Annotated in this window: 106 protein-coding genes, 1 tRNA gene and 2 pseudogenes (2 of these 109 only partly in view); 37 read left to right on the top strand and 72 right to left on the bottom strand. The window is 62.7% G+C overall.

What is annotated here, in order from left to right; genetic code table 11:
* The 3 genes from ACZ9A3_RS01610 to pmbA all read right to left on the bottom strand — a co-directional run.
* Positions 1-1,227, bottom strand: partial view of a class II fumarate hydratase gene (locus ACZ9A3_RS01610; protein ID WP_045196328.1) — the 5' portion only. Its footprint begins 150 nt before the window's first position; the window shows 1,227 of its 1,377 coding nt (coding positions 1-1,227); its start codon is at positions 1,225-1,227; the stop codon falls past the left edge of the window.
* Positions 1,220-1,621: a FagA protein gene (locus ACZ9A3_RS01605; RefSeq protein ID WP_082075425.1), complete on the bottom strand. Its 402-nt coding sequence runs from the start codon at positions 1,619-1,621 to the stop codon at positions 1,220-1,222. The genes ACZ9A3_RS01610 and ACZ9A3_RS01605 overlap by 8 nt, the downstream gene beginning before the upstream one ends.
* 118 nt (positions 1,622-1,739) lie before the next feature.
* On the bottom strand, positions 1,740-3,086 hold the full coding sequence (pmbA, locus tag ACZ9A3_RS01600; protein ID WP_045196325.1) for a metalloprotease PmbA: 1,347 nt from the start codon (positions 3,084-3,086) through the stop codon (positions 1,740-1,742).
* A 108-nt stretch (positions 3,087-3,194) separates the two neighbouring features.
* Here pmbA and yjgA point away from each other — a divergent pair, with 108 nt between their 5' ends.
* Positions 3,195-3,716, top strand: coding sequence for a ribosome biogenesis factor YjgA (yjgA, locus tag ACZ9A3_RS01595; protein ID WP_045196322.1), 522 nt, complete (start codon positions 3,195-3,197; stop codon positions 3,714-3,716).
* 42 nt (positions 3,717-3,758) lie between these two features.
* On the opposite strand, the gene tldD is transcribed toward yjgA, so the two are convergent.
* From tldD to mreB, 8 genes are all read right to left on the bottom strand, one after another.
* Positions 3,759-5,198, bottom strand: a complete 1,440-nt coding sequence (gene tldD, locus ACZ9A3_RS01590) for a metalloprotease TldD (protein ID WP_093388168.1) — start codon at positions 5,196-5,198, stop codon at positions 3,759-3,761.
* A 2-nt stretch (positions 5,199-5,200) separates the two neighbouring features.
* Positions 5,201-6,052, bottom strand: coding sequence for a carbon-nitrogen hydrolase family protein (locus tag ACZ9A3_RS01585; protein ID WP_045196318.1), 852 nt, complete (start codon positions 6,050-6,052; stop codon positions 5,201-5,203).
* Positions 6,053-6,060: 8 nt separating this feature from the next.
* Entirely contained in the window at positions 6,061-9,876 is a 3,816-nt protein-coding gene (locus ACZ9A3_RS01580; RefSeq protein ID WP_476252068.1) for a YhdP family protein, read from the bottom strand.
* Positions 9,877-9,964: 88 nt separating this feature from the next.
* A complete protein-coding gene (rng, locus tag ACZ9A3_RS01575) occupies positions 9,965-11,422 on the bottom strand; it encodes a ribonuclease G (RefSeq protein WP_045196314.1) in 1,458 nt (485 codons plus the stop codon).
* Positions 11,423-11,502: 80 nt separating this feature from the next.
* The gene (locus ACZ9A3_RS01570; protein ID WP_045196312.1) at positions 11,503-12,105 is read right to left on the bottom strand and encodes a Maf family protein; all 603 of its coding nucleotides are present in this window, start codon (positions 12,103-12,105) and stop codon (positions 11,503-11,505) included.
* 35 nt (positions 12,106-12,140) lie between these two features.
* Positions 12,141-12,629, bottom strand: a complete 489-nt coding sequence (mreD, locus tag ACZ9A3_RS01565) for a rod shape-determining protein MreD (RefSeq protein ID WP_045196310.1) — start codon at positions 12,627-12,629, stop codon at positions 12,141-12,143.
* A complete protein-coding gene (gene mreC / locus ACZ9A3_RS01560; RefSeq protein ID WP_093388156.1) occupies positions 12,629-13,696 on the bottom strand; it encodes a rod shape-determining protein MreC in 1,068 nt (355 codons plus the stop codon). The genes mreD and mreC overlap by 1 nt, the downstream gene beginning before the upstream one ends.
* A gap of 167 nt (positions 13,697-13,863) precedes the next feature.
* Complete coding sequence (gene mreB / locus ACZ9A3_RS01555) at positions 13,864-14,901, bottom strand: rod shape-determining protein MreB (RefSeq protein WP_008371426.1); 1,038 nt, start codon at positions 14,899-14,901, stop codon at positions 13,864-13,866.
* A 202-nt stretch (positions 14,902-15,103) separates the two neighbouring features.
* Here mreB and gatC point away from each other — a divergent pair, with 202 nt between their 5' ends.
* The 6 genes from gatC (at position 15,104) to ACZ9A3_RS01525 (ending at position 20,320) form a co-directional block, all read left to right on the top strand.
* Entirely contained in the window at positions 15,104-15,391 is a 288-nt protein-coding gene (gene gatC, locus ACZ9A3_RS01550; RefSeq protein WP_045196305.1) for an Asp-tRNA(Asn)/Glu-tRNA(Gln) amidotransferase subunit GatC, read from the top strand.
* A 16-nt stretch (positions 15,392-15,407) separates the two neighbouring features.
* Positions 15,408-16,859, top strand: a complete 1,452-nt coding sequence (gene gatA, locus ACZ9A3_RS01545) for an Asp-tRNA(Asn)/Glu-tRNA(Gln) amidotransferase subunit GatA (protein WP_476252067.1) — start codon at positions 15,408-15,410, stop codon at positions 16,857-16,859.
* 11 nt (positions 16,860-16,870) lie between these two features.
* A complete protein-coding gene (gene gatB, locus ACZ9A3_RS01540) occupies positions 16,871-18,316 on the top strand; it encodes an Asp-tRNA(Asn)/Glu-tRNA(Gln) amidotransferase subunit GatB (protein WP_045196301.1) in 1,446 nt (481 codons plus the stop codon).
* 138 nt (positions 18,317-18,454) lie between these two features.
* A complete protein-coding gene (locus ACZ9A3_RS01535; RefSeq protein ID WP_093388150.1) occupies positions 18,455-18,826 on the top strand; it encodes a septal ring lytic transglycosylase RlpA family protein in 372 nt (123 codons plus the stop codon).
* A gap of 62 nt (positions 18,827-18,888) precedes the next feature.
* Complete coding sequence (locus ACZ9A3_RS01530; protein WP_045196297.1) at positions 18,889-19,932, top strand: calcium/sodium antiporter; 1,044 nt, start codon at positions 18,889-18,891, stop codon at positions 19,930-19,932.
* A gap of 10 nt (positions 19,933-19,942) precedes the next feature.
* A complete protein-coding gene (locus ACZ9A3_RS01525) occupies positions 19,943-20,320 on the top strand; it encodes a carboxymuconolactone decarboxylase family protein (RefSeq protein ID WP_045196295.1) in 378 nt (125 codons plus the stop codon).
* Positions 20,321-20,342: 22 nt separating this feature from the next.
* On the opposite strand, the gene ACZ9A3_RS01520 is transcribed toward ACZ9A3_RS01525, so the two are convergent.
* Positions 20,343-21,716 carry an amino acid permease gene (locus ACZ9A3_RS01520; protein ID WP_476252066.1) on the bottom strand — a complete coding sequence of 458 codons (1,374 nt, stop codon included), beginning with the start codon at positions 21,714-21,716 and terminating at the stop codon, positions 20,343-20,345.
* A 52-nt stretch (positions 21,717-21,768) separates the two neighbouring features.
* On the bottom strand, positions 21,769-22,710 hold the full coding sequence (locus tag ACZ9A3_RS01515) for an AEC family transporter (protein ID WP_476252065.1): 942 nt from the start codon (positions 22,708-22,710) through the stop codon (positions 21,769-21,771).
* Positions 22,711-22,892: 182 nt separating this feature from the next.
* Here ACZ9A3_RS01515 and ACZ9A3_RS01510 point away from each other — a divergent pair, with 182 nt between their 5' ends.
* A complete protein-coding gene (locus tag ACZ9A3_RS01510) occupies positions 22,893-24,533 on the top strand; it encodes a phospholipase (protein WP_213602340.1) in 1,641 nt (546 codons plus the stop codon).
* A gap of 14 nt (positions 24,534-24,547) precedes the next feature.
* Positions 24,548-24,739: a hypothetical protein gene (locus ACZ9A3_RS01505; RefSeq protein WP_213602342.1), complete on the top strand. Its 192-nt coding sequence runs from the start codon at positions 24,548-24,550 to the stop codon at positions 24,737-24,739.
* A gap of 59 nt (positions 24,740-24,798) precedes the next feature.
* Here ACZ9A3_RS01505 and ACZ9A3_RS01500 read toward each other — a convergent pair whose 3' ends face one another.
* Positions 24,799-25,359 (bottom strand): response regulator transcription factor, encoded by a 561-nt coding sequence (locus ACZ9A3_RS01500; protein ID WP_010223415.1) that lies wholly within the window; start codon positions 25,357-25,359, stop codon positions 24,799-24,801.
* Positions 25,359-26,615: an ATP-binding protein gene (locus ACZ9A3_RS01495; protein ID WP_045196284.1), complete on the bottom strand. Its 1,257-nt coding sequence runs from the start codon at positions 26,613-26,615 to the stop codon at positions 25,359-25,361. The genes ACZ9A3_RS01500 and ACZ9A3_RS01495 overlap by 1 nt, the downstream gene beginning before the upstream one ends.
* A gap of 202 nt (positions 26,616-26,817) precedes the next feature.
* Here ACZ9A3_RS01495 and ACZ9A3_RS01490 point away from each other — a divergent pair, with 202 nt between their 5' ends.
* The 14 genes from ACZ9A3_RS01490 (at position 26,818) to ACZ9A3_RS01425 (ending at position 45,979) form a co-directional block, all read left to right on the top strand.
* Positions 26,818-27,537, top strand: coding sequence for an SIMPL domain-containing protein (locus tag ACZ9A3_RS01490; RefSeq protein WP_093388139.1), 720 nt, complete (start codon positions 26,818-26,820; stop codon positions 27,535-27,537).
* A 314-nt stretch (positions 27,538-27,851) separates the two neighbouring features.
* Entirely contained in the window at positions 27,852-29,477 is a 1,626-nt protein-coding gene (locus ACZ9A3_RS01485) for an ABC transporter substrate-binding protein (protein WP_045196280.1), read from the top strand.
* A 254-nt stretch (positions 29,478-29,731) separates the two neighbouring features.
* A complete protein-coding gene (locus ACZ9A3_RS01480) occupies positions 29,732-31,324 on the top strand; it encodes an ABC transporter substrate-binding protein (protein ID WP_093388229.1) in 1,593 nt (530 codons plus the stop codon).
* A gap of 225 nt (positions 31,325-31,549) precedes the next feature.
* Positions 31,550-32,875, top strand: a complete 1,326-nt coding sequence (locus tag ACZ9A3_RS01475) for an OprD family porin (RefSeq protein WP_093388136.1) — start codon at positions 31,550-31,552, stop codon at positions 32,873-32,875.
* 72 nt (positions 32,876-32,947) lie between these two features.
* The gene (locus ACZ9A3_RS01470; RefSeq protein WP_045196276.1) at positions 32,948-34,543 is read left to right on the top strand and encodes an ABC transporter substrate-binding protein; all 1,596 of its coding nucleotides are present in this window, start codon (positions 32,948-32,950) and stop codon (positions 34,541-34,543) included.
* 74 nt (positions 34,544-34,617) lie between these two features.
* Entirely contained in the window at positions 34,618-35,628 is a 1,011-nt protein-coding gene (locus tag ACZ9A3_RS01465; protein WP_476252064.1) for an ABC transporter permease subunit, read from the top strand.
* Positions 35,629-35,638: 10 nt separating this feature from the next.
* On the top strand, positions 35,639-36,568 hold the full coding sequence (locus ACZ9A3_RS01460) for an ABC transporter permease subunit (RefSeq protein WP_045196274.1): 930 nt from the start codon (positions 35,639-35,641) through the stop codon (positions 36,566-36,568).
* A 10-nt stretch (positions 36,569-36,578) separates the two neighbouring features.
* Positions 36,579-37,547 carry an ABC transporter ATP-binding protein gene (locus ACZ9A3_RS01455; protein ID WP_045196592.1) on the top strand — a complete coding sequence of 323 codons (969 nt, stop codon included), beginning with the start codon at positions 36,579-36,581 and terminating at the stop codon, positions 37,545-37,547.
* Positions 37,547-38,515 (top strand): peptide ABC transporter ATP-binding protein, encoded by a 969-nt coding sequence (locus tag ACZ9A3_RS01450; RefSeq protein ID WP_045196272.1) that lies wholly within the window; start codon positions 37,547-37,549, stop codon positions 38,513-38,515. Before ACZ9A3_RS01455 ends, ACZ9A3_RS01450 begins: the two co-directional genes overlap by 1 nt.
* Positions 38,516-38,659: 144 nt before the next feature.
* The gene (locus ACZ9A3_RS01445; protein ID WP_093388127.1) at positions 38,660-39,469 is read left to right on the top strand and encodes an AraC family transcriptional regulator; all 810 of its coding nucleotides are present in this window, start codon (positions 38,660-38,662) and stop codon (positions 39,467-39,469) included.
* 61 nt (positions 39,470-39,530) lie between these two features.
* Positions 39,531-40,937, top strand: a complete 1,407-nt coding sequence (locus ACZ9A3_RS01440; RefSeq protein ID WP_476252063.1) for an NAD(P)/FAD-dependent oxidoreductase — start codon at positions 39,531-39,533, stop codon at positions 40,935-40,937.
* Positions 40,938-40,969: 32 nt separating this feature from the next.
* Positions 40,970-41,311 carry a cupin domain-containing protein gene (locus ACZ9A3_RS01435; RefSeq protein WP_045196265.1) on the top strand — a complete coding sequence of 114 codons (342 nt, stop codon included), beginning with the start codon at positions 40,970-40,972 and terminating at the stop codon, positions 41,309-41,311.
* A gap of 55 nt (positions 41,312-41,366) precedes the next feature.
* On the top strand, positions 41,367-42,446 hold the full coding sequence (locus ACZ9A3_RS01430) for a polyamine ABC transporter substrate-binding protein (protein ID WP_476252062.1): 1,080 nt from the start codon (positions 41,367-41,369) through the stop codon (positions 42,444-42,446).
* Between the two features lie 95 nt (positions 42,447-42,541).
* Positions 42,542-45,979: a dermonecrotic toxin domain-containing protein gene (locus tag ACZ9A3_RS01425; protein ID WP_476252061.1), complete on the top strand. Its 3,438-nt coding sequence runs from the start codon at positions 42,542-42,544 to the stop codon at positions 45,977-45,979.
* A gap of 42 nt (positions 45,980-46,021) precedes the next feature.
* Here the strand turns inward: ACZ9A3_RS01425 and ACZ9A3_RS01420 are convergent, their stop codons facing one another.
* From ACZ9A3_RS01420 to ACZ9A3_RS01410, 3 genes are all read right to left on the bottom strand, one after another.
* Positions 46,022-47,605, bottom strand: a complete 1,584-nt coding sequence (locus ACZ9A3_RS01420; protein WP_093388118.1) for a peptide chain release factor 3 — start codon at positions 47,603-47,605, stop codon at positions 46,022-46,024.
* Positions 47,606-47,710: 105 nt separating this feature from the next.
* A complete protein-coding gene (locus ACZ9A3_RS01415; RefSeq protein WP_093388115.1) occupies positions 47,711-48,040 on the bottom strand; it encodes an XRE family transcriptional regulator in 330 nt (109 codons plus the stop codon).
* Positions 48,024-48,422: a type II toxin-antitoxin system RelE/ParE family toxin gene (locus ACZ9A3_RS01410; protein WP_256326784.1), complete on the bottom strand. Its 399-nt coding sequence runs from the start codon at positions 48,420-48,422 to the stop codon at positions 48,024-48,026. The genes ACZ9A3_RS01415 and ACZ9A3_RS01410 overlap by 17 nt, the downstream gene beginning before the upstream one ends.
* 380 nt (positions 48,423-48,802) lie before the next feature.
* On the opposite strand from ACZ9A3_RS01410, the pseudogene ACZ9A3_RS01405 reads away from it, so the two are divergent.
* The 4 genes and pseudogenes from ACZ9A3_RS01405 (at position 48,803) to ACZ9A3_RS01390 (ending at position 52,240) form a co-directional block, all read left to right on the top strand.
* Positions 48,803-49,517 (top strand): annotated as a pseudogene (locus tag ACZ9A3_RS01405) (ABC transporter permease).
* A 14-nt stretch (positions 49,518-49,531) separates the two neighbouring features.
* On the top strand, positions 49,532-50,440 hold the full coding sequence (locus tag ACZ9A3_RS01400; RefSeq protein WP_045196254.1) for a glycine betaine ABC transporter substrate-binding protein: 909 nt from the start codon (positions 49,532-49,534) through the stop codon (positions 50,438-50,440).
* 1 nt (position 50,441) lies between these two features.
* The gene (locus ACZ9A3_RS01395; RefSeq protein ID WP_045196252.1) at positions 50,442-51,089 is read left to right on the top strand and encodes an ABC transporter permease; all 648 of its coding nucleotides are present in this window, start codon (positions 50,442-50,444) and stop codon (positions 51,087-51,089) included.
* Positions 51,086-52,240 carry an osmoprotectant ABC transporter ATP-binding protein OsmV gene (locus ACZ9A3_RS01390; protein WP_195885715.1) on the top strand — a complete coding sequence of 385 codons (1,155 nt, stop codon included), beginning with the start codon at positions 51,086-51,088 and terminating at the stop codon, positions 52,238-52,240. The genes ACZ9A3_RS01395 and ACZ9A3_RS01390 overlap by 4 nt, the downstream gene beginning before the upstream one ends.
* 97 nt (positions 52,241-52,337) lie before the next feature.
* Here ACZ9A3_RS01390 and ACZ9A3_RS01385 read toward each other — a convergent pair whose 3' ends face one another.
* The 3 genes from ACZ9A3_RS01385 to ACZ9A3_RS01375 form a co-directional block, all read right to left on the bottom strand.
* Positions 52,338-54,776, bottom strand: a complete 2,439-nt coding sequence (locus ACZ9A3_RS01385; protein WP_045196248.1) for a TonB-dependent siderophore receptor — start codon at positions 54,774-54,776, stop codon at positions 52,338-52,340.
* A 108-nt stretch (positions 54,777-54,884) separates the two neighbouring features.
* A complete protein-coding gene (locus ACZ9A3_RS01380) occupies positions 54,885-55,859 on the bottom strand; it encodes a FecR family protein (protein ID WP_476252060.1) in 975 nt (324 codons plus the stop codon).
* A 17-nt stretch (positions 55,860-55,876) separates the two neighbouring features.
* Positions 55,877-56,365: an RNA polymerase sigma factor gene (locus ACZ9A3_RS01375; RefSeq protein ID WP_045196243.1), complete on the bottom strand. Its 489-nt coding sequence runs from the start codon at positions 56,363-56,365 to the stop codon at positions 55,877-55,879.
* Positions 56,366-57,014: 649 nt separating this feature from the next.
* On the opposite strand from ACZ9A3_RS01375, the gene ACZ9A3_RS01370 reads away from it, so the two are divergent.
* Positions 57,015-58,178 carry a type III PLP-dependent enzyme gene (locus tag ACZ9A3_RS01370; RefSeq protein WP_036993923.1) on the top strand — a complete coding sequence of 388 codons (1,164 nt, stop codon included), beginning with the start codon at positions 57,015-57,017 and terminating at the stop codon, positions 58,176-58,178.
* Positions 58,179-58,261: 83 nt separating this feature from the next.
* On the opposite strand, the gene ACZ9A3_RS01365 is transcribed toward ACZ9A3_RS01370, so the two are convergent.
* Genes ACZ9A3_RS01365 through ACZ9A3_RS01355 form a run of 3 tightly spaced genes read right to left on the bottom strand, consistent with a single transcriptional unit; the run spans position 58,262 to position 60,295 of the window.
* On the bottom strand, positions 58,262-58,822 hold the full coding sequence (locus ACZ9A3_RS01365; RefSeq protein ID WP_476252059.1) for a hypothetical protein: 561 nt from the start codon (positions 58,820-58,822) through the stop codon (positions 58,262-58,264).
* 30 nt (positions 58,823-58,852) lie between these two features.
* Positions 58,853-59,611 carry a tetratricopeptide repeat protein gene (locus ACZ9A3_RS01360; RefSeq protein ID WP_476252058.1) on the bottom strand — a complete coding sequence of 253 codons (759 nt, stop codon included), beginning with the start codon at positions 59,609-59,611 and terminating at the stop codon, positions 58,853-58,855.
* A 3-nt stretch (positions 59,612-59,614) separates the two neighbouring features.
* Complete coding sequence (locus tag ACZ9A3_RS01355) at positions 59,615-60,295, bottom strand: Fe2+-dependent dioxygenase (protein WP_476252057.1); 681 nt, start codon at positions 60,293-60,295, stop codon at positions 59,615-59,617.
* A gap of 216 nt (positions 60,296-60,511) precedes the next feature.
* Here ACZ9A3_RS01355 and ACZ9A3_RS01350 point away from each other — a divergent pair.
* Positions 60,512-62,803 (top strand): annotated as a pseudogene (locus ACZ9A3_RS01350) (TonB-dependent receptor).
* 104 nt (positions 62,804-62,907) lie between these two features.
* Positions 62,908-65,463 (top strand): PepSY domain-containing protein, encoded by a 2,556-nt coding sequence (locus ACZ9A3_RS01345; RefSeq protein ID WP_476252056.1) that lies wholly within the window; start codon positions 62,908-62,910, stop codon positions 65,461-65,463.
* A gap of 75 nt (positions 65,464-65,538) precedes the next feature.
* Here ACZ9A3_RS01345 and ACZ9A3_RS01340 read toward each other — a convergent pair whose 3' ends face one another.
* The 21 genes from ACZ9A3_RS01340 to trmJ form a co-directional block, all read right to left on the bottom strand.
* A complete protein-coding gene (locus ACZ9A3_RS01340) occupies positions 65,539-66,330 on the bottom strand; it encodes an amidohydrolase (RefSeq protein WP_213602364.1) in 792 nt (263 codons plus the stop codon).
* Positions 66,318-67,466, bottom strand: a complete 1,149-nt coding sequence (locus tag ACZ9A3_RS01335) for a pyridoxal phosphate-dependent aminotransferase (RefSeq protein WP_093388096.1) — start codon at positions 67,464-67,466, stop codon at positions 66,318-66,320. The genes ACZ9A3_RS01340 and ACZ9A3_RS01335 overlap by 13 nt, the downstream gene beginning before the upstream one ends.
* Before the next feature lie 154 nt (positions 67,467-67,620).
* Positions 67,621-69,084 (bottom strand): ribosome biogenesis GTPase Der, encoded by a 1,464-nt coding sequence (gene der / locus ACZ9A3_RS01330; RefSeq protein ID WP_045196227.1) that lies wholly within the window; start codon positions 69,082-69,084, stop codon positions 67,621-67,623.
* 116 nt (positions 69,085-69,200) lie between these two features.
* Positions 69,201-70,352: an outer membrane protein assembly factor BamB gene (bamB, locus tag ACZ9A3_RS01325; protein ID WP_045196225.1), complete on the bottom strand. Its 1,152-nt coding sequence runs from the start codon at positions 70,350-70,352 to the stop codon at positions 69,201-69,203.
* Positions 70,345-70,953, bottom strand: coding sequence for a tetratricopeptide repeat protein (locus ACZ9A3_RS01320; protein WP_176470444.1), 609 nt, complete (start codon positions 70,951-70,953; stop codon positions 70,345-70,347). Before ACZ9A3_RS01320 ends, bamB begins: the two co-directional genes overlap by 8 nt.
* A gap of 72 nt (positions 70,954-71,025) precedes the next feature.
* Complete coding sequence (gene hisS / locus ACZ9A3_RS01315; RefSeq protein WP_045196222.1) at positions 71,026-72,315, bottom strand: histidine--tRNA ligase; 1,290 nt, start codon at positions 72,313-72,315, stop codon at positions 71,026-71,028.
* A gap of 28 nt (positions 72,316-72,343) precedes the next feature.
* Positions 72,344-73,453 (bottom strand): flavodoxin-dependent (E)-4-hydroxy-3-methylbut-2-enyl-diphosphate synthase, encoded by a 1,110-nt coding sequence (gene ispG, locus ACZ9A3_RS01310; RefSeq protein WP_038997015.1) that lies wholly within the window; start codon positions 73,451-73,453, stop codon positions 72,344-72,346.
* Positions 73,454-73,456: 3 nt separating this feature from the next.
* Positions 73,457-74,467 (bottom strand): RodZ domain-containing protein, encoded by a 1,011-nt coding sequence (locus tag ACZ9A3_RS01305; protein WP_093388094.1) that lies wholly within the window; start codon positions 74,465-74,467, stop codon positions 73,457-73,459.
* Positions 74,467-75,225, bottom strand: coding sequence for a type IV pilus biogenesis/stability protein PilW (pilW, locus tag ACZ9A3_RS01300; RefSeq protein ID WP_476252055.1), 759 nt, complete (start codon positions 75,223-75,225; stop codon positions 74,467-74,469). Before pilW ends, ACZ9A3_RS01305 begins: the two co-directional genes overlap by 1 nt.
* A gap of 13 nt (positions 75,226-75,238) precedes the next feature.
* Complete coding sequence (gene rlmN, locus ACZ9A3_RS01295) at positions 75,239-76,384, bottom strand: dual-specificity RNA methyltransferase RlmN (RefSeq protein ID WP_045196215.1); 1,146 nt, start codon at positions 76,382-76,384, stop codon at positions 75,239-75,241.
* Positions 76,385-76,412: 28 nt separating this feature from the next.
* The gene (gene ndk / locus ACZ9A3_RS01290; RefSeq protein ID WP_007964426.1) at positions 76,413-76,838 is read right to left on the bottom strand and encodes a nucleoside-diphosphate kinase; all 426 of its coding nucleotides are present in this window, start codon (positions 76,836-76,838) and stop codon (positions 76,413-76,415) included.
* Between the two features lie 91 nt (positions 76,839-76,929).
* On the bottom strand, positions 76,930-77,130 hold the full coding sequence (iscX, locus tag ACZ9A3_RS01285) for a Fe-S cluster assembly protein IscX (protein WP_045196212.1): 201 nt from the start codon (positions 77,128-77,130) through the stop codon (positions 76,930-76,932).
* A 13-nt stretch (positions 77,131-77,143) separates the two neighbouring features.
* Positions 77,144-77,485: an ISC system 2Fe-2S type ferredoxin gene (fdx, locus tag ACZ9A3_RS01280; protein ID WP_476252054.1), complete on the bottom strand. Its 342-nt coding sequence runs from the start codon at positions 77,483-77,485 to the stop codon at positions 77,144-77,146.
* Between the two features lie 3 nt (positions 77,486-77,488).
* Entirely contained in the window at positions 77,489-79,351 is a 1,863-nt protein-coding gene (gene hscA, locus ACZ9A3_RS01275) for a Fe-S protein assembly chaperone HscA (RefSeq protein WP_195885705.1), read from the bottom strand.
* Positions 79,352-79,393: 42 nt separating this feature from the next.
* Positions 79,394-79,915: a co-chaperone HscB gene (gene hscB / locus ACZ9A3_RS01270; protein ID WP_045196206.1), complete on the bottom strand. Its 522-nt coding sequence runs from the start codon at positions 79,913-79,915 to the stop codon at positions 79,394-79,396.
* Between the two features lie 8 nt (positions 79,916-79,923).
* On the bottom strand, positions 79,924-80,247 hold the full coding sequence (gene iscA / locus ACZ9A3_RS01265) for an iron-sulfur cluster assembly protein IscA (protein WP_045196204.1): 324 nt from the start codon (positions 80,245-80,247) through the stop codon (positions 79,924-79,926).
* Positions 80,248-80,275: 28 nt separating this feature from the next.
* Positions 80,276-80,662, bottom strand: a complete 387-nt coding sequence (iscU, locus tag ACZ9A3_RS01260; protein WP_002552476.1) for a Fe-S cluster assembly scaffold IscU — start codon at positions 80,660-80,662, stop codon at positions 80,276-80,278.
* Between the two features lie 46 nt (positions 80,663-80,708).
* Positions 80,709-81,923: an IscS subfamily cysteine desulfurase gene (locus tag ACZ9A3_RS01255; protein ID WP_045196198.1), complete on the bottom strand. Its 1,215-nt coding sequence runs from the start codon at positions 81,921-81,923 to the stop codon at positions 80,709-80,711.
* 42 nt (positions 81,924-81,965) lie between these two features.
* Positions 81,966-82,457, bottom strand: a complete 492-nt coding sequence (gene iscR / locus ACZ9A3_RS01250; protein ID WP_036993915.1) for a Fe-S cluster assembly transcriptional regulator IscR — start codon at positions 82,455-82,457, stop codon at positions 81,966-81,968.
* A gap of 153 nt (positions 82,458-82,610) precedes the next feature.
* On the bottom strand, positions 82,611-83,393 hold the full coding sequence (gene cysE, locus ACZ9A3_RS01245) for a serine O-acetyltransferase (RefSeq protein ID WP_045196194.1): 783 nt from the start codon (positions 83,391-83,393) through the stop codon (positions 82,611-82,613).
* On the bottom strand, positions 83,394-84,152 hold the full coding sequence (trmJ, locus tag ACZ9A3_RS01240) for a tRNA (cytosine(32)/uridine(32)-2'-O)-methyltransferase TrmJ (protein ID WP_476252053.1): 759 nt from the start codon (positions 84,150-84,152) through the stop codon (positions 83,394-83,396).
* 145 nt (positions 84,153-84,297) lie between these two features.
* On the opposite strand from trmJ, the gene suhB reads away from it, so the two are divergent.
* Positions 84,298-85,116 carry a type III secretion system regulator SuhB gene (gene suhB, locus ACZ9A3_RS01235; RefSeq protein WP_010223469.1) on the top strand — a complete coding sequence of 273 codons (819 nt, stop codon included), beginning with the start codon at positions 84,298-84,300 and terminating at the stop codon, positions 85,114-85,116.
* A 126-nt stretch (positions 85,117-85,242) separates the two neighbouring features.
* Here the strand turns inward: suhB and ACZ9A3_RS01230 are convergent, their stop codons facing one another.
* The 6 genes from ACZ9A3_RS01230 to queA form a co-directional block, all read right to left on the bottom strand.
* Positions 85,243-85,791, bottom strand: coding sequence for a glycine zipper 2TM domain-containing protein (locus ACZ9A3_RS01230; protein WP_045196190.1), 549 nt, complete (start codon positions 85,789-85,791; stop codon positions 85,243-85,245).
* A 120-nt stretch (positions 85,792-85,911) separates the two neighbouring features.
* Positions 85,912-86,823, bottom strand: a complete 912-nt coding sequence (gene secF / locus ACZ9A3_RS01225) for a protein translocase subunit SecF (protein WP_045196188.1) — start codon at positions 86,821-86,823, stop codon at positions 85,912-85,914.
* Between the two features lie 9 nt (positions 86,824-86,832).
* Positions 86,833-88,698, bottom strand: a complete 1,866-nt coding sequence (gene secD, locus ACZ9A3_RS01220) for a protein translocase subunit SecD (RefSeq protein ID WP_045196186.1) — start codon at positions 88,696-88,698, stop codon at positions 86,833-86,835.
* A gap of 63 nt (positions 88,699-88,761) precedes the next feature.
* A complete protein-coding gene (gene yajC / locus ACZ9A3_RS01215; RefSeq protein ID WP_010223473.1) occupies positions 88,762-89,097 on the bottom strand; it encodes a preprotein translocase subunit YajC in 336 nt (111 codons plus the stop codon).
* Positions 89,098-89,144: 47 nt separating this feature from the next.
* Positions 89,145-90,260 (bottom strand): tRNA guanosine(34) transglycosylase Tgt, encoded by a 1,116-nt coding sequence (gene tgt, locus ACZ9A3_RS01210; protein ID WP_162195925.1) that lies wholly within the window; start codon positions 90,258-90,260, stop codon positions 89,145-89,147.
* 14 nt (positions 90,261-90,274) lie between these two features.
* The gene (gene queA / locus ACZ9A3_RS01205) at positions 90,275-91,324 is read right to left on the bottom strand and encodes a tRNA preQ1(34) S-adenosylmethionine ribosyltransferase-isomerase QueA (protein WP_123564392.1); all 1,050 of its coding nucleotides are present in this window, start codon (positions 91,322-91,324) and stop codon (positions 90,275-90,277) included.
* A 108-nt stretch (positions 91,325-91,432) separates the two neighbouring features.
* Between queA and ACZ9A3_RS01200 the strand changes: the two genes are divergently transcribed.
* Positions 91,433-91,517: transfer RNA gene (locus ACZ9A3_RS01200), tRNA-Leu, on the top strand.
* Between the two features lie 49 nt (positions 91,518-91,566).
* Here ACZ9A3_RS01200 and ACZ9A3_RS01195 read toward each other — a convergent pair.
* Both ACZ9A3_RS01195 and sodC read right to left on the bottom strand, forming a co-directional pair.
* Positions 91,567-91,872: a HigA family addiction module antitoxin gene (locus ACZ9A3_RS01195; protein WP_093388223.1), complete on the bottom strand. Its 306-nt coding sequence runs from the start codon at positions 91,870-91,872 to the stop codon at positions 91,567-91,569.
* 72 nt (positions 91,873-91,944) lie between these two features.
* Positions 91,945-92,457 (bottom strand): superoxide dismutase [Cu-Zn] SodC, encoded by a 513-nt coding sequence (sodC, locus tag ACZ9A3_RS01190; RefSeq protein ID WP_476252052.1) that lies wholly within the window; start codon positions 92,455-92,457, stop codon positions 91,945-91,947.
* Positions 92,458-92,595: 138 nt separating this feature from the next.
* Here sodC and ACZ9A3_RS01185 point away from each other — a divergent pair, with 138 nt between their 5' ends.
* Together ACZ9A3_RS01185 and ACZ9A3_RS01180 are read left to right on the top strand one after the other, a co-directional pair.
* On the top strand, positions 92,596-93,072 hold the full coding sequence (locus ACZ9A3_RS01185; RefSeq protein ID WP_476252051.1) for an N-acetyltransferase family protein: 477 nt from the start codon (positions 92,596-92,598) through the stop codon (positions 93,070-93,072).
* A 289-nt stretch (positions 93,073-93,361) separates the two neighbouring features.
* On the top strand, positions 93,362-94,027 hold the full coding sequence (locus ACZ9A3_RS01180; RefSeq protein ID WP_093388073.1) for a hypothetical protein: 666 nt from the start codon (positions 93,362-93,364) through the stop codon (positions 94,025-94,027).
* Positions 94,028-94,041: 14 nt separating this feature from the next.
* Here the strand turns inward: ACZ9A3_RS01180 and phnE are convergent, their stop codons facing one another.
* The 4 genes from phnE to ACZ9A3_RS01160 are packed head-to-tail and all read right to left on the bottom strand — an operon-like array spanning position 94,042 to position 97,272.
* Positions 94,042-94,809 (bottom strand): phosphonate ABC transporter, permease protein PhnE, encoded by a 768-nt coding sequence (phnE, locus tag ACZ9A3_RS01175; RefSeq protein ID WP_093388070.1) that lies wholly within the window; start codon positions 94,807-94,809, stop codon positions 94,042-94,044.
* Entirely contained in the window at positions 94,806-95,633 is an 828-nt protein-coding gene (locus tag ACZ9A3_RS01170) for a PhnE/PtxC family ABC transporter permease (RefSeq protein ID WP_213602383.1), read from the bottom strand. The genes phnE and ACZ9A3_RS01170 overlap by 4 nt, the downstream gene beginning before the upstream one ends.
* A complete protein-coding gene (locus tag ACZ9A3_RS01165) occupies positions 95,627-96,421 on the bottom strand; it encodes a phosphonate ABC transporter ATP-binding protein (RefSeq protein WP_213602385.1) in 795 nt (264 codons plus the stop codon). Before ACZ9A3_RS01165 ends, ACZ9A3_RS01170 begins: the two co-directional genes overlap by 7 nt.
* Positions 96,418-97,272, bottom strand: coding sequence for a putative selenate ABC transporter substrate-binding protein (locus ACZ9A3_RS01160; RefSeq protein WP_213602386.1), 855 nt, complete (start codon positions 97,270-97,272; stop codon positions 96,418-96,420). The genes ACZ9A3_RS01165 and ACZ9A3_RS01160 overlap by 4 nt, the downstream gene beginning before the upstream one ends.
* A gap of 121 nt (positions 97,273-97,393) precedes the next feature.
* Here ACZ9A3_RS01160 and selD point away from each other — a divergent pair, with 121 nt between their 5' ends.
* Positions 97,394-98,428, top strand: coding sequence for a selenide, water dikinase SelD (selD, locus tag ACZ9A3_RS01155; protein WP_045196165.1), 1,035 nt, complete (start codon positions 97,394-97,396; stop codon positions 98,426-98,428).
* Positions 98,428-99,531 (top strand): tRNA 2-selenouridine(34) synthase MnmH, encoded by a 1,104-nt coding sequence (gene mnmH / locus ACZ9A3_RS01150; protein ID WP_476252050.1) that lies wholly within the window; start codon positions 98,428-98,430, stop codon positions 99,529-99,531. The genes selD and mnmH overlap by 1 nt, the downstream gene beginning before the upstream one ends.
* A 2-nt stretch (positions 99,532-99,533) precedes the next feature.
* On the opposite strand, the gene ACZ9A3_RS01145 is transcribed toward mnmH, so the two are convergent.
* Both ACZ9A3_RS01145 and ACZ9A3_RS01140 read right to left on the bottom strand, forming a co-directional pair.
* On the bottom strand, positions 99,534-99,917 hold the full coding sequence (locus ACZ9A3_RS01145) for a lysozyme inhibitor LprI family protein (RefSeq protein ID WP_249744377.1): 384 nt from the start codon (positions 99,915-99,917) through the stop codon (positions 99,534-99,536).
* The gene (locus tag ACZ9A3_RS01140; protein WP_476252049.1) at positions 99,914-100,885 is read right to left on the bottom strand and encodes a LysR family transcriptional regulator; all 972 of its coding nucleotides are present in this window, start codon (positions 100,883-100,885) and stop codon (positions 99,914-99,916) included. Before ACZ9A3_RS01140 ends, ACZ9A3_RS01145 begins: the two co-directional genes overlap by 4 nt.
* 88 nt (positions 100,886-100,973) lie before the next feature.
* Between ACZ9A3_RS01140 and ACZ9A3_RS01135 the strand changes: the two genes are divergently transcribed.
* A complete protein-coding gene (locus tag ACZ9A3_RS01135; RefSeq protein WP_045196159.1) occupies positions 100,974-101,456 on the top strand; it encodes a DMT family transporter in 483 nt (160 codons plus the stop codon).
* On the opposite strand, the gene ACZ9A3_RS01130 is transcribed toward ACZ9A3_RS01135, so the two are convergent.
* The 13 genes from ACZ9A3_RS01130 to cyoE form a co-directional block, all read right to left on the bottom strand.
* A complete protein-coding gene (locus ACZ9A3_RS01130; protein ID WP_258596478.1) occupies positions 101,453-102,007 on the bottom strand; it encodes a hypothetical protein in 555 nt (184 codons plus the stop codon). The two genes, ACZ9A3_RS01135 and ACZ9A3_RS01130, sit on opposite strands and share 4 nt — an antisense overlap.
* Complete coding sequence (locus tag ACZ9A3_RS01125; RefSeq protein WP_093388046.1) at positions 102,007-102,534, bottom strand: hypothetical protein; 528 nt, start codon at positions 102,532-102,534, stop codon at positions 102,007-102,009. The genes ACZ9A3_RS01130 and ACZ9A3_RS01125 overlap by 1 nt, the downstream gene beginning before the upstream one ends.
* Before the next feature lie 73 nt (positions 102,535-102,607).
* On the bottom strand, positions 102,608-105,127 hold the full coding sequence (locus ACZ9A3_RS01120; protein ID WP_258596477.1) for a TonB-dependent siderophore receptor: 2,520 nt from the start codon (positions 105,125-105,127) through the stop codon (positions 102,608-102,610).
* 80 nt (positions 105,128-105,207) lie between these two features.
* A complete protein-coding gene (locus ACZ9A3_RS01115) occupies positions 105,208-106,182 on the bottom strand; it encodes a FecR family protein (protein WP_093388040.1) in 975 nt (324 codons plus the stop codon).
* Between the two features lie 6 nt (positions 106,183-106,188).
* Positions 106,189-106,707 (bottom strand): sigma-70 family RNA polymerase sigma factor, encoded by a 519-nt coding sequence (locus ACZ9A3_RS01110; RefSeq protein ID WP_045196152.1) that lies wholly within the window; start codon positions 106,705-106,707, stop codon positions 106,189-106,191.
* 88 nt (positions 106,708-106,795) lie between these two features.
* Complete coding sequence (locus ACZ9A3_RS01105; protein WP_093388037.1) at positions 106,796-107,365, bottom strand: GNAT family N-acetyltransferase; 570 nt, start codon at positions 107,363-107,365, stop codon at positions 106,796-106,798.
* Positions 107,366-107,419: 54 nt separating this feature from the next.
* Positions 107,420-107,794 carry a YkgJ family cysteine cluster protein gene (locus ACZ9A3_RS01100; protein ID WP_045196148.1) on the bottom strand — a complete coding sequence of 125 codons (375 nt, stop codon included), beginning with the start codon at positions 107,792-107,794 and terminating at the stop codon, positions 107,420-107,422.
* A gap of 180 nt (positions 107,795-107,974) precedes the next feature.
* Positions 107,975-109,195, bottom strand: coding sequence for an alanine transaminase (gene alaC / locus ACZ9A3_RS01095; protein WP_045196146.1), 1,221 nt, complete (start codon positions 109,193-109,195; stop codon positions 107,975-107,977).
* Positions 109,196-109,308: 113 nt separating this feature from the next.
* Positions 109,309-110,442 carry a hypothetical protein gene (locus ACZ9A3_RS01090; RefSeq protein ID WP_476252048.1) on the bottom strand — a complete coding sequence of 378 codons (1,134 nt, stop codon included), beginning with the start codon at positions 110,440-110,442 and terminating at the stop codon, positions 109,309-109,311.
* Positions 110,443-110,555: 113 nt separating this feature from the next.
* Positions 110,556-112,316 (bottom strand): isocyanide synthase family protein, encoded by a 1,761-nt coding sequence (locus ACZ9A3_RS01085; protein WP_045196142.1) that lies wholly within the window; start codon positions 112,314-112,316, stop codon positions 110,556-110,558.
* Positions 112,317-112,343: 27 nt separating this feature from the next.
* A complete protein-coding gene (locus ACZ9A3_RS01080) occupies positions 112,344-113,048 on the bottom strand; it encodes an HAD family hydrolase (protein ID WP_476252047.1) in 705 nt (234 codons plus the stop codon).
* A complete protein-coding gene (locus tag ACZ9A3_RS01075) occupies positions 113,048-114,043 on the bottom strand; it encodes an isocyanide synthase family protein (RefSeq protein WP_093388028.1) in 996 nt (331 codons plus the stop codon). Before ACZ9A3_RS01075 ends, ACZ9A3_RS01080 begins: the two co-directional genes overlap by 1 nt.
* Positions 114,044-114,237: 194 nt before the next feature.
* Positions 114,238-114,256 carry the 3' end of a heme o synthase gene (cyoE, locus tag ACZ9A3_RS01070; protein WP_038997062.1) on the bottom strand. Its footprint extends 869 nt past the window's final position, so only the last 19 of its 888 coding nucleotides appear in the window; its start codon lies beyond the right edge, outside the window; the stop codon is at positions 114,238-114,240.

The following is a 114,256-nucleotide window of genomic DNA, read 5'->3' as shown; positions in this document are numbered from 1 at the left end:
GATCGGGTTCAGGGCAGTGACCAGAATCGGGTTGCGCGCCAGGGCTTCCTTGAGCTTGGGTTCATTGACCGTGAAGCTGGCAATCGCCTTGTCGGCCAGCAAGCGGCTGGCATTGGCCATCAGCTCGATGCTGCTGAGCAGGTTCTGGGCAATAATCGGCAGCATCACGTTGAGTTCGAAGTTGCCCGACTGCCCGGCCACGGCGATGGTCGCGTCGTTGCCGATCACCTGCGCGGCGACCATGGCAGTCGCTTCCGGGATTACCGGGTTGACCTTGCCTGGCATGATCGAAGAGCCCGGCTGCAAGCCTTCGAGCTCGATTTCGCCCAGGCCGGCCAGCGGCCCGGAGTTCATCCAGCGCAGGTCATTGGCGATTTTCATCAGTGCCACAGCGGTGGTCTTGAGCTGGCCGGATACCGCCACAGCGGTGTCTTGCGAACCAATCAAGGCGAACAGGTTGTGCCCCGGAACAAATTCGACGCCGGTAAGCGCTGTCAGTTGCTGGCTGAAGCGCGCAGCGAACTCAGGATGGGCATTGATGCCAGTGCCCACGGCGGTGCCGCCCTGGGCCAGGGCTTGCAGGCTTGGCAAGGTGGCTTGCAGATGAGCAATGGCCGCCTTGACTTGCGCCGACCATCCACCCAGCACCTGGCTCATGCGCACCGGCATGGCATCCATCAGGTGGGTGCGGCCGGTCTTGATGAACGGATGCACCTGCTCGGCCTTGGCGTCGATCACCTTGACCAGATGCTGCAGCGCCGGCAGCAACTGCTCGTGCAGGGCCAGCGCGGCACTGACATGAATGGTGGTGGGGATAATGTCGTTGCTGCTTTGCCCGCAGTTGACGTGATCGTTGGGGTTGACCGTATCGCCCAGCACGCGGCTGGCCAGGGTCGCGATCACCTCGTTGGCGTTCATGTTCGAACTGGTACCGGAGCCGGTCTGGAAGATATCCACCGGGAAATGCTGCATGAAGTCAGCGGCCAGCAACTGCTCCACGGCTTTGACGATCGCCTCGCCGCGGGCCTGCTCCAGTTGCTTGAGCTCGATGTTGGCCTTGGCCGCAGCAGCCTTGGCCAGCAGTAGTGCGCGAATGAACTGGGTCGGCATGCGTTGCTGGCTGATCGGGAAGTTGTTTACCGCGCGCTGGGTCTGGGCGCCATACAGGGCCTCGGCTGGCACCAGCAGTTCACCCATGCTGTCGCGCTCGATACGGGTATTACTCATCATCAAGTCCTTGCATCAGTTCATCGTAGGAAATCGAAGGCAGCAGTACGCAGTTCGCCAGTTGCAGGGCGAAGGGCTGCCAGCGCTGGTTGTTTTCGCGCCGATCGAGGTTGCGCAGCTCCAGCAGCGGCCGCCAGGCCTGGTCCAGGCACAGGCAGCGCCAATGCCAGGGCAGCGCGCGATCGCAGGCGGTGTCCAGCAGCAGGCGGAATGAAGTCAAGGCGATGGTCCAGGCGCTGGTATCGGTGCAACACACCAGGTAACGGCCTTCGGTGAGGTAGTGCTCGATCAGGCGCGGCTCGTCCGGATCGAGTGCACAGCGAATGCGCCGGCTCAGCCAGCGCCAGTTTTCCAGGTAGGGCAATTCGTGGAGGACTGGTTTCATGAACATCATCGCCTAGATAATGATATTCATTATTAAGTGATAATCAGAATCAGTTCAACAAAATGAAAAAAGAAAAACAAAAAGCCCGACACATGGCCGGGCTTCGAAGGGGGAGCAACACCGGGCGTTAACTGCCCGCGACGGTCATCCGCTCGATCAGCACCGAGCCTGTGTGAATATTGCTGCGGGTTTCCAGATCATTACCAATCGCGACAATTTGCTGGAACATATCCTTCATATTACCGGCGATCGTCACTTCCTGAACGGCGAACTGAATCTCGCCGTTTTCTACCCAGTAGCCTGCAGCACCGCGCGAGTAGTCGCCGGTGACCATGTTCAGACCATGGCCCATCAGCTCGGTAACCAGCAGTCCACGACCCATGCGCCGCAGCAGGGCAGCCTGGTCTTCGACCCCATGGGTGACGAACAGGTTGTGCACGCCGCCGGCGTTGGCGGTGCTCGGCAAGCCCAGCTTGCGCCCGGAATAGGTACCCAGCACGTAGGACACCAGTTGGCCGTTTTCAACGAATGGCTTGGCATAGGTGGCCAGGCCGTCACCATCGAACGCGGCGCTGCCCAGGGCACGCTGCAGGTGCGGGCGCTCGTCCAGGGTCAGCCAGGTCGGGAACAGCCGTTGGCCCATGGCACCATCGAGGAACGAAGACTTGCGGTACAGGTTGCCGCCGGAAATCGCCGAAAGGAAGCTGCCGAACAGCCCCCCTGCCAGCTCGGCCGAGAACAGTACCGGCACTTCACAGGTGGGTACCGGACGCGCGCCCAGGCGGCTGGCTGCCCGTTGCGCAGCGCGGATACCGATGCTGCGCGGGTCGGCGAGCAATTCGCCCTGGCGATTGACGTCATACCAGTAGTCGCGCTGCATCTGCCCGTCGGCTTCGGCAATCATCACGCAGCTCAGGCTGTGCCGGGTCGAAGCGTAGCCGCCGATAAAGCCATGGCTGTTGCCATACACGCGACAGCCCTGGTGGGTGTTGAGGGTGGTGCCGTCGGCGTTCTTGATCCGCGCATCGGCATCGAAAGCTGCGGCTTCGCACTCCAGGGCCTTTTCGATGGCCTGCTCAGGGGTGATGTCCCAGGCATGATAGAGGTCGAAATCCGCCTGCTCGCGGGCCATCAGCGCCGGATCGGCAAGCCCGGCGCACTCGTCTTCGGAAGTGTGCTTGGCAATTGCCAGGGCGGCGGCGACGGTTTCCCGGATCGCCTCGCTGCCGCTGGCCGAGGTGCTCGCCGAGCCTTTGCGCTGGCCCACGTACAAGGTGATGCCAAAACCCTGGTCACGGTTGAATTCGACGGTCTCGACTTCACGCTGGCGCACCGAAGTCGACAACCCCTGCTCCAGCGATACCGCCACTTCGCAGGCGCTGGCACCCTGGCGCCGGGCTTCGGCAATGATCTGTTCGACCTGTTCCTGCAACGCCGGCAGGGCCTGCGGACCTACGCTCTGGACTGCACTCATGGTTTTCTCCACTCAAATTCTGCGTTCGGCGCGGGTCAATCTACGACCGGACCGGACAAGCGGCCCCCGACTGGTTATCATGGCGGCGATTCTCAGCGGACTGCCCCCATGGTTGATTCTTACGACACCGCCTTTGACGGCGAAAAAAGCAAAACCCAGGTCAAGCGCGAAATGCAGGCGCTGGTCGAGATGGGCGAGCGCCTTACCTTGCTCAAGCCCGATACCCTGGCCAAACTGCCGTTGACCGACGAGTTGCGCGCGGCCCTGGAAGAGCACAAGCGGCACACCGCGAACGAGGCCAAACGGCGTCACAAGTCGTTCATCGGCAAGCTGATGCGCGACCAGGACATCGACGCGATCAATGCCCTGCTTGACCAGCTCGACGCCTCCTCGCGCCAATACAACGAGCGCTTCCACAACCTTGAACGCTGGCGTGACCGGCTGATCGATGGTACCGACGAGGTCCTGGAGAAGTTCGTCCAGGAATACCCCGATGCCGATCGCCAGCAACTGCGCTCGCTGATCCGCCAGGCCCAGCACGAGCTGGCGCGCAACAAGCCGCCAAGCGCGAGCCGCAAGATCTTCAAGTACATCCGCGAACTCGACGAGGTCCAACGCGGCCTGCGTTGAACCCCGCACACGGGCAGGCGCCCTGCCTGCCCGGTTTCATCTTCAAGCGCCGGTGCCACCGACGGTGATCGCATCGATCTTCAGGGTCGGCTGGCCAACGCCTACCGGCACCGACTGACCATCCTTGCCGCATGTACCGACACCGCTGTCCAGCGACAGGTCGTTGCCGACCATCGATACCCGGCTCATGGCTTCCGGCCCGTTGCCGATCAGGGTTGCGCCTTTGACCGGCGCGGTAATCTTGCCGTCTTCGATCAGGTACGCCTCACTGGTGGAGAACACGAACTTGCCGCTGGTGATGTCCACCTGGCCACCGCCGAGGTTGGCGCAGTAAATACCCCTTTTCACCGAGGCAATGATTTCTGCCGGGTCGCTTTCGCCGGCACGCATGTAGGTGTTGGTCATGCGCGGCATCGGCAGGTGCGCGTAGGATTCGCGTCGGCCGTTGCCGGTGCGGGCCATGCCCATCAGGCGGGCGTTGAGCTTGTCCTGCATGTAGCCCTTGAGGATGCCGTTCTCGATCAGCGTGGTGCACTCGGTCGGGGTACCTTCGTCATCGACGCTCAGTGATCCGCGACGACCTTCCAGGGTGCCGTCATCGACAATGGTGCACAGGCTCGAAGCCACCTTCTCGCCCATGTGGCCGCTGTAGGCCGAACTGCCCTTGCGGTTGAAATCACCCTCCAGGCCATGGCCGACCGCTTCGTGCAGCAATACGCCCGACCAGCCGGAGCCGAGCACCACCGGCAGGGTACCGGCCGGCGCCGGGATGGCTTCGAGGTTGACCAGCGCCTGGCGCAGGGCCTCACGGGCATAGCCCATGACCCGTTCGTCGGTGAAATAGCGGTAGTCGGTACGCCCGCCGCCACCGTGACCGCCGCGCTCGCGACGGCCGTTCTGCTCGACGATGACACTGACGTTGAAACGCACCAGCGGGCGAATGTCGGCGGCCAGGCTGCCATCGGCGGCGGCGACCAGGATGCGCTCCCAGACCCCGGCCATGCTCACGGTGACTTGCTGGATACGCGGATCGAGCTTGCGCGTGGCGGCGTCGACACGCTTGAGCAGCTCGACCTTGTCGGCTCGGCTGATGACCTCAAGCGGATTGTCGGTGCCATACAGCTGGGTAACGTCCTGGCTGTTGAACGCCTGCACGCTGCCGTTCTGCCCGGCACGGGAAATCGAGCGCGCGGCGCGGGCCGCCGAGGTCAGGGCTTCGAGGTTGATGGCGTTGCTGTAGGCAAAACCGGTCTTCTCGCCGGACTGGGCACGTACGCCCACGCCCTGGTCGAGGTTGAAACTGCCTTCTTTGACGATGCCGTCTTCCAGCGCCCAGGATTCGGAAATCTGCCCCTGGAAGTACAGGTCGGCGGCATCGATGCCTGGCCCGGCCAGCTCGCCCAGCACTGACTGCAGGCTGTCGAGGGTCAGGCCGCCCGGCGCCAGCAGGTGTTCGCTGACAGTGGATAACATCTCGCTCATAGTCACTCCGAGGTGTGCGCAGGCCGCAAGGCGTCCTGCGAGAAAAAGCGCCGGTGCAAGGTCACCGGCATCCGCGCCCGGATGGACGCCTGTTCGCTGCTGTCACGTTCGCCCAGCAGCACGGCTTCGCCGCTGGCCTGTTCGGCGACGATGCGCCCCCAGGGGTCGACGATCGCCGCATGGCCATAGGTTTCCCGGGGCCCCGGGTGAGTTCCGCCCTGGGCCGCGGCCAGGACATAACACTGGGTTTCAATCGCCCGCGCGCGAATCAACACTTCCCAGTGCGCGGCACCGGTCACGGCGGTGAAGGCCGACGGCGCACTGATCAGCTCAGCCCCGGCCTCGCGCAGCGCGCTGTACAGCTCGGGGAAGCGCAGGTCATAGCAGACGCTCAGGCCCAGGCGCCCGACCGGGGTATCGGCGACCACTACCTGGCCGCCATGGGCGTAGTCATCGGATTCGCGATAGCGGCCACGGTTATCGGCGACATCGACATCGAACAGGTGCAGCTTGTCGTAGCGCGCCACCTGCTCACCGTGCTCATCGATCAGCAACGAGCAGGCATGGGCCTTGGCTTCGGCCTGGCCGACCGGCGGCAGCGGCAAGGTCCCGGCCACTATCCATAACTTGAGGTCGCGGGCGGTCTGTTTCAACCAGGGCAGGATCGGGCCTTCGCCCAGCGCTTCGGCGCGGCCGATTGCGGCGCTGTCGCGCCGGCCCATGGCAGCGAAGTTCTCCGGCAGCACGGCAAGCCGTGCACCGCCTGCGGCTGCCTGCTCAAGCAGTTGCCGGGCGCGCACCAGGTTGGCCAGAACGTCGCTCTGGCTGACCATCTGGATAACCGCTGACTTCATCCCGGCTCCTAGCGTGATTTTTCGAAAGGTTTGATAAAGCTTATCTTAGGCTCTTTCCACGGACCTTCGACGCGATAATGCACGCTGGCGTAGCGCGCCACCCGGTCACCGAGCAGGCGATCAACCAGGAACAGCGCCCCGCCGATGGCCGGCGCACCGACGATCAGCGCGGCAATCGGCAGGTTGTTGGTCACCGGCAGGGTCACCAGCAGGTTGGCGTCGACCCGGTCACGGACCATGTCCAGGGTGCCGTCCAGCTCAAGGTTGCTGGAGGGGCCGGTGACGGTGATCGGTTCGCGGGTCACATACACCCCTTCACTGGCCACCAGCAGGCCTTTGACCCGGTCGTAGCTCAGGCCCTTGTCGAGCAGGTCGGAGAAGTCCAGACGCAGGCGCCGGCCAATCGAGTTGAAGTTGAGCAGGCCGAACACGCGCAGGGCCTGGGCGCCACCTTCGACTTCGACGAACTGGCCTTTGCGCAGGGCGGCGTCGAGGCTGCCGGAGAAGCGCTTGAGGCCGACCCAGGCTGGCGAGCCGGGCCAGCGGCCGTCGACATCCAGGCGAAAGTCCCGGCTGGTGACGGTCGGCGCAAAGTTGAAAGCCTTGAGGATGTCCGCCAGGTTCTTGCCTTCCAGACGGCCCTTGTACCAACTGCTGCTCGCCCCTGGCGCCCCTTCCCAACCGCCATTACCGTCGATCTGCAGGCCTTTGACACTGACATCGAGGTCATTGAGGGCGATGCCCTTGGCAGTCGGACGAACTTTGACCGCCCAGCTGCCGAGCAGGTCATCGCCACGGAACAGCTTGTCGATGGAAAGATCAACGGCCGGAATCTTGCGCGGATCAATACTCGCCATCGGGTCCGGGCCGTCATCGGAAGACGCTTCGGCGGGGTCGGCGGCCGGCAGGTGAATGGTCTGCAGGTTGATTACCATCGGCGCGCCCTTGGCATCCGGGATCCGCGCGTTACCGATGACTTCCTTGCTGTCCAGGCGCACGACCCAGAGGTTGCCACCGCGATCGACACGCACCACCGCCTGCGCCAGGTTCAGGCCAAAGCCCTTGAGCTGGCCAATACTCAGGTCGACGCCACGCAGCGTCTGCTTGGCACTGCCACCCGGGTCGTTGCCGGCAAAGCGCTCGAACTGCTTCTGCCAGGGCTCCAGGTCCAGCTCGGCCAGGCGACCGCGCACACGCAGGCCCTGGCCAGGCGGCAACTGTGCGGTACCGGCGCCGAACAGCAGTTCACCGCGGCCCTGGTCGAGCTTGTCCATGGGCGCGGCGTAGATGGCCTTGGCAACGTCGGCATAAGTGACATTAAAGCGCCGCTCCGGCCCCTGCAGCCCCATGCTGAACTGGCTGTTGCGGGTCTCGTTGGCGTCCTTGCCGAACGGCGCGGGCAAATCCACCGCCAGGCCCTTGAGGCTGGAATCGACAGTCAAGGTGTTGTCGCGGCTGCCCAGGCTGACCTGCAACTGGTAAGGCAGCTCCCCGGAAAGCGGCAGGGCCTGTTTGACCTGCAGCCAGTCGGTCAGTGACTTGAGCGGCATCTGCCCTTTGGCGTTGATGCGGGTCTGCATCTGCCCGGGCTTGCCTTCGGCAAAGATCTGCGCGGTGATCGGCTTGTCAAAAGCCCGCGCACTGATGTTCTCGCCGCTCAAGCCTTTGTCGAAGTCAAAGCGCAAGTCACCCTTGAGCTGATGGAGTTCCAGGGCAGGTGAAGCGATCTTCAGCCGTGCATCGCGAACATTGAAGTCAACGACCACCTTGGGTTGCTGGCCTTTGGCCAGGGGAATATCCAGCTTGAGCTTGCCCTTGAGATCGCCCTCGCCCTCCCAGCCGGCAAACATCGGCCCGGTGCCGATAGGCGCGTCCTGGAGGATCTTCAGGCCGTCGCCAAGCCCGCCGTCAAATTCGCCGTCCAGGTACAGGTGATTGTGTTCACCGGCGGCAACATGGGGAATGTTGACCTCGACGTTGCGTACCTGAGTATTGAGTAACTGTCCGCTTTGCGCCTTGATGCGCACACCATCGTCGTCGATAAACACGTCACCGGCGACTTTCTGCACCTGAGGCCAGCCGGGCTGAAAATCCAGGGCGGCGTCATGGACTTTGAAGAACAGGCTGATACTGCGGGCCTGCTCCGAGGCGCCGTGGTTGAGCGAGCCCTGGTACTGGAAGTAACCCTCATCGACCGCGCCCTTGAGGATCGCCGTGCGCAGCCATTCATCCAGCGCCGGGCTTAGTACTTCGGGCAGGTACTTGGCGGTGTAGCGGCCATCGCCGTCGACCAGGCCGACGCGCAGGTCCATGTAGTCTTCACGGGTTTCATCGAACAGCAGGCGAATGAGGAAGTCGCCGGCAATCTTGCCCTCCTCGCCCAGCACCTTCAGGTACGGCGCGATCAGGGTGAAGCCTTCCTGGTCCAGGCGCCAGGTCAGGCGTGCGTTGGCTTTCTGGTAATGCCAGGGTTTCTCGAAGATCGGGTACAGGTGCAGCATGAAGGCATCGGTATCCAGGCGCAGTTCGCCCTGGCCGAGGTCACCGCTGATACTGCCGCTGACATTACCGGCAGCCGGTGCACCGTGATAGGCGTCAAAGCCAACCCGCTCAAGGTTGGCAGCAAAACTCAGGCGCTGGTCGCCGGTGGCTTTAGGCCGCACATCCAGGCGCACGTTACGCAAGGCCCCGGTGACCTTGAGGCCATCGACCACGGCCATGAGTTTTTCCGGCAGCGGCGCCAGGGCGTCGATCAGCGGCGTAACCGGGGTCAGGTCGAGACGGTCGGCCTGGATCGCCCAGGTTTCCTCGCTCGACTCGGTCGCGGCCGTCTGCTTGACCTGCACATGGGATTCCCAGCGGGTCTTGCCCAGACTCATGGCCAGCGAGTCGACCAGCACCTCCAGGCCCTTGTCGCCGCGCTGGAACCAGGCATTGAGGGCCAGGTTGTCAATCTGCACGGGCTTGCGTTCGGCATGATTGCCGCGCAGCTCTGGCGCATTCAGGCGCACCACAGCGCTTTGCAACTGGCCCTTGCCCCAGTTCAGCCACAGCTCGCCACCGGCGCGCAGCTCAGTGGCCTGCCACTGGCCCAGCAGGCGTGGCGGCAGCCAGCGCGCCCAGTCGCTTTGCGGCAGGCTCAGGTAGGCATCGATTTCACCGTCGCGCCACTGGCTGGGGCGAATCCGGCTGCGCAGGCTCAACGCCAGTGGCTGGCCATCGGGCAAGGTCAGCCGCGCGTCCAGGCGCTGGCGCACACTGCCGGTCTGCAGGCCGAGGCTGACGTAGGTGAGGGTCATGGGTTCGCGCTGGAACGGCTCCAGGGTCACCTGGCTGTCGACCACGGTGACTTTCGACACCACCTGGATCTGCTTGAGCAGTTGCTCGGGGTCGAGTGGTTTGTCGTCTTTTTTCGGCAGGCCTTCCAGGGCCCAGGCGCCGTTCTGGTCCTCGCGCAGGCTCAGTTGCAGGCCGCCAACTTCGAGGTTGGCCAGGCGCACCTGGCGCTCGACCAGGCTGGCCCACAGGTCCGGCACCAGCCTGACGCCGTCCAGGCGCAGGGCACTGGGCCCTTCGCCGACCTGGATATCGCGTACCCGCACGATCGGCGCCAGGCCGCTCCAGTGCCCTTCCAGGGCACCGATATGCACCGGCAGGCCCAAGGCTTGCTCGGCCTTGTCCTCGACCTCGGCACGGTACTCGGCCACCAGCGGGATGAACTGCCGGCCGAGACTGACATAAAGCGCCACCAACACCGCCAGCAAGGCACTGATGCCCAACCCCCAGCGGGTCAAGGCGCCGAGAACGCGCATCAGTCGTTCCATGCCTGTGGCCCTCCAGATCGTGCCTTAACTATGGCCGCAACCCGGCGGTTTGCCAGCCGGCGCACTGCGCAATGTTGTTCAGACCGAGTCAGAGGAGCACCACATCATATTGTTCCTGGGAATACATGGACTCGACCTGGAAGCGAATGGTTCGACCAATGAAGGCTTCAAGTTCGGCAACGTTACCCGATTCTTCATCCAGCAGGCGGTCGACCACCTTCTGGTTGGCCAGCACCCGGTAGCCTTCAGCCTGGTAGGCGCGGGCTTCGCGGAGGATCTCGCGGAAAATTTCGTAACAGACGGTCTCGGGGGTTTTCAGCTTGCCCCGGCCCTGGCAGCAATAGCAGGGCTCACAGAGTACCTGCTCGAGGCTTTCGCGGGTGCGCTTGCGGGTCATCTGCACCAGGCCCAGCTCGGTGATGCCGATGATGTTGGTCTTGGCGTGGTCGCGCTCCAGCTGTTTTTCCAGGGTCCGCAGTACCTGGCGCTGGTGCTCTTCATCTTCCATGTCGATGAAGTCAATGATGATGATCCCGCCGATATTGCGCAGGCGCAGTTGCCGGGCAATGGCGGTGGCCGCCTCGAGGTTGGTTTTGAAGATGGTCTCTTCAAGATTGCGGTGGCCGACAAAAGCCCCGGTATTGACGTCGATGGTGGTCATCGCCTCGGCCGGGTCGACTACCAGGTAACCGCCGGATTTGAGCGGCACCTTGCGGTCCAGGGCGCGCTGGATCTCGTCTTCGACGCCGTAGAGGTCGAAGATCGGTCGCTCGCCCGGGTAGTGTTCCAGACGATCGGCGATTTCCGGCATCAATTCGGCGACAAACTGCGTGGTTTTCTGAAATGTTTCCCGCGAATCGATGCGGATCTTCTCGATTTTCGGGTTAACCAGATCGCGCAGAGTGCGCAGGGCCAGGCCGAGGTCTTCGTAGATTTCGGTCGGCGCGCCGACGGTCTTGATCTGCGCGCCGATCTGCTCCCAGAGCCTGCGCAGGTAGCGGATGTCCATGAGGATTTCATCGGCCCCGGCGCCTTCGGCGGCGGTACGCAGGATGAAACCACCGGCATCCTGGATATTTTCCTGGGCGATGCAGTCAGTCACCACCTGCTTGAGGCGCTCGCGTTCGGCTTCGTCTTCGATCTTCAGCGAAATACCGACATGACTGGTGCGCGGCATGTACACCAGGTACCGCGACGGGATCGACAGCTGGGTGGTCAGGCGCGCGCCCTTGGAGCCGATCGGGTCCTTGGTCACCTGCACCACCAGGCTCTGGCCTTCGTGCACCAGGGCGCTGATGCTCTCGACCGACGAGCCTTCGCGCAGGGAGATTTCCGAGGCGTGGATGAACGCCGCGCGGTCCAGGCCGATGTCGACGAAGGCCGCCTGCATGCCCGGCAGTACCCGCACCACCTTGCCTTTGTAGATGTTGCCGACGATGCCACGGCGCTGGGTGCGCTCGACATGCACCTCCTGCAGTACACCGTTCTCCACCACCGCCACGCGTGATTCCATCGGTGTGATGTTGATCAGAATCTCTTCACTCATGGCAGGCTCTCGTCAAAGGACTTCAGTAATCATGGATCGCTCGCGGGCGACTGGCTAGGGCAGTTCTGGCTAATCCTCGCTCAACAGGCCGGCAGACGCTGCCAGCAGGGGATGGCGAATTGACCGAGCAGTTCGGCGGTTTCGTTCAAGGGCAGGCCGACCACGGCCGAATAGCTGCCTTCAAGGCGCTGGACGAATACCGCCCCCAGGCCCTGAATGGCGTAGCTTCCGGCCTTGTCGGCAGGTTCGCCGCTGGCCCAGTAGGCCTCGGCTTCCTCGGCACTGATGGGGCGAAACAGCACACGGCTTGTGACATTGACGCTCAGGCAACGCTGATGATCGGCCACGGCCACCGCCGTCATTACCTGGTGCTCGTGCCCGGACAGGGCTGCCAGCATGGCCAGGGCATCTTCGCGGTTTTGCGGTTTACCGAGAATTCGACCTTCGAGCACCACGGCGGTATCGGCGCCCAGCACTGCTACCGGGCCCTCGCTACCTTCGGGTAGTGACGCAAGGCCAGCGCACGCTTTCTCCCGCGCCAGACGCTCGACGTAAGCTGCTGCAGCCTCTGCGGGCAGCGGCGTCTCGTCGATCGCGGCACTGAGCGAAGTAAAGGGAACACCGATCTGGGTCAGCAACTCACGGCGGCGTGGCGAGCCAGAGGCCAGGTACAGCAGGGTCATCTTGACGTCTCCCTGTCAGCGTTGAATGTGAGTGCTCAGTTGATGCTCAGGCGTCGGCGCAGACCACGCAGGCCATAGCTGATCCACGGCCAGAGCAAGGCGCTGATGACCGCCGACCAGATCAGCGCCAGGGTCGGCAAGCGGTTGCCGGTCAGGGCGCTGAGCCACAACTGGATCAACTGGGCCAGGCCGAAAATCACCAGGATCACCAGGCTCTGCTGCCACATCGGGAACATCCGCAGGCGCTGTTGCAACGACAGCACCAGGAAAGTGATCAGGGTCAGCACCAGGGCGTTCTGCCCCAGCAAGGTGCCATACAGCACATCCTCAGCCAGGCCGAGGACGAATGCAGTGGTCATCCCGACCCGGTGCGGCACGGCCAGGGTCCAGAAGGCCAGCAACAGGGCCAGCCACATCGGCCGGAACACTTCGGCGAACTGCGGCATGGGCGACACGCTGAGCAGCATGCCGATCAGAAAGCTCAGCCAGATGACCCAGCCATTACGGCTGCGGGTGCTTACCATCAGTGTCTCTCCCGGGTAATGACTGGCGCGCCGGGAACCGCAGCAGGGGCTGCGGGGGCTGCCGTGGCGGGCGGATGGGCACTGGTTGCCGGTGCGGCTGGCGTCGTGGCAGCCGGCGCCGGGGTGGCCGCAGCCGGTGCAGCCGGGGCGCTGCCAGGCGCAGGCGCGGCCGCCGAAGCGGGCAGGCCCTGGCGATCAGCCTCTTCCTGGGCAATCGCGGCATCGCTGGCACGTTGCTCGGGCGAGCGGCTATCGGTGAACACCAGCAGCAAGTAACGGCTGCGGTTGAGCGCAGCGGTCGGAATCGCCCGGACAATGGCAAACGGCTGGCCTGAGTCGTGGATCACTTCCTTGACCGTGGCCACCGGGTAACCGGCCGGGAAGCGCTGGCCGAGGCCGGAGCTGACCAGCAGGTCGCCTTCCTTGATGTCGGCGGTGTCGGCTACATGGCGCAGTTCGAGGCGCTCGGGGTTGCCGGTACCGCTGGCAATTGCCCGCAAGCCGTTGCGGTTGACCTGCACCGGAATGCTATGAGTGGTGTCGGTCAGCAGCAGTACCCGCGAGGTGTAGGGCATCAGTTCGACCACCTGGCCCATCAGGCCACGCGCGTCGAGCACCGGCTGACCGAGGACCACGCCATCGCGCTCGCCCTTGTTGATCAGGATCCGGTGAGTGAAAGGATTGGGATCGACGCCGATCAGCTCAGCAACTTCGACCTTCTCGTTGACCAGCGCCGAGGAGTTGAGCAACTCGCGCAGGCGCACGTTCTGCTCGGTCAGGGCCGCCAGCTTCTGCAGGCGACCTTGCAGGAGCAAGGCTTCGGTCTTGAGTTTTTCGTTTTCAGCGGCGAGTTCGGTACGGCTGCCAAACTGGCTGGCAACCCCCTGCCACACGCGCTGGGGCAGATCGGTAACCAGGTAGGACGGCATCAGCACCAGGCCCATCTGGCTACGCATTGGCTTGAGCAGGGTGAAGCGCGCGTCGACCACCATCAGGGTGATCGACAGCACAACCAGCACGAGCAGGCGTACGCCCAGCGAAGGGCCCTTGGCGAAAAGCGGTTTAATGGGCCGCTCCTCGTGGACGACGATTCAAGAGGTCATTCATACGGCAACGCACCGGCCTGCTTGCGGATTGACGGAAAACGACGCCCACACGGACGTCAGCCCAGCACATACAGGTAGCACTGTGGGCACTACCTGTAAACCGGGCGGCGTGAACTGCGGGCTCCGGCTTATTCGCTGGAGAGCAGGTCCATGGTGTGTTTGTCCATCATTTCCAGGGCACGGCCACCACCGCGAGCTACGCAGGTCAGCGGGTCTTCGGCGACGATTACCGGCAGGCCGGTTTCCTGTGCCAGCAGCTTGTCGAGGTCGCGCAGCAGGGCGCCACCACCGGTCAGCACCAGGCCACGCTCGGCGATGTCCGAAGCCAGCTCCGGCGGCGACTGCTCCAGGGCGCTCTTGACCGCCTGGACGATGGTCGCCAGGGATTCCTGCAACGCTTCCAGCACTTCGTTGGAGTTCAGGGTGAAGGCACGTGGCACGCCCTCGGCCAGGTTGCGGCCGCGGACATCGACTTCACGAACTTCGCCACCCGGATAGGCGGTACCGATTTCCTGCTTGATGCGCTCGGCGGTGGACTCACCGATCAGGCTGCCGTAGTTGCGGCGCACGTAGGTGACGATGGCTTCGTCGAAACGGTCGCCACCGACTCGTACGGATTCGGCGTAGACCACACCGTTCAAGGAGATCAGCGCGATTTCAGTGGTACCACCACCGATATCGACGACCATCGAACCGCGGGCTTCCTCGACCGGCAGGCCGGCACCGATGGCGGCGGCCATTGGCTCTTCGATCAGGAACACTTCACGGGCACCGGCGCCCAGCGCCGACTCACGAATGGCCCGGCGCTCGACCTGGGTCGATTTGCACGGCACGCAGATCAGTACCCGCGGGCTTGGCTGCAGGAAGCTGTTTTCGTGAACCTTGTTGATGAAGTACTGCAGCATTTTTTCGCAAACGCTGAAATCGGCGATCACGCCGTCTTTCATCGGACGAATGGCAGCAATGTTGCCAGGCGTACGGCCCAGCATGCGCTTTGCCTCGGTACCGACAGCGACGACACTTTTCTGGTTGCCGTGAGTACGAATGGCCACAACCGATGGCTCATTCAGGACGATACCGCGCTCACGCACGTAAATAAGGGTGTTGGCAGTGCCCAGGTCGATGGAAAGATCGCTGGAAAACATGCCACGCAGTTTCTTGAACATGGGAAAGTGACCCTAGGCAACGCGTGGGTAAAAAAGTGCGGCAAACTCTAACAACGGCGGGGATTTTGGGCAAGGCACCAATATGTTAAATTGGCGGTTTTTCCGAGCAAGCCTGCACATGATCGCGGCCTTATGACCGTAATACTGCCAGCATGTTCCTCATCGCGGAGCAAATCCGTTTCTGTTTTCCCAGGAGATCCCCATGGCGCTTGAACGCTGCGACGTGGAAAAGATCGCTCATTTGGCCCGACTGGGCCTGAATGAAGCCGATCTGCCACGCACTACCGATGCCCTGAACAGTATTCTGGGACTGGTCGACCAGATGCAAGCGGTCGACACCACTGGCATCGAGCCACTGGCCCACCCTCTGGAAGCCACCCAGCGCCTGCGCGCCGACGTGGTAACAGAAAGTAACCATCGCGACAGCTACCAGGCCATCGCCCCGGCGACGGAAAACGGCCTGTACCTGGTTCCGAAAGTCATCGAGTAAGGGAATAGAGCCTGCCATGCATCAACTGACCCTGGCCGAGATCGCCCGCGGACTCGCCGACAAGAAGTTTTCTTCCGAAGAGCTGACCCGCGCCCTGTTGGCGCGCATCAACCAGCTCGACCCGCAAATCAACAGCTTCATCAGCGTCACCGAAGACCTGGCCATCAGCCAGGCCCGGGCCGCCGACGCCCGCCGCGCCGCCGGCGAGAGCGGCGCCCTGCTCGGTGCACCGATCGGCCACAAGGACCTGTTCTGCACCCAGGGCATCCGCACCAGTTGCGGCTCGAAGATGCTCGACAACTTCAAGGCGCCGTACGACGCCACCGTGGTCAGCAAGCTGGCCGAAGCTGGCGCCGTGACCCTGGGCAAGACCAACATGGACGAATTCGCCATGGGTTCGGCCAACGAGAGCAGCTACTACGGTGCGGTGAAAAACCCGTGGAACCTCGAGCACGTGCCGGGCGGTTCGTCCGGTGGCTCGGCGGCCGCGGTTGCTGCGCGCCTGCTGCCTGGCGCCACCGCCACCGACACCGGTGGTTCGATCCGACAGCCGGCAGCGCTGACCAGCCTGACCGGGCTGAAACCGACCTACGGTCGGATTTCGCGCTGGGGCATGATCGCCTACGCCTCAAGCCTCGACCAGGCCGGCCCGCTGGCCCGCACTGCCGAAGACTGCGCGCTGCTGCTGCAAGGCATGGCCGGTTTCGACGCCAAGGACTCCACCAGCATCGACGAACCGGTGCCGGACTACAGCGCCAGCCTCAACGCCTCGCTCCAGGGCCTGCGCATCGGCCTGCCGAAGGAATACTTCGGTGCCGGCCTCGACCCGCGCATCGCCGACCTGGTCCAGGCCAGCGTCAAGGAGCTGGAAAAGCTCGGCGCGGTGGTCAAGGAAATCAGCCTGCCGAACATGCAGCACGCCATCCCGGCCTACTACGTGATCGCCCCGGCGGAGGCCTCGTCCAACCTGTCGCGTTTCGACGGTGTACGTTTCGGCTACCGCTGCGAGAGCCCGGTCGACCTCACCGACCTGTACAAGCGCTCCCGCGGCGAAGGCTTCGGCCCTGAAGTACAGCGCCGGATCATGGTCGGGGCCTACGCCCTGTCGGCCGGTTACTACGATGCCTACTACCTGCAGGCACAGAAAATCCGCCGCCTGATCAAGAACGACTTCATGGCGGCGTTCAACGACGTCGACGTGATCCTCGGCCCGACCACGCCAAACCCGGCCTGGAAGATCGGCGTCAAGAACAACGACCCGGTCGCCGAGTACCTGGAAGACTTCTACACCATCACCGCCAACCTCGCCGGCGTGCCAGGCCTGTCGATGCCGGCCGGTTTCGTCGATGGTCTGCCGGTTGGCGTGCAGCTGCTGGCACCGTATTTCCACGAAGGCCGCCTGCTCAACGTCGCGCACCGCTACCAGCAAGTGACTGACTGGCACACTCGCGCACCTAACGGCTTCTGAGGGATCACCACATGCAATGGGAAGTTGTCATCGGGCTGGAGATTCACACCCAGCTCGCCACCCAGTCGAAGATTTTCTCCGGCAGCGCCACCACTTTCGGCTCCGAGCCGAACACCCAGGCCAGCCTGATCGATCTGGGCATGCCCGGCGTACTGCCGGTGCTCAACCAGGAAGCGGTGCGCATGGCCTGCATGTTCGGCCTGGCCATCGATGCCGAGATCGGCCAGCACAACGTGTTCGCGCGCAAGAACTACTTCTACCCCGACCTGCCCAAGGGCTACCAGATCAGCCAGATGGAACTGCCGATCGTCGGCAAGGGCCACCTGGACATCGCCCTCGAAGACGGCACGGTCAAGCGCGTCGGCATCACCCGTGCGCACCTTGAAGAAGACGCCGGCAAGAGCCTGCACGAAGACTTCAGCGGCTCCACCGGCATCGACCTCAACCGCGCCGGCACCCCGCTGCTGGAGATCGTCTCCGAGCCGGACATGCGCAACGCCAAGGAGGCCGTGGCCTACGTCAAGGCCATCCACGCCCTGGTGCGCTACCTGGGCATCTGCGACGGCAACATGGCCGAAGGCTCGCTGCGTTGCGACTGCAACGTCTCGGTACGCCCCAAGGGCCAGGCCGAGTTCGGTACCCGCTGCGAGATCAAGAACGTCAACTCGTTCCGCTTCATCGAGCGCGCGATCAACACCGAAGTGCAGCGCCAGATCGAGCTGATCGAAGACGGCGGCCGGGTCATCCAGGAAACCCGCCTGTACGATCCGAACAAGGACGAGACCCGCTCCATGCGCAGCAAGGAGGAAGCCAACGACTACCGTTACTTCCCCGACCCGGACCTGCTGCCGGTGGTCATCGAAAGCGCCTTCCTTGAAGAGGTGCGCGCCACCTTGCCGGAACTGCCACCGCAAAAGCGTGAGCGCTTCCAGAGCCAGTTCGGCCTTTCGGCCTATGACGCCAACGTCCTGGCGACCAGCCGCGAACAGGCCGACTACTTTGAACAGGTGGTCGGTGTGTGCGGCGACGCCAAGCTTGCCGCCAACTGGGTCATGGTCGAGCTGGGCAGCCTGCTGAACAAGCTGGGCCTGGAAATCGACCAGTCGCCGGTCACTGCCGAGCACCTGGGCGGCATGCTCAAGCGCATCCTCGACAACACCATCAGCGGCAAGATTGCCAAGGTGGTGTTCGAGAAGATGGCCGCCGGCGACGGCGATGCCGACCAGATCATCGAAGCCGAGGGCCTCAAGCAGGTCACCGACAGCGGTGCGATCGAGAAGGTCCTGGACGAAGTGCTGGCCGCCAACGCCGAGCAGGTCGAGCAATACCGCGCTGCGGATGAAGCCAAGCGCGGCAAGATGTTCGGCTTCTTCGTCGGCCAGGCCATGAAAGCCTCCAAAGGCAAGGCCAACCCGCAGCAAGTGAACCAATTGCTCAAGAGCAAGCTCGAAGGGTAATCGCGTCGCCTGCTAAATCGCGGGTCAAGTCGGGTCGCCGCACCGCCGCTCCCACAGGATTGATGATAACCCTGTGGGAGCGGCGGTGCGGCGACCCGACTTGACCGGCGATGGCCACCCTACGGAGCATCTGCATACATGTGGCGTCCCCTCAGCGCACTCGCGCTTTTCACCCTGCTGGCCGGCTGCGCCAGCCACGATATCGACCCCCGCGGTTACGACAAGACCGGCACCGCCTCCTATTACGGCTCCCGTCACCACGGTAAACGCACCGCCAGTGGCGAGCCTTTCAACCAGCACGGCATGACCGCCGCCCACCGCAGCCTGCCCTTCGGCACGCGGGTCAAGGTCACCAACCTCAACAACGAACGCAGCGTCGTGGTGCGCATCAACGACCGCGGCCCGCATACCCGTGGCCGGCTGATCGACCTGTCGCGCGCCGCCGCGGATAAACTCGGGATGATCCGTAGCGGAACCGCGCGCGTACGGGTACAAAGTCTCAGCGATTGACCTGACCCCGGAGCCCGACCATTTTCGACCTGGCCGCTTTACCCACTTTCAGCCTGCTGCAATTGAGCATCGGCCTGCTGTTGCTGATCGCCGGCGCCGAACTGCTGGTGCGCGCCGCCCTGCGCCTGGCCGCCAGCCTGCAAGTGCGGCCATTGATCATCGGCCTGAGCCTGGTGGCATTCGGCAGCAGCGCGCCGCAACTGACCGTCAGCCTGCAGGCGGCCTACACCGGCGCGCCGGATGTCGCGGTCGGCAGCGTGATCGGCAGTAACATCTTCAACATCCTCGTGACCCTGGGCCTGGCCGCGCTGATCATCCCGCTGCGGGTCTCGCGCCAGCTGGTTCGCCTGGATATCCCGCTGATGATCGCCGCGAGCCTGGCGGTGTACCTGCTGGCCTTCAACGAACTGCTCGGGCGCCTGGAAGGAGCCCTGCTACTGTGTGGCCTGTTCGGCTACCTGGCGATCCTCTGGCACCAGTCCCGCCACCACGCGCGCACCTACCCGTCCCCCGGACCGCGCCCGCAGCGTGGCGGCCGGTTCTGGCTTGGTAGTGTGCTGCTGATGCTGGCCGGGCTTGGCCTGCTCAGCCTGGCCGGCCATCTGCTGCTGGAGGCAGCGGTAGAGGTGGCGCAGGACCTGGGCCTGTCAGAGCGGGTCATTGGCCTGACTGTGGTCGCGGTCTGCACCTCGCTGCCGGAACTGGCCACCTCGCTGATCGCCGCCCTGCGTGGCGAGCGGGAGATCGCCGTGGGCAACGTGATCGGCAGCAACCTGTTCAACCTGCTGGCGGTGCTCGGCCTGACCGCGTTGGTCGCCCCCGAGCCGCTGTCGATCTCGCCCAATGCCCTGGCCTTCGACCTGCCGGTGATGCTCGGGGTCGCGGTGCTGGCGCTGCCGGTGTTCTACTCCGGTTACCGGGTGACCCGCGCCGAAGGGCTGGTGTTCCTCTGCCTGTATCTGGCTTATGGTCTGCATGTGGTGGCCTTCACCACCGGCATGCCGCTGGCCAGCCGACTTGAAAAACTGATGCTGTTCTACGCATTGCCAGCACTGGGGGCGTTGCTGCTGTACACCACCCTGCGTGCCTGGCGCCGCCAACACTAAGGAAAACAACATGGGCGACAACAACAAATCCGGCGAACAGGTTCGCCGCCAGGTCATGGGCGATGCCTTCGTCGATCGCGCTTTGAGCAATGCCACCGACTTCAGCCAGCCGCTGCAGGACTTCGTCAACGAACATGCCTGGGGCAGCGTCTGGAGCCGCGAAGGCCTGCCGCTGAAAACCCGCAGCCTGATCACCCTCGCCGCCCTCACCGCACTCAAATGCCCGCAGGAGCTCAAGGGCCACGTGCGTGGCGCCCTGAACAACGGTTGTACGGTCGAGGAAATTCGCGAGGCGCTGCTGCACTGCGCGGTGTACGCCGGCGTGCCGGCAGCGGTCGATGCCTTTCGCGCCGCCCAGGAAGTGATCGACAGCTACCCGCAGAGCTGATCGATCACTTGCGCCAAGGCCGTCAGTTGCTGACGACGACGGCCTTCTGACTTTTCTTCTTCAGCCAGAACGCCACACCCAGGGTGGCGATCCAGGCCGGGATCAACATCACCGAAATGCGGATCGGCGGGGTCAGGTACATCACCACCAGAATCAGCCCGATGAACGCCAGGCACAGGTAGTTGGTCACCGGGTGGCCCCAGCTCTTGTAGAAGGTCGACTCGCCCGACGCCTGCTTGGCGCGGCGGAATTTAAGGTGGGTAATGCTGATGCTGGCCCAGTTGATCACCAGCGCCGAAACCGCCAGGGCCATCAGCAGGCCGAAGGCTTCGCCCGGCATCAGGTAGTTGATCAGCACGCACAAGCCGGTGGCCAGGGCAGAAACACCGAGGGCCGTCAGCGGCACGCCACGGCGGTTGACCTTGAGCAGTGCACGCGGCGCGTCACCCTGGCTGGCCAGACCGAACAGCATGCGGCTGTTGCAGTACACGCAGCTGTTGTACACCGACAGCGCGGCGGTCAGTACCACCACGTTGAGGATGGTCGCTACCAGGTTGCTGTCCAGGTTGTGGAAGATCATCACGAACGGGCTGCCGCCCTGCACCACCTTCTGCCACGGGTACAGCGACAGCAGCACCGCCAGGGCGCCGATGTAGAAAATCAGGATGCGATAGACCACCTGGTTGGTGGCACGCGGGATGCTGTGGCGCGGGTTGTCGGCTTCGGCAGCGGTGATACCGACCAGTTCCAGGCCGCCGAAGGAGAACATGATCACCGCCATGGCCATCAGCAAACCGCTGAAGCCGTTGGGGAAGAAGCCGCCGTACTGCCAGAGGTTGGCGACGCTGGCGTCCGGCCCGCCATTGCCGTTGGCCAGCAGCCAGGCGCCAAAGCCGATCATGCTGACGATGGCGATGACCTTGACCAAGGCGAACCAGAACTCCATTTCGCCGTAGACCTTCACCTGGGTGAGGTTGATCAGGTTGATCACCACGAAGAAGATCGCCGCCGTCGCCCAGGTCGGGAAGTCCGGCCACCAGTACTGCACGTAGATACCCACGGCCGTCAGCTCGGCCATGCCGACCAGCACATAGACCACCCAGTAGTTCCAGCCGGAAACAAAACCGGCGAACTCGTTCCAGTAGCGGTGGGCAAAGTGGCTGAAGCTGCCGGCTACCGGCTCGTCGACCACCATCTCGCCCAGCTGGCGCATGATAAAGAACGCCATCAGGCCGGCAATCGCATACCCCAGCAGCACGGCCGGACCGGCCATCTGGATGGTCTGGGCAATACCCAGGAACAGGCCGGTACCGATGGCGCCACCCAGGGCAATCAACTGGATATGGCGATTCTTCAACCCGCGCTGTAATCGCTCTGGGGGGTTCTGTTCTTGCATGAAATGTCCTTGAAGGTGGAAGGCAGTGTTGGCTTTATTGTCGGCACAGAATCTAGATCCAGCCGCCCCACTGCAAGAGGAAAATGCCGATATTCGTGGTTATGGCGGCCATCAGCGTAGTAATTACGATGATCGAGGCGGCCAGTTCATGGTTACCGTTGGCCGCGCGGGCCATCACATAACTGGCCGCGGCGGTCGGGCTGCCGATGTACAGGAACAGGATACCCAGCTCCGCGCCGCGAAAGCCGCAAAGCCAGGCCGCCAGGGTGCCGATCACCGGCAACCAGATCATCTTCACCAGGCTGGCGCTGACCGCCAGGCCACCGCTTTCGCGCAGTGACGCCAGCGACAGGGTACCGCCAATGCAGATCAATGCCAGCGGCAGGGTCATCTGCGCCAGGTAATCACCGGAGGTCAGCAACCAGTTGGGCAGCGGCACTTGCCCGTAGGCCATGGGCGTGGCGAGCAGCACGCTGATGATCAGCGGGTTGCGCAGGATACTCTTGCAGATGCTCCAGGGGTCGGACTTCATGCTCGGGCTGTACACCGCCAGCACCACCGACGACAGCGAGTTGTACAGCAGTATCACCAGGCCGGCGAGGATCGCCCCCAGCGAAATGCCGTAATCGCCATACATGCTTGCCGCCAGTGCCAGGCCGATAACCCCGTTGTTGCCGCGAAAGCCGCCCTGGGTGTAGATGCCGCGGTCTTCACGCGGGCAGCGCCACAGGGCGAAGCCCCAGGCCAGGACAAAACTGCCCAGGGTGGCGACCACGAAGAACACCAGCAGCCCGGGCTTGACCGCCGCCGTCAGGTCGGCGTGGTAGATCCCCAAAAACAGCAGAGCCGGCATGCACACGTTGAACACCAGCGACGAGGCGGTGTGGATGAAGCCATCGTTGATGGCCTTGATGCGTTTGAGCAGCACGCCCATGAACAGCATGGCGAACACCGGCGCCGTGATGTTCAGCGTCTGGATAAAGAGGGCGAGCATGCAGGGTGGTCCCGATGGCTGTCGTTAGGGGGCTAATGATACGTCAGCCACCGATTGATGAATCGTATTCCTGTGTAAGAAAAAAGAGTTGTTGACGTAGGAAATGGTTTGGATATGATCGAAACAACTGTACATACATACAGTTATTTAGGTAAATCCATGACATCTCAAAGGAGTTGAATATGTCAGGTATGCAAACTGGACTGCACGCCCAAAAGGCGCTCGCCACCACCGTGGTCGCCGACCTCGACGCCCTGTTCAGCGTCAGCGGCATCAACATTCCCGGCCCTGACGCCCGCCTGGTGCTGGTGCTCGACGGCCATCACACGATCAAATACCACCGCCTTGGCCTGGCGGCCAAACCGCCTGCCAGTGGCAAGCCGGTACTGCGCTTCGAAGGCGGCGAACACACCGCCATCGGCGACAACACCCTGCTGCGCTTCAGCCACGACAGCGCGCCGATCCCGGCCTGGAAAGTCGCCCTGCACCTGGCCAATGGCCTGAGCCTAAGCTACGGCCAGATCGTCGCCCTGGGTGGTGATTTCTATGGCATTCCCGAGCGGCCGATTGCCGATGGCGCCACAGCCGAAGAACGCGTTGAACGTTTTGCCGCCGCCTTTGATTCGCTGGCCGTGCTTCCCGCCTCCCGGGAAGAAGCCGGCAAGATCCTCGCGGTCATGCAGCGGGAAATCGCCGCCGCCAACCAGGCGATCAAAGACGGTCGCCAGCCTCATGAAGCCTACGACCAGTTGGGCGACACCCTCTCGGAAGAGTGGAACAAGATCACCGGCGGCGGCAGTTTCGTCTCGCCGATGTTCCCCCTGGGTCGCTATCTCAAGCTGGCCGCCAGCAACTGGGACCACTTCGGTGAATGGGCGCTGCTGGCGTATGTCGCCGGCCATACCGCCGCCTTGCGCCAGGCCGTGAAAGCTCGCGCCAGCGGCGATGACGGGCAGCTGGAACTGGCCTACGCGATGAACGCCTTCGCCGACCACTTCCTCACTGACCTGTTCTCCGCCGGCCACGTGCGGGTACCGCGCAAGGCGATCAAGGACAACGTCACCCCGGCCGATCTCGGCTCGCTGATCTCGCGCTTCATGCACGATGAAGACAGCAAGTACGGCCTGGTGCTGCGCAATGCCCAGGGCGATACCTGGCGCGGCTATGGCGACAAGCGCTACTTCGACAGCATCGACGTCGCCAACCGCAAACAGGTGGGCCTGGCGGTGCAGAAGTCTGCCGATGAGATCTTCCAGGCATTCGACACCGGCAACCTGCCGGCGCCGACAGCCTATGGTGCGCTGCGCATCGCCGCTGACTTGCAAGCTGCCGTGGAAGGACAGGTGCCAGGCAACTTCGCCCCACTGTTTACCCTGCGCAACGGCAAGCTGATGCGCCGCGCCGACGTCAACAACCTCAATGACCCGGCGCAGATCGACAACTGGTGGGGCTGGAGTACCTACCTGCTGCTCAAGGACTACAGCCCGAACAAACCCACCGGCTACCTCGATGCCCCTGCCAGCGCCCCGAGCATTCACGCCGACGGCTGGCAAACCCAGGTACCGAGCCAGCCCAACTGGCTGCCCGGCCATGCCGTGCGTTATGCGGTGAGCGTGGTCAACGGTTTCAACGAGTCCTACATTGGCCCGTGGAGCGACTACGCCGAACTGACCGAGCGTTTCCAACCGACCCTGACGGTGCCGCTGGATACCTCCGGCAAGTCGGTATCGCGCAATCTGTTCCGCCAGTTCCGCGGCGGCTCGCCGGAACTGATCGCCTCGCTGGATGCGGGCACCACGACCTATATCGATCAACAGCCGTGATAAGGAAATCACTCATGAGCATTACCCTGAACATTGAGCTGGCGTCGGGCCAGTCCCTCAAGGATGTACCCCTGGAGCTGCTGCGCGATGGCGTGGTGGTGGGTCGGGCCAAGCTGGCTGAAAGCGGCAAGGTGGTATTCGATGCCGCGCCCGGGGCCGGGCAACTGGCAGTGCGGGTGGATCGAACGATCCTCGGCGGCAAATAAATTGATCGCGGGGCAAGCCCGCTCCTACAGTAGGAGCGGGCTTGCCCCGCGATAGTCAATCAGCGCCGAACCGGGCGCTTTTGCAGCTTGCGCTGCAAGGTCCGCCGGTGCATGCCCAGGGCCCGGGCGGTGGCGGAGATATTGCCTTCATGTTCAGTCAGCACGCGCTGGATGTGTTCCCACTGCAGGCGGTCCACCGACATCGGGTTTTCCGGCACCAGGCTGTCGAGGTCGGCGTGCTCGGAAAGTAGCGCGGCCAGCACATCGTCGGCGTCGGCCGGCTTGCACAGGTAGTTGCAGGCACCGCGCTTGATCGCCTCGACCGCGGTGGCGATGCTCGAGTAACCGGTGAGGATCACCACGCGCATTTCCGGGTCCAGCTCCAGCAGCTTGGGCAACAGTACCAGGCCCGAATCGCCATCCATCTTCAGGTCCAGCGTGGCATAGTCCGGCACGTCGTCCTGGGCGATTTTCAGGCCCTCTTCGGCAGAACCTGCGGTGCTCACGCGAAAGCCGCGGCGACTCATGGCCCGGGCCATTACCCGGGTAAAGGTAGCGTCGTCGTCAACCAGCAGCAGGTGCGGCAGCTCTTCGCCTTCAACCTGGATTTCATCACTCATCACACATCTCCTCGCGCGTCACGCGGCAGGCGCAGCTCGGTGAGCGTACCGCCTTCTTCATGACTATAGAGTTTTACCGAGCCGCCAGCACGGGTCACGCTGGCCTTGCTCAAGAACAGGCCCAGGCCGAAGCCTTTGCCCTTGGTGGTAAAGAAGGGTTTGCCGATCGATTCGGCAATCGCTGCCGGCACGCCCGGGCCGTGGTCGCGGATGCTGATCACCATGTCCTGAGCGTCCCAGTCCAGGCGCACTTCCAGGTCGTCAGGGCAAGCATCGGCGGCATTGTTCAACAGGTTCAGCAAGGCCTGGGTGAGGTCCGGCGGCGGCGCCAGGCGCGGCACATTGCCCTGGCCCAGGCGCTGGAAGCGGTAACTGGCCTCGGGGCGCATCAGGTGCCAGCGGTTGAGCGCTTCGTCGAGCCAGAAGGTCACTTCCTGGTTCTCGACCGCCAGGCGCCGGTTGGCTTCGGCGGCACGCACCAGGTTCTGCAGGGTCTCTTTACACAACTTGACCTGGTCCTGCAGCACTGCCAGGTCTTCCTGCAGCAGCGGGTCGCTGTGGTCCTGGCGCATTTCCTTGATCAATACGCTCATGGTCGCCAGGGGCGTGCCCAGCTCATGGGCAGCGCCAGCGGCCTGGGTGGCCACGGCCAGCAGTTGCTGGTCGCGCAGGCCCTCCTCTCGGCGTTCGGCGCGCAGTTGCTCCTGGCGGCGCAGCTCTTCGGCCATCTTCGCGGCGAAGAAGGTAATCACCGCCGCTGCCAGGGCGATACTCAGCCACATGCCGTAGACCTGCATCTTCTCCCGGGCCATGGGGAAGGTCTCGAGCGGATAGAACTGCACCAGCAGCAAGCTGTAGGCGGCCAGGGCAATACCGGAGAGGATCAGCGAATAGACCCAGGGCAAGGTCACCGCGGCAATGGCCAGCGGCACCAGGTAATAGGACACGAAGGGGTTGGTCGAACCGCCCGAGTAATACAGCAAGGCACTGTGGATCAGCAGGTCACAGGCCAGCTGGAAGGCATATTCCAGCTCGGTGACCGGCAGGGTCAGGCGCAGGCGCAGGGCCGTGAACGCGCACAGCAGCATCGACAGGCCGAGGGTGATGACCAGCGACAGCCACGGCAGCGGCAGCAGTTCGGTCCAGTAAGCGACACCGACCGAGCCGGCCTGGGCGGCAAGCACCAGGATGCGGATGAAGGTCAGGCGCCAGAGGTTCTGACGGGTTGCAGACAGCATTTGTACGGGGGCGAGCATGAGCTCTCCTGATGAGTGCTCCAGGCGAATCGTCGCGAGTATACCGAAGCTGCGGCCTGGTCTGCAGTGATGCGGCAAAGCGCCACACTTTTTTACATAACAATGATGGCCATTTTGAACCTCACTACACTGTTGCCAGTCTCATGGGCCAGCGTGCACTGCTTGTGTTCAGTGCCCGCGCCACACTTTCAAGGAGTCATACATGTCGATCACCCGCAGCAGCGCCGCCCTGGCGATGGCCACCAGCTTGCTAGCCAGCCTTCCGGCCCTGGCCGATGAGGCCCCGCGCTACAACCAGATTTCGCTGCGCGCCGAAGTCAGCAAGGAAGTGGCCCGCGACCTGATGGTCGTGACCCTGTACAGCGAAGCGCAGAATACCGACCCGGGCAAGCTGGCCACTGAAATCACCGAAACCATGAACAAGGCGGTGAAACAGGCGCGCGAAGTCAAGGATGTGAAGATCAGCCAGGGCAGCCGCAACAGCTACCCGATCTACGACAACAAGGGTCAGAAGATCACCGGCTGGCGCGAACGCGCCGAGCTGCGCCTGGAAAGCGCCAACTTCCCGGCCCTGTCGCAACTCACCGGCACCCTGCTGCAGGACCTGAAAATGGGCGGCATGGACTTCTCCATCGCCCCGGCCACGCGCAAAACCAGCGAAGACGACCTGCTCAAGGATGCCGTCAACGCCTTCAAGGCCCGTGCCCAACTGGCCACCGAAGCCCTGGGCGGCAAAGGCTACAAAGTGGTCAACCTGAACCTCAACAGCAGCGGTTACCCGCATCCTTATGCCCGTAGCGCACCGATGATGATGAAAGCCGCCGGCATGGCCGCAGACGCAGCGCCCGCTCCGGAAATCGAAGCCGGCACCACCGACGTGACCATGAGTGCCGATGGCACCATTGAAGTCCAGATGCAGTAAGCCGCGTTACTTTTCTGCTGGTTCGCGGCAGTTTCGGCTGTCGCGAACCCTGTTACCTGTAGCACCTCGCGCCCCAAATTAGTGCAAAGACTGACTCGATAGTGAGACAACGTCTTCGAAACAACCTGAAACACCCCCTCGCAAACGATCAACTCCGTAAAAAATTATACGGATGCGACATTCCTGTACGTTCGTCCCACTGTTTACCGTCACCCATCCCTTTGAGTGTTGCATTGGGTATGGGGCCTGCATAAGTATCCGCAGGTCGGCTCACAAGGCCCCCTCAAATCAAAAATGACAACAATGAGGCCACCATGCTCAAACACGCGGTCATTCCGTTTCTGGTCGGCGCAGGCTTGCTAGCCGGCGCACCTTCCGCCCTTGCGGCGACTAACCTGGTGTTTTGCTCCGAAGGCAGCCCCGCAGGCTTCGACCCGGGCCAGTACACCACCGGAACCGACTTCGATGCCTCAGCCGAGACCGTCTTCAACCGCCTGAGCCAGTTCGAGCGTGGCGGCACCGCAGTGATCCCGGGCCTGGCGACCAGCTGGGACATTTCCGACGATGGCCTGACCTATACCTTCCACCTGCGCGAAGGGGTCAAGTTCCATACCACCGAATTCTTCAAGCCGACGCGCGCCTTCAATGCCGACGACGTGCTGTTCACCTTCAATCGGATGCTCGACAAGGACATGCCGTTTCGCAAGGCCTACCCTACCGAGTTCCCGTACTTCACCGACATGGGCATGGACAAGAACATCGCCAAGGTCGAAAAGCTCGACGAGCACACGGTCAAGTTCACCCTCAACGGCGTCGACGCTGCGTTCATCCAGAACCTGGCCATGAGCTTCGCCTCGATCCAGTCCGCCGAATACGCCGACCAGTTGCTCAAGCAGGGCAAGCCCGCCGACATCAACCAGAAGCCGATCGGCACCGGCCCGTTCGTGTTCAGCAAGTACCAGAAAGACGCGCAGATCCGCTTCAAGGGCAACAAGGACTACTGGAAGCCTGAGGATGTGAAGATCGACAACCTGATCTTCGCCATCACCACCGACGCCTCGGTGCGCATGCAGAAGCTGAAAAAGAACGAGTGCCAGGTCACCCTGTTCCCGCGCCCGGCCGACATCGAGCCACTTAAAAACGACCCGAACCTGAAGATGCCTGATCAGGCCGGTTTCAACCTCGGCTACATCGCCTACAACGTGATGGACAAGATCAAGGGCAGCAACGAGCCCAACCCGATGGCCCAGCTCAAGGTTCGCGAAGCGCTGGACATGGCGGTAAACAAGCAGCAGATCATCGACTCGGTGTACCAGGGCGCCGGCCAGCTGGCGGTCAACGCCATGCCGCCGACCCAGTGGTCCTACGACACCACCATCAAGGACGCCAAGTACGATCCCGAGAAGGCCAAGCAGCTGCTCAAGGAAGCCGGCATCAAGGAAGGCACCGAGATCAACCTCTGGGCCATGCCGGTGCAACGCCCGTACAACCCCAATGCCAAGCTGATGGCCGAGATGCTGCAATCGGACTGGGCCAAGATCGGCATCAAGGCCAAGATCGTCAGCTACGAGTGGGGCGAGTACATCAAGCGCTCCAAGGGCGGCGAGAACGGCGCCATGCTGATTGGCTGGAGCGGTGACAACGGTGACCCGGACAACTGGCTGGGCACCCTGTTTGGCTGCGATGCCCTGGAAGGCAACAACTTCTCCAAGTGGTGCTACAAGCCGTACGACGACCTGGTCAAGCAAGCCAAGGCCACCTCCGACCAGGCCAAGCGCACCGAGCTGTACAAGCAAGCGCAACACATCCTCAAAGAACAGGTTCCGATGACACCCATCGCTCACTCGACGGTGTATCAACCTATGCGTTCAACCGTACAGGACTTCAAGATCAGCCCGTTTGGCTTGAACTCCTTCTATGGGGTCAGCGTGACCAAATAGCAGCCATCTGGCTCGGCCCCGCGACGCCACACGGCAGCCGGGGCCGCAGCCTGATGGCCTGGCAGGTCAGCCGCTAGCGCATCGACACGGAACCGTCGCACGCCCTATCGGATACCTCCTACACACCTCTGCGTAATCGCACCTATCTGCAGCGCTTTGATGGCTCTACCGTCAAGGGTGCAGCAGAGTCGGCGCGATTCGTATGGCTGTGCGCCATGGACCGCGAAAAAAACAACAAGAGAGAAGGGATCGTCATGCGCCACACTCCAATCTATGCAGCGCTGCTGGGCTTCGGCCTGCTCGCCCAGGCCCCTGCGGGCCTGGCCAAGAACCTGGTGTTCTGCTCCGAAGGCAGCCCCGGCGGTTTTGATACCGCCCAATACACCAGCGCCACCGACAACGACGCCGCCGAGCCGATCTACAACCGCCTGGTGGAATTCGAACGTGGCGCGACCGCCGTCAAACCGGCCCTGGCAAAAAGCTGGGAGGTGTCCGACGACGGCCTGACCTACACCTTCCACCTACGCGAAGGGGTCAAGTTCCACAGCAACAAGGATTTCAACCCCAGTCGCGATTTCAACGCCGACGACGTGCTGTTCACCTTCAATCGCATGCTCGACCGCGACCACCCGTTTCGCAAGGCCTACCCCACCGAATTCCCCTACTTCGTCGGCATGAGCCTGGACAAGAACATCGCCCGCATCGAAAAGACCGCACCGATGACCGTGGTCTTTACCCTCAACAGCATCGATGCCGCCTTCGTGCAGAACCTGGCAATGAGTTTTGCCGCCGTACTCTCGGCCGAATACGCCGAGCAACTGATGACCTCCGGGCGCCCCAGCGACATCAACCAGAAGCCGATCGGCACTGGCCCGTTCGTGTTCCAGCGCTACCAGAAGGACTCGCAGATCCGCTACCGCGGCAACAAGGACTACTGGGACCCGAGCCAGGTGAAGATCGAGCAGTTGATCTTCTCGATCAATACCGACCCCTCGGTGCGCATCCAGAAGCTGCGCAAGAACGAATGCCAGGTCACCCTGCATCCACGCCCGGCCGATCTCGATGCACTCAAGAGCGACCCCAAGCTGCAGGTCATCGAAAAACCCGGCTTCAACCTCGGCTACATCGCCTACAACGTTCAGCACAAACCCTTCGACCAGCTCGAAGTACGCCAGGCCATGGACATGGCGGTGAACAAGCCGGCCATCGTCAAGGCGGTGTACCAGGAGGCCGGGCAACTGGCGGTGGGCAGCATGCCGCCGACCCAGTGGTCCTACGACGACAGCATCAAGGATGCCGGCTACAACCCGCAAAAGGCCCGCGAACTGCTCAAGGCCGCCGGGGTCAAGGAAGGCACTGAAATCACCCTCTGGGCCATGCCCGTGCAACGCCCGTACAACCCCAACGCCAAGCTGATGGCCGAAATGCTCCAGGCCGACTGGGGCAAGGTCGGCCTCAAAGTGAAAATCGTCAGCTACGAGTGGGGCGAATATCTCAAGCGCACCAAGGACGGTGAACACGACATCTCGCTGATCGGCTGGACCGGCGACAACGGCGACCCGGACAACTGGCTGGGCACCCTGTACAGCTGTGACGCGATAGGCAGCAACAACTACTCCATGTGGTGCGACCCGCAGTACGACGCGCTGGTCAAGAAAGCCAAGACCATCACCGACCGCGAGCAACGCACCCTGCTCTACCAGCAGGCGCAGCAGCGCCTCAGGCAACAGTTGCCCATCACCCCGATCGCCCACTCGACGGTCAACCAGCCGCTCAGTGCCAAGGTCGTGGATTTCAAGGTAAGCCCTTTCGGGCGCAACAACTTCTCAGGCGTCAGTACCGAATAAAAAACCGCTTTCTCCCTCGGGGGCGCGCAGCGCCTTCGCGGGCGAACTCAGCCTGAATATGCCCGATTGCCTTGCAGCAAACGATTGCAAACCCTTGTTCCAACCGGCAAGACGCCCAGCTCACAAGGCCAGGCGGTAACTAAAAAGAAGAAAAGAAAAGGGAGCTTTACCTTGAGACGAACCCAAACCGCAGTACTGGCACTGTCCCTCAGTGGTCTGTCAGCCATGGCCCAGGCCGAACCCGCCAGCCAGGACTATGTTCCGGTCAGCGTCAAAGCCACCAGCGCCCAGAGTGAAGCCAAGGGCTTCATCGAAGGCCAGAGCCTGTCCGGCTCGACCCGCAACTGGTATGGCCGCGAACGCGCCACCCGCGCACCGCTGTTCAAGTACTACAAGAGCGACGGCAGCCAGCACGACACCCACAGCCGTGACAACTGGGTGCAGGGCACCATCCTCAACTACACCTCGGGCTTTACCGAAGGTACCTTCGGCTTCAGCACCGAGGTCGCCGTCTACAACGCCATCGCCCTGGAGCGTGGCCGCGCGGCGGTGGCCGGGCCGAACAACCGCACCCTGACCCACAGCGACGGCGATGTCATCGGCCAGTGGAGCAAGATGGGCCTGGCCAACGTCAAGGCGCGGGTGTCCAACACCACCCTGACCGCCGGCCGCCAATCGATGGACACCCCGGTACTGGCCTACATCGGCAACCGCGCCTTGCCGTCGAGCTTCGAAGGTGTGAGCCTGCACAGCGAAGAATTCGACAACCTGTCGTTTGATGTCGGCACCTTCGACCGGCTCTCGAACCGGACCGAACAGGGCACCAGCAAATTCGTTGCCGAGTACGGTGATCGCGCCTTTTCAGCCGATCACGTCAACATTGCCGGTGTGAACTACCAGCCGCTGAAAAGCCTGAAAACCAGCTTCTACGTGTCCAACGTCGAAGACCTGTGGAACCAGTACTACTTCGGCGCCAGCCATGAGCTGGGCGACAGCGCGGTGCTGAGCCTGACCACCGGCCTGAACTACTACAAGACCAAGGATGAAGGCCAAAGCAAGCTTGGCAATATCGACAACGACACCTACAGCCTGTCGTTCGGCCTGACCCACCAGGCCCACAACCTGACCTTCTCCTACCAGCAGGTCAACGGTAACGAGTACTTCGACTACCTGCACGACACCAACGCGATCTTCCTGGCCAACTCCCTGCTTTCGGACTTCAACGGCCCGAACGAAAAATCGATGCAGATCGCCTACGTGCTGAACATGGCCCAGTACGGCGTGCCGGGCCTCAAGTTCAACCTCTATAACGCGCGCGGCTGGGGCATCGACGGCACCCACTACACCGGCAGCGGCTACGACGTGCGTGGCCTGGACGGCGAGAACCACTACGAGTGGGGCATCGGCACCACCTATGCGGTGCAGAGCGGCTCGCTCAAGGACACCACCATTCGTGCCACCTACACCGCGCACCGGGCCAGCAAGGCCCAGATCGACGGTAGCCTGGACGAGCTGCGGATTGTCACCACCATTCCCTTCAACTTCCTCTAGAACGCGGTTTCCCGGTCGGTTCGCCGAATCGGCCGGGACGGCTACTCTGGTTAATCGATTGCAGGAGGTTTCATGAAACTGCTACCGCTACAGGCTGCCCTGGCAGCCGTCCTGTTGAGTACTGCGGCGGGCCTCTCAGCCAAGCCGCTGGTGGTGTGTACCGAGGCCAGCCCGGAAGGCTTCGATATCGTCCAGTACACCACCGCCGTAACCGCCGACGCCTCGGCCGAGGCCATCTTCAACCGCCTGGTCGACTTCCGCCCGGGCACCACCGATATCCAGCCGGCCCTGGCCGAGCGCTGGGACATCAGCGATGACGGCCTGACCTACACCTTCCACTTGCGCGAAGGGGTCAAGTTCCACACCACCGACTATTTCACCCCTACCCGCGAGATGAATGCCGACGACGTGCTGTGGAGTTTCCGACGACAGCTGGACCCTAATCACCCGTGGCACAACAAGACCAGCATCGGTTTCCCCTACTTCGAGAGCATGGGTTTCAAGGACCTGCTCAAAAGCGTCGAGAAGACCGACGAGCACACTGTGGTCTTCACCCTGACCCGGCCCGAAGCGCCTTTTTTGCGTGACCTGGCCATGGCCTTCACCTCGATCTACTCCGCCGAATACGGCGACCAGTTGCTCAAGGCCAACAAGACCGGCGACCTCAACAACAAGCCGATCGGCACCGGCCCGTTCATCTTCCAGCGCTACAACAAGGACGCCCAGGTGCGCTACAAGGCCAACCCGGACTACTTCCGTGGCAAGCCACCGGCCGACGCGCTGATCTTCGCCATTGCCAACGACAACAACGTGCGCCTGCAAAAGCTCAAGGCCAACGAGTGCCAGGTGGCGCTGTACCCCAAGCCCGATGACATCCCCAGCATCAAGGCCGACCCCAAATTGAAAGTGGCCGAGATGGAAGCGCTGACCACCGGCTACATCTCGCTCAACACCGAACACAAGTACCTGAGCGATGTGCGCGTGCGCAAAGCCATCAACATCGCCTTCGACCGCCAGACCCACGTCGACCAGCTGTTCGGCAAGGGCAACGCACTGGTCGCGGTCAACCCTTACCCGCCGAGCATGATCGGCTACAACACCGACAACCAGAACCCGCCCCGTGACCTCGACAAGGCCCGCGCCCTGCTCAAGGAAGCCGGCGTGCCCGAAGGCACGGTGCTGACCCTGTTCACCCGCAACGGCGGCGGCCCGACCAACCCCAACCCGCGCCTGAGCGCTGAAATGCTTCAGGCGGACCTGGCCAGGATCGGCCTGACCGTCGATATCCGCGTGATGGAATGGGCCGAGATGCTGCGCCGGGCCAAGAAGGGCGAAGCCGACATGGTCTCGACCGGCTGGGCCAGCGACAACGGCGACCCGGACAACTTCCTCAGCCCGCTGCTTAGTTGCGACGCGGTGAAAAGCGGCGAGAACTATGCGCGCTGGTGCAATCAAACCTTCCAGCAGTTGATCACCAAGGCCCGCGAGGTTACCGACAACAATGAGCGTGCAGCGCTCTATGTAAAGGCCCTGGCGGTGTACGATGAAGATCAACCGTGGATCAGCATGGCCCATCCGCAAATGTTTACCGCCATGCGCAACAACGTTGAGGGGTACCACATCAACCCCCTCACCAATAACAACTTCGCCACTACCCAGGTGAAGTAGAACAAGAACGACCGCCGGCGCCCCACCCGGGTGCCGGCGGGCATGCCTGACCGGCTGATGAGGTACTCCTGAAGATGTTTAGTTTTATTGCCCGGCGACTGGGATTGCTGATCCCGACCTTCTTCGGCATCACCTTGCTGACGTTTGCGCTCATACGGCTGATACCCGGCGATCCGGTTGAAGTCATGATGGGCGAACGGCGGGTCGACCCGGAAATGCACGCCCAGGCCATGGAGCGACTGGGCCTGAACAAACCGCTGCCCGAACAGTACCTGGACTACGTCAGCAAGCTCGCCCAGGGTGACCTCGGCGAATCGCTGCGCACCCGCGAAAGCGTCTGGACCGAGTTCCTCGCACTGTTCCCGGCAACCCTGGAACTGGCCATGGCGGCGCTGTTTTTTGCCGGGGTGATCGGCCTGCTGGCCGGGGTCATCGCCGCGCTCAAGCGTGGCTCATTGTTCGATCATGGGGTCATGGGTATCTCCCTTGCCGGCTACTCGATGCCGATCTTCTGGTGGGGCCTGATCCTGATCATGTTCTTCTCCGTGAGCCTGGGCTGGACCCCGGTGTCCGGGCGCATCGACCTGCTCTACGACATCGAGCCGAAAACCGGCTTCATGCTCATCGACACCCTGCTCAGCGACGAAGAAGGCGCCTTCAATGATGCATTGATGCACCTGATCCTGCCGGCCATTGTCCTGGGCACCATTCCGCTGGCGGTGATCGCGCGCATGACCCGCTCCTCGATGCTCGAAGTGCTGCGCGAAGACTACATCCGCACCGCCCGCGCCAAGGGCCTGTCGCCGGCCCGGGTGGTGTTCGTGCACGGCCTGCGCAACGCGCTGATCCCGGTACTGACGGTGTTCGGCCTGCAGGTCGGCACCCTGCTCGCCGGTGCGGTACTGACCGAAACCATTTTTTCCTGGCCGGGCATCGGCAAGTGGCTGATCGAAGCCATCGGCGCCCGTGATTACCCCGTGGTACAGAACGGCATCCTGTTGATTGCCTGCCTGGTGATCCTGGTCAACTTCGTCGTGGACATCCTCTACGGCCTGGCCAACCCACGCATCCGTCATCAGCGCTGAGGGCCTCGTCATGACTACCCCACTTGCAAAATCTGTCACCACCCCGGCCACCGCTGTCGACCAGAGCCTGCTTTACCCCTCGCCGTACAAGGAGTTCTGGCAGGCCTTTTCACGCAACAAGGGCGCGGTCGCCGGGCTGATGTTCATGAGCCTGATCGTGTTCTGCGCACTGTTCGCCCCCTGGGTGGCGCCGCACAGCCCCAGCGAGCAGTACCGTGATTTTCTGCTGACCCCGCCGGTGTGGCTGGAAGGCGGCAACTGGCAGTTCATCCTCGGCACCGACGAGCTCGGCCGCGACCTGCTTTCGCGGCTGATCCAGGGCTCGCGGCTGTCGCTGCTGATCGGCCTGTCATCGGTGGTGATCTCGCTGATTCCGGGGATCTTCCTCGGCCTGTTGGCCGGGTTCTTTCCGCGCATCCTCGGCCCGTCGATCATGCGCCTGATGGACGTGATGCTGGCCCTGCCCTCGCTGCTGCTGGCCGTGGCGATTGTCGCCATCCTCGGCCCTGGCCTGATCAACACCGTGATCGCCATCGCCATCGTCTCGCTGCCGTCCTATGTGCGCCTGACCCGCGCCGCGGTGATGGGCGAACTGAACCGCGACTACGTCACCGCCGCGCGCCTGGCCGGTGCCAGCCTGCCCCGGCTGATGTTCGTCACCGTGCTGCCCAACTGCATGGCGCCGCTGATCGTGCAGGCCACCCTGAGTTTCTCCTCGGCAATCCTCGACGCCGCCGCCCTGGGCTTTCTCGGCCTTGGCGTGCAGCCGCCAACCCCCGAGTGGGGCACCATGCTGGCCTCGGCCCGCGACTACATCGAACGCGCCTGGTGGGTAGTGAGCCTGCCTGGCCTGACCATTTTGCTCAGCGTGCTGGCAATCAACCTGATGGGTGACGGACTGCGCGACGCGCTGGACCCGAAACTCAAGAATGCCGCCTGAGGAGATCGCCATGTCACTTCTGCAAATCAACAATCTGAACGTGCGCTTTGGCGACGCCAATGCGGTACCGGTGGTCGATGGACTGGACCTGACGGTCGATGAAGGTGAGGTCCTGGCCATCGTCGGCGAGTCGGGCTCCGGTAAATCGGTGACCATGATGGCGCTGATGGGCCTGATCGACGCCCCCGGGCGCATCACCGCCGATGCCCTGACCTTCGATGGCACCAACATGCTCAAGCTCAGCGGCCGGCAACGGCGCAAGGTGGTTGGCAAGGATATGGCCATGGTCTTCCAGGACCCGATGACCGCCCTCAACCCCAGCTACACCGTAGGCTTCCAGATCGAGGAAGTGCTGCGCCAGCACCTTGGCCTGCGCGGCAAGGCGGCCCGCCAGCGTGCCCTGGAACTGCTCAAGAAGGTTGAAATCCCCGGCGCCGAAAGCCGCCTGGACGCCTACCCGCACCAGCTTTCCGGTGGCATGAGCCAACGGGTGGCGATCGCCATGGCGATTGCCGGCGAACCCAAGCTGCTGATCGCCGACGAACCGACCACCGCCCTCGACGTGACCATCCAGGCGCAGATCATGGAGCTGCTGCTGAACCTGCAAAAAGAGCAGAACATGGCGCTGATCCTGATCACCCACGACCTCGCCGTGGTCGCCGAAACCGCCAAGCGGGTGTGCGTGATGTACGCCGGCCAAGCGGTGGAAGTCGGCCAGGTGCCGGAACTGTTCGACGTCCCCGCCCACCCCTACAGCGAAGCACTGCTGGCGGCGATTCCCGAGCACAGCGAAGGCGCCGAGCGCCTGGCGACCCTGCCGGGCATCGTCCCCGGCCGCTATGACCGTCCTCAAGGTTGCCTGCTGTCGCCGCGCTGCCCTTACGTGCAGGAAAACTGCCGCCGGCAACGACCGACCCTCGATCCCCAGGCCCATAGCCAGGTGCGTTGTTTCTACCCGCTGAACCAGGAGGTGGCGTAATGACCGTCGTCCTTACCGCCCGTGAACTGACCCGTCACTATGAAGTTTCCCGCGGCCTGTTCAAGGGCCATGCCCTGGTGCGCGCACTCAACGGCGTGTCGTTCGAACTGGAAGCCGGCAAGACCCTGGCCGTGGTCGGCGAGTCCGGCTGTGGCAAGTCGACCCTGGCCCGGGCCCTGACCCTGATCGAAGAGCCCTCGTCCGGCTCGCTGAAGATCGCCGGCCAGGAAGTCGCCGGGGCCAACAAGGCCGAGCGCAAGCAATTGCGCAAGGACGTGCAGATGGTCTTCCAGAGCCCGTACGCCTCGCTAAACCCGCGACAGAAGATCGGCGACCAGCTGGGTGAGCCGCTGCTGATCAACACCAACCTGACCCGCGCCGAGCGGCGCGAGAAGGTCCAGGCGATGATGCAACAGGTCGGCCTGCGCCCCGAGCATTACCAGCGCTACCCGCACATGTTTTCCGGTGGCCAGCGCCAGCGCATCGCCCTGGCCCGGGCGATGATGCTGCAACCGAAAGTACTGGTGGCCGATGAGCCGACGTCGGCCCTCGACGTATCGATCCAGGCCCAGGTGCTGAACCTGTTCATGGACCTGCAGAAGGAGTTCAACACTGCCTACGTGTTCATCTCCCACAACCTCGCGGTAGTGCGCCACGTGGCAGACCAGGTGCTGGTGATGTACCTGGGCCGGCCGGCGGAAATGGGCCCCAAGGAGGACATCTACAGCAAGCCGCTGCACCCTTACACCCAGGCTTTGCTGTCGGCCACGCCGACCATTCATCCGGACCCGCTGAAGCCGAAGATCAAGATTTCCGGCGAGCTGCCCAACCCGCTGAACCCGCCGCCTGGCTGTGCCTTCCACAAACGCTGCCCGTATGCCACCGAGCGCTGTGCTGCCGAGGAACCGGCGTTCAGGCAGGTGGGGACGCGGCAGGTGGCGTGCCATTACGCCGAGCAGTTCCTGTAACCGCATCGCGGGTCGAGCCCGCTCCCACAGCGCACGCGGGTCAAGTCGAGGCGTCGCACCGCCGCTCCCACAGCGCACTGTGTGGGAGCGGCGGTGCGACGCCTCGACTTGACCCGCGATTGGCCCCTCCATCACTATCCAGCAATGACCCCAGACCCTATCCCCGACGGCCCGGAGCAAACCCCGGAAACCGCCGCCACCGTCCTGCGCTACCACCTGTGCTGGAAGCATCGCGACCTCGACGGGGTCATGGCCTTGTATCACCCCGATATCCAGTACAACGACTATTTCCAGAACCGCGTCCTGCACCTCGATGAGCTGCGCGAATACGTGCGAGTGAGCATGCCCCGCGAAGCCGGTGAAGACATCGTCCACAGCGACCGCATCCGCGTCGATGGCTGCACCGCCTTCATCCAGTACCAGGTCACCCTGCGCGGTGGCGAAGGCCTGGTGGCGTTCCAGGCCAGCGAAGCGATCACCGTGCGCGACGGCCTGATCTGGCGGGTCAACGAGTACGCCTCGCTGGTCCGCGCGCCCAGCCAGGACACTGGCCACAATGACCTGCGCCCGGCCGCCAGCCGCCTGGGCCTGTCACCACGCCAACTGAGCTTCATGGCCCAGGACCTGGAGCAGTACTTCCAGCGCCAGCAGCCCTACCTCGACCCGGAGCTCGACCTGCAACGGGTGGCCCGCGAAAGCGGCTACAGCCGCAACCAGATCTCCTACCTGCTCAACCAGGTGCTCGGCCAGAGCTTCTACCGCTACGTCAACCAGGCACGCCTGCAGCACCTGCTCACCAGCCTCGGCGCCACCGCCACGGTTGCACGCATCGACGAGCTGGCCTTTGCTGCCGGTTTCAATTCGCTGTCGGCGTTCTACAAAAGTTTCCGCCAGCACACCGGCCTGTCGCCCAAGGCCTACGTGAAGCAGAATTCTCTGCGTGCACGCACGTAAGACACAGCGCCCCGCAAGCTTCTAGGATCGCCACAGACCGTTACCGATGTGGAGCCGAACAATGCTGGCATGGCGCAGTATCAGCCTGTGGATGGACCAACTCGATGAGCCGTTGAGCGCACGCCCGGCGCTGCAACAGGACCTGGACGTCGACGTCTGCATCATCGGCGCCGGCTACACCGGGCTGTGGACCGCCTACTACCTCAAGCGCCTGGCACCACAGCTGAACATCGCCATCGTCGAAGCGCAGATTGCAGGCTTCGGCGCCTCCGGACGCAATGGCGGCTGGCTGATGGGCAACCTGCTCGGTGAAGACCGCCTGCTCGCCGGCAGCACGCCCGAGCAGCGGCGCGCCGCCTATGACCTGTTGCACGGCATTCCCGATGAAGTGGCCCAGGTGCTCGAACGCGAAGGCATCGACTGCGACTACCGCAAGGGCGGCGTGCTGTACTGCGCCGCGCGCTACCCCGAGCAGGAAACCAGCCTGCGCGCGTATCTGAACAAGCTCTACAAGCAGGGCCTGAACGAAGCCGACTACCGCTGGCTAAGCCCCGATGAGCTGGCATCGCAGTTGCGTATCAGCCGCCCCTATGGCGCGATCTTCAACCCCAATGTCGCCACAATCCAGCCGGCCAAACTGGTGCGCGGCCTGGCCCGCACGGTAGAGGCCATGGGTGTGAAGCTCTATGAGAACAGCCCCGTAACCCAGTGGCGCGCCGGTGAAGCACGCACCTTGCAGGCACGGATCAAATGCCAGTGGCTGGTGCCAGCAGTCGAAGGCTACTCGGTCAACCTGCCGCCGCTGGGGCGCTACCAGATGCCGGTGCAAAGCCTGCTGGTGGCCACCGAGCCACTGCCCGAACAGGTCTGGGAGCAGATCGGCCTCAACCATGGCCAGGCCTTCAGCGAGAACAGCCGCCAGGTCACCTATGGCCAGCGCAGCCTGGACAACCGCCTGGTGTTCGGCGCCCGCGGCGGCTATCGCTTTGCCGGCCGCCTGCGCGACAACTTCGACCTCACCGACAGCGAAATCGAACTGCGCCGCTACCTGTTCGGCGAGTTGTTCCCGCAGTTGCAGAAGGTCAGGATCACCCACGCCTGGGGCGGCAACCTGGGTATGGCCCGGCGCTTTCAGCCGCACATGTTCTGCGACCGCAAACAGGGCATCGCCCTGGCCGGCGGCTATGGCGGCGAAGGCGTTGGCGCCAGCAACCTCGGCGGGCGGACCCTGGCCGAGCTGATCCTCGAGCGGCGCAGCCCGCTCACCGAGCAGCCCTGGGCCAGCCACGACCGCGCCCTGCACAGCCTGCCCGGCTGGGAGCCGGAACCCTGCCGCTGGCTGGGCTACAACGCGATCATCAAGAGTTTCGTCCATGAAGACCAGACCCTCGCCAACCCGGCCAGCGCCCCCTGGCGCCGACGCCTGGCCAGCGGCGTAGCGGACTTCATGGAAGGTTTCATGCGCTGACTTTTTGAACCCCCTGCACAGGATCCACCGCTATGAGCATTACCCAGTTCAAGAACACCGACAGTGTCACCCTGGCCGAATCCAACCCGGTGGCGGTGCCACTCGGCGAGCCGGTCTCGATCGCCTCGGTCACCAGCGTCGAGCGCAGCGACGGCGTCGAAACCGGCATCTGGGAATGCACCCCGGGGCGCTGGCGCCGGCAAATCGTCCAGCAGGAGTTCTGCCACTTCATCAAGGGCCGTTGCACCTTCACCCCGGATGGCGGCGAGCCGCTGACCATCGAAGCCGGCGACGCGATCATGCTGCCGGCCAACAGCACCGGCACCTGGGACATCCAGGAGACCGTGCGCAAAACCTATGTGCTGATTTTCTGATCATTTGATCGCCTGCCTCCTTCGATAAAAAACAGACCAAGCAAGGAATCCAGACATGCGCCCATTGCTCTTCGCACCTGTGTTGCTGGCCGCCTCCGTCGCCCAGGCGGCCGACTCGGTAAAGATCTACAACTGGTCCAGCTACATCGCCCCCGACACCCTGAAGAACTTCCAGCAGGCCAGCGGCATCGTGCCGACCTACGACGTGTTCGACAGCAACGAAACCCTCGACGGCAAGCTGATGACCGGCAACTCCGGCTACGACGTGGTGTTCCCCTCCAACCACTTCATGGCCCGGCAGATCCAGGGCAAGGCGCTCAAGCAACTGGACAAGACCCAGCTGCCCAACTGGAAGAACCTCAACCCGGTGCTGCTCAAGGCCCTGGAGGTCAACGACCCGGGCAACCAGTACGGCTTCCCTTACCTGTGGGGCAGCACCGGGATCGGCTACAACATCGACAAGGTCAAGGCGGTGCTCGGCGACAACGCCCCGCTGGATTCCTGGGACCTGATCTTCAAGCCCGAGTACATCAGCAAGCTGAAAGGCTGCGGCGTGGCGGTGCTCGACAACGGCCCGGAACTGTTACCTATCGCCCTCAATTACCTGGGCCTGCCACACCACAGCCAGAAGCCCGAGGATTACGATAAGGCCAAGGAGCTGCTGATGAAGGTGCGCCCGTTCATCAGCTACTTCCACTCCTCCAAGTACACCGGCGACCTGGCCAATGGCGATATCTGCGTGGTGGTGGGCTTCTCCGGCGACGTGCTGCAAGCCAGGAACCGCGCCGAAGAAGCCAACAACGGCGTGAAGGTCGGCTACTCGATTCCCAAGGAAGGCGCGCCGATGTGGTTCGACATGGTCGCCATGCCGGCTGATGCCCCGGACGAAAAAGCCGGTTACGCCTACATGAACTACCTGTTGCAGCCCGAGGTGATGGCCAACATCAGCAACCATGTGCAGTACGCCAACGGCAACCTCAAGGCCGACACCCTGGTCGACCCGGCGCTCAAGGCCAATACCATGATTTACCCGAGCGACGAGATGCTTGGCAAGCTCTACGCCCTGGAGGCGATGCCAGCCAAGATCGACCGCATCCGCACGCGCATCTGGACCAGCATCAAGGCCGGCAATTGATATAAGTAACGCCCCGGCCCTGCTTACCCGCGGCAATCTCCAGTGATTGCCGCGGGGATCGGCCCCCGGCTGCCTTGTACCGCCGGGACACTTTCATGCCGTTGGCCAACCTGCCCTACTTTCATCCTGATGCCCTGCGCGCAGGTTATCTGCATCACCTCGAGCACCTCGACGCCAGGCAACCGCTGAGCGCCGCGCAACGACAATCCCTGCAACGACTGGGCGACGACCCGGCGCTGCGCGTCGACCGCCTGGATGCGGTGACTGGCGATGGCCAGGCCATAGCCCTGGACACCACCTTTCTGCTCAGCCGCGCCGACTGGCCCGAAGTGTTCATCTACAACCCCGACATCGGCCTGCAACGCTTTGCCGATCGGCGCCAGGCCAAGCAGACGCTGCTGGGCCTGCAGGATAATTCTGCGCTGATGGCAACAGTGCTGCGTTACGCACCACAGGCGCAACAGCAGTTACTGCAGCGCCAACCTGCTGTGGATTTTCAGGTCAATCTGCTGGCTGCGCCGCTGTTCGACAGCCTGATGTTGACGATCAATGATCGCCTTGCCGACCAGGCCGCCCCCCTGCACACCCAGCAAGCAGCGCCCTCGACCGCCACATTGCAGCAACTTGCCCGCACCCTCGGCAACGCCAACCTGGATGCGCAATCGATGCAAACCCAGGTCGGACAATTGGCCCAGGAGTACCAGGCCATGCTTGCCCAGCGCCCGAGCCTCAGCTCAGTCACCCGGGCACTGCTCAAGCACGAACTGTCCAGCTTTCTGCACAAAGCCCCTCCCCTGCACGCCATCAGCGTGCAACCGGAGGGCCGCAGTACTCCGGTCCTGTCGCTGCTCGAACTGATCTGGCACCCCACCGATAACAGCCAATGGCGTGCCAGCGCCACCACCGCGACTGAACTGCCGACCCCCTTGCCGTTGCTCCCGCCGGCCTTGCTCGGCCATAGCGCCAGACGCTTGCGCCAGCACCTTCGCGGGCAACTGCAAGCAGTATTGATGCGCGACGGGCAACTGAACCAAGACTACCAGGAGCAACTGCTGGCCCTGCTCAGCACGCTGGCCGGACGCCTGGGCGTTGCCTTTGCGCCTGCTGCGCTGCCCTCTCGGCGGTCGCGGATTCTGGCCCTGTACGACCGGGCCATCGCTGCGCGCCTGCCGGGCAACGTGGTCAAGGCCTTCAACCGCTATATCAGCGAAACCGATGCCATTGGCGCAGCCCTGCGCGACCTGCAGGATCGCGCCAGGGCAGAGACTGTTGCAGCCCATGCACCCGAGTGGCTGCGCCAGGCCTCGGTAGAAGATCAACATGCCTACTTGCGCGTGTTGGCCAGCAACCTGCTGGGCGCAAACGATGATTACCTGTTCGATATCCCCGAAATCGACACCTATGCCCGCGAACAACTGCAGCAGCGCCTGGACCAGGATTTCGGCCCCGGCCACTACCGGCCTGAAGATATCCAGGTCACCACCAACCGCTGGATCACTGCGCCGCCACTGCCCGGGGAAATCCCCTTGTCACTGCCGGCCAGCTACGTGCGCCATCGCCAGTCCCTGGTTGACTATGCGCTCGATCATTACCGCGACTGGGACAACGCAATCACCCTGGTGACCGACCAGAAGGGTGAGCTGCTGCCACCCACCTTGCGCAGCCAGTATGTTCGCAAGGTGGCCAAGGCGCTGGATATTGGCGGCCACTACCAGCGCCTGCTGCAGCAGAAATTCGCCGAACACGACCCCGACTATGCCCGGCGCCTGGCAACCTTCTGCCGGCAACTGCCCGGGCAAATGCTCGAAGCGGCCTGGCGTGCCCGCCTCAAGGGCGAACTCGATGGCGCAGCGCTACAGACGGTTACCCAGGTACTGGAACTGCCAGAAAACCGCACACAGCACATGACACCACTGCTGTTGGTGGCCGATAGCGGGCTTGAACCGGACCAGGTGCCTGGCCTGTACCTGATCGGCAATCAGCAGGCGGGCCCGCTGGTGCTGTACAGCCCTTACGACAGCCGCCAGGCCTATCGGCAATTTGCCGATAGCCGCGACCTGCTGAAAAAGATCAGGACCACGCCAGCGTTGCAGGCCTTGCTGCTCGTGCGTATGCCAGCGCAGATGCGCAAACGCTATGGGCGCGGCGGCTTTGAAGAGCCACACCTGCCATTTAGTGTGGAATCGGATTTCGACCTGCCGTTTTCCCGCCCCGGCCCCATCACCCTGGCCTGGCGTCCGATCGCGGGCAACCTGTTCAAGCAACTGTTCGTGGATAACGCCCAGATGCTCCAGGACATGGCCCACGCCCAGCTGGTGACCCTCGAAGAGGCGCGCTGGCAAACCTTGAAGAACCTGCTCGGCCAGCTGTGGTTGCAAGCCAGCCTGTTTCTGCCGGGCAGGCTGGGCACGCTGCTGGGTATTTTCCAGACCGAAACCAGTGTGCTGCAAACCCTGGAAAAAGCCGACCGCAGCAACTGGAGCCAGTCACTGGCCGAACTCTGCGCGGCGCTGGTGCAGGGCCTGCTGGTTGGCAAAGACGCCGTCGGGGTCGAATCGCTGGAGAAGTTCTGGAAAAATCAGGAGAGCAGCCCGGCGCCCGAACGCCCGCAACCGGTCGAAGCCGGCGGTGTGCTGAGCGACCTCAGCGGCCGCCATACCCGTCGGGTCGTCTCCCGGGAACAGATCGCGATACTCGCAGTTGGCATGCCACAGATCCAGCGCGTAAACCCTTATCGCGGCAACCTGATCCGCGAAGCGCACGATACTGCAGTAACCTACCTGGTGAACTGCCACTTTAACATCAGCCGCACCACAGCCCGCCAGCTACCCCTGCAAACGGCCAGGGTCCTCAGGGACTTCTTCAACGTCGCGGATGTATCCGACACACTTCTGCTGCAAGTCAGCAGGCCGATAGAAAAACTGCTGACGCTGCTGTTGTCGCGTAATTACTCACCCGCCCATTCGACTCGCTATGTCATGGGCAGCAGAGTCGGTGCGCCTATCGATGCCAGCGCCTTCGTCAACCCGGCCGACCGCAGGCGGCAGATCTTTCTGCTCGACGCCTTCTTCGACAACCCGACCATCAACCAGTTGCCGCTACAACGCCGATACGCCCAGCCGGCAGCCGCCAACCTCACCCGCGCCTTTACCTTGCTGCATGAACTGTCTCACCTGGCCTGCCAGACCCGCGACATCACCTACACCCTGGGTGTTGCCCCGTACGCCGACTGGCTGATCCCCGGCCCCGAGCGCGCCTGGCTGGAACGCGCCCACGAAAGCGGCTTCAGCGCCATGACGCCGATGAACAAGTTGTTCACGTTGTACGATGAAGACACTGGCAGGCTGCGCGACTTGCGTCGCAGCGATCGCAAAGGCAAGAAACTGATCCTGAAGATCACCGGCGCGCAGGATCTGCAGCAAGCTCGTCAGGTGTTCCTGAGTGACAGCGAAAAACGCGCGCAGATCATGCTGTTCAATGCCGACAGCCTGGCATTGCTGATCTACCGGTTGGGCGCAGAAATGCACCCTTGAAAGGAGGCGACCCCGCCACCCAGAAGCGGCGGGGTCGGGCAATCAATGATGCTCGCGGGTAGCGCGGAACTTCACATCCGGCCAGCGCTCTTCCATCAGCGCCAGGTTGACCCGGGTCGGGGCCAGGTAGGTCAGGTGACCACCGCCGTCGATGGCCAGGTTCTCCACGGCCTTGTTCTTGAATTCCTCAAGCTTCTTCTTGTCCTCGCAGCTGATCCAGCGCGCCGACCAGACGGTGATCGGCTCGTAGGCACACTCGACCTTGTACTCTTCCTTCAGGCGGCTGGCGACCACATCGAACTGCAGCACACCGACGGCGCCGAGGATGATGTCGTTGCTGCGCTCGGGGAAGAACACCTGGGTCGCGCCTTCTTCGGCCAGCTGCTGCAGGCCCTGGCGCAGTTGCTTGGACTTGAGCGGGTCTTTCAGGCGCACGCGGCGGAACAGCTCCGGGGCGAAGTGCGGAATACCGGTGAAGCCCAGGGCCTCGCCTTCGGTGAAGGTGTCACCGATCTGGATCGTGCCGTGGTTGTGCAAGCCAATGATGTCGCCGGCCCAGGCCTCTTCCAGTTGCTCACGCTCGGAGGAGAAGAAGGTCAGCGCATCGCCGATACGCAGGTCCTTGCCGGTGCGCACATGGCGCATCTTCATGCCTTTTTCGTAACGGCCGGAGCAGATACGCATGAAGGCGATACGGTCGCGGTGCTTGGGGTCCATGTTCGCCTGGATCTTGAACACGAAACCGCTGAACTTCTCTTCGGTCGGCTCGACAGCGCGCTCGTTGGCCTCGCGCGGCAGCGGGCGTGGCGCCCAGTCGACGACGGCATCGAGCACATGGTCGACACCGAAGTTGCCCAGCGCGGTACCGAAGAACACAGGGGTCAGCTCGCCGCGCATGAACTCGTCCTGGTCGAATTCGTGGCAGGCGCCCTGTACCAGCTCCAGCTGCTCGAGGAAGCGCTCGTATTCGTCGCCCAGGTGGGTACGGGCTTCATCGGAGTCGAGCTTCTCGATGATCTTCACCTCGGTGCGCTCGTGGCCATGGCCCGGGGTGTAGACAATGATGTAGTCGCCGGCCAGGTGATACACGCCCTTGAAGTCGCGGTAGCAACCGATCGGCCAGGTGATCGGCGCTGCCTTGATCTTCAATACCGCTTCGATTTCGTCGAGCAGTTCGATCGGGTCGCGGATGTCACGGTCGAGTTTGTTGATGAAGCTGACGATCGGCGTGTCGCGCAGCCGGCAGACGTCCATCAGGGCGATGGTCCGCGGCTCGACGCCCTTACCGCCGTCGAGCACCATCAGCGCCGAGTCGACGGCGGTCAGGGTGCGGTAGGTATCTTCCGAGAAGTCTTCGTGGCCCGGGGTGTCGAGCAGGTTGATCATGTGCTCGCGATAGGGGAACTGCATCACCGAGGTGGTGATGGAGATACCACGCTGCTTCTCCATTTCCATCCAGTCGGAGGTGGCATGGCGGTCGGACTTTCGCGATTTCACCGTACCGGCAACGGCAATCGCCTTGCCCATCAGCAACAGCTTCTCGGTGATGGTGGTCTTACCCGCATCGGGGTGGGAAATAATGGCGAAGGTGCGGCGTTTCGCGACTTCGGCGGCCTGGTTGGTCATGGGAAATCGCCTGGCAGGTGATTCAAAAAGGGCCAGTATCATACCCGAAGTCGAACGGGGACCAAAGCCTGAGGCCTCCGCCTGTCGCGCGAAACGAAGTGTAGGCTACTTGTGTCCAGGCAAATTTTCAGTGAAGCCCTCAAGAGTGACAGGCCCGCGGTCTGGCATGTGTGCAACCAGCTCGAGTGTTCCACCCATTGCCTCGACATAGCTACGCAGAGTCGAGATCAACATATCGCTACGTTTTTCAATCTTGGAAATATTCGCCTGACCTACCTCCAGCCGCTTGGACATTCCTTCCTGAGTCAACTCCAGCTGTTTGCGCAACGCCTGCAGGGTCATTTCCTCGCGGATCAACTCACGCCCGCGTTGTTCGACACGCGCCCTTCGTTCGGGCGCAAGGCTGTTGATGACATCATCAAGTGTTTTGGACATGCTCCTCACCTCCTGACAGATACCTGTCGAAGCGCTCATCGGCGCGCCGAATCAAATTTCGATAAAACCGTTTCTGGCTGACTCCAGCCTTGTCACCCGCAACCAGGATAACGGCGCGACGCTTGGGATCGAATGCAAAAGCCACCCGCCAGACGCCATTCATAGCTTCAAACCGCAACTCCTTCATATTGGGGTGTCGAGATCCGTTCAATGTATCCACTCGCGGACGCCCAAGGGCGGGTCCACAGCTTTCCAGCAACCTAAGCTGGCCGAGCAATTCGTCCTGAACCTTTTCATGCAGCCCCTCGAAATCAGCAAGAAACTCAGCACAGAACCCAATTGACCATGGCAATAAAATACCTCCAGAGGAATATTCCCTCAAGCGACTATCATGAACTTTTCCACTGCAATGCTGAGCTTCATGACAGACGGCTGGATAGCAGACGTATCACTGGTGCCAGGGAGGAAATGACCGGTTTTCTGGTGCGAAGCGCCTCGCGTCTCAGGGATTAACGCTGGCCAAATGCCGCTTCAGATGGGAACCTTTACGGCTGTGGAGGCGTCCACTGCCCTGATACGCAATCGGTCATGACCGTTCGTCAGGGTTGGTTTCACCGGCACTACGAGCCTGACGAGGCTTCGCTTATGGCGTGTTCCGCTCCGTTTCCGGACAACGCGCTGCTTATCGCGATCACACTGCCTGCCGCCTGGAATGGTGGCCGCCACGGGAGTGTGTTCGCCGACAACAAAAGGAGTCCGCCTGTGGCTAAAAGCTATGGCAAGGGGCTGATGGGATGTGCCTTCGTGCTCGTCATCCTGGCCCTGCTGATCCACTGGATCGGCATCGATACGATCGCGCACTACCGCGCCGATCTGTGGTTCTACCTGCAAGCGCACCTGATGCTGGTGTTGCTGTCGATGGTGGCGGCGTTAGCCGTGGGCATACCCGCCGGGATTGCCTTGAGTCGACCGCACCGGGTCGACCGCGCCGAACGCTTCATGCAGTTTTTCAACATTGGCAACACCATTCCCCCTCTGGCCGTTCTGGCCATTGCCCTGAGTTTCCTGGGCATTGGCGCCGGTCCCGCGATCTTCGCGCTGTTCCTCGCTTCCCTCCTGCCAATCGTGCGCAACACTTACGAAGGCCTGAAAAACGTACCCGCCCTCGCTCAAGGAAGCCGCCACCGGCATCGGCATGACCCCGGGCCAGACCCTCTGGCGTGTCGAGTTGCCCAACGCCGTGCCGATCATCGTCGGCGGTGTGCGGGTGGCCCTGGCGATCAACGTCGGTACCGCACCGCTGTCGTTCCTGATCGGCGCCAACAGCCTGGGCAGCCTGATTTTTCCCGGCATTGCCCTGAACAATCAGCCGCAACTGCTGCTTGGCGCTGCCTGCACCGCCCTGCTCGCCCTGCTGCTCGACGCCCTGGTGGCGCAGTCCAGCCGCCGTTGGCTTGAACGCGGCCTGGCCCACTAAGCGAAGGAACTGTCATGAAAAGAATCGCCTTGTTGTTGGGCGCGGCCCTGCTGTTCGCAGGATTTGCCCAGGCCGCGAACAAACCTGTGATCCGCCTCGGTGCGCGGGTCTTCACCGAGCAGACGGTACTGGCTGAAATCACCGCCCAGTACCTCAACCAGCATGGTTTTGACGTGCGCATCACCGGCGGCCTGGGCAGCAACCTGGCCCGCAGCGCCCACGAAACCGGGCAGCTGGACATGGTCTGGGAATACACCGGCGTCTCGCTGGTGTCCTACAACCATATCGACGAACGCATGCCCAGCGCAGCGGCCACCTACGCCAGGGTCAAGGAGCTGGATGCGCAAAAAGACCTGATCTGGCTGACACCGTCGAAGTTCAGCAACACCTACGCCCTGGCGCTGCCGCGCAAGGTTGCCGACCAGTACCCGCAGGTCAACAGCATCAGTGAGCTGAACCAGGTGCTGCGCGACGAGAAGGACCGCACCCACGTGGTGGCCCTGGACACCGAGTTCGCCAACCGCCCCGACGGCCTGGTGGGCCTGACCGAAACCTACGACCTGCAACTGACCCGCCGCGACATCCGCCAGATGGACGCCGGCCTGGTCTACACCGCGCTGCGCAACGGCCAGGTGTTCAGTGGCCTGGTGTACACCACCGACGGGCGCCTGAGCGCCTTCGACCTCAAGCTGCTGGAAGACGACAAGCACTACTTCCCCGACTACACCGCAGCCCCGGTAGTGCGCAAGGCCGTGCTCGACGCCAACCCGCAACTGGCCAGCCTGCTCAAACCGCTGGCCGAGCAGCTCGACGACGAGACCATGCGCCAGCTCAACGCCAAGGTCGATGTCGAACACCAGAGCCCGGGCAAAGTCGCCGCCGAGTACCTGCGCCAGCATCCACCTGCACAGGAGCAGCCATAACATGCTCGATACCTTTACCCACCTCGACTGGGCCCAGGTACTGCACCTGACCTGGCAGCACATCACCCTGGTCGGCATCGCCGTCAGCCTGGCGATTGTCTTCGGCGTACCGCTGGGCATCCTCATGACCCGCTTCCCGGCCCTCGCCGGCCCCCTGCAGGCCAGCGCCACGGTGCTGCTGACCATCCCCTCGATCGCCCTGTTCGGCCTGTTGCTGCCGTTCTACTCCAAGTTCGGCCAGGGCCTGGGGCCGCTGCCGGCGATCACCGCGGTGTTCCTCTATTCGCTGTTGCCGATCCTGCGCAACACCTACCTGGCCCTGACCAATGTCGAACCGGGTATTCGTGAAGCCGCCCGCGGCATCGGCATGACCTTCGGCCAGCGCCTGCGCATGGTCGAGCTGCCCATCGCCGTACCGGTAATCCTTGCCGGAGTGCGCACCGCCGTGGTCATGAACATCGGCGTCATGACCATCGCCGCGACCATCGGCGCCGGTGGCCTGGGCGTGCTCATCCTCACCTCCATCAGCCGCAGCGACATGTCGATGCTGCTGGTCGGCGCCGTGCTGGTGAGCCTCCTGGCCATCTTCGCCGACCTGCTGCTGCAAGCCCTGCAACGCTCCCTGACTCCAAAAGGACTGCGCCCATGATCGAACTTCAGAACCTCAGCAAGACCTTCCACGCCAACGGCAAAGACGTCAAAGCCGTCGACTCGGTCAGCCTGACCGTCAACGAAGGCGAGATCTGCGTGTTCCTCGGCCCCTCCGGTTGCGGCAAGAGCACCACGCTGAAAATGATCAACCGCTTGATTGCGCCGACCTCGGGCAAGGTGCTGATCAACGGCGAAGACACCACCGGCCTTGATGAAGTGACCCTGCGCCGGCGCATCGGCTACGTTATCCAGCAAATCGGTCTGTTCCCCAACATGACCATCGAGGAGAACATCACCGTGGTCCCGCGCCTGCTCGGCTGGGACAAGCAAAAATGCCACGAGCGCGCCCGCGAGTTGATGAGCATGATCAAGCTCGAGCCCAAGCAATACCTGCAACGCTACCCGCGTGAGTTGTCCGGTGGCCAGCAACAGCGTATCGGCGTGATCCGCGCCCTGGCCGCCGAAGCGCCCTTGCTGCTGATGGACGAGCCGTTCGGTGCGGTCGACCCGATCAACCGCGAGATGATCCAGAACGAGTTCTTCGAGATGCAGCGGGCGCTGAACAAGACCGTGATCATGGTCAGCCACGATATCGACGAGGCGATCAAACTGGGTGACAAAATTGCGATTTTCCGTGCCGGCAAGCTGATCCAGATCGACCACCCGGACACCCTGCTGGCGCACCCTGCCGACGACTTCGTCAGCAACTTCGTTGGCCAGGACAGCACCCTCAAGCGCCTGTTGCTGGTGCGTGCCGAAGACGCCGCCGACAACGCGCCGTCGGTCAGCCCGGAAACGCCAGTGGCCGACGCCCTGGAGCTGATGGACGAACATGATCGCCGCTACGTGGTGGTCACCGATGGGCAGAACAAGGCCATGGGTTACGTGCGTCGTCGCGACCTGCATCGCCAGCAAGGCAGCTGCGTTGATTTTCTGCGCACCTTCAACGCCACCGCCTCGCACGATGAGCACCTGCGCATCCTGCTGTCGCGGATGTACGAGTTCAATCGCTCATGGTTGCCGGTGCTGGACGCCGAGCAGGTGTTCCTCGGCGAAGTGACCCAGGAATCGATCGCCGCTTACCTGAGCTCGGGGCGGTCGCGGGGGGGCAAGACCAGCATTGTGTCGCCGGCTGAAGCGGTCGCGTAACGCTGAAAAGCATCGCGGGGCAAGTCGGGTCGCCGCACCGCCGCTCCTACATGGGGGAGCGGCGGTGCGGCGACCCGACTTGCCCCGCGATCAGGCCTCAGAAACCTACACTGGCCTGCACATAGAAGGTGCGCGGCTCGCCCAGGTAGATCCCCGAGTTGTTGTCGCTGGAGCGGGTGTAGTACTGCTTGTCGAAGATGTTCTTCACCCCGGCCGCGAGCTTGAGGTTCGACAGCTCCTTGCCGAAGTCATAACCACCGCGCGCCGCCCAGGTCACGTAACCAGGAATGTCGCCGTACTGGCCATCGGCACTCGGTTCGGTGATGTAATTGCCGTTGAAGCTGCCGTCGGCATTCATGCCGGTGCCCGGTGCGCGTTGTTTCGATTGAGCGTAGGCATCGAGGTTCCAGGTCCAGCGATTGATCTCATAGCGCAGCCCGGCATTGACGATTTGCCGCGAATAAAACGGCAGGTCACGGCCCTTGAAGCCAGGGATCTCGCCTTCATAGGTGGCCCGGGTGTAGGTGAACCCGGCATTGGCACTCAGGCCCTGCAGACGCGGGTCGAGCCCCGACAGGTCGTAGTGCATGGAGGCTTCGATACCCTGGTGCTTGGTGGCGCCAAGGTTGGTCCAGCCGATGTCGTTGCTGATGTACTGCAACTCGTCATCGAAGTCGATGTAGAACGCGGTCAGCTCACCACCCCAGGTACCGTTGTTGTAGCGGGTGCCGACTTCATAGGTCTTGGCTTTCTCGGCCTGCAGGCCGTTGGCGGTCTGGTCGCCACTGCCACCCTGGCCGAGCTGGAAGTACTGCAGGCTGCCGAACGAGGTCTCGTAGTTGGCGAACAGCTTCCATTCATCCGACAGGTGATACATCACGCTCAGCGCCGGTAGCGGCTCGTTGCTGGTCACGCTGCGGTTCTTTTCCTGCACCGGCACGCCGTTGGTACCACGCACCGGGCGCTCATGCCAGTCGGTGTTGATGTGCTCGAAACGGATCCCCGGGGTGATGGTCCAGTTGCCGACATCGATCTTGTCATCGATGTAGTAGGCGCTGGCTTCAGTGCCACCGGTGCGGTCCTGGAAGACATGGCCGTCGGAGCCCGGGGTCACGGTCGGGACATTGTTGATCAGCGCCAGGCGGGTCGACTGCTCGTGCATCGCTTCTTTCAGGTAGCGGTAACCAACGCTGACTTCCTGAGTGGTCGGGCCTGCGAAGAAGATCCGCGACAGCCGCGGCTCGATGGCGAAGGTGTGGTAGCTGCGCGGGTACGACGACAGGGTCTTCTGGTCACGGGCAGCGATGCTGCTGCCGCGGAAGCTGTCGGTGTAGTAGGTCTGCACTTCGAACTGGGTGACGTCGTCGATCTGGCGCAGGTACTTGAACGACACGTCCTTGCGCCGGCCGCTGAAGGTGTCGTAGTCGCGGTCGGACTGGTACGGATCATCGTCGAACTGGGCCTGGGTCAGGCCGCCGGGCATGTCGGCCTTGGCGTCGTAGTAATGAAAGTTGAGCCAGAATTCGTCACTGTCGGTCACCGCCCAATGGGTCTTGAGCAACACGTCATCGATATCGTTGTCGTTGTTGCTGCTGCGATAACCGTTGCCGTTGACCCCGGAGTACAGCAGCGCCGCACCCAGGCCATTGTCGGCAGTGCCGCCGAGGAAGGCCGATTCGATGTGCTTCCAGCCGCCATGGCGGGAGGTTTCCATCGTCGTCGACAGCTCGCCGGTGGCTTTCTCGGGAATGGCCCGGGTGACGAAGTTGATCACCCCGCCGACGTTCTGCGGGCCGTAGCGCACCGACCCAGCACCGCGCACCACGTCGATGCTGTCGAGGTTGCCGGACGAGATCGGCGCCATCGACAGTTGTGGCTGGCCGTAAGGCGCAAAGGCTGCCGGAATGCCATCGATCAATACCGTGGAGCGTGGCGACAGCCGTGAGGTCAGGCCGCGCACACCAACGTTCAGGGCGATGTCGCTGCCGCCGGTACCGTTGGAGTCCTGCACCTGCACACCCGGCACGCCGCGCAGCACATCGCGTACGTTCAAGGCGCCCTGCTCGATCATCGCCTCGCGGCGCACCACGGTACGCGCACCGGGATGGTTGTGGACCACGGTTTCTTCGGCGCTGCCCAGCCAGTCACCGACGACTTTGACGTCGGTGGGTGCCAGCTCGAGGCTGCCGGTGGTCAGGGTGCCGGCGCTTTGCGCCGGGTGCAGGACCACGGTGCCCTGAGAAATTTCATAAGTCAGGCCGCTGCCCTCAAGCAACGCCCGCAGCGCCTCTTCCGGTTGCAGGTTGCCGGAGACCGCTGGTGCCTGCTTGCCGGCCACCAGCTCGGGGCTGAAGAACAGTTGCAGCGACGTCTGCTGGCCCAGTTGGCTCAAGGCCGAAGCCAGCGGTTGGGCCTGGATCTGGATGCTGGCTGGTGCCGGGGCGGCATAAGTGCTGGCGATACCGCCACTGACAGCCAGTGCCAGGGCCAGGGGCAACCAGCGGGAAGAACGCGGGGAAACGTTGTTGTTGTTCACGTCGTCGAGAGGTCCTGAGGGTCCATATAAATGTCAATGCCATGCAAATGGAAATGCTTGGCAGTTGCAGTTGGCCAGGAAGACGAACAACTGGAAAAAAACCTGAATTTATTTTGCGATTATTTCGCGGGAGCCGTCGGCATGGGCCTTGATCGCCACCGGCAGGATGCTCGGCAGCGCCCGCAGCAAGGCGTCGGTGTCGTCGGCGTTGAAGGTACTGCTCAGGCGCAGCGCGGCAATTTTGCCAGGGGCGACACACAGGGGCTGCTCGCGGTAGCGCGAGACTTCCTTGACCACCTCGCTGAGCGGCGCGTCGTTGAACACCAGCTTGCCCTTGCGCCAGGCGGTCACAGCTGCGGTATCTACCGCATAGGGTGCCGCCACCTGACCGCGAGCATCGATATGCGCCCCCAGGCCTGCGCTCAGCAAAGCCTTGGAAGCATCGCGACCTTCAACCCGCACCGAGCCGTTTTCGACCGCCACACGGGTTTGCTCCGGGTCCTGGCGCACATCGAAACGAGTGCCGGTCACGGTTACCGTGCCTTTGTCGGTGCTGACCACAAAGGGCCGCGCGCTGTCGTGGGCGACGCTGAACATCACCTCGCCCTGGCGCAACTGGATATGCCGCTGACCGGCGCTGAATTGCACGACCAGTTGCGTACGACCGTTGACCTCCAGCTGTGAGCCATCCGGCAGGTCGAGTTGGCGCCGCTCGCCCAGGGCGGTTTGCAGCTGGCCCTGGTAATTAAGTTGATGCTGCTGCCAGCCAAACCAGCCCAACCCCAGCGCCAGGGTCGCGACGCCGGCCGCCAGCGCCTGGCGAATAAAGCGTCGACGCGGCAACTGGCTGACCGGATCGGCCTGGCACAGCGCTTCGAGCCGCGCACGCGGCACCTGCCCGGCTGCGCCCCAGAGCGTGCCCAGCAGATCGAATTCAGCTTGATGCTGCGAGTGCTCGGCCAGCCAGCGCTGCAACTCGCCCTGTTGCGCCGGCGCCAGCGCGCCATCGCGGCTGCGGGCAAACCACTGGGCTGCCTGCTCGCGCACGGTCTCGTTGCCGCACGGGCACGCCTGCTGATTCATGAAAACATTCGCCTGACTCATCTCGTCGACACATCCAGGTGCTCACGCAGATGCCGGAGCGTGCGGATCATATACTTTTCGACCATGTTCTTGGTCAAGCCCATGCGCTCGGCGATCTCGGCCTGGGTCAGGCCTTCGAGCTTCTGCCAGATGAACACCCGCCGGCAGTTGAGCGGCAGTTCGGCCAAGGCCCGTTCGACACTGTCGGCCAGTTCCACGGCATTCATGTAGGCCTCAGGATCGCCGCTGGCGTCGATGCCCGGCTCGAAGGCGTCCTGCTCCAGGGCCTGGCGGCGGTCTTCACGGCGGTAACCGTCCACGGCAATGTTGCGTGCGGTCTGGTGCAAATAGGCGCGCGGTTGTTCGACCCCCGCCTGGTCATTTTCCAGTACCCGCACAAACGCATCATGCGCCAGGTCCTCGGCCTGCTGACGACTGCGCAATTTGCGCGTCCAGGTGCCGATCAGCTCATGGTAGTGGTCGAGAAAGCCTTTGTGTCGCGACACGATGCACAGCTCTTCGCAGGCGATGAGGAATGGCGCGAATAGTAATGTTTCTTATTAAGGCCGGCAATCGAAGATCACCACTGCCGACGAAGCGTTCGAGCGGAAAAAAAAATCACGAAAATGTGTGTAGATAATCGGCTGCCAGTGCGGAAAAAAATATGAACGGCCAGCCTTCGATTCATGGTTACGCCGTCACCTCATTGCCCGCCAAAGTTACCGCCTTTTCCCGTACTTTCGCCACCAACTTTGACTATTGCATCCATTTGCGTGTTCTACGATAGATCCCGGCGTATACCGGTATTTTTAACGCTTTTGTCATCAAATTGAACATCTACTGTTTACCTGGGTCGGTTAGAAAGTGGCTGGCCAACCCGGGGCGACGGACGTGTGCAAAAACGCGACATTTTTTGTTGATCTCGAGCCCCTCAGGTCCTAAAGTTCGCGCCGAACGTCCATGCTGGAAACGATCCATCCGGCTCAAGTACTGACGACGAGACAGCAAGGTCACCCGTAGCTCGCTTCATCACGCACGGTTGACCTTTTTGCTTTCGGCGACATGCCTTGGGAAGTAGGCGAACCAAAGTGGGGATACGGAGGACGTTCAGTTGCAGCCACTTATTTTTTCAGTTTGCCCATGGAGTCCCTAAGCATGTCGATTCAGGTCGAAGACTACTTCGCGCGCGATACCTTCCAGAAAATGAAGGCCTTCGCCGACAAGCAAGAAACCCCGTTCGTGCTCATCGACACGCAGATGATCAGCCAGGCCTACGACGACCTGCGCGCCGGTTTCGAATTCGCCAAGGTCTACTACGCGGTCAAGGCCAACCCGGCCGTTGAGATCATCGACCTGCTCAAGGAAAAAGGCTCGAGCTTCGACATCGCCTCGATCTACGAGCTGGACAAAGTGATGGGCCGCGGTGTCAGCGCCGATCGCATCAGCTACGGCAACACCATCAAGAAGTCCAAGGACATCCGCTACTTCTACGAGAAGGGCGTGCGCCTGTACGCCACCGACTCCGAAGCCGACCTGCGCAACATCGCCAAGGCCGCCCCGGGCTCGAAAGTCTACGTACGCATCCTCACCGAAGGCTCGACCACCGCCGACTGGCCACTGTCGCGCAAGTTCGGCTGCCAGACCGACATGGCCATGGACCTGTTGATCCTCGCCCGCGACCTGGGCCTGGTGCCTTACGGCGTGTCGTTCCATGTGGGCTCGCAACAGCGCGACATCAGCGTCTGGGATGCAGCCATCGCCAAAGTGAAGGTGATCTTCGAGCGCCTGAAAGAAGAAGACGGCATCGAGCTCAAGCTGATCAACATGGGTGGCGGCTTCCCGGCCAACTACATCACCCGCACCAACAGCCTGGAAACCTACGCCGAGGAAATCATCCGCTTCCTCAAGGAAGACTTCGGTGACGACCTGCCAGAAATCATCCTCGAGCCAGGCCGTTCGCTGATCGCCAACGCCGGCATCCTGGTCAGTGAAGTAGTGCTGGTGGCGCGTAAATCGCGTACCGCCGTCGAGCGCTGGGTGTACACCGATGTCGGCAAGTTCTCCGGCCTGATCGAAACCATGGACGAGTCGATCAAGTTCCCGATCTGGACCGAGAAGAAAGGCGAGATGGAAGAAGTAGTGATCGCCGGCCCCACCTGCGACAGCGCCGACATCATGTACGAGCACTACAAATACGGCCTGCCGCTGAACCTGGCCATCGGCGACCGCCTGTACTGGCTGTCGACCGGCGCCTACACCACCAGCTACAGCGCGGTGGAGTTCAACGGCTTCCCGCCGCTGAAAGCCTACTACCTGTAACACAAAAAACCGGGGGCATCATTGCCCCCGGGCTCCCCTGGTCATCATCTGCGTGATCGGGGTTATCAATGCGTGAGCACGGTCTACAGGACTTCCTTAGTCCTGACCGCGAAGCTCAATGGCGCACCTTCATATGCATTCAAATACCTGTCGCCATCCCGATTGTTGTAGTAGCTCTTTATCTCGTGACCCTCATAGTCACGCAGGATGAAGTGGCGTTCTTGCTGACCGTACCACTCTGCGTGCGGCTGAACTTTCCAGAAGAAGGTAATTTCATTTTTACCGTACAAGCCGAGATAGCCCCCACTACTTCTGCCCAGCTTCTTCCCCAGGTAACCATCGACCCTGGATGCGCAGGTAATGTCGTAATGAATCCGGTCACCTTGATCTTCAACGAACTGAAAATGAAAATCGATCGGCCATACCCGCAGCCCATGCCCCACTATCTGTAGCCAGCCACTTTCTGCAAAATCAAACTCGGTACGTTGTGCACTGATGCCAACCTGTCCTGAACGGCCGGCTTTGGTTGAATACAGGGTAGCGATAAACGATTTATCAACAAGATCCACCATTCTCAAGTCCTTTAAAATATCGGGCAGGCACATTGAGCTTGGGCGTTCCGTCGTGAGCAGGGCAGGCTGCATTGATTCCCTGGAAAGTCGTCGAAGGCTTTGCTAAGGGTGAAGTTGCATGAACGTCAGCCGTTGCTCATAGGCTTGCAGGACAGGCAGCAAGCGCTCATCCTGAACCTGCCGCAGGGTGCAGACGCTACTGCGCAGGAAATTCAGATTGCCGCCTCGCAGCGCGGTGTCGAACCAGACTAATGATGCATCAAGCTGATTGCTCTCGACCAACACCGTGGCATAGCTGAATTGCCCGCGAAAATCACCTGCCTCGGCAGAGCGGCGATACCATTCTTGCGCCTGGCCAACGTCCCGCTCACAGGCCAGCCCCTGCTCCAGATAACGCCCATAAAGGTTCATCGACTTGGCATGGCCCAGGTGTGCGGCCTGTCGATAGCAGAGCAATGCCAAGGGATGGTTCTGAGCCACCCCACGGCCAGTAGCCAGCAAGTTGGCGTAGTTGTACAGGCCCCAGTCCAGCCCCATTTCAGCAGCCTGGCAATAGGCCGTAGCCGCAGCCGACACATCAGCCTGCCCTCCCCAGCCATGCTCCTGGCAGCGCCCGAGCATGTTGTGCGCCATAGCGCTGCCACGGCTGGCGGCAATCGCGAACCAGCGCCGGGCCAGAACCGGGTCTTGCTCGATGCCGCGACCGTCAAGAAGGATCTGCCCAAGCAGCACCTGCGCCTCGACAATGTCCTGCCCGGCTGCAGCCAGCAGTGCCTGGGCCGCCTTGGCCGGGCTGTGTTCGAGCATCTGGGCGAACTGTTCGCTGTCCAGCTCCTGGCGATTGCGCAAGGCGAAGGTCATGGCTCAGACCTCGACCCAGCGGCGCAACAGGTTGTGGTAGGTGCCGGTCAACTGGATCAGCGCCGGGTGATCCGGCACGTCGGCGCCCAGTTGCTGGATGGCGTTATCCATCTCGTACAGCAGCGCGCGCTGGCTGTCTTCGCGCACCAGGCTCTGGGTCCAGAAGAACGCCGCGTAACGCGCGCCGCGGGTCACCGGGTTGACCTTGTGCAGGCTGGTGCCCGGATACAGCACCAGGTCCCCTGCCGCCAGCTTCACCTGCTGTACGCCAAAAGTATCCTGAATCACCAGCTCACCACCGTCGTAGTCCTCGGGATTGCTCAAAAACAGTGTCGAGGACAGATCGGTGCGCACCCGCTCGTGGCTTCCACGGGGCTGGCGCAGGGCGTTGTCGATATGAAAGCCAAAATTGCCGCCTTCGCGATAGCAGTTGATCAGCGGCGGGAACACCTTGTGCGGCAAAGCCGCCGACATGAATTGCGGGTGCTGCCACAGGCGTTCGATCAGCGCCGTACCGATTTCCTTGGCCAGTGGATGGCCTTCGGGCAGCTGCAGGTTGTGCTTGGCCTTGGCCGACTGGTAGCCCGCGGTGATCTTGCCATCGGCCCATTCAGTCTGCTCCAGCGCCTGGCGAATACGCTGGACCTCCTCGATGGAAAACAGGCCGGAAATATGTAGCAGCATGGCGCGGGCACCTGAAGGTGAAAGACGTCAATGGTATTGATTCCCATTGACTCTCTACAAGCCCTTTCGGCAGGTGGGACGTTTCAGCACGGAAAAACCGTCAGTCACAAATTGTAAAGATTGTAAATTCCGCACAAATAGCAATTCTTCTCAATTGTTACTCATATTTGTTTACATTATATTTCGCGGCCTAAAAACCTGGGGAAGGGGACCACCATGCCGCGTCACTACGTGCCAACCGCTGTCAGTTCACCACGCTTGCTCACCTGCGCCATTGGTGTAGCGCTCACCGCGACCTCCGCCGGGCACCTGGCATTTGCCGCCGATGCCGAGCCTGCCAAGGACGGTGCCATCGCCCTGGATGCCACCAGCGTCACCGGCCAGGCCGAAACCGCCAGCACTGACTACAAGGTCGAACGCGCGTCTTCGCAGAAGTACACCGCGCCGCTGGTAGATATTCCGCGCACAGTGACGGTGGTCCCCCAGCAAGTGATCAAGGACACCAACGCCCTTAACCTGCAGGACGCCCTGCGTACCGTGCCGGGCATCACCATGGGTGCCGGCGAAGGTGGCAACCCGTCCGGCGACCGTCCGTTCATTCGCGGTTTCGACTCGCAGAGCTCGATGTACCTGGATGGCGTTCGCGACACCGGCTCGCAAACCCGGGAAATCTTCGCCATCGAATCGGTCGAAGTGGCCAAGGGCCCCAACTCGGCCATCGGTGGCCGCGGCGCAGCAGGCGGCACCATCAACCTGGTGAGCAAGCGCGCGCACTTGGGCAACTCCACCGATGGTGCCTTCACCTGGGGATCGGACCAGACCAAACGCTACACCTTCGATGGCAACTATCAGTTCCTCGACACCGCCGCGTTCCGCCTTAACCTGATGAGCCACGAAAGCAACGTCGCCGGCCGCGACGAGGTCAACTACGACCGTTGGGGCGTGGCACCGTCGCTGGTCTTCGGCCTGGGTACCGACACCCGCCTGAGCCTGGACTACTACCACATGGAGAGCGATGACCTGCCTGACTCGGGCATCCCCTACAGCCTGAAATCCGGCAGCTCCGCCAACCGCACTTCGGCCAACCCGGACAAACCGACCGATGGCGGTGACAGCGACAACTTCTATGGCCTGGTCGGCCGCGACTTCTACAAGAGCCGCGCCGACATCACCACCATCGCCCTCGAGCACGACCTGAGCGATGCGCTGACGATCAAGAACACCCTGCGCCATGGCAACACCCTGCAGGACTACATCTTTAGCCAGCCGGACGACAGCAAGGGCAACATCCTCAACGGTGAAGTCTGGCGCCGTCCGAACAACCGCGTGGCCAACACCCGCACCACCACCAACCAGACCGACCTGTTCGGCGAGGTCTACATCGGCGCCTTCAAGAACAACTTCTCGACCGGTATCGAACTGAGCCGCGAAGCCTCGGTCAAGACCGGCTACAACGTCACCGGCTTTGCCTCGGGCAACTGCAGCAGCGCCACCGGACAGATCTCCGGAGTCTGCACCTCGTTCACCGATCCGAACCCGAACGAAGCCTGGGATGGCACCGTTAGCCGCACTCTGGCTGGCGCCGATACCACCAGCAACACCCGCGCCATCTACCTGACCGACACCCTGGAACTGGACCCGGCCTGGTTGCTGACCATGGGCCTGCGTTACGACCACTTCGATACCAAGGCCAAAACCAAAATCGCCAGCGGCGCAACCAGCTTCAAGACCGAAGACACCAGCGAGTTCGTCACCGGCCAGCTGGGCCTGACCTGGAAGCCGGCCGAGAATGGTAGCGTGTACATTTCCTACGCGACTTCGGCGACCCCCGCCGGTGCATCGCTCGGTGAAGGCAGCGACGGCAATCCATTGCTGACCGCCACCACCACCAGTGACCTGAAGCCGGAAGAAACCACCAACTACGAAATCGGCACCAAGTGGAACCTGCTGGACGAACGCCTGGCCCTCACCGCAGCAATCTTCCGTACCGAAAAAGAGAACGCTCGTGTTCTGGTCAGCACCAACACTTACGAGAACGTCGGCTAGAGCCGGGTTGACGGTCTGGAACTGACCGCCACCGGCAAGCTGACCAACGACTGGCAGGTCTTCGCCGGCTACACCTACATGGATGCCAAGCTGATCGATGGGGGCAAGCAGAACGTCGGCGGCGTGTTTGTCGACAGCCCGAACAACGACAACCAGATGCCCAACACGCCGAACAACAGCCTGACCTTGTGGACTACCTACAACGTCACGCCGAAACTGACCGTCGGCGGCGGTGCCTTCTACGTCGATGACGTGTTCGGCAACGTCAACAACACCGTGATGGTCGATTCCTACTGGCGTTACGACGCTATGGCCAGCTACAAGCTGACCAAGAACGTCGACCTGCAGTTGAACGTACAAAACCTCACCAACGAGGTGTACTACGACAAAGCCTACGCTGCCCACTACGCCAACCAGGCCGCCGGGCGCACTGCCCTGCTGACCACCAGCTTCCACTTCTGAGTGAGCTGACTGGCAAGCCCCGTTCATTTAGGTGAACGGGGCTTTTGTGTATCAAGGCATAATGTGCGTCGCATTCGCATTTGCGACACGACAAGGTGATTGATGTGGTGAAGAAATCCCTGTTTCAACTGCACTGGTTCTTCGGTATTACCGCAGGCCTGGTGCTGGCACTAATGGGCATTACCGGTGCCATCTGGTCGTTCCAGGATGAGCTGCTGGAGCTGTTCAACCCTGATGTGCTCACCGTCGAAGTACGCCAGGAAGGCGTGCTGCCAATGCCCGAGCTGGTGCGCAGGATCGAGGCCGAACAGGGTGACAAGGTCGCCATGCTCTGGGTCCAGGCCGACAACGACAAGGCGGCGCGGGTCTTCTTCACCCCTCCCCCGGGCGAACGCCGGGGCTTGATGCGCTATGCCGACCCTTACACCGGCAAGCTGCAGGGCGACGTCGCCGGCCAGGGCTTTTTCGACCTGATGCTGCAACTGCACCGTTTTCTGGCCATGGGCGACACCGGCCGGCAGATCACCGGCGCCTGTACCTTGATGCTGATTTTCTTCTGCCTGTCCGGCCTGTATCTGCGCTGGCCGCGCAAGGCGCTGAATTGGCGGACCTGGCTGACCCTGGACTGGGCCAAGAAAGGCCGCGCCTTCAACTGGGACCTGCACGCCGTGGCCGGTACCTGGTGCCTGCTGTTCTACCTGCTGTTTGCCCTCACCGGTCTGTTCTGGAGCTACGAGTGGTACCGCGAAGGCCTGAACAAGCTGCTCGCCGACAGCCCGGCCGCTGGCCAGCAACACAAGCGCGGCGAAGGCCGCGGCGGACGTCCTGGTGGTGGCGCAGGTAAAGACGCCAAGCCGCTGGTGGTCGACTACGACGCCGTCTGGGCCAGCCTGCAAGCTGCCGCCGGCCCCGGTATGAGCAGCTACAACCTGCGCCTGCCGCCAGCTGGCGGGCAACCGGCGATGATCTTTTATCTGCTTGAAGGCGCCGAACACGAGCGCGCCCTCAACACCCTCAACCTGGACCCGGCCACAGGCCAGGTGAAGAGCAACGAGCGCTATGCCGACAAGTCGTTCAAGGCGCAACTGCTGGCCAGCGTCTACGCCCTGCACGTGGGCAGCTACTTTGGCCTGACCGGGCGCATTGTGGTGACCATCGCCAGTCTGACCATGCCGCTGTTCTTCGTCACCGGCTGGCTGTTGTACCTCGATCGCCGCCGTAAAAAGCGCCAGGTGCGTGCCGCGCGAGGTAACTTCGCGCCGTTGAACGGGCAGGACCACGGCTGGCTGGTGGGCTTTGCCAGCCAGAGCGGCTTTGCCGAGCAACTGGCTTGGCAAAGCGCCGGGCAACTGCAGGCTGCCGGCGTCGCGGTACAGGTCCGCCCCCTGGCTGAGCTGACCGAACAGGACCTCAACCAGGCTCGGCAAGCGCTGTTCGTCGTCAGTACCTTCGGCGACGGCGAAGCCCCCGACAGCGCTCGCGCTTTCGAGCGCAAGGTGCTTGGACAGCCTTGGGCGCTGGGCAACCTCAACTATGCCCTGCTGGCCCTGGGCGACCGCCAGTACCCGCACTTCTGCGGCTTTGCCCGGCGCTTGCAGGCCTGGCTCGGCGAACGCGGCGCCACCAGCGCCTTCGCCCCGGTTGAAGTCGACAGCGCTGACCCTGCGGCCCTGCAACACTGGCAACAACAGCTCGCACAACTGACTGGCAGCACGCCACCAGCGGCCTGGCAGGCACCCGAATTTGCCAACTGGACCTTGATCAGTCGCGAACTGATGAACCCGGGCAGTCAGGGTTCAGCGGTGTATCTGCTCGGCCTCAGGCCAGAGCAACCTGCGCAGTGGGAAGCTGGAGACCTGGTGGAGATCCTGCCGCGTAACAGTGCCCACAGTCTTGAGCAGTTTCTCAAGGGCCTGGGCCTTGATGGCGAAACACCCGTACAGGTCGATGGCCTGCAAGAGAGCCTGTTGCAAGCCCTGGCCAGCCGGCAGTTGCCCAAGAGCCGTGAGCACCTGGTCGGCCTGCATGCGCAGGCATTGGTCGATGCATTGATCCCGCTGGCAGCACGGGAATACTCGATTGCCTCGATCGCCAGTGACGGCGTGCTGGAGCTGATCGTGCGCCAGGAACGCCACCCTGACGGCAGCCTCGGCCTGGGTTCAGGCTGGCTGACCGAGCATCTGTCTGTGGATAACAGTGTCAGCCTGCGCCTGCGCCGCAACAGTGGTTTCCACCTGCCGGCGCCGGCCACGCCGATGATCCTGATCGGCAACGGAACCGGGCTAGCCGGGCTGCGCAGCCTGCTCAAGGGCCGCATTGTGGCCGGCGAGCGCAGCAACTGGCTGCTGTTCGGTGAACGCAACCAGGCCTATGACTTCCTCTGTGGGGATGAACTGCAAGGCTGGCAGCGCAGCGGCGATCTGGCCCGGCTGGAGCTGGCCTTTTCCCGCGATCAGAGCCACAAGGTCTACGTGCAGGACCGTTTGCGCGAGCAGGCGACAGAACTGCGACGCTGGCTCGACCAGGGTGCATCGATCTATATCTGCGGCAGTTTGCAGGGCATGGCCAGTGGCGTTGATGAGGTACTTAACGAGGTGCTCGGGGCTGTCGAGGTTGAGCGGTTGATCGAGCTGGGGCGGTATCGGCGGGATGTGTACTAAGCCTTGAGGGCCTCATCGCGGGTCAAGCCCGCTCCTACAGGTTTGGTGTGGGAGCGGCTTGACCTGCGATGAGGGTCAATGCAGCTCGAAGGTATCGGCATCCAGGTTGGCCGGGAACCGCGTGCGATAGGCCGCCAGGTCTGCCGCACTGAGCACCACGGTAAACACCCCGTCCGCCTCGCCTGCACTGAGCAGGCTCTCGCCCTGAAAATCCAGCACCTGGCTGTCGCCGGTATAGGCAAAGCCCTTGCCGTCGGTGCCCACGCGGTTCACCGCGGCGACATAACACAGGTTCTCGATGCCCCGCGCCGGCAACAAGCGGTTCCAGTGCTGGCGGCGGGCGGCCGGCCAGTTGGCGGTGTACAGCAGCAGGTCAGTGTCCTGGGCATCGCGGCTCCACACCGGGAAGCGCAGGTCGTAGCAGATCAGCGGCCGTACCCGCCAGCCCTTGAGCTCGAACTGCACCTGGCGTTCGCCCGGGGTGTAGTGCTTGTGCTCGCCGGCCATGCGAAACAGGTGGCGCTTGTCGTAGTACAGGATCTCGCCATCGGGCCGCGCCCACAGCAAGCGGTTGCGGTGGCTGCCGTCGGCAGCCTGGATGATCACGCTGCCGGTAACCACTGCATCAAGCTTCTTGGCCTGGCTCTTGAGCCACTTGTAGGTCGGGCCGTTCTCGGGCTCGGCGAGGCTTTCGGAGTCCATGGAAAAACCAGTGGTGAACATCTCCGGGAGGATGATCAGGTCGGCGCCACGAGCCTGTTCCAGCAGGCCTTCGAAATGCTCGTAGTTGGCCAGGCGGTCGTGCCAGGCCAGGCTGGTCTGCACCAACGCAATGTTCAGGTTGGGCAGGCTACTCAGATCGCGCATAGTTTTTCCGCTGCCTGACGCAGCGTCTCCTCGCGTTTGGCAAAGCACAGGCGCACCAGGCGCTGCGCGGGGATGGGTTGCTGATAGAACACCGACACCGGAATGGTCGCCACGCCATGCTCGCGGGTCAGCCAGAGCGACATCTCGACGTCGTTCAAATCCGGGCGAATGTGCGAATAATCCACCAACTGGAAGTACGTGCCCGGAGTGGGCTTGAACTGAAATCGCGAAGGCGTGAGCAATTCGCAGAACAGGTCGCGCTTGGCCTGGTAAAAGGCCGGCAGCTCTTCGACGTGCTCGGGGTGCGCGGCCATGAAATCGGCCAGCGCCCATTGCAGCGGGGTCACGCCGCAGAAGTTGACGTACTGGTGGACCTTGCGCAGCTCGGTGCTGAGTGCCGCTGGCGCCACCACATAACCGGTTTTCCAGCCAGTGACATGGTAGGTCTTGCCGAACGAGCTGACCACGAATGCACGCTGATACAGCGCCTCGTGGGCCAATACGCTGGCGTGCTGTACACCGTCGAACACCAGGTGCTCGTAGACTTCGTCGCTGATCAGGTAGATATCGCGGTCGGCGATCAACAGCGCCAGCTTGTCCAGATCATCTCGGCTGATCAAGGCGCCGCTAGGATTGTGCGGCGAGTTGAGGATGATCATCCGCGTACGCGGGCTGAGGGCGTCGGTGAGCTTCTGCCAGTCGATGGCAAACTCGCCATCGCTCAGTTGCACATGCACGCAACGCCCGCCGGCCAGCTCTACCGAGGGCTCATAGCTGTCGTAACTGGGATCGAAGACGATGACCTCGTCGCCTGCGCGGATCACTGCATGGATGGCGCAGAAGATCGCTTCGGTGGCACCCGGGGTGATGGTCACTTCATGCTCGGCATCGACGCTGACGCCATAGCTGCGGGCGATCTTGTTCGCCACCTGCTGGCGCAAGGCCGGCAAGCCGGTCATGGGGCTGTACTGGTTGTGCCCGGCACTGACATGCCGGCCGACCGCATCGAGCAATGCTTGCGGGCCGTTGAAATCGGGGAAACCCTGGGACAGGTTCAAGGCGCCGGTTTGCGCGGCGAGCTGGGACATGGTGGTAAAGATGGTAGTGCCGACGTTCGGCAACTTGCTACTGATCATGGAGCCCTCTTTCCTGCAGCACTATCCGGCTCGAGGCGGCGCGGTCTGGGACCGAGCATAGCGGATTGATCAGTCAGGAAAAAGGTTGTTACGGTCGCAGGCCAATCGCCGGTCAAACCCGCTCCCGTAGGAGCGGGCTTGCCCCGCGATGCTTCTAGCGCTTGTCTTTACGCTTCTTCTCGGCTTTCTTGTGGTGCGACATCAAGCGACGCTTCTTGTTGACCTGGCGGTCGGTCAGCGTGTTCTTGTTGCCTTCGTACGGGTTGTCACTGCCCTTGTACTCGATGCGGATCGGCGTACCGACCAGCTTGAGCACGCGGCGGTAGGTGTTTTCCAGGTAGCGCGAGTAGGACTTGGGTACCTTCTCGACCTGGTTGCCGTGGATCACGATGATCGGCGGGTTGGCGCCACCGAGGTGGGCATAGCGCAGCTTGATCCGGCGGCTGTTGACCATCGGCGGCTGGTGCTCGCTGACCGCATCTTCGAGGATCTGGGTCAGGCGGCTGGTCGGCCAGCGGGTCACCGCCGACTTGAACGAGTTCTGCACCGACTGGTACAGGTTACCCACGCCAGTGCCGTGCAGCGCCGAGATGAAGTGGATGTCGGCGAAGTCGACGAAGAACAGCCGGCGTTCCAGCTCGGTCTTCACGTAGTCGCGCTCGCTCGGCTGCATGCCGTCCCACTTGTTCAGGGCGATAACGATGGCGCGTCCGGCTTCCAGGGCAAAGCCCAGCAGGTTCAGGTCATGGTCGACCACGCCTTCGCGGGCGTCCATGACGAAGATCACCACGTTGGCGTCCTTGATCGCCTGCAGGGTCTTGACCACGGAGAACTTCTCGACTTCTTCGTGGATCTTGCCGCGCTTGCGCACCCCGGCGGTGTCGATCAGGGTGTATTTCTCTTCGTTACGCTCGAAGGGAATGTAGATACTGTCGCGGGTGGTGCCGGGCTGGTCATAGACGATGACCCGTTCTTCACCGAGCATGCGGTTGACCAGGGTCGACTTGCCGACGTTAGGCCGGCCGATGATGGCGATCTTGATCCCGTCTTTTTCGCTCGGGCCAGGGATACGCACCGCTTCCTCGCCTTCAGCGACGTCGGTGTCGATCTCTTCCTCGTCCTTGTCCCGCGGGAAGTCGCTCAGCACCGCTTCCAGCAGGTTGTTGACGCCACGGCCCTGGGCGCCGGCAACACCAATGGCGTTACCCATGCCCAGTGGCGAAAATTCGGCGATGGCGGCCAGCGGGTCGATGTTGTCGATCTTGTTGGCAACCAGGAACGAGCGTTTGTTGCGCTTGCGCAGGTGCTCGGAAATCATCTGGTCGGCGGCGGTCAGACCGGCGCGGGCATCGACCAGGAACAAGACCACATCGGCTTCTTCAATGGCCAGCAGCGACTGCTCGGCCATTTTCTCGTCCATGCCTTCTTCGTCACCGGAAATACCACCGGTGTCGACCAGGATGTACGAACGGCCTTGCCAGCGCGCTTCACCGTACTGGCGGTCTCGGGTCAGCCCGGACAGGTCGCCGACGATAGCGTCGCGGGTCCTGGTCAGGCGGTTGAACATGGTGGATTTACCGACGTTCGGTCGGCCCACCAGGGCGATTACGGGAACCATTCGGCTCTCCACTTCATAAATTCGAAAAATACAAAGGCCGCTGCACTGCAGCGGCCGGAGTTCGAGCGGCACCCGAAGTGCCGCAGCCCGAGGCCGGCATGGCCTCAAGCATAGCCTCAGCGGATGGTCAGCGCCTCGAGCTTGCCGCTGTTGCCGTACACATAGATGGTGTCACCCACCACCAGCGGACGGGCGCGCAGGCCATCGCTGTCGATACGCTCACGACCGACGAAACGACCATCGACCTGGCTGAGCAGGTGCAGGTAGCCTTCCAGGTCACCCACCGCTACGTAGCTGGAGAACACTTCCGGCGCCGACAGCTGGCGGCGTGCCAGCGAATCGTTGCTCCACAGGGCGCTGGACGAGCGCTCGTCGATGCCTTCCACAGTGCCCGAAGCCAGGCTCACGTAGACGTTACCGAAGCCCTGGGCCACACCGGTGTAGCTGGAAGCATCACGCTGCCACAGCAACCGGCCGCTCTCCAGGTCCAGGCCGGCAACGCGGCCCTGGTAGCTGGAAACGTACAGGGTACCGCCGGACAGCAGCAGGCCGCCGTCGATATCCACAACCCGGTCGAGCTCCGAGCGACCTTGCGGGATGGCCACACGCTGCTCCCAGACCGGTGCACCGTTCTGGGTGTCGAGGGCAACCACTTTACCGGTCGAAAGGCCAGCAACGGCCAGACGGTTGGTCACGATTGGAGCGCCAGTACCGCGCAGGGTCAGTACCGCCGGAGTGCTTTCGTAGATCCAGCGACGGTCGCCGGTGCTGGCGTCCAGGCCAATGACGCGGTCGTCCTGGGTCTGTACTACCACCACGTCACCGTTGGTCGCTGGTGGCGCCAGCACTTCACTGGTAACGCGCGAGCGCCAGCGCTCCTCACCGGTGCTGGCATCCAGGGCAATCACTTCGCCCTTGAGGGTGCCGAGCATGACCATGCCGTAACCGACGCCAACGGCACCGGACACTGGCAGTTCGAGGTCCTTCTTCCAGGCCACGTCGCCGTTGCTGCGATCCAGCGCCATCACCACGCCGGTAACATCGGCGGCGTAGATGCGGTCGTTTTCGATCGCCGGCACCAGCATGTTGAAGGTTTCGCCCTGACCGTCACCGATCGAACGGCTCCACTGCTTCTTCAGGACCACTTCTTCGGTGAACTTGGTGAGTTCGGCCGGTGGCAATTCCTTTTTGCTGTTGCTGCTGCAACCCACGGCCAGAAGGGCCAGGGTCAGCACTGCTGCATGTTTCCAACCGATCACGTCACGCATCCCCTTTGGCCAGGTCGTCGAGCTTGAGTTGCAGGCCACCGATCGCGGCGTCGTCAGACAGCGCAGCCTTGGCTTTTTCGTAAGCGGCATGGGCGTCGCCAGCGCGGCCCAGTTGCACCAGCAGGTCGCCCTTGAGCTCTTCGCGGCTGGCCAGGAACGCCTTGTCGGCATCGCCTTCGAGCAGCTTCAGCGCTTCGTCGACCTTTTTCTGCGCGGCCAGCACACGGGCCAGGCGCTGACGGGCGATTTCACCCAGGGTCGCGTCGGCCGGCTTGTCCATCACCAGCTTGAGCTCGGCCGCGGCGTCATCGAGCTTGCCGCTCTCGACGGCTACCTTGGCGACGAACAGGCTGGCGTACTGGGCATAGGCCGAGCCGCCGAATTCGTTCTTGAGTTTGCCGGACAGCTCGGCAACCTTGGCCGCGTCGGGCTCGCCGCTTGGCGTCAGGGTAGTCTCCAGCAGGGCCTGGTAAAGGTTCGAGGCGCCTTGCGACTGGTTGGTCTGGTATTTCTGCCAGGCTTGCCAGCCGAACACCACGACCAGCGCCAGCAGGCCACCGGTTACCAGCGGCTTGCCATTGCGGTCCCACCAGTCCTTCATCGCGACCAGTTGTTCATCATCGGTACTCGACACCCCAATACTCCTTTTCACCAAATCGGCTGTTGACTCGCCTCACGCCTGCGCGAGCGAGGCTTCCAGGTGCTCTGCCAGAGCATCCCAGGCAATGTTTTGTTGTTCGCCCTGACCGCGCAGGGGTTTGAAACCTACCACTTGTTGCGCCAGCTCGTCGTCCCCCAGGATCAAGGCGAACAGCGCGTTGCTCTTGTCGGCCTTCTTGAACTGGCTCTTGAAGCTGCCAGCACCGGCGTTGACCTGCAGGCGCAGGTTCGGCAGACGGTCACGCAGGCGCTCGCTCAGGGCCAGGCCGGCAAGCTCGGCCTGCTCGCCGAAGGCGCACAGGTAGACGTCGACCTGACGGTTGATCGACTCGGGTACCTGCTCGAGGGTTTCCAGCAGCAGGATCAGGCGCTCGATACCCATGGCGAAACCAACGCCCGGGGTCGGCTTGCCGCCCATCTGCTCGACCAGGCCGTCGTAGCGACCACCGGCACATACGGTGCCCTGGGAGCCGAGCTTGTCGGTGACCCATTCGAAAACGGTCTTGCTGTAGTAGTCCAGGCCGCGCACCAGTTTGGTGTTGATCACGAACGGAATGCCGGCGGCATCCAGGCGTGCCTTGAGGCCCTCGAAGTGCACGCGGGACTCTTCGTCCAGGTAGTCTTCGAGCTTCGGCGCATCGACCAGCACCGCCTGGGTATTGGCGTCCTTGCTGTCGAGGATGCGCAGCGGATTGCTTTTCAGGCGGCGCTGACTGTCTTCGTCCAGGTGCTCCAGGCGCGCCGAGAGGAACTCGACCAGCGCGTCACGGTAGCGGGCCCGGGCTTCGCTGGTACCCAGGCTGTTGAGTTCGAGCTTGACCGCGTCGCGAATGCCCAACTGGCCCCAGAGGCGCCAGGTGAGCATGATCAGCTCGGCGTCGATATCCGGGCCGTCGAGGTTGAAGACTTCAACGCCAATCTGGTTGAACTGGCGATAACGGCCTTTCTGCGGGCGCTCGTGACGGAACATCTGGCCGATGTACCAGAGTTTCTGCACCTGGCCGCTGCCGGTGATGCCGTGCTCGAGCACGGCGCGCACGCAGGCGGCGGTGCCTTCCGGGCGCAAGGTCAGGGAGTCGCCGTTACGATCGTCGAAGGTGTACATCTCTTTTTCGACGATGTCGGTGACTTCGCCGATCGAGCGCTTGAACAGCTCGGTGAACTCGACGATCGGCGTGCGGATCTGGCGATAGCCATAGGTATCCAGCAGGCCGGCCACGGTGTTCTCGAAATAACGCCACAGCGGCGTCTGCTCGGGCAGGATGTCGTTCATGCCACGAATGGCTTGCAGCGATTTGCTCACGGAAAATCCCTTAACAATTCTGTGTCAGTCAGCCACGGGCGATCAGCGCCGCGTCGGCCTCGGCTTTTTCAGCCGCTTTCTGGCGGATGAGCTTTTCCAGCTCATCGACCAGGTTGTCATTGGTCAGCTTCTGCGCAGGCTTGCCGTCGATGTAGATCAGGTTCGGCGTGCCACCGGTGAGCCCCACGTGGGCTTCCTTGGCCTCGCCCGGGCCGTTGACCACGCAACCGATCACGGCGACGTCCAGCGGTACCAGCAGGTCTTCCAGGCGCCCTTCCAGCTCGTTCATGGTCTTGACCACATCGAAGTTCTGCCGCGAGCAGCTCGGGCAGGCGATGAAGTTGATGCCACGCGAACGCAGGTGCAGGGACTTGAGGATGTCGTAGCCGACCTTGACCTCTTCGACCGGGTCGGCGGCCAGCGAAATGCGAATAGTATCGCCAATCCCGTCGGCAAGCAGCATACCGAGGCCCACCGCGGATTTCACCGTGCCCGAGCGCAGGCCGCCGGCTTCGGTGATGCCCAGGTGCAGCGGCTGGATGATCTGCTTGGCCAGCAGGCGGTAGGCTTCGACGGCCATGAACACGTCAGAGGCTTTAACGCTGACCTTGAAGTCCTGGAAATCCAGGCGGTCGAGGTGCTCGACATGACGCATGGCGGACTCGACCAGCGCCGCCGGGGTCGGCTCGCCGTACTTTTTCTGCAGGTCTTTTTCCAGGGAACCGGCGTTGACGCCGATACGGATCGGAATACCGCGATCGCGGGCGGCATCGACCACCGCCCGAACGCGGTCTTCACGACCGATGTTGCCCGGGTTGATGCGCAGGCAGTCAACGCCCAGTTCGGCCACGCGCAAGGCGATGCGATAGTCGAAATGGATGTCGGCAACCAGCGGTACGCTGACCTGCTGCTTGATCTTGCCGAAGGCCTCGGCAGCGTCCATGTCCGGTACCGAGACGCGCACGATGTCGACGCCGGCATCGATCAGGCGGTTGATCTGCGCCACGGTCGCGGCCACGTCATTGGTGTCGGTGTTGGTCATGCTCTGGACCGCGATGGGAGCATCGCCGCCAACAGGCACATTACCTACCCAGATTTTCCGGGATTCGCGACGTTTGATCGGAGATTCGCCGTGCATGACTTATTGTCCCAACTTCAGGCGAGCGGTCTCGCCACTGGTGAACGGCGCAACGTCGACAGGCTGGCCGTTGTAGCTGACCTGCACGCCGCGGGCAAAGCCCAGGCGTACCGAAAACGGCGGCTTGCCGGTCAGGTCCAGGCTGTCGCCCTTGCGCTTGATGGCGCTGAACAGCAGCTTGCCGTTGCCGTCGGTGACCGAGGTCCAGCAATCGGCGTTGAATTGCATGTGCAGCTGGCCGCTACCGGCCGGGGCTGGAGCGGCGACAGCAGGTGCTGCTGGCGCAGCGGCAACCACTGCACTGTTGACCACGGGCGCCACCGGGGCTGGCGCTGGAGCCGGTACAACCGGCGTGGTCGCGGCGCTGGCGGCAGGCGCAGCAGGCGTGGCAGCAGGGCTGGCCGGTGCTTGTTCGGCAGGTGCGGCGCCAGCCGGTTCTGTCGGGGCCTGCTCAAGGCTCAAGGCAGTGCTTTGCGGTTGCTGGCCAGCGCTCACAGCCTGGTCTTCAGGCTCGTCCAGCGGGTGAATCTGGGTGGTGCCGTCGGCGCTTTCGACTTCGACGTGCTCCAGGGCCATGTTGGCCAGGTCCTTGCCACGCAGGCTGGTCTGGTCCTGCCACCAGAAGAAGCCACCACCGATCACCACCACCAGCAGCACCAGGCTGACGATACGCAGGATGTTGTGGGACAGGCGCACCGGCTCTTCGATGCGGCCAAGGGCGTGAACGTCGCTGCCCTGGGCGTGAGTGCCGGTGCACTGGTCGAAAGCCTGCACCAGGGCAGCCTGGTCCATGTCCAGCAGCTTGGCATAGGCGCGTATGTAGCCACGGGCAAAGGTATGCCCCGGCAGCTTGTCGAAGGCGCCGGCTTCTAGATTGTTCAGGGAACTCACGGTGAGGTTGAGCTTGCGGGCCACTTCGGCCTGGGACCAGTCCCTGCTCTCGCGGGCCTGACGCAGGATTTCACCGGGATTTTCGCGAGTCGCTGCTGCTGCTTCGGGATGCGCCGCTTTCATCATTGCTCCGACAGGTATTGCTGATATTCCGGCGTACCGGGATAAAGTCGTTGTAATTGCAGGCCCAGTTCGCTGGCCTTGTTCCGTTCTTCGAAGACGCTGGCCAGGCGGCTGCCCAGCAGCAGGCTGCGGGCACTGTGGTCGCTCAGCTGGCTGAAACGATCGTAGTAGTCACGGGCCGGCACATAATGCCTGTCTTCGTAAGACAACTCAGCCATTTCCAGCAACGCGCGCGGCTGCTGCTGGTTGAGTCGCAAAGCTTTTACCAGGTATTCCTGCGCTTCGGCGCGCTGCCCCAGCCTGAGCGCGGTCAGGCCAAGGTTCTCGAACACCCGGGAGCGTTCAGGATACAGGGTATCGGCCGCCGCTTGGGCAAACATCTGCTGCGCCTGGGCGTATTGCCCACGAGCATAAAGGAAACTGCCGTAATTGTTGCGAATTCGGGTTTCGTCCGGGCGCCGGGCCAGGGCCTTGCGAAAGTGCGCCTCGGCCAGTTCCGGCTCGTCTTCGGCCTGAAACACCAAAGCCAGGGCCGCATGGGCTGCGGCATCCTGGCTATCGAGGTCGAGGGCTTTTTTCAGCGGCGCCTTGGCCTGCTCGGTCAAACCTTGTTGCAAATAACCCAGGCCCAACTGCACATAGGCTTGGCGTGCCTGCTCGCGACCTTCACGACTGCCCAGCGCGTCCGAACTCCCGCCGGACACGCAACCTGCAAGCAGGGCGAGCGCCAGGATCGACAGCGCGAAGCGCAGGGTCATGGAGGTCCTCTCTTCAGTTGCGCGCAGCGCTTTCTTGCACGTCACCGTCGGCATTCAACTGACGTACGGCGATATAGCGCTCGCTGCGGCGGGTGCGGTCCATCACCTGGCCGACCAGCTGGCCGCACGCCGCGTCGATGTCTTCACCACGGGTGGTGCGCACGGTAACGTTGTAGCCGGCGTGATGCAGGTGGTCCTGGAAACGACGGATGGCGTTGTTGCTCGGCCGCTCGTAACCGGAATGCGGGAACGGGTTGAACGGAATCAGGTTGATCTTGCACGGCACGTTCTTGAGCAACTCGGCCATTTCCACGGCGTGTTCGAGCTTGTCGTTGACGTCCTTGAGCAGGGTGTACTCAATGGTCAGCACGCGCTTTTCGCCCAGCTGCGACATGTAGTTCATGCAGGCTTCGAGCAGGACCTTGAGCGGGTACTTCTTGTTGAGCGGTACCAGCTCGTTGCGCAGGGCATCGTTCGGCGCGTGCAGCGAGAGGGCCAGGGAGACGTCGATGTGCTTGGCCAGCTCTTCGATCATCGGTACCACGCCGGAAGTGGACAGGGTCACCCGGCGCTTGGAAATGCCGTAGCCGAGGTCGTCCATCATCAGGTGCATGGCGGCGACCACGTTGTCGAAGTTCAGCAGTGGCTCACCCATGCCCATCATCACCACGTTGGTGATGGCACGGTCGATGGTGGCCGGCACGCTGCCGAACGACTTGTTGGCAATCCACACCTGGCCGATCACTTCGGCGGCGGTGAGGTTGCTGTTGAATCCTTGCTTGCCGGTGGAGCAGAAACTGCAGTCCAGGGCGCAACCGGCCTGGGACGAGACACACAGGGTGCCACGCTTGCCCTGGGGGATGTACACGGTCTCGACGCAGCTGCCGGACGCCACGCGCACCACCCATTTACGGGTGCCGTCGCTGGAGATGTCCTCGCTGACCACTTCCGGACCGCGAATCTCGGCAACAGCCTTGAGCTTTTCGCGCAAGGCCTTGCCGACATTCGTCATGGCGTCGAAATCATCGACGCCAAAGTGGTGAATCCATTTCATTACCTGACCGGCACGGAAACGCTTCTCCCCGATAGAGTCGAAGAATTTTTCCATTTCCGGCTGGGTAAGCCCCAACAGGTTAGTTTTGCCAGTCGATGTCGTCATGGATTCACCCTCACCCGTAAGCTTTCGCTTAGCGAGTGGTTACCTCGGTAGCTGCGAAGAAGTACGAGATTTCGCGAGCAGCGGCGGCTTCGGAGTCCGAACCGTGAACGGCGTTGGCGTCGATGGACTCGGCGAAGTCAGCACGGATGGTGCCGGCAGCAGCTTCTTTAGGGTTGGTAGCGCCCATCAGCTCACGGTTCAGAGCGATGGCGTTTTCGCCTTCCAGAACCTGGACAACAACAGGACCGGAGATCATGAAGGCAACCAGGTCGCCGAAGAAGCCGCGCTCTTTGTGCTCAGCGTAGAAGCCTTCGGCTTCGGCTTTGGACAGTTGCTTGAGTTTCGAGGCAACGACGCGCAGGCCGGCTTTTTCGAAACGGGTGGTGATCTCGCCGATCACGTTTTTAGCAACGGCGTCAGGCTTGATGATCGAGAAAGTACGTTGAACAGCCATGGTGAAACTCCAGAAACGTTGAGTGAAGCGAAAAATTAAACCCGCGAATTATACGCGGGTTCCGGGGGATTGCCTAACCTGCCGAGCGCGCTCAGTCGGCTTCTTCGATCCAGGCCGCCTGGATGGCTTCGAGAACCTTCTCGCCGCCACGGGTCGGATCGTCACTGAATTCCGGCAATGCCAGCACCCAACGGTGCAGATCGACGAAGTTCACATAACGAGGATCGACTTCCGGCTTGCTTTCGGCAAGCTGGATTGCAATTTCAAGTACATCAACCCATTTCAGGCTCATGTCGGCTCCAGGATCAATGCGGCGCTTCGGCAGCGTGGTTGAGCGAGTATTTCGGAATCTCGACAGTTACATCCTCGGTACCGACCACGGCCTGACAGGTCAGGCGCGACGTAGGCTCAAGGCCCCATGCGCGATCCAGGAAGTCCTCTTCCAGCTCGTCAGCCTCATTGAGCGATTTGAAACCTTCGCGAATGACGCAGTGGCACGTGGTACAGGCGCAGACGCCACCACAAGCGCTTTCGATCTCAATGTGGTTGTCATGGGCCACCTCGAGAATGGATTTCCCGGTCTCGGCCTCCACGACCATGCCATCCGGGCAGAATCTCTCGTGGGGCAGAAAAATCACCTGCGGCATCAGTTATTCCTCGATCTCATTCAGGTTGCGCCCGGCCAAAGCGGCTTTTACCGTCGAATCAAGGCGACGGGCGGCAAAGGCATCGGTCACCTGCGACAGACGCTTGGTCTGTTGCTCGATGGCCGCGCCATCGGTGCCGTTGATCAAATCACGCAAGTCTTGCATCTGTTGCTCGATTGCCAGGCGCTCTTCGGCGTCCAGCAGGCGTTCGCCATCGGCGTCCAGGGCGCCCTGCACCGCTTCGAGCAGGCGCTCGGCGTCGACCTGGTGCTCGCGCAGCTGGCGCGCCACCTTGTCGAAACCGGCATGCTCGAAGGAGTCCTTGAGCATACGGGCGATTTCGCCGTCGGTCAGGCCGTAGGACGGCTTGACCTGGATGCTCGATTCGACGCCCGAGCCCAGCTCGCGCGCCGAAACGCTGAGCAGGCCGTCGGCATCGACCTGGAAGGTCACGCGGATCTTCGCCGCACCGGCGACCATCGCCGGAATGCCACGCAGTTCGAAGCGCGCCAGGGAGCGGCAGTCACTGATCAGTTCGCGCTCGCCCTGCAGCACATGAATCATCATGGCCGACTGGCCATCTTTGTAGGTGGTGAACTCCTGGGCGCGGGCAACCGGGATGGTGGTGTTGCGCGGAATCACCTTCTCCATCAGCCCACCCATGGTTTCCAGACCCAGGGACAACGGAATCACGTCCAGCAGCAGCAATTCGCCACCATCACGGCGGTTGCCAGCCAGGGTATCGGCCTGGATGGCGGCGCCGATGGCGACTACCTGGTCCGGGTCGATTTCGGTCAGCGGGGTACGCCCAAACAACGTGCCGACGGCCTCGCGCACACGCGGCACGCGGGTCGAACCACCGACCATGACCACTGCGGCAACTTCTTCGAGCTCGACGCCGCTGTCACGCACGGCGCGGCGGCAGGCCTTGAGGCTGCGGGCGACCATGGGCTCGATCAGGGCATCGAAGGCACTGCGGGTCAGCTCGGCCTGCCAGTTGCCATAGGCGACCGTGACCACATCAGCATTGGTCAGGGCCTCTTTGGCTGCGCAGGCGGTCTGCAGCAGCTGGCGCTGGGCACCCGGATCGAGGTCCGAGGACAAGCCGGCCTGCTCGACAATCCAGCTGGCGATGGCATGGTCGAAGTCGTCGCCGCCCAGGGCGCTGTCGCCACCGGTGGCCAGCACTTCAAAGACACCGCCGGTCAGGCGCAGGATCGAGATATCGAAAGTACCGCCACCCAGGTCATAGATGGCCACCAGGCCTTCGGCATTCTGGTCCAGGCCATAGGCCACGGCCGCCGCGGTCGGCTCGTTGAGCAGGCGCAACACGTTCAGGCCGGCCAGACGCGCGGCGTCCTTGGTGGCCTGGCGCTGGGCGTCGTCGAAATACGCCGGCACGGTGATCACCGCGCCAACCAGTTCGCCGCCAAGGGTCTCTTCGGCGCGCTGGCGCAGCACCTTGAGGATGTCGGCCGAGACTTCCACCGGGCTTTTCGGGCCCTGAACGGTGTCGATGAACGGCATGTGCGACTCGCCACCGACAAAGCGGTACGGCAGTTGCTCACCCAGTTGCTTGACGTCTGCCAGGCCACGGCCCATCAGGCGCTTGACCGACAGCACGGTGTTGAGCGGGTCGCTGGAGGCGGCGTCGCGGGCGCTCTGGCCGACATCGATGTGGTCAGCGTGATAGCGCACTGCGGACGGCAGGATCACCCGGCCTTGGGCATCGGGCAGGGGCTCGCTGCGGCCGCTGCGCAGGGCAGCAACCAGGGAATTGGTGGTACCAAGGTCAATACCCACCGCCAGGCGACGCTGGTGCGGCTGGGGGCTCTGACCGGGTTCGGCGATCTGCAGTAGGGCCATGCTTATCTGAATACCAGGGGCGCCGCCAGAAGCAGCGCCGGGTTAATCGTCGAGGCGCTCTTCCAGCTGGCGCACTTCGTAGGCGAGCTTGTCGAGAAACTGCATGCGGCGCATCAGGCGCTCGGCCTGTTCACGCTGCGCAGGATCATCCCAGCAGGCGGCGAAGTCCTCGTTGAGTGCTTCCTGGGCGGCTTTCAAGCGACGCTTGAAGACGGCCACGCCATCGAGGTCGGCACTGTCCTGGAGGTCTTCGAGCTCTTCACGCAGCTGCATCTGCTGCAGCAGGAACTCGGGATCATGGACGGTGACTTCCTGCGGCACTTCATGGCCGCCGATCGCCAACAGGTAGCGGGCACGCCGGGGCGCGCTCTTGAGAGTCTGGTAGGCCTCGTTCAGCGCAGCCGAACGCTCCAGCGCAATGCGCTGTTCACGTTCGGAGGCATCGGCGAAGCGATCCGGATGGACCTCGCGGGCCAGCTCGCGATAGCGAACAGCCAGCTTGTCGAGGTCCAGACGGAAGCCAGGTTGCAGGTCAAACAGGGCGAAATGACAAGGAGTACCCACGCGCAGCCTCAGACGTTGAAGCTTTCGCCGCAGCCACACTCACCGCGCACGTTGGGGTTGTTGAACTTGAAGCCTTCGTTCAACCCTTCCTTGACGAAATCCAGCTCGGTACCGTCGAGGTACGTCAGGCTTTTCGGATCGATGATGACCTTTTCGCCATGGCTTTCGAAGACCTGGTCATCGGAGGTTACTTCATCGACGAACTCCAGCACATAGGCCAGGCCCGAGCAGCCAGTGGTGCGCACGCCAAGGCGAATACCTTCACCCTTGCCGCGTCCGTCGAGGGAGCGCCGCACATGTTTGGCGGCGGCTTCTGTCATGCTGATAGCCATCGAGACTCCTTACCTGCAACAGGCGACCTTAGAGCAAACCTTTCTTCTGCTTGTAATCGCGCACGGCCGCCTTGATGGCGTCCTCGGCGAGTACCGAGCAGTGGATTTTAACCGGCGGCAGCGCCAGTTCTTCGGCCAGCTGGGTGTTCTTGATGGTTTCCGCTTCGTCCAGGGTCTTGCCCTTCATCCACTCGGTAGCGAGGGAGCTGGAAGCGATGGCCGAACCGCAGCCGTAGGTCTTGAACTTGGCGTCTTCGATAACGCCCTGCTCGTTGACCTTGATCTGCAGGCGCATGACGTCGCCGCACGCCGGAGCGCCGACCATGCCGGTGCCGACATCCGGGTCCTCGGCATTCATCTTGCCGACGTTACGCGGGTTTTCGTAGTGGTCGATGACCTTTTCACTGTATGCCATGGTGCAATTCCTTCCTCATCAGAGAGCCGCTCTTGCCGGCGACTACTTAGTGCGCAGCCCACTCGATCTTGGAGATGTCGACGCCGTCTTTGTACATATCCCACAGCGGCGACAATTCGCGCAGCTTGGTTACGGCCTCGCAAACCTTCTGCGCGGCGTAGTCGATTTCTTCTTCGGTGGTGAAGCGACCGAAGGTAAAGCGGATCGAGCTATGTGCCAGTTCGTCGTTGCGGCCCAGGGCACGCAGCACGTAGGACGGCTCGAGCGAAGCCGAAGTACAGGCCGAGCCGGACGAAACGGCCAGGTCCTTGAGCGCCATGATCAGCGACTCGCCTTCGACGTAGTTGAAGCTCAGGTTCAGGTTGTGCGGAATGCGCGCGGTCATGCTGCCGTTGATGTACAGCTCTTCGAGGCCTTCAACCTGCTTGTAGAAGCGGTCGCTCAGGGCCTTGATGCGCAGGTTCTCGCTGGCCATCAGCTCTTTGGCGATGGCGAAGGCTTCGCCCATGCCGACGATCTGGTGGGTGGCCAGGGTGCCCGAACGCATGCCGCGCTCGTGACCGCCGCCGTGCATGGTAGCTTCCAGGCGCACGCGAGGCTTGCGGCTGACGTACAGCGCGCCAATGCCTTTAGGGCCATAGGTCTTGTGCGCCGAGAACGACATCAGGTCGACCTTGAGCTTTTGCAGGTCGATCTCGACCTTGCCGGTGGACTGCGCGGCATCGACGTGGAACATGACGCCGCGGGCGCGGGTCAGCTCGCCAATGGCGGCGATGTCGTTGATGGTGCCGATTTCGTTGTTCACGTGCATGATCGACACCAGAATGGTGTCTTCACGCAGGGCAGCTTCAACCATGGCCGGAGTGATCAGGCCATCGGCGCCTGGCTCGATGTAGGTCACTTCAAAGCCTTCACGCTCCAGCTGACGAGTGCTGTCCAGGACAGCCTTGTGCTCGATCTTGGAGGTGATCAGGTGCTTGCCCTTGGTGCTATAGAAGTGCGCGACGCCCTTGATTGCCAGGTTGTCGGACTCGGTGGCACCGCTGGTCCAGACAATTTCACGCGGGTCGGCATTGACCAGGTCGGCGACCTGGCGACGGGCGTTCTCGACCGCTTCTTCGGCTTTCCAGCCAAAGACGTGGGAGCGCGACGCCGGGTTACCGAAGTTCCCGTCGACCAGCAGGCAGTCGCTCATCTTCTGGGCAACGCGTGGATCGACCGGGGTGGTCGCGGAGTAATCGAGGTAGATCGGCAACTTCATTGAATATCTCCTATCAGGCGGTCGCGCCGCGCGTCGAAACGGTCATTCGACGGCGGACGTCTCAATCTTGTCCAGCTGCGGTGCCCGGCCTGCGATACGACGCAGGTCCTGGCGCTGGGCGACTTCTTGTACCTCACGGCGAGTGACAAGGTCAGCCAGGCTGATGCCGCTGAGGAATTCGTGAATCTGCTGGCTGAGGTCGCACCACAGGTGGTGGGTCAGGCAGGTGTCGCCGGCGTGGCAATCACCCAGCCCCTGGCAGCGCGTGGCATCGACCGATTCGTTGACCGCGTCGATGACCTGGGCGACCTGAATGCTCTCCATGCTTCGCGACAGCTGGTAGCCGCCGCCAGGGCCGCGCACACTGGAAACCAGGCTGCTGCGGCGCAGCTTTGCAAACAGCTGCTCCAGATAAGAGAGGGAAATGCCTTGGCGCTCGGAAATGTCGGCCAGAGACACCGGCCCATTCTGCGCGTGCAACGCCAGGTCGAGCATGGCGGTCACGGCGTATCGGCCTTTTGTAGTCAGTCGCATGGCTAGTAGGTACCACGGGGTTACGGGATGGGAGCGAGTATGCTATTCCCGAGCATTTAAGTCAACTATAAGACCTAGTGCTTTAGTCGGGTTTACCGCAAGAGGGCGGCGGAATGATAGCAAACTAAGGGGCGCTTGCGCACGCCCCTTCTGTCAATGCGTCGACGCGTCGCTGCGGGCCTCATCCTTGATCTCGGCGAAGTCCTCTTCACGCAGTGCCGGCAGCTCCTTGGCGCAGTAGTCGCTGCCAAGATTCTTAAGCGCGCCGCACATGTCTTCCAGGCGCCCGTCGACCGCCTGCAGGTGGTCAAGCAACTGACCAATGGCGCGGGCCACCGGGTCGGGCATGTCTTCGCTGACGCCATAGGCATCGAAGCCGATCTTCTCGGCCATGGCCTTGCGCCGGGCCTCGACCTCGGCATCGGTCTTGACGATGATCCGCCCGGGGATACCCACCGCAGTCGCGCCGGCCGGTACCGCCTTGGTGACCACCGCGTTGGAGCCGATCTTGGCTCCGGCGCCGACGGTGAACGGCCCCAGCACCTTGGCCCCGGCACCAACGACCACGCCGTCTTCCAGGGTCGGGTGACGCTTGCCCTTGTTCCAGGTGGTGCCGCCCAGGGTCACGCCCTGGTACAGAGTGACGTCGTCGCCGATCTCGGCGGTTTCGCCGATGACGATGCCCATGCCGTGGTCAATGAAGAAGCGCCGCCCCACCTTGGCACCAGGGTGAATCTCGATCCCGGTCAGCCAGCGGCCGAAGTTCGACACCAGCCGCGCCAGCCACTTGCAGTCCCGTCGCCACAGCGCGTGCGCCGCGCGATGCAGCCAGATCGCGTGCATGCCGGGGTAGCAGGTCAGCACTTCAAAGGCATTGCGCGCCGCCGGGTCGCGGTGGAAAACGCTCTGGATATCTTCACGCAGACGCTCGAACATCTATTGATCCTTGCGCTTATGCGGCTCGCCACGGGCCGCTTTCTGGGTTTCGGTGAGAATGCCGCGCAAAATACTCATTTCCGAACGATCCACCGAGCTGCGCCCGTACAGGCGACGCAGGCGCGGCATCAGGTGCCTGGGCTTGAGCGGGTCGAGAAAGCCGATATCGACCAGGGTCTTTTCCAGGTGCTGGTAGAACAGCTCCATTTCATCCATGGTCGCCAGCTCGCTGCTGTCGACTACTTCCACCGGCGACGCCTGCCCTTCCTGCGCCAGCCAGGCCATGCGCACCTCATAGGCCAGCACCTGCACTGCGGCGCCGAGGTTCAGCGAGCTGAAGTCCGGGTTCGAGGGGATGTGCACATGGAAATGGCAACGCTGCAGCTCTTCGTTGGTCAGGCCGGCGTGCTCACGGCCGAACACCAGGGCAATCTCTTCGCCCTGAACGGCATGCTCGAGGACCTTGCTGGCGCACTCGCGCGGGTCGACCAGCGGCCAGGGGATGCGGCGCTCGCGGGCACTGGTACCGAACACCAGGTTGCAGCCGACCAGCGCCTCTTCAAGGGTGGCGACCACTTGTGCGCCGCCCAGCACATCATCGGCACCCGACGCACGGGCATCCGCCTCGGGCGAGGGAAAATGCTGCGGATCGACCAGCACCAAGCGCGACAAGCCCATGTTTTTCATGGCACGCGCAGCGCCGCCGATATTGCCGGGGTGGCTGGTATTGACCAGAACAACACGAATATTTTGCAGCAAGGCGAGCGCTCACAGACGTTGCGAAGGGGGAGCAAATCTTACAGAAGCGACCGACTTTACGCTACGAAAGCAAATGTCACCCTTCTTCGCGCAAAGTTTTCTGCTAGAATGTTCGGCTTTCTTTAACGACCCAGGTGAAACGTCCATGCAGCCCATGCTGAATATCGCGCTGCGCGCCGCCCGCAGCGCCAGTGAATTGATTTTCCGCTCCATCGAGCGCCTGGATAGCATCAAGGTTGATGAAAAAGACGCCAAGGATTACGTCTCCGAAGTCGATCGCGCCGCAGAGCAGAAAATCATCGATGCCCTGCGCAAGGCCTACCCGAACCACTCCATCTACGGCGAAGAGACCGGCCTGCATGCCGGTAGCGGCGAAGAAGGCAAGGACTACCTGTGGATCATCGACCCACTGGATGGCACCACCAACTTCCTGCGTGGCGTTCCGCACTTTGCTGTCAGCATTGCCTGCAAATACCGTGGCCGCCTTGAGCACGCCGTGGTGCTGGACCCTGTCCGCCAGGAAGAATTCACCGCCAGCCGTGGCCGTGGCGCCCAGCTGAACGGCCGCCGCCTGCGCGTCAGCCCTCGCACCAGCCTGGAAGGCGCCCTGCTGGGTACCGGTTTCCCGTTCCGCGACAACCAGATGGCTGACCTGGACAACTACCTGGGCATGTTCCGCGCCCTGGTTGGCCAGACCGCCGGCATCCGCCGCGCCGGTGCTGCCAGCCTGGACCTGGCCTACGTTGCCGCCGGTCGTTTCGATGCCTTCTGGGAATCGGGCCTGTCGGAGTGGGACATGGCTGCAGGCGCCCTGCTGATCCAGGAAGCGGGCGGCCTGGTGAGCGACTTCACCGGTGGCCACGACTTCCTCGAGAAGGGTCACATCGTTGCCGGTAACACCAAGTGCTTCAAGGCCGTTCTGACTGCCATCCAGCCGCACCTGCCTGCTTCGATCAAACGCTAAGTACGATCGAGCACAAAAAAAGCACCCTTCGGGGTGCTTTTTTTTGGCCTGTAGGAGCGGGCTTGCCCCGCGATAGCGATCTAACCGTTACACCGCATCGCGGGGCAAGCCCGCTCCTACAGTAGATTACTGGCCAGCCTGGGCCTGGCTCAGTACCAGCTTGCCTTCTTTATCCAGCGGAATTTGCGAACCCGGGTCACGGTCCATGCGCACTTGACCGACCTTGTCGCCGATCGAGTACTTCACGTCATAGCCGACCACCTTCTCGCTCAGGTCGTTGACCGTGTTGCAGCGGGTTTGCGTGGTGGTGTAGGTATCACGCTCCTGCATGCCTTCCTGCACCTTGTTGCCGGCATAGCCGCCACCGACCGCACCGGCCACGGTCGCGATCTTCTTGCCGGTACCGCCACCGATCTGGTTACCCAGCAGGCCACCTGCCAGCGCACCGACCACGGTACCGGCAATCTGGTGTTGATCCTTGACCGGCGCCTGACGCGTCACAGTGACGTCCTTGCACACTTCACGGGGTGTCTTGACCGTCTGCTTGACCGGCTGCACCGCCAAAACTTCGGCGTATTCCGGCCCGCCCTTGACCAGGCTGTAGGTGGCAACAGCACCTCCGGCTGTTACACCGACAGCACCCAGAACCGCACCCACCAGCATCGATTTGTTCACCTGAACCTCCTGATCGTACCTGCGGAACATTGCCCGCCTTCTCCCTGCCTTGGAGCATAAAAAAAGGCGCGAGTTCAACACTCGCGCCCTTTTGTACGACCAACAGTGCGGGAAATTCCCTTATGGACGGTCGTCCACACCTTCGGCTTTCACCGTCGGGATCAGGTCTTCACTGTTCAGGTTCAGCCAGATCAGCACCACGTTGGCGATGTAGATCGACGAGTAGGTACCGGCCATGACACCGATGAACAGCGCCAGGGAGAAGCCCCACAGGTTGTCGCCACCGAAGAACAGCAGCGCGGCAATCGCCAGCAAGGTCGACACCGAGGTCGCCACGGTCCGCAGCAGGGTCTGGGTGGTCGAAATGTTGATGTTCTCGATCAGCGAAGCCTTGCGCAGAACCCGGAAGTTCTCACGTACCCGGTCGAATACGACGATGGTGTCGTTGAGCGAGTAGCCAATGATCGCCAGCACCGCCGCCAGCACCGTCAGGTCGAAGGTGATCTGGAAGAACGAGAGGATACCCATGGTCACGACCACGTCGTGGATCAGCGACAGGATCGCACCCAGGGCGAACTTCCACTGAAAGCGGAAGGCCAGGTAGATCATGATGCCGCCCAGGGCCAGAAGCATGCCCAGGCCACCCTGGTCGCGCAGCTCTTCACCGACCTGCGGGCCAACGAACTCGACACGCTTGACCACCGCCGGGTTGTCGGTGCTGACCTTTTGCAGCGCCTCGGACACTCGGTTACCCAGTTGCGGATCATCGCCCGGCATACGCACCAGCAGGTCGGTGGTAGCACCGAAACTCTGCACCACGGCGTCCTGGAAGCCGGCCTTGACCAGCTCTTCACGGACCTCGCCAAGGTTGGCTGGACGCTCGTAGGTCAGCTCGATGAGCGTACCGCCGGTGAAGTCCAGACCAAAGTTGAGGCCTTTGTAGAACCAGCTGAACAGCGCCAGCACGGTCAGAAGCAGGGTGATGCCGAACGCAAGGTTGCGCACACCCATGAAGTTGATTGTACGTAACATGGCAGCCCCTTATACCCACAGCTTCTTGATATCACGCCCGCCGCAGGTCAGGTTGACCATTGCACGGGTGACCATGACGGCCGTGAACATCGAGGTGAAAATCCCGAGGGACATGGTAACCGCGAAGCCCTTGACCGGGCCGGTACCCATGGCGAAGAGGATGCCGCCGACCAGCAAGGTGGTCAGGTTGGCGTCGACAATCGCCGTGTAGGCACGGTTGAAACCTTCGTGGATGGCGCGTTGCACCGACATGCCGTTGGCCAGCTCTTCGCGGATCCGCGAGAAGATCAGCACGTTGGCGTCAACCGCCATACCCATGGTCAGGACGATACCGGCGATACCCGGCAGGGTCAGCGTTGCCCCCAGCAGCGACATCAGCGCCAGCAGCATGACCATGTTACCGGCCAGGGCGATGGTCGCGATCAGGCCGAAGAAGCGGTAGATGGCCATGATGAACAGCGAGACAAACAGCATGCCCCACAGGGATGCGTCGATACCCTTGGTGATGTTGTCGGCACCCAGGCTCGGGCCAATGGTGCGCTCTTCAGCAAAGTACATCGGCGCCGCCAGGCCACCAGCACGCAGCAGCAGGGCCAGTTCCGACGACTCGCCCTGACCGTTCAGGCCGGTGATGCGGAACTGGCTGCCCAGTGGCGACTGGATGGTCGCCAGGCTGATGATCTTCTTCTCTTCGGTGAAAGTCTGCACGGCAACGTCTTTCTCGACGCCGTCGACCATCTGCTTGACGTAGCGCGTAGTTGGACGCTGCTCGATGAAGATCACCGCCATGCTGCGGCCGACGTTGCTACGGGTAGCACGGCTCATCAGCTCGCCACCATGACCATCCAGACGGATGTTCACCTGCGGACGGCCCTGCTCGTCGAAGCTGGCCTGGGCGTCGGTCACCTGGTCACCGGTGATGATCAGGCCACGCTCGACCGCAGCCGAACGACCGCCTTCACGGAACTCGAAGGTTTCGGTGGTGGCTTTCGAGGCACCAGGCTCAGCACCCAGGCGGAATTCGAGGTTGGCGGTCTTGCCGAGAATACGCTTGGCTTCGGCGGTGTCCTGCACGCCTGGCAGCTCGACCACGATGCGGTTGGCACCCTGGCGCTGAACCAGTGGCTCGGCTACACCCAGCTCGTTGACGCGGTTACGTACCGTGGTCAGGTTCTGCTTGATCGAGTATTCACGGATTTCCGCGACCTTGGCCGGGGTAATCGCCAGGCGCAGCACCGACAGACCGTTGCGCTCGGTGGTGGTCAGCTCGAAATCGTTGAAATTCTTGCGGATCAGGCTGCGGGCCTGTTCGCGGGATTCGTCATCGGAGAAGCCCAGCTGGATGCCGCCATCTTGTTGCGGCAGGCTGCGATAGCGCACGCGCTCTTTGCGCAGCAGGCTCTTGACTTCGCCTTCGTAGACTTTCAGGCGCGCCGACATGGCTTTGTCCATGTCCACTTCAAGCAGGAAGTGCACACCACCGGAAAGGTCCAGGCCCAGCTTCATCGGGCTTGCGCCCAGGTTGCGCAGCCATTGCGGGGTAGTCGGGGCCAGGTTGAGCGCTACTACATAGTCGTCGCCCAGCGCCTTGCGCACTACATCCTTGGCTGGCAGTTGGTCTTCCTGTTTGCTCAGGCGCACCAGGCCAACCTTGCCCTTCTCGCCCAGGCTCGCGGCCTTGACCTGGATACCGGACTCGTTGAGCGCCTTGCTCACGCGGTCCAGATCGGCCTGAGTGACCTGCAGTGCAGTACTGGCACCGCTGACCTGAACGGCCGGATCATCAGGGTAGAGGTTGGGAGCGGAATAAATAAAACCGATCGCCAGTACCACCAGGATCAGTGCGTATTTCCACAGAGGGTATTTGTTCAGCATCACGCCGCCCGTTCAAGACGCGGGGCGCCTTGCGCGCCCCGTCGATTGGTAAAAAACTGAAACTTAGATCGCTTTGAGCGTGCCTTTAGGCAGGGTCGCGGCTACGGCGCCCTTCTGGAACTTCAGCTCGACGTTGTCGGACACTTCCAGAACCACGAAGTCGTCGGCAACTTTGACGATCTTGCCGGCGATACCGCCGTTGGTGACAACTTCGTCACCTTTTTGCAGGTTGCTCAGCAGGTTTTTCTGCTCTTTGGCACGTTTGGCCTGCGGGCGCCAGATCATCAGGTAGAAGATGACCAGGAAACCGACCAGGAAAATCCACTCGAAGCCAGTACCGGCTGGGCCGGCGGCTGGGGCAGCTGCGTCCGCGTATGCGGCAGGGATCAGAAAGCTCATTTAGCACTCCAGTTGCAAATCAGTACTTGTTAGGGATCGACAGAACATCAGTCCAAGGGCGGCACAGGCAGCCCGCGCTTGGCGTAAAAGGCATCGACAAAGGCGGCCAATGTACCTTGTTGAATAGCCTCGCGTAAACCAGCCATCAAGCGCTGGTAATGACGCAAGTTATGGATCGTATTCAACATACTGCCCAACATTTCGCCGCATTTATCCAGATGATGCAGATACGCGCGGGAGAAGTTCTGGCAGGTATAGCAATCGCAGGTCGCGTCCAGGGGCGAATCATCGTGGCGATGGAACGCGTTACGGATTTTCAGCACGCCGGTATCGACAAACAGATGGCCGTTGCGCGCGTTGCGCGTGGGCATCACGCAATCGAACATGTCGACGCCGCGGCGCACACCCTCAACGAGATCTTCCGGCTTGCCTACCCCCATAAGGTAACGAGGTTTGTCAGCCGGCATCCGCCCTGGCAGGTAGTCCAGGACCTTGATCATTTCGTGCTTGGGCTCGCCCACCGACAGGCCGCCGATGGCCAGGCCGTCGAAGCCGATCTTTTCCAGGCCTTCGAGCGAGCGCATGCGCAGGTTCTCGTGCATGCCACCCTGAACAATGCCGAACAGCGCCGCAGTGCTGTCGCCGTGGGCGTTCTTCGAGCGCTGTGCCCAGCGCAGGGACAACTCCATGGACACCCGGGCGACGTCTTCATCGGCCGGGTACGGGGTGCATTCGTCGAAGATCATCACCACGTCCGAGCCCAGGTCACGCTGGACCTGCATCGACTCTTCCGGGCCCATGAACACCTTGGAGCCGTCGACCGGCGAGGCGAAGGTCACGCCCTCTTCGCGGATCTTGCGCATGGCGCCCAGGCTGAACACCTGGAAACCGCCGGAGTCGGTGAGGATCGGGCCCTGCCACTTCATGAAGTCGTGCAGGTCGCCGTGTGCCTTGATCACCTCGGTGCCCGGGCGCAGCCACAGGTGGAAGGTGTTGCCGAGGATCATGTGCGCGCCGATCGCCTCGATGTCGCGCGGCAGCATGCCCTTGACCGTGCCATAGGTGCCCACCGGCATGAACGCCGGGGTCTCGACCACGCCACGCGGGAAAGTCAGGCGGCCGCGACGGGCCTTGCCGTCAGTGGCGAGCAATTCGAAGGACATACGACAGGTGCGACTCATGCTTGATCCTCGGGGCCGCGTGGCGCCGGATTGCGGGTGATGAACATGGCATCACCGTAACTGAAGAAGCGGTACCCGTGTTCGACCGCCGCCGCGTAGGCAGCCATGGTCTCGGGGTAACCGGCGAAGGCCGAAACCAGCATCAGCAGCGTGGATTCAGGCAAATGGAAGTTGGTCACCAGGGCATCGACCACATGGAACGGCCGGCCCGGGAAGATGAAGATATCGGTATCGCCACTGAAGGCCTTGAGCTCGCCATCACGGGCGGCGCTTTCCAGCGAACGCACGCTGGTGGTGCCCACGGCAACCACGCGCCCGCCACGGGCCCGGCAGGCAGCCACGGCGTCAACCACATCCTGGCCGACCTCCAGCCACTCTTTATGCATGTGGTGATCTTCGATGCGCTCGACCCGCACCGGCTGGAAGGTACCAGCACCTACATGCAGAGTGACAAAGGCGGTTTCCACGCCCTTGGCGGCGATTTTGGCCAGCAGTTCTTCGTCGAAGTGCAGGCCGGCGGTTGGCGCGGCCACGGCGCCAGCGCGCTCGGCGTACACCGTCTGGTAGCGCTCGCGGTCGGCGCCTTCATCCGGACGGTCGATATACGGCGGCAGCGGCATGTGGCCAACGCGATCAAGCAGCGGCAGTACCTCTTCGGCAAAACGCAGCTCGAACAGCGCATCGTGACGGGCGAACATCTCGGCCTCGCCACCGCCATCGATGAGAATCTGCGTGCCAGGCTTGGGCGCCTTGCTCGAACGCACGTGGGCCAGTACCCGGTGGCTGTCGAGCACGCGCTCGACGAGGATTTCCAGCTTGCCGCCGCTGGCCTTCTGGCCGAACAGACGCGCCGGAATCACCCGGGTATTGTTGAACACCATCAGATCGCCCGGGCGCAGATGCTCGAGCAGGTCGGTGAACTGGCGATGCGCCAGTGCCCCGCTCGGCCCGTCCAGGGTCAACAGCCGGCTGCTATGGCGCTGCGCCAGCGGATGGCGAGCGATCAGGGAATCAGGGAGCTCAAAGGAGAAATCGGCGACGCGCATGATGGTGTTCGGTTCGACAGGGCCGGAAAGTTTAGCCGAAACCGTGAAAATTGACCATGAAAGCTGATTGACCAACGGTAGGCGCCTCTCTATACTTCGCCGCCACAAGCCCTGATGGCGGAATTGGTAGACGCGGCGGATTCAAAATCCGTTTTCGAAAGGAGTGGGAGTTCGAGTCTCCCTCGGGGCACCAAACGCAAAAAGAAACCGACCCCAGGGTCGGTTTTTTTGTGCCCGGCAATTCAAGCACAAGCCACCAGGCGCCGCACTTGCCGGTGGATCTCATCGCCGTGATTCAACTCGGCCGTGCGCAGGTCAAACGCCGTCTGCAGGTTGAGCCAGAACTCCGGCGTAGTGTCCAGGCAAGTGGCGAGGCGCAAGGCCATGTCTGCCGAAACGCCACGACGTCGAGAAAGAACCGCATTTATCGCAGAGACAGACACGCCCAACGCGCGAGCCAAAGCGGCGACACTAACACCCAACTCACTCTGAAAATCTTCGCGCAGGACTTCCCCTGGGTGTACCGGACGCATGGCGTTTTTGCAGATCATGATGCACCTCAGTGAAAGTCCGTTATTGCAACACGTGCAGGCCTAGCGCATTGCGCAGTGGATAGCCCTTTATTGCACCACCCCACACGCAATCCGCGCCCCACCACCACCCAACGCCTGCGGGTGATCGCTGTGGTTATCGCCGCCGCCATGCACCATCAGCGCATGGCCCTTGAACTCGTCGGCCTTCAGGCGTGGGGCCAGGACCGGGTAGCGGGCGGTGCCGTCGGCGCTGACATACAAGGCGGGCAAGTCGCCCTTGTGCCCGGCATCGTCGTACGGGCCCAGGTGTTTTTTACTCTGCTGCGGGTCCCAATGCCCGCCCGCAGAACCTGCCAGCGTGGTCTTGCCGTCGGCGGTGGCCGGTGCGCAGGAGGGGTTTTCGTGCAGGTGAAAGCCGTGTACGCCCGGCGGCAAGTCGCGCAGGTCAGGCGTGAGCAAAGTGCCGTACTTATTCTGTTCAAGGGTAATGGTACCGACAGGTTTGGCGCTGCCGTCGGCGCCCACCAGGGCCATTTCCACGGTCTGGGCCTGAGCCAGGCCCGCTGTTGCCAGGGCGGCGGTGAACAGAAGTGCTTTCATGATGTTGCTCCTTGTGGGTCGATGCAGCCGAAGGGCACCTTATCAAGGTGGACCCTGGCGCAGCGTGGGGATTCCATTACCAGCTTTGTCGAAGTGTGTAGGATCACTGTTCCCCTCATTTGCTGATCGAGTCGCGCCATGCAATTGACCCACCGCCCCGTCCAGCCTCAGGACATCGCTGCCATCTGCTGCTTCCCCCAAGGCCCTGACGAGCTGTTCTACATGTTCCCCAAAGCTGCGTACCCGCTGACACCCGCGCAATTGAGCGAGGCCATCGCCCAGCGCAGCGGCTCCACTGTGGTCGAGGGCGACGGGACGGTGCTGGCCTTTGCCAACTTCTACAAGGCCGAGCACGGCGGCGTGTGCGCCCTCGGCAATGTGGTGGTGGCCCCCGCCGCGCGCGGTCATGGCGTGGCACGTTATCTGGTGCAGAGCATGATCGAGCTGGCTCGCAGCCAGTTCGAAGCGCGCGAGGTGCAGGTGTCGTGTTTCAACAGCAATGCCGCCGGGCTGCTGCTTTATCCACAGCTGGGCTTTGAGCCTTTTGCCATCGAGGAGCGCCAGGGCCCTGGCAATACCCGGGTGGCGCTGGTGCAGATGAAGCAGGCGCTGTAATCGATCGAGCACCAGATTCAGATGGATGCGATTTGTGAAACCATCGAGCGTTGACCTGCGTCCGGATAGCCCACTAATAGCGAGCGCTTCGCGCTCGATCGCTGGCAGGGCCAGCTCCCACAGGATTGGGCGAACACAGGTCCACTGTAGGAGCCGGCCTTGCAAGCCTTACCTGGTTGTCCGTGGGACTGGGTTTGCAACAAGCCGAGAACACATCCGCCAAAACCCAGTGATGATTTCCCCGGCGCGGCCGTTATCCTCAAGGTAAGCCCCTGCCCATGAGGTAACGATGTTTCAACAATGGAGCGAAATGCTGCAGCTCTACAAACGCAGCCGCCCGAACTATTGGCACGCCATCCGCAACAATCCGCTGGCCCCGCACCTGTTGCCGACCTGGCTGGTGGTGCTGGCAACCGTCCTGGTGGTCAGCGCCTCGTTCAGCGTGCAACAACACCCCCTAGGCCCGGTCACGGTGATGCTCAGCACCAGCCTGTGCATGTGGGCGATGTTGCTGGCCCGTGAGTACTTTGTCGCCGAGCAGTTCAAAAGCCTGTATCAACGCCACGCCATCGCCAGCCAGCCGCTGCTGCAGCGCGACAGCTACCTGCGCTACGCGCATTTCCTGCAGATGCTTGAGCAGAACGCTGTCAGTGCAGCCCAGGCTGGCGAGATCGCGGCGTTTGCGAAGATCTCCGAAAACCCGCCAAAGTCGTTGAACCTGACCCAGAACGCGATGTTCGTGGCGATCATCACCTTCCTCGCCACCATCGCCGCCGAGAAGGCCAAGCTCACCGAGCTGTGGGCGTTCGGCAAAGGCAACCTGGTCATCCTGTTGACCTTCGCCGTGTTGCTGGTGCTGTGGTTCGGCCTGATGGTGGTGCGTGATCACCTGCACTACAAGGAGCGGATCATCCGCTACCTGGAATGGGCCAGCCATGATCTGCCCAAGCCCTGATCATCCTGCGGCTTTCAAGCCCGCACAAAGCGCTGCCGGAGCACATCGCTCAAGGCATCGACCAGCAGCACCAGCACCAGCATGGCGATGATCACCGTGCTGGCCCGGGCTTCCTGGAACAGGCTCAGGGTGGTGTAGAGCATCTGCCCCAGGCCGCCGGCACCGACAAAACCCAGCACGCTGGCCATGCGGATGTTGTTTTCCCAGCGGTACAGGCTGTAGGCAAGCATCTGCGGCCAGAGGTTAGGCAAGGTGCCGAAGCAGAATGCAGTGACCTGGCTGCCGCCTTGCAGACGAATGGCCGCAGCCGGCTCTGGCGGGGCGTTTTCCAGTGCCTCGGCGAACAGCCGGCCGAGAACACCTGAGGTGTGCAAAGCCAGGGCCAGGGTCCCGGCATTGGGCCCAAGGCCCGCGGCCAGGACGGTCAAGGCCGCCCACACCAGCTCTGGTATCGCGCGCAGGGCGTTAAGCAGCAGGCGCGCAACGCCTTGCAGCGGCCAGCCGAACCGCCCGGCGGCAGGCAAGGCCAGCATCAGCCCGAGCACCACCGCTAGCAAAGTACCCAGGCCCGACATGGCCAGGGTTTCCAATGCGCCCTTGGCGACCGCCCGCAGGTGCTCGGGGCTCAGGTCGGGGCTGAGGAAGCGCAGCGCATAAGCGCCCATCTGCCCTAACCCGCCGTTGCCAAACAGCGCCTGCAGATCAAGGCTCAAGTAAGCGAACGAAGCTGCCACCGCCGCCACCAGTGCCAGCACCAGCGCGGTATTGATCAGCACTCTCATGCCAACCTCCCGCGCAGCAGGCGGCTGAGCTGGTCGGCCAGCCATACCAGCAACAGAAATGTCAGCAGCATGCTCGCCACCTCGGCGCCGGCGAACATGCGCATGGAGAGGTCGATCTGCTGGCCGAGCCCCCCTGCACCGACAAAACCCATCACCACCGAGGCACGGATCGCACACTCCCAGCGGTACACCGTATAAGACACCAGCTCCGCCGCCGCAGTCGGCAGGATGCCGTAGCAGAACGCGCTCAAGCGGCTGCTGCCGGTCTGCAACAAGGCATGCGCCGGGCGCTGGTCGACCGATTCGAAAATCTCGGCATAGACCTTACCAAGCATGCCGCTGTAGGTGATGGCGATGGCCAGCACCCCGGCGGTCGGGCCCAGGCCCACGGCACGCACGAACAGCAGCGCCCAAACGATCTCCGGCACGCTGCGCAAAAAGATCAACAGGCCGCGCACCGGCAGACGCAGGGTGCGCGACCAGAAGCCCAGGCGACCGCCACGGGAAGCGGCGCGCAACGACAGCGCCCGGCTGGCCAGCAGGCTGGCCGGGATCGCCAGCAGCAACGCCAGGGTCATGCCGGCGGTGGCTACGGCCAGGGTTTGCAAGGTGGCCTCAAGCAGCAGCCGAAGAAAGTCCGCTTCATGGGCTGGCGGCCAGAAGGCGCTGACAAAATTACCCATCTCCCGGCGGTTATCGGCCTGCAGAAGCACCCCAGGGTTGAGCTCGCTGAGGCGGATACCCGGCCACAGCAAGGCTATCGCCAGCAGCGCCAGCAACAGCCTGGGCAACGCCGCCGGGTCACGGCGATCGGCCTTCAGCATCGGGGAATCTGCAGGTTCAAGGCCGGCAGCGGTAACGCCGGCGGCAGCAGTTGCTCGTTGGCATACAAGGCATCGAGCATGGCGCTGGACACCTCGCTCGCCGGGCGGTCAAAGACGATGCGCCCCTCGCGAATACCGATAACCCGCGCAAAATGCGCCAGCGCCAGCTCTACCGCATGCAGGCTGGCGATCAGGGTCACGCGGCGTTCGCTGGCATGCTGGTTGAGGGTTTTCAGGCTGTGTTCGGCGAGCACCGGGTCCATCGCCGAGACCGGTTCGTCAGCCAGCAACATCTGCGGTTGCTGGTACAACGCGCGGGCAATGCCGACCCGCTGCAACTGGCCACCGGACAATTGCCCGCACTGGACAAAAATCTTCTCGGCCATGCCAAGGGTCGTCAGCACCTCGCGCACACCGGCGACATCCGTCGGGTGAAGCAGGTTGAGCAGCCCGCGCAAGGTGCTCCACTGCCCCAGGCGCCCGGCCAGTACTGCGGTTACCACCCGCTGGCGTGGTGGCAACGGCGGCGTCTGGTGGATCAGGGCGATACGCGCGCGCAGGCGCTGAAGCGCAGCGGCGGACAAGCGCCAGGGTGTCACGCCGAGCAGCTCTACGTTGCCGGTACTGGGCGCGATGGCCGTGCCCAGCAGTTGCAGCAAGCTCGACTTGCCCGCGCCCGACGGGCCGATGATCGCCACCCGCTCGCCGACGCCAACCTGCAGGTCGATACCGTGCAGCGCCTGGACCTGGCCGTGGCGCAGGCTGGCGCCGCGCAAACGGATGGTCATTTCAGCAAGTCGGCGGCGCGCGCGGCCTCTTCGATGCCCTTGTAGTTATCCGGGCTGGTTTCGATGAAGCGGCTCGCAGCCTGCAGGTCGAGGATGGCTTTGTCGCCAGGTTTGGCCGGATCAAGGTCGAGGAAGGCTTGCTTGATCCTGGCTTTGAGTGCCGGCTCGAGGCTGCCGCGCACGGTCCAGTTGTAGTCGTAGTAGCTTGGGGTGGTGGCGAACACCTTGACCTTGTTGGTATCGACCTTGCCTGCGGCCACCAGTTTGTCCCAGACGCTGGCGTTGAGCACGCCGGCGTCGACCTTGCCGGCCTGGACCCAGGCGGCAGTGGCGTCGTGGGCACCGGAATAGGCAACACGGCTGAAGTAACTCTCCGGCTTGATGTTGTCATTCTTGAGCATGAAGTAGCGCGGCATCAGGCTGCCCGAGGTGGACGAAACAGAACCGAAGGCAAAGGTCTTGCCCTTGAGGTCGGCAAGGCTCTTCACATCAGGATTGGCAGTGATGAATTTGCTGGTGAACTTGGCATCCTGTTCGCGCTGCACCAAAGGCGTGGCGGTCGGGTCCTTGAGATGTACCTGGACGAACGTAAAGCCGCCGAGCCAGGCCAGATCCAGGCGATCGGTGGCCAGCGCCTCGACCACCGCCGGGTAGTCGGCCACCGGCACAAACTGGACCTTCATCCCCAGCTTCTGCTCCAGGTACTCGCCCAATGGCTTGAACTTGCGCAGCAGTTCGGTCGGCGCTTCGTCAGGGATGGCACTGACTCGCAGTGTGTCGGCCGCCATGGCCAGGTAGGACGAGCACGACAATACCAGGCCGGCAAACAGCGCCAGGGGACGTTTGAGCATGGGGATTCTCCGGTTCAATAGCGGGGAAAGGGCCACACGGGCCACCCCGGAAATTATAAGAGGCATCGGCGTAAAGACCAGCTTTGCTACACTCGGGCCTTCACGAATTTTCGAGGTGCGTATGAGCGAGCCGATTCGCCTGACCCAGTACAGCCATGGCGCCGGCTGTGGCTGCAAGATCTCTCCGAAGATGCTCGAGGTGATCCTCGCCGAAAGCGGCACCCAGGCCCTGGACCCCAAGCTCTGGGTCGGCAACGCCTCGCGCGACGACGCAGCCGTCTACGCCCTCGATGACGAACGCGGTGTGGTCTCGACCACTGACTTTTTCATGCCCATCGTCGATGACCCCTATGACTTCGGCCGCATCGCCGCCACCAACGCCATCAGCGACATCTACGCCATGGGCGGTGACCCGCTGATGGCCATCGCCATTCTTGGCTGGCCGGTCAATGTGCTGGCGCCGGAAGTGGCCCGTGAAGTGATCCGTGGCGGCCGCGCCGTCTGCGCCGAGGCCGGTATTCCGCTCGCCGGGGGCCACTCCATCGATGCCCCCGAGCCGATCTTCGGCCTGGCCGTGACCGGCGTGGTGCAAAAGCGCCACATGAAGCGCAACGATACCGCCACCGTCGGTTGTCGCCTGTACCTGACCAAGCCGCTGGGCATCGGTATCCTCACCACCGCCGAGAAAAAAGCCAAGCTGCGCGACCAGGACAAGGGCCTGGCCCGCGACTGGATGTGCACCTTGAACACCCCGGGCAGCCGCTTCGGCAAGCTGGCCGGGGTCAAGGCCATGACCGACGTCACCGGCTTCGGCCTGCTCGGCCACCTGGTGGAACTGGCCGACGGCAGCGGCCTCAGCGCCCGCCTGAACTACAGCGCGGTGCCCCGCCTGCCGAGCGTTGAGCACTACCTGAGTGAGGGCTGCGTTCCGGGCGGCACCCTGCGCAACTTCGACAGCTATGGCGAAAAAATCGCCGCGCTGAGCGACGAGCAAAAGCACCTACTGTGCGACCCGCAAACCAGCGGCGGCCTGCTGGTGGCGGTGGCGCCAGAGGGTGAAGCGGAGTTTCTCGCCGTGGCCGGCGAACTGGGCCTGAACCTGGCGCCAATCGGCGAGCTGGTCGAGCGACAGAGCCATGCAGTTGAGGTGCTTTGATGCGCGACAACTGCACCGACTACCGCCAGCTGTTTCTTAACGATGTAGCCATGATGGACATGCGCGCCCCGGTCGAATTCAGCAAGGGCGCCTTCCCCCACGTGATCAACCTGCCGCTGATGAACGACCTTGAACGGCAGAAGGTCGGCACCTGCTACAAGCAGCAGGGCCAGCAGGCCGCCATCGCCCTCGGCCATCAACTGGTCAGCGGCCCGCTCAAGGACCAACGCATTGCCGCCTGGGCGGCCTTCGCCCGGGCCAACCCCGAGGGTTACCTCTACTGCTTTCGCGGCGGCCTGCGCTCGCAGATCGCCCAGCAGTGGCTCAAGTCTGAAGCCGGCATCCACTACCCCAAGGTGGTCGGCGGTTACAAGGCGATGCGCAACTTCCTGCTGCATACCACCCAGCAAGCGGTAACCGACTGTGACTTCGTGCTGATCGGCGGCCTCACCGGCACCGGCAAGACCGAGGTGCTGCAAACGCTGGACAATGCGCTTGATCTGGAAGGCCACGCCAATCACCGCGGCTCAAGCTTCGGCAAACGCGCTACCGGCCAGCCGGCACAGATCGACTTCGAGAACCAGCTGGCCATCGACGTACTGAAAAAACGCGCACGCGGCGTCGAGCAATTTGTACTCGAAGATGAGGGCCGCATCGTCGGCAGTTGCACCCTGCCGCTGGAGCTTTACCAGGGCATGCAGCACTACCCGCTGGTGTGGCTGGAAGACAGCTTTGACAACCGGGTCGAGCGGATTCTGCGCGATTACGTGATCGACCTGAGCGCCGAGTTCGTTGCCTTGCACGGGGATGAAAACGGCCTGCCGCAGTTTGCCGAACGCCTGACCCAAAGCATGGCCAACATCCTCAAGCGCCTCGGCGGCGAGCGTTATCAGCGGTTGTCGGCGTTACTCGAGCAAGCGCTGCAAGAGCAGCTTCACACGGGTGAGGTGGACCTGCACCGAGCCTGGATCAGCGGCCTGCTCAACGAGTACTACGACCCGATGTACGCCTACCAGCGCCAGAGCAAGGCCGAGCGTATCGAGTTTGCCGGCGACCAGCGCGAAGTGCGCGAGTACCTGCGTGCTCGCGCCCCCCGGCGCTGACCTTAAGGCTGCAGCAAGGCCTGCAGTTCATCGGCGCGGTCGCGGGTGCTGCCGAGGATGCAACCGGCACCATTGAGCTGATCCATGGTGCCGCCGGTGAGGCTGTAATACAGGTTGCAGTTGGCGTCGCGGTACTTGATCCAGGCCCGCTGGGCTTCACGCAGCTGGGTTTGCTGCGGCCCTTCGAGGCTGGCCATGGCCTTTTTATAGGCACTGTTGAGGCGGCTGTCCTGGCGCTTGATCTCGGCGCCGTTGCAGTTGTTCATGGCCAGGGTGGATTCGGCGGTTTTCATGCAGGCGCTGTAGGCCTGTGAGTATTCATCCTGGGCCTGGGCTATTGAAGAACAACAGACCAACAGGCCGACAAGCAAAAATGGATGTTTCATTCTGCGGACTCCTTCTTGGGTGGGAGCGGCGGTGCGACGCCTCGACTTGCCCCGCGATCAGGCCGGCCATATTGACACACCTGCATCACCTTCTCGCGCAACCAGCGATGCCCCGCCTCCCCTTCGCGGCGCTGATGCCAGGCCTGCTGGAAGGCAAAGGGTTTGATTGCCAATGGTGGCGCAAACCTGCGCAGGTGTGAATCCAGCGCACCGCTGTCCAGGCTGCGGCGGGCCACGGTCAGGATCAGGTCGGTGCCGGCAATCACTTCCTGGGCCGCGGTCCAATGGGGCAAGGCCAGCGCCACCCGGCGCCGGGCACCGATGCCCTGGAGCGCCAGGTCAATCTCGTTGTCGATACCCGGACGCACTGCCACCAGCACATGCGGCCGTGCCAGCCACGCATCCAGGCTCAGGCCGCCCCGCACAGGCAAACTGCTGCGATCGGCGATGCAGGTGAAGGACTCTTCGAACAGCGTCTGCGCCCGCAGCTCCTCGGCCATTTGCGGAAACACCGCCAGAGCCAGGTCCGCCTCGCCGTCGAACAGCTGGCCGAGCATGGCCTCACGGCTGCCCTGGGAGACAATCAGATCGATCCCCGGCGCCTCTTCGCGCAACATGCGCATCAAGCCGGGCAACACTACCCGCGCGCCGTAATCAGACATCGCCAGACGAAAACTGCGCTGCGCCCGACGCGGGTCGAAACCGGGGCTGCCGAGCAAGCCGTCGAGCTGCTCCAGCGCCTGCTGCAAAGGCTCGATCAGGGCCTGGGCGCGCGCCGTGGCGTGCAGACGACCACCGCGACGCACCAGCAACGGATCACCGAACAGCTCACGCAGTTGCGCCAGGGCATGGCTGACCGCCGGCTGGCTACGATGCAGGCGCAAGGCCGCGCGCGAGACATGCTGCTCGGCCAGCAGCGCGTGCAGGGTCAACAGCAGGTTGAGGTCGATCCGGCGCAGATCATCCATCAGACGAATAACTCCTGTGCAGCATTCGAATTTCCATTATTGGGATGGATAGCAAAGACTTTGGCAAGCCACTTTTGAGAGCCATGCCATGAACTTGCCCGCTATTACCGCCACCTTGCTGCCCCTGACCATCGCCCTGCTGGCCGGCGCCGCCGTGCCCTTCCAGGCCGGCAGCAACGCAGCGCTCGGCCGCCTGCTCGGGCACCCGTTGTGGGCGTCGCTGGTGTCGCTGGCGGTGAGTGTGCTGATGGTGATCCCGGCATTGCTGGTTTTGCGGGCGCCGCTGCCACAACTCAATGCCTTGGCCCAAGCGCCCTGGTGGGCCTGGTTGGGCGGCGTTGCCGGGGTTGCCTACATCACCGCCGCACTGGTGCTGACGCCAAGGCTGGGCGCCGCCGGCTTCATCGTTTGCGTAATTGCCGGGCAGGTGCTGTCGTCGTTGATCATCGACCAATGGGGCCTGATGGGTTTGCCCGAACGCCCGGTCAACGGCCTGCGCCTGGCCGGGGTCGGGCTTATCGTGGTCGGCATGCTGGTAGTGCAGTGGGGAACCTCGGCGTCCGCCCGCTAGATGGCGTCCTTGTCGATCTCGATCGGTGGCAGCGGCGGTTCGATCACTTTCTTTATCTGAAAGTGCAGGCTGGGGGTCTGGATGGCGTAGACGATGACAATGTTCAATACGATTGCCAGGCCGCCATCCAGCCAATTCCAACCGGGTAGCTGCGCGCCCTTGAGCCCCTGCCGACACCACCAGGCCTGCATGACGCAGAAGAAGCTGATCGACAGCAACCAGAGGTAATAACCCGGGCCAAAACCGGTAACGTCGAGAAAGCTGTAACTGTGATTGTCGGGCAAGCGCTCCACCATCAAGGCACTGAGGCCCAGGTACAGGGCGCCGAGGCCAAGCACCAGGGCCAGCCAGCGCCAACGCCGGTGCACAAGGATCGCCAGCCCCAGCAACGGGTTGGCAAACCAGCCGTAGATCTGCATGACGATGCCCCAAGGCCCGAGCAACAGCACCTGCAGGGCATGCAAAGAGCCATCGGCCGACAGGTGAATGGCCTTGCAACTCAGACTCAGCAGGTACAGCGCCAGGGTGATCGCAACGTAAAAGCGGGCCATCAATTGCCTCCACATTCAATGCACGAGGTTGGCTCGGGGGCCGAGCGGAACGGCACTTTACTCCAGGGCGTGAAGGCCAGCGGCACGGTCAACACGATGCCGGCGACCAGCCCCCAGGCCGGCCAGCCCAGCAGCGGCACCTTGCTGCTGTTCGCAGGTTCGTGGCGGTAACGCCACTGGCCGAGAATGAACACCAGCATCGCCAGCAGCCACACGTAGTAACCGATCAGCAGCCCCGGTCCGTTGGCCGAATCAGGCACCGGGGTCAAGCCGAGCCAGCCCAGCGGCACCATCAGGCCACTGAGCGCCAACGCCGCGCAGCCCAGGTACAGGGCTACCTGCGGCTTGGTCCGGTGCATCACCAGGGCGGCGAAATACAGTGGGTTGGCAAACCAGAAGGACCCGTTCAACACCCCCAGGGCCAGGGCGTGCATGCCGCGCATTACGTCGTGCTCACGGGCGCAGGCCTGGAGGAACAGGCTGGTCAGGTAGCAGGCCAGGCTTAAGGTCAGATAATTGAACGGCACCAGGCAATCCTTGCTGGTAAAAGAGCGCGCGACAATAGCGCAGACCGGTGGCCTGCGCAAAGTCGCCCGGCGCTTAGTAGGTGCCGCGCAGGGTCAGCATGAAGTTGCGGGGGTCGCCGTAGTAGTTGCCATAGGTGGAGGTTCCCACGGTCTGGTAGTACTTCTTGTCGAACAGGTTGTTGCCGTTGAGGGTCAGGTCCCAGTGCTCGTCGACCTTGTACTCGACCAGTGCACTCCAGGTCGCATACCCCCCTTGGGTGAAGTCGAACGGCACATCACGCTCGGCGATCGAACCATCGCCATTGAAACGGTTGGTGGTGCCGGATACGTAAGTCGCACTCTGCGCCTGCACGCCGCCACCAACCTTGAAGTCCTGCAGCACACCCGGCAGCCGGTAAGTGGTGTAGAGCTTGAACAGGTGCTTGGGCATCACCGTGCTCAGCGAGGTATTGGCACTGCGGTTGCGATTGAGGTTGAAGGTATAGCCACCGATCAGCATCCAGTCCGGGAGCAGTTCCCCCGACGCTTCGATATCGATGCCCTTGCTGACCACTTCACCGTTGTCCAGGTAGCAGCAGCTGCCGGCAAACAGATTGCTCGCCGAGGTGAAGCGCGGGTCACGCACCGCTTCGTTTTCACGGGTGGTGTAGTACAAGGCAATGTTGGTGTTCAACGCGCCGTCGAACAGCTCGCCCTTGAGGCCGGTCTCGTAGGTCTTGCCGGTCATCGGCTGCAACGGGCTGCCCGGTTGCGGGCCGGCCAGCTTGTTGGCCTGTGGCTTGTAGATCTGCGAGTAGCTGGCGTAGGCCGACCACTGCTCATCAAGGTCATAGACCACGCCACCAAACGGCGTGAGCTTGGTGCCGATGCGCTGGTCGACTTGCGAAGCCACGCTCCATTGCTCGCCGGTGCGGGTCTGGTACATCTGCTCGAAGTGGTAACGCTGGGCGCGGGCACCGAGGATCAGGTGCAGCGGTTCGGCCAGTTGCAGGCGCAGGCTGGAGTAAAGGCCGTACTGACGCTGGGCGTTGGGGTTGTAGTCGCGGCTGTAGTCGGTGTGGTTGGCAGGCTCCGGCCAGGGCGTGGCGTCGGGGTCGAAGACATTCACCGGCCCGCCAAAGCCGGGATGTGGCGCGGTGCCCAGCCAGCGGCTGTCGATGCGCTGGTAGTCAGCCCCCAGTATCAGCTGGTGATCCAGGCCAAAGGCCTGGAAATTGCCGGCCAGGTTGACGTCGTACAGGTGCTGTTCGTTTTCCTGGCGGCTCTGGGTACCGTACCAGGTCACGCCGCTGCCGCTGATCGGGTCAACCGCATTGAGGGTCGACGCGGTCTTGAACCAGGACACATCCCAGATGTTGGTGTACGACAGGTTGAGTTTCCAGTCGTCGTTGAAGCGATGGTCGACCTTGGCGAAATACTCGCGCGCCGTGGTGTCGGTGAATGCCCAGGACTGGGTCAGGCCGGTGTGCCGTGGCAGGCCCAGATCGGCACCATTGCTGTAGCGCGGCACAGCGGCGTTGGTGCCGTTCTCATGGGACTTGTTGTAGCGCACGCCGAAGGTGAGCATGGTGTCATCGCTCACGTCGGCTTCCATCACGCCGTACACCAGCGGCTTTTCCGTGCTGCGCTTGTCGATGAAGTACTGGCGGTCGGTGTTGGCCACCACCAGGCGCCCACGCAAGCGGCCGTCCCAGCCCATGGGCCCGGTGATGTCGAGTTCCTGGCGATAGTTGTCCCAGCTGCCGGCCGACAGGCTCAGTTTGAGCTGGTTCTCGGACATCGGCCGCTTGCGCACCATGTTGATGATCCCGCCCGGGTCGCCCGAGCCGCCGAACAAGGCCCCGCTACCACGCAGCACCTCGACGTGGTCGAACTCGGCCAGGTCGAAGATGTTCGACGAATAGAACGAGCCCATGGCCGTGCCCAGCGCCTGCGGGGCGGCGCCATCGATCTGCAGGTTCTGGATGGAAAAACCGCGCGAGATGAAATCCTGGATGCGGAAAGTCGTGCTCTGGGTAATCACTCCCGGTGTCGCCTTCATCGCTTCGTTGATGTCGGTGAGCTGCTGGTCTTCGATCAGCTGACGGGTGATCACCGCCACCGACTGCGGCGTTTCGCGCAGGCTGGTCGGTGACTTGGAGCCTACGCTGATCAGCCCCGGGGCATAGGAGCCGGTATTTTCCGTACTTTCGCCCATGCCCTGGCCGGCCACCGTGGTGACCCCCAGTTCCAGCACCTGGGCTGCCGGTGCAGCGGCTTGCGGTAGCAACACATAACCGTTGTCACCCTGGGCAATACGGTAGCCGCTGCCCTCGAGCAAGCGGGCAAAACCGTCTTCAAGGGCGAAGCTGCCCTGCAGGCCGGCTGTGTTACGCCCCGCCAAATCAGCCGGATCGAAGGCCAGGGCGACGCCGGCTTGCTGGGCGAAGCGGTTGAGCGCTGTGCTCAGCGCACCAGCAGGCACGTCGAAGCGCTGTTGTTGACCCTGGGCCATTGCTGGCACAGCGACTGCAGTCAGCAGCAGGCCGCTGCAGGCCAGCTGTACACAGAGCGCCAGAGGGCTCAAAACGGGGCGGCCAGTAAATCGGCGCATGGTGAGAAGGCTCCTTGTTTAATCATGTTGGCTTCTAGAAGGACGGGCCAAGATGAGAATGAGGAACCAGTCGCGAACAATTACTTATCAGCACTGCGGCGCTCGATACGCGTCCACCAGGCCGTATGCGAATGAATCGATATCGGCAGCACTTCAGCCAGCAGCTGCAGGGCCCGCTCGCTGTCGTCCAGCGGCAGCACTGCCGACACCCGCAGATCAGCCAGCGCCTTGCGGTCAAAGCTCAGATGGCCGCGGCGCTGGCGGGCCAGGGCATCGAGGACATCCACCAGCGGCGATTGCTCAACCACCAGTTGATGACGCTGCCAGGCCTGGTCAACACTGGCCGGATCAATACTGGCCAGCAGCCCCAGGTCATCCCGGCGAACCCAGGCCCGCCCGCCTTTGCCCACCGCCAGCGACTTGTCCTGCTCGGCACTGCGCACCATCACTTGGGATTCGAGCATGGTCAGTTCGCTGCCGGCACCGCCACGGGCAACCACGAAGCGCGTGCCCAGGGCCTGGAACGTGCCGTCGGCGGTGGCCACCACGAAAGGCCGGCTGCTGTCGTGCGCGACATCCACCAGCACCTTGCCGCGCAACAGTTCGATACGTCGCTCGTGGGCGCTGAAGCGCAAGTCCAGGGCCGAGTTGCCTTCGAGGATGACCCGCGTGCCGTCGCTCAGCGTGTGGCTCTGCCATTGCGCTGGCGCGGTGTGCAGGTCGGCCAGCAGGTTTTGCGGATGCCAGCCGGACAGGCTCAGGGGCACGCCCAGTGCTGCCAGCAAAGCCAGGCCCAACAGCACCCGTCGTGGGTACTGCGCGCGCCGCTGGGCATTTGCAGGCGTGCGCAGTGCGGCGCGCACCGGCTGGCGTTGCGGGCGCAGGCTGTGCATCTGTTCGAGGATCGCCTGCATGCGAGTGAAGGTGGCTTCATGGCGAGCGTCCTGCCGACGCCAGGCCTCCAGCGCCTGGCGCTCTGCCTCACTCAGCTCACCCTCGCCCAGGCGCAAAATCCATTCGGCGGCGTGCTGTTCGATTGACGCTTGGGCCGTCATCGGCAATCAAACATTAACGGCCTGGTGGCAATGCACCAGGGCCTGCATCAGGTACTTGCGCACCATGCGTGGCGAAACCTGCAGGCGCTCGGCGATCTGCACCTGGCTCAGCTCGTCCAGGTAATAGTCGACAAAGGCCTGGCGGGCCTTTTCATGCAAGCCCTCGAGCATGAAGGTAATCTGCTCCAGCGCCTCCAGGGTCAGGAGGATCTGCTCGGGCGACTGATGGCCCTCCATGACCTCGACAGTCAGGGCCAGTTCGCGCAGGTAGGCGTCTTCGATCTGCTGGCGACGTGCCCGATCGATGATCAGGCGTCGCGCCGTGGTACTGAGGAAGGCACGCGGCTCGCGAATACCCAGGAGCGTGTCGCGCGAGCCGAGGATGCGTACAAAGGTGTCCTGTGCCAGGTCCGCCGCATGCTGTGAACAGCGCAACTTGCGCCGCAGCCAGTTGAACAACCAGCCATGGTGCTCGCAATACAGCGTATGGATCGCGCGTTGCAGCGGCGGCTCGGCGACGGACATGGCGCACTCGCAAGTGTGTAAGTGAGAATTGTTCCGAATAATATCCAGATGCCCGACCGCAACGCAACCGCCAGGCAGCGGTCAGGATTCAACCGTCCAGCGGCGCCTGATCGAGCAGCAGCCCGTACAGCCCCGAGTCCGAAAGCTCTCCGGCCACGCACCAGCGCTGGCGCAACAGCCCTTCAAGGACGAAACCCTGGCGCTCCAGGGTACGCGCCGACCCCTGGTTGCGCGGGTCGATCTCGGCCTCCAGCCGGCGCAGGTGCAGGCCATGGGCCAGGTAATCGATGAAACAGGTCAGCGCCTCGTCCATGTAGCCACGGCCCTGCGCGCAACTGGCCAGGCAATAGCCGATTTCGCCACGGCGCGAGGTGGGCTCCAGGTTGAACAGCTGGGTCATGCCGATCAGCTCGCCATTGTCGCGCCGATAGATTCCCAGCTTGAGCATCTGCCCGGCGGCGTACGCGTCGCGGTCTTCGGCCAGTGCTGCCTGGGCCTCTGCCAGCACTTGCCAGGGGCCGTGGTTCCAGTAACGCATGACCTGCGGATCGGCCATGATGGCAAACCACGCCGCAGCATCCTCGGCCACCATCGGGCGCAGTTGCAGGCGCGGGCTTTCGAGGCACAGGTCAGCGGGAAAACTGTACATGCGGGTCACGCGGGACCTCCTGTCCGATTCATCAACCCGGCAGTGTAACCCTCAAGTCACGCCTCAGGCGACTTCGGCGCCCTCGTCCGGCCAGATCGGCTCGTTGGCCTCCAGCGGTGGCAGGCCATAGGCGGCACGGGCGGCATCGCAGCTGGGGTTGGCTTCGCCATTGACCCAGGCCGCATCGAACTCGCGACAAGGGGTTGAGCGCTGTTCATACAGGCTGCAGCTGACCCCTTTGCCGATCTCGCCCTCAAGCCCGATGCAGCGACAGGGCTTGCTGTCGGTGCCGATCATCGCAACGCGGCTGGGGCTGATCTGGACCACCAGATCGTCGGGCACGACACCACCCGCCGACGTGCACTCACCCCAGAAGAAAGACACACGGAAATACCCGCAGCAGGCGCCGCAGTTCAAACAAGGATTATGTTCGGACATGATGAGAAGGGGGGGAGGTTGATTATCGTTATAGGGAGAAACCCGCCGCCATTCTATGCTTTGCCGGGTGTTTGAGAAGGGGGGTAATGCAGAAATAAATCGCCGCTGACGGACGGTTGTTTCGCGGGAAAAACCTGCTCCAGCTGTAGGAACAGGTTTGACCCGCGCCCGGGTCAGTGCTTACTTCTGGGCCGGCTTGCTGCCGATGCCATCAGCCCGGAACATCTGGCGAATACCGCGTACCGCCTGGCGGATACGGTCCTGGTTCTCGATCAGGGCAAAGCGCACATGATCATCGCCATAGTCACCAAAGCCGATGCCCGGCGACACACAGACCTTGGCCTCGGCCAGCAGCTTCTTGGCGAACTCCAGCGAGCCCAGGTGTGCATACTCTTCGGGAATCTTCGCCCAGACGTACATCGACGCCTTGGGGTTCTCGACCATCCAGCCCAGCTCGTGCAGGCCCTTGACCAGCACGTTGCGGCGCTGGCGATACTGCTCGGCGATATCGCGCACGCACTGCTGATCGCCTTCCAGGGCAGCAATGGCCGCGACCTGCAGCGGGGTGAAGGTGCCGTAGTCGTGGTAGCTCTTGATGCGGGCCAGGGCGCTGACCAGCTCGGGGTTGCCGACCATGAAGCCGATTCGCCAGCCGGCCATGTTGTAGCTCTTGGACAGGGTGAAGAACTCCACGGCAATGTCCTTGGCCCCCGGCACCTGCATGATCGACGGCGCCTTCCAGCCGTCGTAGACGATGTCGGCATAGGCCAGGTCGTGGATCACCAGCACGTCGTACTGCTTGGCCAGGGCCACCACCCGCTCGAAGAAGTCCAGCTCGACGCACTGCGCGGTCGGGTTGGACGGGAAGCCGAGGATCATCATCTTCGGTTTCGGAATGGATTCGCGGATCGCCCGCTCCAGCTCATTAAAGAAGTCCACGCCCGGAATCAGCGGCACCGAACGCACCTGGGCACCGGCTATCACCGCGCCATAGATGTGAATCGGGTAGCTGGGGTTGGGTACCAGCACGGTGTCGCCATGGTCGAGGGTGGCGAGCATCAGGTGCGCCAGGCCCTCTTTGGAGCCGATGGTGACGATGGCTTCGCTTTCCGGGTCGATCTCGACCTCGTAGCGGTCCTTGTACCAGCGCGAAATCGCCCGGCGCAGGCGCGGGATGCCGCGGGACGTCGAATAGCCGTGGGTGTCTTCGCGCTGGGCGACCTGCACCAGTTTCTCAACGATGTGCGGCGGCGTGGCCCCGTCGGGGTTGCCCATGCTCAGGTCGATGATGTCTTCGCCACGACGGCGTGCAGCCATCTTGAGCTCGGCGGTAATGTTGAAGACGTAGGGGGGGAGACGATCAATGCGCGCAAAGCGGCGCGGCGAACCTTGGTCAGCCATGGCTTCCTCGAAGACGTAAGCGCCCGGAACCGTCCGAGCGACGTTGGCCACTGCGGTGGCCGAAGCAGAAGATAGGGCCTCGACCGCCGCGCTGTCCAGCACAAAAACAGGCGTTAACGGATTTCCTTGTAGGACGATGCCTGCCATTTCACGGCTGCAGCCAGGCCCTCGGTGGGCATAAGACCGCTGCCTTTCACCGCTGAAAAACTCGTACCCTGGTTGCCCAGCGAAACGGCGCGCTCACCCTTTTCAGCTTCGGTCAGCACGATATAGGAATGTTTGCGCATTGCCTGGTACTTGCTTTCGTCACGCTCAAGCACCTGATGATAGGCCTGCAAGTCACGTTCGTTGAGGTTAAGCATCTTCTGCAATTTGACGCCCCAGCGGGTCAGGCAGACTTCGGCAAAATGGCGAACGATCAGCCCGGGCTCGGCCAGTACCTTGCCGCCAGCGGCGCCGTCGGCGGCCGCGTTGCCCACCAGTGTGGCGTGGCGCCCCGGCATCGGGTAGACATGGCAACGGGTGGCGTCATGGGTTTTGGGAACTACGCAGGCAAAGCCCTTGGAGCGCTCGTCGCGGGAGAAGAAACCTACGTACTGTTTGACGTTCTCGCCCAGTTGCACGCGATGGCGGTCGAAGTTACCAATGCCCGGCACCGGATCGATGGCGAATATATTCACTGGAAGCTTTTTCAGCTCACTGTCGCCAAGCATGGCATTGGCCAGCATGTGGCAGCTGACGGCGCCCCTGCTCCACCCCACCAGGTTGACCTGGGTGGGAATGACGCCTTCCTTGCGAAACTGCTTGCTGATCTGCTCCTGGAGCAACTGCGGGGTAATCTTGCGATTGCCGTAGTTGTAGGTGCGCCAGAACCAGGACGCCGTAGCGGTCGAGTTGGGGATAGGGATGCCAGCAGCCTTCAGGCGCTGATACTCCTCCTCGCTCAGTTCCGTGCGCTGCCAGTTGCTCTGCCCCTTGATGATCTGCAGTGCGTGCTGGACGTTCTCCTCCCAGCCTTTGCCGAACAAGGTCTGGTTCCAGTTGTAATAACCACCGGGTTCGACGAACAGTTCATCGGCTTGCAGGTTGCCACTGCCCGGGCCATCGACGGCGATCCAGTGGGCATACTCCTTGCCCTGGTCGTTTGAAGCGAGGGTCGAAACCAGCTCGCCATTCCAGAAGTTGGGGTTGTTGTCGTCGAATCGGTGCGACCCGGTGCCGCAAAAATACACGGTCAAAACACTCATGCCATGATCCTGTCAGGTTGAAGATCACGACACGCTACCGCCGGCACAGCACCCGCGGCAGGCGGAAAGCCTCCCGGGCAGCGGGCACCGACCGCTGCCAGGGAGTGTTCGGCTCAGTACACCTGAACCCGCCACAGCTCACGGGAGGCCGAGGCCGGCGACATAGGCAAGCGGCCATGCAGGGTCTGGTAGTTGTCGATCAGCACCAGATCACCTTCGACCCAGTCATGGGCGATCAGGCATTCATCGTCGTAGACCAGGGCATTGAGCTGCTCAAGCAGGGCCTGCTGGGCCTGCGCCTCAAAGCCTTGCACCTCCTGGCTCAAGGTCTGCAGGCTGGAGTCGGTGCCTTCCTGATAGCGCAGAATGCGTTCGCCGGTGCGCGGGTGCAGGTCGACCAGGCTGTAGTGACGCGGCGAACCACCAAAGTAAGTCATACGCGTGTAATAGGTGATATCAACCGCCTGCCACAACCGCGCCACCTGGTTGCCAACCTTGCGCAAGGCATTGCGGCTGTCGACGATGGTGGTCTGCCCTTCCCCCGGTTGCGGCGCAGTCTTGCAATAGAGCATGAACTTGCTTGCGCAGAACTTCGGATCGCGCTGAACCTGAGCATCGCTGTCCGGCAGCATGTTCAGGTCCCAATGCAATGGAGTCTTTTCCAGCGAGTGCACCACGCCTTCGGGTTTGTCCGCCGGCTTGACCACATGCACCTTGCCGAACGCCCACTGGTAGATGGTGCCAAAGCGCTCGCAGTCGCGGGCAAAGCTGTCGCGGTCTTCGAAGCGGCAGCCACGCAGGCAGACAAAGCCGAAGGTCTCCACCAGCGCTTCGAGCAGCTGCGTCGAAAAACGTTCGAAGCCCAGCCCCAACGGGTCACGTACCACCAAGCCGAACAACGGACGCTTCTGCAGCTCGAACTCGAAGCCCTGCAGCGCTTCGCCGGTGCTCTCGTGGTACAGCCACGGGCGCCCCTGGTACTGCACCAGCACATGCTTGTCGATGTCCACCTCGGCACGGCCGCGCAGAGTCTGGCTGCCATCCAGGTGGCGCACCGGCACCGCATGCCAGGGGCTGGACACCCGGGTCAGGCCGTCGGCCAGGGCCACGGTGAATTTTGGCCCGGCATTGTCGTACTGATGCACCGACAGGCGGATGTCGTCGGGGAAGAAGCGATTGACCGCGGCATTCAACGCCTGGCCGCGGAACATCATCTGGTAGGCCTTGTAGCCGATCTGCTGCAGGTGCTCGTCTTCGCTCTGCCCAGCTTCGCGGCACAGGCGCAAGTCGTTGTAGAGGTGGCTGCAGAGCTTGTCGTGGGCGTGGCTGAGGGTTTCATCATGGCGGCTCTGCTCGATCAGTGCCTCGACGTTCTTCCACGGCAAACGTGCCTGTTTGACCAGGGTCGCGCGTACGGCATCGGCACTGCTGGCCTGGGGGAACAGGTCTTCCATGCTCACCCAGTTGATCGTGTGGGTGGTGCACAACTCGCGCAGGGCCTGGTTGTAGGCTTTGCGCAGGTCATCAGGTACACCAACGATGTCGTTGAAGGTGGTGCCATCGCTGAGGATCGACACCACGCAGCCCGGCGCGTGCAGCGCGGCGATGTCCTGGCCGAGTTGGTCGAGGCGCTCGATGGCCATGGCTTCGCCGTAATCCGGCATCGTGCCGAAGGTCTGGTCGCGGGCGTTCGGCGACTTGCACGGGAAGCCCGGCAGCACCAGACGCACCGGCGCCTGCTGATCGTAGAAGCGGGCCAGGCTGACGGCCAGATTGGCCCTGCCCGCCGCGTCGAAGCGATCGTCATTGTCCTTGAGCAGATAACCCGCCAGCACGTCGCTGACCGCCTTGATCCAGGTGTCCTTGTGTTGCATGACCTTTCTTCCTTGAGAGGTGGTGTTTCAACGTTGGCTGGCGAGAGTGCCAGCCATGCAAGAAGTGAGTGCCTGTTGCAGGGCCCGCAACAGCTCTGCCGGCTGCTCGCAGTAAAGATCCGCCGCCTGTGCCTGCAAGGCATAGACCGGGCCATAGCCCCAGGTCACGGCGGCGCAGTGCATGCCGGCCGCCCGCGCGGTCATCAGATCGATGACGGTATCGCCGACAAACAGGCAACGCGCGGGCTCGACGGCCAGGTAGCGGGCCGCCTCCAGAGCCGCGTCAGGCTGCGGCTTGAGCGGGTGGCCGCGGCGCTGGCCAAGGACAAGCTCGAAGGTGCCCGACGGGAACAGCTGCGCAGCCACCTGCAGCGCCATGTCATGGGCCTTGTTGGTGACGATGGCCATCGGCAGTTGCAGCCGGCGACAGCCTTCAAGCAGCTCCGGCACGCCATCGAACGGTCGCGAGTACTGCACCAGGTGCTGCTGGTAGCAGGCGATGTAGTGCTCATGCAGAGCCTTGTCGTCGGCAATCCCCAGGCGCGCGGCAACCCGCTCGAGCATCGCCCCGGTACCGCCGCCTACGTAGGCACTGATGGTCTCCAGTGACAGCGGCAGGTAGCCCTGCTCTTGCAGCACGTGGTTCAGGCACCAGACGATATCGGGCAAGGTGTCGACCAGGGTGCCGTCGAGGTCGAAGATCACCGCATCAGCCGCCAGCGCTACCGGCATCATTGCGCACTGGCGTAGTGGCAAGGACGGCCCTGGCGGAACACCAGGCGGCTGTAGCGCTCATCGATGTTGCTGCGCTTGTCGAGCATCACCACCCCGCTACGCTTGATCGCCACCGAGTGCCAGGGCGTACGCCAGAGGTCGCTGGTAGGCACCAGGCGAATGCCGATTTTCGCCGATACCGCCAACTGCGGGTGGATCGACAGGCGCAGGCACTGTGGATAACGCGCCTGCAGCAAGGCACTCCAGGCTTCACTGCGCTGGATCACCCGTTGCGAGGCCGGCTTGGCGATCTTCTTCACCGCGTTCAGGCTCATGCCGGCGAACTCGCCAAGGCCTGAGTAATCCTCGGACAGAAAGCGGTGGATGCCGCAGTACATCAGCATCATGTGTGGCTCGTCCTGAAAGCGCTGGCCCAGCGCAATCAGCGACTGGCCGTACTCGATCATCAGCTCTTCGCGCATGGAGTCCAGGCAACCCAGTTGCGGATAGGCATCCTTGAGATCGAACAGGGCGAAGCTGTTCGGGTAGTGCTGCTCGGCGTAGCGCTGGATCTCGTCGGTGTAGGCTTTGACGTGCTCATCCGGCACGCGCACCAGGTCGGAGAACACATAGCCGTCGGAGCAGATGTGAATCAACGCACCCGGTGCGTACAGGGCCTGGATTTCCGCGCACAGCTGCTGCAGCTCGTCGATGGCGTGGCGCTCGGCAAGGTCTGGCAGGTGGCTGAGGGTTTTCTGCCGGTTCGGCGATTTGCCCGGGAAGGCTGGCAGAACCATCTCGATGCGCTGGCCGGCTTCGATGGCGGTGAGGACTTTATCCAGATGCGGTTCGAGCACCTCGGCCGACAGCTCGTCATCCTGCCCGGGCGCCAGGCTGCGACGACGGAACAGGCAATCGAGCACCTGCAAGGCGGTGTCGAAATGAGCGGAAGTGTGGCGTTCGCGCAACAGCGCGAGGCACGCCCGTTGAGCAACGGCGTTTGGCTCGGTCATGAACAGTCCCTTGTGTGATGAATCACGGCCAGCATCCTCTGGCCCTGCGCAGATACTCCTTACCTGCGCGGCGATAAAATCCGGCAAACACGGGGTACTTGTCAACAGCAGTTTCGGTCGTTTGTAGAAACGCCGCACAAACAAAAACGCCCCAGGCTTCGCAGCCTGGGGCGTTTTCATTACACGCTGATGAATCAGTGCGCGTAAGTCAGC

This window comes from Pseudomonas sp. TE4620, assembly GCF_056279045.1.
This window is presented reverse-complemented; position numbering and strand designations above follow the sequence as displayed.

Coding starts and splice junctions, on each gene's coding strand:
- ACZ9A3_RS01605 (WP_082075425.1), bottom strand. CDS start 1,621: ATGATGTTCATGAAACCAGTCCTCCACGAATTGCCCTACCTGGAAAAC.
- pmbA (WP_045196325.1), bottom strand. CDS start 3,086: ATGAGTGCAGTCCAGAGCGTAGGTCCGCAGGCCCTGCCGGCGTTGCAG.
- yjgA (WP_045196322.1), top strand. CDS start 3,195: ATGGTTGATTCTTACGACACCGCCTTTGACGGCGAAAAAAGCAAAACC.
- tldD (WP_093388168.1), bottom strand. CDS start 5,198: ATGAGCGAGATGTTATCCACTGTCAGCGAACACCTGCTGGCGCCGGGC.
- ACZ9A3_RS01585 (WP_045196318.1), bottom strand. CDS start 6,052: ATGAAGTCAGCGGTTATCCAGATGGTCAGCCAGAGCGACGTTCTGGCC.
- ACZ9A3_RS01580 (WP_476252068.1), bottom strand. CDS start 9,876: ATGGAACGACTGATGCGCGTTCTCGGCGCCTTGACCCGCTGGGGGTTG.
- rng (WP_045196314.1), bottom strand. CDS start 11,422: ATGAGTGAAGAGATTCTGATCAACATCACACCGATGGAATCACGCGTG.
- ACZ9A3_RS01570 (WP_045196312.1), bottom strand. CDS start 12,105: ATGACCCTGCTGTACCTGGCCTCTGGCTCGCCACGCCGCCGTGAGTTG.
- mreD (WP_045196310.1), bottom strand. CDS start 12,629: ATGGTAAGCACCCGCAGCCGTAATGGCTGGGTCATCTGGCTGAGCTTT.
- mreB (WP_008371426.1), bottom strand. CDS start 14,901: ATGTTCAAGAAACTGCGTGGCATGTTTTCCAGCGATCTTTCCATCGAC.
- gatC (WP_045196305.1), top strand. CDS start 15,104: ATGGCGCTTGAACGCTGCGACGTGGAAAAGATCGCTCATTTGGCCCGA.
- gatA (WP_476252067.1), top strand. CDS start 15,408: ATGCATCAACTGACCCTGGCCGAGATCGCCCGCGGACTCGCCGACAAG.
- gatB (WP_045196301.1), top strand. CDS start 16,871: ATGCAATGGGAAGTTGTCATCGGGCTGGAGATTCACACCCAGCTCGCC.
- ACZ9A3_RS01535 (WP_093388150.1), top strand. CDS start 18,455: ATGTGGCGTCCCCTCAGCGCACTCGCGCTTTTCACCCTGCTGGCCGGC.
- ACZ9A3_RS01525 (WP_045196295.1), top strand. CDS start 19,943: ATGGGCGACAACAACAAATCCGGCGAACAGGTTCGCCGCCAGGTCATG.
- ACZ9A3_RS01520 (WP_476252066.1), bottom strand. CDS start 21,716: ATGCAAGAACAGAACCCCCCAGAGCGATTACAGCGCGGGTTGAAGAAT.
- ACZ9A3_RS01515 (WP_476252065.1), bottom strand. CDS start 22,710: ATGCTCGCCCTCTTTATCCAGACGCTGAACATCACGGCGCCGGTGTTC.
- ACZ9A3_RS01510 (WP_213602340.1), top strand. CDS start 22,893: ATGTCAGGTATGCAAACTGGACTGCACGCCCAAAAGGCGCTCGCCACC.
- ACZ9A3_RS01505 (WP_213602342.1), top strand. CDS start 24,548: ATGAGCATTACCCTGAACATTGAGCTGGCGTCGGGCCAGTCCCTCAAG.
- ACZ9A3_RS01500 (WP_010223415.1), bottom strand. CDS start 25,359: ATGAGTGATGAAATCCAGGTTGAAGGCGAAGAGCTGCCGCACCTGCTG.
- ACZ9A3_RS01495 (WP_045196284.1), bottom strand. CDS start 26,615: ATGCTCGCCCCCGTACAAATGCTGTCTGCAACCCGTCAGAACCTCTGG.
- ACZ9A3_RS01490 (WP_093388139.1), top strand. CDS start 26,818: ATGTCGATCACCCGCAGCAGCGCCGCCCTGGCGATGGCCACCAGCTTG.
- ACZ9A3_RS01485 (WP_045196280.1), top strand. CDS start 27,852: ATGCTCAAACACGCGGTCATTCCGTTTCTGGTCGGCGCAGGCTTGCTA.
- ACZ9A3_RS01480 (WP_093388229.1), top strand. CDS start 29,732: ATGCGCCACACTCCAATCTATGCAGCGCTGCTGGGCTTCGGCCTGCTC.
- ACZ9A3_RS01475 (WP_093388136.1), top strand. CDS start 31,550: ATGGCCCAGGCCGAACCCGCCAGCCAGGACTATGTTCCGGTCAGCGTC.
- ACZ9A3_RS01470 (WP_045196276.1), top strand. CDS start 32,948: ATGAAACTGCTACCGCTACAGGCTGCCCTGGCAGCCGTCCTGTTGAGT.
- ACZ9A3_RS01465 (WP_476252064.1), top strand. CDS start 34,618: ATGTTTAGTTTTATTGCCCGGCGACTGGGATTGCTGATCCCGACCTTC.
- ACZ9A3_RS01460 (WP_045196274.1), top strand. CDS start 35,639: ATGACTACCCCACTTGCAAAATCTGTCACCACCCCGGCCACCGCTGTC.
- ACZ9A3_RS01455 (WP_045196592.1), top strand. CDS start 36,579: ATGTCACTTCTGCAAATCAACAATCTGAACGTGCGCTTTGGCGACGCC.
- ACZ9A3_RS01450 (WP_045196272.1), top strand. CDS start 37,547: ATGACCGTCGTCCTTACCGCCCGTGAACTGACCCGTCACTATGAAGTT.
- ACZ9A3_RS01445 (WP_093388127.1), top strand. CDS start 38,660: ATGACCCCAGACCCTATCCCCGACGGCCCGGAGCAAACCCCGGAAACC.
- ACZ9A3_RS01440 (WP_476252063.1), top strand. CDS start 39,531: ATGCTGGCATGGCGCAGTATCAGCCTGTGGATGGACCAACTCGATGAG.
- ACZ9A3_RS01435 (WP_045196265.1), top strand. CDS start 40,970: ATGAGCATTACCCAGTTCAAGAACACCGACAGTGTCACCCTGGCCGAA.
- ACZ9A3_RS01430 (WP_476252062.1), top strand. CDS start 41,367: ATGCGCCCATTGCTCTTCGCACCTGTGTTGCTGGCCGCCTCCGTCGCC.
- ACZ9A3_RS01425 (WP_476252061.1), top strand. CDS start 42,542: ATGCCGTTGGCCAACCTGCCCTACTTTCATCCTGATGCCCTGCGCGCA.
- ACZ9A3_RS01420 (WP_093388118.1), bottom strand. CDS start 47,605: ATGACCAACCAGGCCGCCGAAGTCGCGAAACGCCGCACCTTCGCCATT.
- ACZ9A3_RS01415 (WP_093388115.1), bottom strand. CDS start 48,040: ATGTCCAAAACACTTGATGATGTCATCAACAGCCTTGCGCCCGAACGA.
- ACZ9A3_RS01400 (WP_045196254.1), top strand. CDS start 49,532: ATGAAAAGAATCGCCTTGTTGTTGGGCGCGGCCCTGCTGTTCGCAGGA.
- ACZ9A3_RS01395 (WP_045196252.1), top strand. CDS start 50,442: ATGCTCGATACCTTTACCCACCTCGACTGGGCCCAGGTACTGCACCTG.
- ACZ9A3_RS01390 (WP_195885715.1), top strand. CDS start 51,086: ATGATCGAACTTCAGAACCTCAGCAAGACCTTCCACGCCAACGGCAAA.
- ACZ9A3_RS01380 (WP_476252060.1), bottom strand. CDS start 55,859: ATGAATCAGCAGGCGTGCCCGTGCGGCAACGAGACCGTGCGCGAGCAG.
- ACZ9A3_RS01370 (WP_036993923.1), top strand. CDS start 57,015: ATGTCGATTCAGGTCGAAGACTACTTCGCGCGCGATACCTTCCAGAAA.
- ACZ9A3_RS01365 (WP_476252059.1), bottom strand. CDS start 58,822: ATGCAGCCTGCCCTGCTCACGACGGAACGCCCAAGCTCAATGTGCCTG.
- ACZ9A3_RS01360 (WP_476252058.1), bottom strand. CDS start 59,611: ATGACCTTCGCCTTGCGCAATCGCCAGGAGCTGGACAGCGAACAGTTC.
- ACZ9A3_RS01355 (WP_476252057.1), bottom strand. CDS start 60,295: ATGCTGCTACATATTTCCGGCCTGTTTTCCATCGAGGAGGTCCAGCGT.
- ACZ9A3_RS01340 (WP_213602364.1), bottom strand. CDS start 66,330: ATGCGCGATCTGAGTAGCCTGCCCAACCTGAACATTGCGTTGGTGCAG.
- ACZ9A3_RS01335 (WP_093388096.1), bottom strand. CDS start 67,466: ATGATCAGTAGCAAGTTGCCGAACGTCGGCACTACCATCTTTACCACC.
- der (WP_045196227.1), bottom strand. CDS start 69,084: ATGGTTCCCGTAATCGCCCTGGTGGGCCGACCGAACGTCGGTAAATCC.
- bamB (WP_045196225.1), bottom strand. CDS start 70,352: ATGCGTGACGTGATCGGTTGGAAACATGCAGCAGTGCTGACCCTGGCC.
- ACZ9A3_RS01320 (WP_176470444.1), bottom strand. CDS start 70,953: ATGAAGGACTGGTGGGACCGCAATGGCAAGCCGCTGGTAACCGGTGGC.
- ispG (WP_038997015.1), bottom strand. CDS start 73,453: ATGCACGGCGAATCTCCGATCAAACGTCGCGAATCCCGGAAAATCTGG.
- ACZ9A3_RS01305 (WP_093388094.1), bottom strand. CDS start 74,467: ATGAAAGCGGCGCATCCCGAAGCAGCAGCAGCGACTCGCGAAAATCCC.
- pilW (WP_476252055.1), bottom strand. CDS start 75,225: ATGACCCTGCGCTTCGCGCTGTCGATCCTGGCGCTCGCCCTGCTTGCA.
- rlmN (WP_045196215.1), bottom strand. CDS start 76,384: ATGACGACATCGACTGGCAAAACTAACCTGTTGGGGCTTACCCAGCCG.
- ndk (WP_007964426.1), bottom strand. CDS start 76,838: ATGGCTGTTCAACGTACTTTCTCGATCATCAAGCCTGACGCCGTTGCT.
- iscX (WP_045196212.1), bottom strand. CDS start 77,130: ATGAGCCTGAAATGGGTTGATGTACTTGAAATTGCAATCCAGCTTGCC.
- fdx (WP_476252054.1), bottom strand. CDS start 77,485: ATGCCGCAGGTGATTTTTCTGCCCCACGAGAGATTCTGCCCGGATGGC.
- hscA (WP_195885705.1), bottom strand. CDS start 79,351: ATGGCCCTACTGCAGATCGCCGAACCCGGTCAGAGCCCCCAGCCGCAC.
- iscA (WP_045196204.1), bottom strand. CDS start 80,247: ATGGCTATCAGCATGACAGAAGCCGCCGCCAAACATGTGCGGCGCTCC.
- iscU (WP_002552476.1), bottom strand. CDS start 80,662: ATGGCATACAGTGAAAAGGTCATCGACCACTACGAAAACCCGCGTAAC.
- ACZ9A3_RS01255 (WP_045196198.1), bottom strand. CDS start 81,923: ATGAAGTTGCCGATCTACCTCGATTACTCCGCGACCACCCCGGTCGAT.
- iscR (WP_036993915.1), bottom strand. CDS start 82,457: ATGCGACTGACTACAAAAGGCCGATACGCCGTGACCGCCATGCTCGAC.
- cysE (WP_045196194.1), bottom strand. CDS start 83,393: ATGTTCGAGCGTCTGCGTGAAGATATCCAGAGCGTTTTCCACCGCGAC.
- suhB (WP_010223469.1), top strand. CDS start 84,298: ATGCAGCCCATGCTGAATATCGCGCTGCGCGCCGCCCGCAGCGCCAGT.
- secF (WP_045196188.1), bottom strand. CDS start 86,823: ATGTTACGTACAATCAACTTCATGGGTGTGCGCAACCTTGCGTTCGGC.
- secD (WP_045196186.1), bottom strand. CDS start 88,698: ATGCTGAACAAATACCCTCTGTGGAAATACGCACTGATCCTGGTGGTA.
- yajC (WP_010223473.1), bottom strand. CDS start 89,097: ATGAGCTTTCTGATCCCTGCCGCATACGCGGACGCAGCTGCCCCAGCC.
- tgt (WP_162195925.1), bottom strand. CDS start 90,260: ATGTCCTTCGAATTGCTCGCCACTGACGGCAAGGCCCGTCGCGGCCGC.
- queA (WP_123564392.1), bottom strand. CDS start 91,324: ATGCGCGTCGCCGATTTCTCCTTTGAGCTCCCTGATTCCCTGATCGCT.
- sodC (WP_476252052.1), bottom strand. CDS start 92,457: ATGAAAGCACTTCTGTTCACCGCCGCCCTGGCAACAGCGGGCCTGGCT.
- ACZ9A3_RS01185 (WP_476252051.1), top strand. CDS start 92,596: ATGCAATTGACCCACCGCCCCGTCCAGCCTCAGGACATCGCTGCCATC.
- ACZ9A3_RS01180 (WP_093388073.1), top strand. CDS start 93,362: ATGTTTCAACAATGGAGCGAAATGCTGCAGCTCTACAAACGCAGCCGC.
- phnE (WP_093388070.1), bottom strand. CDS start 94,809: ATGAGAGTGCTGATCAATACCGCGCTGGTGCTGGCACTGGTGGCGGCG.
- ACZ9A3_RS01170 (WP_213602383.1), bottom strand. CDS start 95,633: ATGCTGAAGGCCGATCGCCGTGACCCGGCGGCGTTGCCCAGGCTGTTG.
- ACZ9A3_RS01165 (WP_213602385.1), bottom strand. CDS start 96,421: ATGACCATCCGTTTGCGCGGCGCCAGCCTGCGCCACGGCCAGGTCCAG.
- ACZ9A3_RS01160 (WP_213602386.1), bottom strand. CDS start 97,272: ATGCTCAAACGTCCCCTGGCGCTGTTTGCCGGCCTGGTATTGTCGTGC.
- selD (WP_045196165.1), top strand. CDS start 97,394: ATGAGCGAGCCGATTCGCCTGACCCAGTACAGCCATGGCGCCGGCTGT.
- mnmH (WP_476252050.1), top strand. CDS start 98,428: ATGCGCGACAACTGCACCGACTACCGCCAGCTGTTTCTTAACGATGTA.
- ACZ9A3_RS01145 (WP_249744377.1), bottom strand. CDS start 99,917: ATGAAACATCCATTTTTGCTTGTCGGCCTGTTGGTCTGTTGTTCTTCA.
- ACZ9A3_RS01140 (WP_476252049.1), bottom strand. CDS start 100,885: ATGGATGATCTGCGCCGGATCGACCTCAACCTGCTGTTGACCCTGCAC.
- ACZ9A3_RS01135 (WP_045196159.1), top strand. CDS start 100,974: ATGAACTTGCCCGCTATTACCGCCACCTTGCTGCCCCTGACCATCGCC.
- ACZ9A3_RS01130 (WP_258596478.1), bottom strand. CDS start 102,007: ATGGCCCGCTTTTACGTTGCGATCACCCTGGCGCTGTACCTGCTGAGT.
- ACZ9A3_RS01120 (WP_258596477.1), bottom strand. CDS start 105,127: ATGCGCCGATTTACTGGCCGCCCCGTTTTGAGCCCTCTGGCGCTCTGT.
- ACZ9A3_RS01115 (WP_093388040.1), bottom strand. CDS start 106,182: ATGACGGCCCAAGCGTCAATCGAACAGCACGCCGCCGAATGGATTTTG.
- ACZ9A3_RS01110 (WP_045196152.1), bottom strand. CDS start 106,707: ATGTCCGTCGCCGAGCCGCCGCTGCAACGCGCGATCCATACGCTGTAT.
- ACZ9A3_RS01100 (WP_045196148.1), bottom strand. CDS start 107,794: ATGTCCGAACATAATCCTTGTTTGAACTGCGGCGCCTGCTGCGGGTAT.
- alaC (WP_045196146.1), bottom strand. CDS start 109,195: ATGGCTGACCAAGGTTCGCCGCGCCGCTTTGCGCGCATTGATCGTCTC.
- ACZ9A3_RS01090 (WP_476252048.1), bottom strand. CDS start 110,442: ATGAGTGTTTTGACCGTGTATTTTTGCGGCACCGGGTCGCACCGATTC.
- ACZ9A3_RS01085 (WP_045196142.1), bottom strand. CDS start 112,316: ATGCAACACAAGGACACCTGGATCAAGGCGGTCAGCGACGTGCTGGCG.
- ACZ9A3_RS01080 (WP_476252047.1), bottom strand. CDS start 113,048: ATGCCGGTAGCGCTGGCGGCTGATGCGGTGATCTTCGACCTCGACGGC.
- ACZ9A3_RS01075 (WP_093388028.1), bottom strand. CDS start 114,043: ATGACCGAGCCAAACGCCGTTGCTCAACGGGCGTGCCTCGCGCTGTTG.